General features: G+C 72.4%; 106 protein-coding genes and 2 pseudogenes (1 of these 108 only partly in view). 75 read left to right on the top strand and 33 right to left on the bottom strand.

The features are described 5' to 3' along the window. Both ACZ6JT_RS21885 and ACZ6JT_RS21880 read left to right on the top strand, forming a co-directional pair. Positions 1–620, top strand: partial view of a class II fructose-bisphosphate aldolase gene (locus ACZ6JT_RS21885; protein ID WP_469212019.1) — the 3' portion only. It extends 217 nt beyond the left edge of the window; 620 of the gene's 837 nt are visible here — the last part of the coding sequence; its start codon lies beyond the left edge, outside the window; the stop codon is at positions 618–620. Between the two features lie 23 nt (positions 621–643). Then, positions 644–1,171 carry a hypothetical protein gene (locus ACZ6JT_RS21880; RefSeq protein WP_469212018.1) on the top strand — a complete coding sequence of 176 codons (528 nt, stop codon included), beginning with the start codon at positions 644–646 and terminating at the stop codon, positions 1,169–1,171. Positions 1,172–1,189: 18 nt separating this feature from the next. Here ACZ6JT_RS21880 and ACZ6JT_RS21875 read toward each other — a convergent pair whose 3' ends face one another. Further along, positions 1,190–1,375, bottom strand: coding sequence for a hypothetical protein (locus ACZ6JT_RS21875; RefSeq protein ID WP_469212016.1), 186 nt, complete (start codon positions 1,373–1,375; stop codon positions 1,190–1,192). A gap of 123 nt (positions 1,376–1,498) precedes the next feature. Between ACZ6JT_RS21875 and ACZ6JT_RS21870 the strand changes: the two genes are divergently transcribed. From ACZ6JT_RS21870 to ACZ6JT_RS21860, 3 genes are all read left to right on the top strand, one after another. Further along, entirely contained in the window at positions 1,499–2,689 is a 1,191-nt protein-coding gene (locus ACZ6JT_RS21870) for an acyl-CoA dehydrogenase family protein (RefSeq protein ID WP_365473727.1), read from the top strand. Between the two features lie 78 nt (positions 2,690–2,767). Beyond that, positions 2,768–2,938, top strand: a complete 171-nt coding sequence (locus tag ACZ6JT_RS21865; RefSeq protein WP_469212014.1) for a hypothetical protein — start codon at positions 2,768–2,770, stop codon at positions 2,936–2,938. A gap of 32 nt (positions 2,939–2,970) precedes the next feature. Continuing rightward, positions 2,971–3,234 (top strand): GlsB/YeaQ/YmgE family stress response membrane protein, encoded by a 264-nt coding sequence (locus tag ACZ6JT_RS21860; protein WP_469212012.1) that lies wholly within the window; start codon positions 2,971–2,973, stop codon positions 3,232–3,234. A 377-nt stretch (positions 3,235–3,611) separates the two neighbouring features. Here the strand turns inward: ACZ6JT_RS21860 and ACZ6JT_RS21855 are convergent, their stop codons facing one another. The 3 genes from ACZ6JT_RS21855 to ACZ6JT_RS21845 are packed head-to-tail and all read right to left on the bottom strand — an operon-like array spanning position 3,612 to position 5,286. Next, positions 3,612–3,974 carry a hypothetical protein gene (locus ACZ6JT_RS21855; protein ID WP_469212010.1) on the bottom strand — a complete coding sequence of 121 codons (363 nt, stop codon included), beginning with the start codon at positions 3,972–3,974 and terminating at the stop codon, positions 3,612–3,614. Further along, on the bottom strand, positions 3,971–4,651 hold the full coding sequence (locus tag ACZ6JT_RS21850; protein ID WP_469212008.1) for an Asp23/Gls24 family envelope stress response protein: 681 nt from the start codon (positions 4,649–4,651) through the stop codon (positions 3,971–3,973). Before ACZ6JT_RS21850 ends, ACZ6JT_RS21855 begins: the two co-directional genes overlap by 4 nt. Next, the gene (locus ACZ6JT_RS21845; protein WP_469212007.1) at positions 4,642–5,286 is read right to left on the bottom strand and encodes an RNA polymerase sigma factor; all 645 of its coding nucleotides are present in this window, start codon (positions 5,284–5,286) and stop codon (positions 4,642–4,644) included. Before ACZ6JT_RS21845 ends, ACZ6JT_RS21850 begins: the two co-directional genes overlap by 10 nt. 163 nt (positions 5,287–5,449) lie before the next feature. Here ACZ6JT_RS21845 and ACZ6JT_RS21840 point away from each other — a divergent pair, with 163 nt between their 5' ends. From ACZ6JT_RS21840 to ACZ6JT_RS21815, 6 genes are all read left to right on the top strand, one after another. Then, on the top strand, positions 5,450–5,926 hold the full coding sequence (locus ACZ6JT_RS21840) for an Asp23/Gls24 family envelope stress response protein (RefSeq protein ID WP_469212006.1): 477 nt from the start codon (positions 5,450–5,452) through the stop codon (positions 5,924–5,926). 62 nt (positions 5,927–5,988) lie between these two features. Then, a complete protein-coding gene (locus ACZ6JT_RS21835; RefSeq protein ID WP_365473747.1) occupies positions 5,989–6,168 on the top strand; it encodes a DUF2273 domain-containing protein in 180 nt (59 codons plus the stop codon). A 53-nt stretch (positions 6,169–6,221) separates the two neighbouring features. Continuing rightward, positions 6,222–6,569 carry an Asp23/Gls24 family envelope stress response protein gene (locus ACZ6JT_RS21830; RefSeq protein ID WP_469212559.1) on the top strand — a complete coding sequence of 116 codons (348 nt, stop codon included), beginning with the start codon at positions 6,222–6,224 and terminating at the stop codon, positions 6,567–6,569. Between the two features lie 35 nt (positions 6,570–6,604). After that, complete coding sequence (locus ACZ6JT_RS21825; RefSeq protein ID WP_469212004.1) at positions 6,605–7,255, top strand: DUF6286 domain-containing protein; 651 nt, start codon at positions 6,605–6,607, stop codon at positions 7,253–7,255. A gap of 48 nt (positions 7,256–7,303) precedes the next feature. After that, a complete protein-coding gene (locus ACZ6JT_RS21820) occupies positions 7,304–7,906 on the top strand; it encodes an alkaline shock response membrane anchor protein AmaP (RefSeq protein ID WP_469212002.1) in 603 nt (200 codons plus the stop codon). Between the two features lie 104 nt (positions 7,907–8,010). Next, positions 8,011–8,184, top strand: a complete 174-nt coding sequence (locus ACZ6JT_RS21815; RefSeq protein ID WP_469212000.1) for a CsbD family protein — start codon at positions 8,011–8,013, stop codon at positions 8,182–8,184. 122 nt (positions 8,185–8,306) lie between these two features. On the opposite strand, the gene ACZ6JT_RS21810 is transcribed toward ACZ6JT_RS21815, so the two are convergent. Further along, positions 8,307–9,407, bottom strand: a complete 1,101-nt coding sequence (locus ACZ6JT_RS21810; RefSeq protein WP_469211998.1) for an SRPBCC family protein — start codon at positions 9,405–9,407, stop codon at positions 8,307–8,309. 3 nt (positions 9,408–9,410) lie between these two features. Then, positions 9,411–10,484, bottom strand: a complete 1,074-nt coding sequence (locus ACZ6JT_RS21805; protein ID WP_469211996.1) for a histone protein — start codon at positions 10,482–10,484, stop codon at positions 9,411–9,413. Between the two features lie 200 nt (positions 10,485–10,684). On the opposite strand from ACZ6JT_RS21805, the gene ACZ6JT_RS21800 reads away from it, so the two are divergent. From ACZ6JT_RS21800 to ACZ6JT_RS21765, 8 genes are read left to right on the top strand one after another with little or no spacing between them, the layout of a single operon-like run. Further along, on the top strand, positions 10,685–11,056 hold the full coding sequence (locus ACZ6JT_RS21800) for a gas vesicle protein GvpO (RefSeq protein ID WP_469211994.1): 372 nt from the start codon (positions 10,685–10,687) through the stop codon (positions 11,054–11,056). A 29-nt stretch (positions 11,057–11,085) separates the two neighbouring features. Continuing rightward, complete coding sequence (locus ACZ6JT_RS21795) at positions 11,086–11,550, top strand: gas vesicle structural protein GvpA (RefSeq protein ID WP_469211992.1); 465 nt, start codon at positions 11,086–11,088, stop codon at positions 11,548–11,550. Between the two features lie 3 nt (positions 11,551–11,553). Next, on the top strand, positions 11,554–12,273 hold the full coding sequence (locus ACZ6JT_RS21790) for a GvpL/GvpF family gas vesicle protein (protein ID WP_469211990.1): 720 nt from the start codon (positions 11,554–11,556) through the stop codon (positions 12,271–12,273). A gap of 27 nt (positions 12,274–12,300) precedes the next feature. Then, positions 12,301–12,549, top strand: coding sequence for a gas vesicle protein GvpG (locus tag ACZ6JT_RS21785; protein ID WP_469211988.1), 249 nt, complete (start codon positions 12,301–12,303; stop codon positions 12,547–12,549). A 21-nt stretch (positions 12,550–12,570) separates the two neighbouring features. Further along, on the top strand, positions 12,571–12,987 hold the full coding sequence (locus ACZ6JT_RS21780; RefSeq protein ID WP_469211986.1) for a gas vesicle protein: 417 nt from the start codon (positions 12,571–12,573) through the stop codon (positions 12,985–12,987). Continuing rightward, entirely contained in the window at positions 12,984–13,826 is an 843-nt protein-coding gene (locus tag ACZ6JT_RS21775; protein ID WP_469211984.1) for a GvpL/GvpF family gas vesicle protein, read from the top strand. The genes ACZ6JT_RS21780 and ACZ6JT_RS21775 overlap by 4 nt, the downstream gene beginning before the upstream one ends. Next, on the top strand, positions 13,823–14,047 hold the full coding sequence (locus tag ACZ6JT_RS21770) for a gas vesicle protein (RefSeq protein ID WP_469211982.1): 225 nt from the start codon (positions 13,823–13,825) through the stop codon (positions 14,045–14,047). The genes ACZ6JT_RS21775 and ACZ6JT_RS21770 overlap by 4 nt, the downstream gene beginning before the upstream one ends. Beyond that, on the top strand, positions 14,044–14,448 hold the full coding sequence (locus ACZ6JT_RS21765) for a gas vesicle protein K (RefSeq protein WP_469211980.1): 405 nt from the start codon (positions 14,044–14,046) through the stop codon (positions 14,446–14,448). Before ACZ6JT_RS21770 ends, ACZ6JT_RS21765 begins: the two co-directional genes overlap by 4 nt. Before the next feature lie 126 nt (positions 14,449–14,574). Here the strand turns inward: ACZ6JT_RS21765 and ACZ6JT_RS21760 are convergent, their stop codons facing one another. The 3 genes from ACZ6JT_RS21760 to ACZ6JT_RS21750 all read right to left on the bottom strand — a co-directional run bounded on the left by ACZ6JT_RS21760 (position 14,575) and on the right by ACZ6JT_RS21750 (position 18,379). Continuing rightward, positions 14,575–17,031, bottom strand: coding sequence for a hypothetical protein (locus ACZ6JT_RS21760; RefSeq protein WP_469211978.1), 2,457 nt, complete (start codon positions 17,029–17,031; stop codon positions 14,575–14,577). A 213-nt stretch (positions 17,032–17,244) separates the two neighbouring features. After that, positions 17,245–17,961, bottom strand: a complete 717-nt coding sequence (locus ACZ6JT_RS21755; RefSeq protein ID WP_469211976.1) for a DUF6333 family protein — start codon at positions 17,959–17,961, stop codon at positions 17,245–17,247. A gap of 205 nt (positions 17,962–18,166) precedes the next feature. Beyond that, a complete protein-coding gene (locus ACZ6JT_RS21750; RefSeq protein WP_365473797.1) occupies positions 18,167–18,379 on the bottom strand; it encodes a hypothetical protein in 213 nt (70 codons plus the stop codon). 256 nt (positions 18,380–18,635) lie between these two features. Here ACZ6JT_RS21750 and ACZ6JT_RS21745 point away from each other — a divergent pair, with 256 nt between their 5' ends. The 3 genes from ACZ6JT_RS21745 (at position 18,636) to ACZ6JT_RS21735 (ending at position 21,290) form a co-directional block, all read left to right on the top strand. Next, the gene (locus ACZ6JT_RS21745; protein WP_469211974.1) at positions 18,636–18,911 is read left to right on the top strand and encodes a hypothetical protein; all 276 of its coding nucleotides are present in this window, start codon (positions 18,636–18,638) and stop codon (positions 18,909–18,911) included. A 170-nt stretch (positions 18,912–19,081) separates the two neighbouring features. Beyond that, the gene (locus tag ACZ6JT_RS21740; protein WP_469211972.1) at positions 19,082–19,288 is read left to right on the top strand and encodes a hypothetical protein; all 207 of its coding nucleotides are present in this window, start codon (positions 19,082–19,084) and stop codon (positions 19,286–19,288) included. Between the two features lie 520 nt (positions 19,289–19,808). After that, positions 19,809–21,290: a sialidase family protein gene (locus tag ACZ6JT_RS21735; RefSeq protein ID WP_469211970.1), complete on the top strand. Its 1,482-nt coding sequence runs from the start codon at positions 19,809–19,811 to the stop codon at positions 21,288–21,290. 117 nt (positions 21,291–21,407) lie between these two features. On the opposite strand, the gene ACZ6JT_RS21730 is transcribed toward ACZ6JT_RS21735, so the two are convergent. After that, entirely contained in the window at positions 21,408–21,980 is a 573-nt protein-coding gene (locus tag ACZ6JT_RS21730) for a TetR/AcrR family transcriptional regulator (RefSeq protein WP_469211968.1), read from the bottom strand. 149 nt (positions 21,981–22,129) lie between these two features. On the opposite strand from ACZ6JT_RS21730, the gene ACZ6JT_RS21725 reads away from it, so the two are divergent. From ACZ6JT_RS21725 to ACZ6JT_RS21705, 5 genes are all read left to right on the top strand, one after another. Further along, on the top strand, positions 22,130–22,921 hold the full coding sequence (locus tag ACZ6JT_RS21725; RefSeq protein WP_469211966.1) for an SDR family NAD(P)-dependent oxidoreductase: 792 nt from the start codon (positions 22,130–22,132) through the stop codon (positions 22,919–22,921). Between the two features lie 96 nt (positions 22,922–23,017). Beyond that, positions 23,018–23,584 carry a TetR/AcrR family transcriptional regulator gene (locus tag ACZ6JT_RS21720; protein WP_469211964.1) on the top strand — a complete coding sequence of 189 codons (567 nt, stop codon included), beginning with the start codon at positions 23,018–23,020 and terminating at the stop codon, positions 23,582–23,584. A gap of 106 nt (positions 23,585–23,690) precedes the next feature. Continuing rightward, a complete protein-coding gene (locus ACZ6JT_RS21715) occupies positions 23,691–25,151 on the top strand; it encodes an MFS transporter (RefSeq protein WP_469211962.1) in 1,461 nt (486 codons plus the stop codon). Between the two features lie 41 nt (positions 25,152–25,192). Further along, on the top strand, positions 25,193–25,633 hold the full coding sequence (locus ACZ6JT_RS21710) for an SRPBCC family protein (RefSeq protein WP_469211960.1): 441 nt from the start codon (positions 25,193–25,195) through the stop codon (positions 25,631–25,633). A 65-nt stretch (positions 25,634–25,698) separates the two neighbouring features. Further along, entirely contained in the window at positions 25,699–27,087 is a 1,389-nt protein-coding gene (locus ACZ6JT_RS21705; protein ID WP_469211958.1) for a carotenoid oxygenase family protein, read from the top strand. A gap of 51 nt (positions 27,088–27,138) precedes the next feature. Here ACZ6JT_RS21705 and nadE read toward each other — a convergent pair whose 3' ends face one another. Beyond that, complete coding sequence (gene nadE / locus ACZ6JT_RS21700; protein WP_469211956.1) at positions 27,139–27,969, bottom strand: ammonia-dependent NAD(+) synthetase; 831 nt, start codon at positions 27,967–27,969, stop codon at positions 27,139–27,141. A 522-nt stretch (positions 27,970–28,491) separates the two neighbouring features. Between nadE and ACZ6JT_RS21695 the strand changes: the two genes are divergently transcribed. From ACZ6JT_RS21695 to ACZ6JT_RS21675, 5 genes and pseudogenes are all read left to right on the top strand, one after another. Then, entirely contained in the window at positions 28,492–28,809 is a 318-nt protein-coding gene (locus tag ACZ6JT_RS21695) for a helix-turn-helix domain-containing protein (protein WP_469212557.1), read from the top strand. A 349-nt stretch (positions 28,810–29,158) separates the two neighbouring features. Then, positions 29,159–29,455, top strand: coding sequence for a hypothetical protein (locus tag ACZ6JT_RS21690; RefSeq protein ID WP_469211954.1), 297 nt, complete (start codon positions 29,159–29,161; stop codon positions 29,453–29,455). A gap of 26 nt (positions 29,456–29,481) precedes the next feature. After that, positions 29,482–30,324 (top strand): hypothetical protein, encoded by an 843-nt coding sequence (locus tag ACZ6JT_RS21685; protein WP_469211952.1) that lies wholly within the window; start codon positions 29,482–29,484, stop codon positions 30,322–30,324. 59 nt (positions 30,325–30,383) lie between these two features. Next, a complete protein-coding gene (locus tag ACZ6JT_RS21680; protein ID WP_469211950.1) occupies positions 30,384–30,893 on the top strand; it encodes a hypothetical protein in 510 nt (169 codons plus the stop codon). A gap of 185 nt (positions 30,894–31,078) precedes the next feature. Next, positions 31,079–31,899, top strand: a pseudogene (locus ACZ6JT_RS21675) (DUF4158 domain-containing protein); the annotation flags it as partial. On the opposite strand, the gene ACZ6JT_RS21670 reads toward ACZ6JT_RS21675, so the two are convergent. Together ACZ6JT_RS21670 and ACZ6JT_RS21665 are read right to left on the bottom strand one after the other, a co-directional pair. Continuing rightward, positions 31,900–32,730 (bottom strand): alpha/beta fold hydrolase, encoded by an 831-nt coding sequence (locus tag ACZ6JT_RS21670; protein ID WP_469211949.1) that lies wholly within the window; start codon positions 32,728–32,730, stop codon positions 31,900–31,902. Between the two features lie 297 nt (positions 32,731–33,027). Next, positions 33,028–33,160: pseudogene (locus ACZ6JT_RS21665) on the bottom strand (site-specific integrase); the annotation flags it as partial. Positions 33,161–33,580: 420 nt separating this feature from the next. Between ACZ6JT_RS21665 and ACZ6JT_RS21660 the strand changes: the two are divergent. The 4 genes from ACZ6JT_RS21660 to ACZ6JT_RS21645 all read left to right on the top strand — a co-directional run bounded on the left by ACZ6JT_RS21660 (position 33,581) and on the right by ACZ6JT_RS21645 (position 39,841). Then, on the top strand, positions 33,581–34,990 hold the full coding sequence (locus ACZ6JT_RS21660) for a virginiamycin B lyase family protein (RefSeq protein ID WP_469211947.1): 1,410 nt from the start codon (positions 33,581–33,583) through the stop codon (positions 34,988–34,990). A 74-nt stretch (positions 34,991–35,064) separates the two neighbouring features. Then, the gene (locus tag ACZ6JT_RS21655) at positions 35,065–36,036 is read left to right on the top strand and encodes an oxygenase MpaB family protein (protein WP_469211945.1); all 972 of its coding nucleotides are present in this window, start codon (positions 35,065–35,067) and stop codon (positions 36,034–36,036) included. Between the two features lie 26 nt (positions 36,037–36,062). Then, entirely contained in the window at positions 36,063–38,279 is a 2,217-nt protein-coding gene (locus ACZ6JT_RS21650) for a serine/threonine-protein kinase (RefSeq protein WP_469211943.1), read from the top strand. Next, on the top strand, positions 38,276–39,841 hold the full coding sequence (locus ACZ6JT_RS21645) for a phytoene desaturase family protein (RefSeq protein WP_469211941.1): 1,566 nt from the start codon (positions 38,276–38,278) through the stop codon (positions 39,839–39,841). The genes ACZ6JT_RS21650 and ACZ6JT_RS21645 overlap by 4 nt, the downstream gene beginning before the upstream one ends. A 15-nt stretch (positions 39,842–39,856) precedes the next feature. Here the strand turns inward: ACZ6JT_RS21645 and ACZ6JT_RS21640 are convergent, their stop codons facing one another. Beyond that, positions 39,857–40,306 (bottom strand): nitroreductase family deazaflavin-dependent oxidoreductase, encoded by a 450-nt coding sequence (locus ACZ6JT_RS21640; RefSeq protein ID WP_469211939.1) that lies wholly within the window; start codon positions 40,304–40,306, stop codon positions 39,857–39,859. A gap of 39 nt (positions 40,307–40,345) precedes the next feature. Then, positions 40,346–41,554: an FAD-dependent monooxygenase gene (locus ACZ6JT_RS21635; RefSeq protein ID WP_469211937.1), complete on the bottom strand. Its 1,209-nt coding sequence runs from the start codon at positions 41,552–41,554 to the stop codon at positions 40,346–40,348. A gap of 69 nt (positions 41,555–41,623) precedes the next feature. On the opposite strand from ACZ6JT_RS21635, the gene ACZ6JT_RS21630 reads away from it, so the two are divergent. The 5 genes from ACZ6JT_RS21630 (at position 41,624) to ACZ6JT_RS21610 (ending at position 44,924) form a co-directional block, all read left to right on the top strand. Next, on the top strand, positions 41,624–42,292 hold the full coding sequence (locus ACZ6JT_RS21630; protein WP_469211935.1) for a TetR/AcrR family transcriptional regulator: 669 nt from the start codon (positions 41,624–41,626) through the stop codon (positions 42,290–42,292). A 9-nt stretch (positions 42,293–42,301) separates the two neighbouring features. Then, the gene (locus ACZ6JT_RS21625; protein WP_469211933.1) at positions 42,302–42,679 is read left to right on the top strand and encodes a VOC family protein; all 378 of its coding nucleotides are present in this window, start codon (positions 42,302–42,304) and stop codon (positions 42,677–42,679) included. 88 nt (positions 42,680–42,767) lie between these two features. Beyond that, positions 42,768–43,385: a GNAT family N-acetyltransferase gene (locus ACZ6JT_RS21620; protein WP_469211931.1), complete on the top strand. Its 618-nt coding sequence runs from the start codon at positions 42,768–42,770 to the stop codon at positions 43,383–43,385. Between the two features lie 192 nt (positions 43,386–43,577). Further along, complete coding sequence (locus tag ACZ6JT_RS21615) at positions 43,578–44,222, top strand: DNA alkylation repair protein (RefSeq protein ID WP_469212555.1); 645 nt, start codon at positions 43,578–43,580, stop codon at positions 44,220–44,222. A 111-nt stretch (positions 44,223–44,333) separates the two neighbouring features. Beyond that, positions 44,334–44,924 (top strand): GNAT family N-acetyltransferase, encoded by a 591-nt coding sequence (locus tag ACZ6JT_RS21610; protein ID WP_469211929.1) that lies wholly within the window; start codon positions 44,334–44,336, stop codon positions 44,922–44,924. Positions 44,925–44,961: 37 nt separating this feature from the next. On the opposite strand, the gene ACZ6JT_RS21605 is transcribed toward ACZ6JT_RS21610, so the two are convergent. Further along, positions 44,962–46,737 (bottom strand): serine hydrolase domain-containing protein, encoded by a 1,776-nt coding sequence (locus ACZ6JT_RS21605; RefSeq protein ID WP_469212553.1) that lies wholly within the window; start codon positions 46,735–46,737, stop codon positions 44,962–44,964. Between the two features lie 1,067 nt (positions 46,738–47,804). Between ACZ6JT_RS21605 and ACZ6JT_RS21600 the strand changes: the two genes are divergently transcribed. From ACZ6JT_RS21600 to ACZ6JT_RS21590, 3 genes are all read left to right on the top strand, one after another. Further along, positions 47,805–48,911, top strand: coding sequence for an NAD(P)H-dependent flavin oxidoreductase (locus ACZ6JT_RS21600; protein ID WP_469211927.1), 1,107 nt, complete (start codon positions 47,805–47,807; stop codon positions 48,909–48,911). 14 nt (positions 48,912–48,925) lie between these two features. Further along, positions 48,926–50,506, top strand: a complete 1,581-nt coding sequence (locus ACZ6JT_RS21595; protein ID WP_469211925.1) for an acyl-CoA synthetase — start codon at positions 48,926–48,928, stop codon at positions 50,504–50,506. A 226-nt stretch (positions 50,507–50,732) separates the two neighbouring features. Beyond that, the gene (locus ACZ6JT_RS21590) at positions 50,733–51,851 is read left to right on the top strand and encodes a calcium:cation antiporter (protein ID WP_469211922.1); all 1,119 of its coding nucleotides are present in this window, start codon (positions 50,733–50,735) and stop codon (positions 51,849–51,851) included. A 26-nt stretch (positions 51,852–51,877) separates the two neighbouring features. Here the strand turns inward: ACZ6JT_RS21590 and ACZ6JT_RS21585 are convergent, their stop codons facing one another. Further along, positions 51,878–54,352, bottom strand: a complete 2,475-nt coding sequence (locus tag ACZ6JT_RS21585) for a penicillin acylase family protein (protein WP_469211920.1) — start codon at positions 54,350–54,352, stop codon at positions 51,878–51,880. 158 nt (positions 54,353–54,510) lie between these two features. Here ACZ6JT_RS21585 and ACZ6JT_RS21580 point away from each other — a divergent pair, with 158 nt between their 5' ends. Further along, a complete protein-coding gene (locus ACZ6JT_RS21580) occupies positions 54,511–56,076 on the top strand; it encodes a fatty acyl-CoA synthetase (RefSeq protein WP_469211918.1) in 1,566 nt (521 codons plus the stop codon). A gap of 52 nt (positions 56,077–56,128) precedes the next feature. On the opposite strand, the gene ACZ6JT_RS21575 is transcribed toward ACZ6JT_RS21580, so the two are convergent. Both ACZ6JT_RS21575 and paaK read right to left on the bottom strand, forming a co-directional pair. Continuing rightward, positions 56,129–57,001, bottom strand: coding sequence for a YhjD/YihY/BrkB family envelope integrity protein (locus ACZ6JT_RS21575; RefSeq protein ID WP_469211917.1), 873 nt, complete (start codon positions 56,999–57,001; stop codon positions 56,129–56,131). A 71-nt stretch (positions 57,002–57,072) separates the two neighbouring features. Next, a complete protein-coding gene (gene paaK, locus ACZ6JT_RS21570) occupies positions 57,073–58,401 on the bottom strand; it encodes a phenylacetate--CoA ligase PaaK (protein ID WP_469211916.1) in 1,329 nt (442 codons plus the stop codon). Between the two features lie 107 nt (positions 58,402–58,508). Here paaK and ACZ6JT_RS21565 point away from each other — a divergent pair, with 107 nt between their 5' ends. Next, the gene (locus ACZ6JT_RS21565) at positions 58,509–59,360 is read left to right on the top strand and encodes an alpha/beta fold hydrolase (RefSeq protein ID WP_469211914.1); all 852 of its coding nucleotides are present in this window, start codon (positions 58,509–58,511) and stop codon (positions 59,358–59,360) included. Between the two features lie 285 nt (positions 59,361–59,645). Beyond that, complete coding sequence (locus tag ACZ6JT_RS21560; protein ID WP_469211912.1) at positions 59,646–59,957, top strand: hypothetical protein; 312 nt, start codon at positions 59,646–59,648, stop codon at positions 59,955–59,957. Between the two features lie 181 nt (positions 59,958–60,138). Here ACZ6JT_RS21560 and uvrA read toward each other — a convergent pair whose 3' ends face one another. Continuing rightward, positions 60,139–62,607, bottom strand: coding sequence for an excinuclease ABC subunit UvrA (uvrA, locus tag ACZ6JT_RS21555; RefSeq protein WP_469211910.1), 2,469 nt, complete (start codon positions 62,605–62,607; stop codon positions 60,139–60,141). Positions 62,608–63,415: 808 nt separating this feature from the next. After that, complete coding sequence (locus ACZ6JT_RS21550) at positions 63,416–65,047, bottom strand: acyl-CoA synthetase (RefSeq protein ID WP_469211908.1); 1,632 nt, start codon at positions 65,045–65,047, stop codon at positions 63,416–63,418. Positions 65,048–65,254: 207 nt separating this feature from the next. On the opposite strand from ACZ6JT_RS21550, the gene ACZ6JT_RS21545 reads away from it, so the two are divergent. The 9 genes from ACZ6JT_RS21545 to ACZ6JT_RS21505 all read left to right on the top strand — a co-directional run bounded on the left by ACZ6JT_RS21545 (position 65,255) and on the right by ACZ6JT_RS21505 (position 75,113). Further along, entirely contained in the window at positions 65,255–66,055 is an 801-nt protein-coding gene (locus ACZ6JT_RS21545; protein ID WP_469211906.1) for a crotonase/enoyl-CoA hydratase family protein, read from the top strand. A gap of 244 nt (positions 66,056–66,299) precedes the next feature. Beyond that, complete coding sequence (locus ACZ6JT_RS21540) at positions 66,300–67,259, top strand: Zn-ribbon domain-containing OB-fold protein (RefSeq protein ID WP_469211904.1); 960 nt, start codon at positions 66,300–66,302, stop codon at positions 67,257–67,259. Beyond that, on the top strand, positions 67,259–68,317 hold the full coding sequence (locus ACZ6JT_RS21535) for a thiolase domain-containing protein (RefSeq protein WP_469211902.1): 1,059 nt from the start codon (positions 67,259–67,261) through the stop codon (positions 68,315–68,317). The genes ACZ6JT_RS21540 and ACZ6JT_RS21535 overlap by 1 nt, the downstream gene beginning before the upstream one ends. Next, on the top strand, positions 68,314–69,489 hold the full coding sequence (locus tag ACZ6JT_RS21530; RefSeq protein ID WP_469211901.1) for a thiolase domain-containing protein: 1,176 nt from the start codon (positions 68,314–68,316) through the stop codon (positions 69,487–69,489). Before ACZ6JT_RS21535 ends, ACZ6JT_RS21530 begins: the two co-directional genes overlap by 4 nt. A gap of 132 nt (positions 69,490–69,621) precedes the next feature. Continuing rightward, the gene (locus ACZ6JT_RS21525) at positions 69,622–69,861 is read left to right on the top strand and encodes a DUF397 domain-containing protein (protein WP_030714395.1); all 240 of its coding nucleotides are present in this window, start codon (positions 69,622–69,624) and stop codon (positions 69,859–69,861) included. A 160-nt stretch (positions 69,862–70,021) separates the two neighbouring features. Beyond that, the gene (locus ACZ6JT_RS21520; RefSeq protein WP_469211900.1) at positions 70,022–70,492 is read left to right on the top strand and encodes a hypothetical protein; all 471 of its coding nucleotides are present in this window, start codon (positions 70,022–70,024) and stop codon (positions 70,490–70,492) included. A gap of 72 nt (positions 70,493–70,564) precedes the next feature. Then, a complete protein-coding gene (locus ACZ6JT_RS21515; RefSeq protein WP_469211898.1) occupies positions 70,565–70,972 on the top strand; it encodes an ACT domain-containing protein in 408 nt (135 codons plus the stop codon). A 136-nt stretch (positions 70,973–71,108) separates the two neighbouring features. After that, entirely contained in the window at positions 71,109–73,970 is a 2,862-nt protein-coding gene (locus ACZ6JT_RS21510) for an ATP-binding protein (RefSeq protein WP_469211896.1), read from the top strand. Positions 73,971–74,612: 642 nt separating this feature from the next. Then, positions 74,613–75,113, top strand: coding sequence for a hypothetical protein (locus tag ACZ6JT_RS21505; protein WP_365473909.1), 501 nt, complete (start codon positions 74,613–74,615; stop codon positions 75,111–75,113). Positions 75,114–75,144: 31 nt separating this feature from the next. Here ACZ6JT_RS21505 and kstD read toward each other — a convergent pair whose 3' ends face one another. The 3 genes from kstD to ACZ6JT_RS21490 all read right to left on the bottom strand — a co-directional run bounded on the left by kstD (position 75,145) and on the right by ACZ6JT_RS21490 (position 78,770). Next, positions 75,145–76,935, bottom strand: coding sequence for a 3-oxosteroid 1-dehydrogenase (kstD, locus tag ACZ6JT_RS21500; RefSeq protein ID WP_469211894.1), 1,791 nt, complete (start codon positions 76,933–76,935; stop codon positions 75,145–75,147). Between the two features lie 130 nt (positions 76,936–77,065). Next, on the bottom strand, positions 77,066–77,458 hold the full coding sequence (locus ACZ6JT_RS21495; RefSeq protein WP_469211892.1) for an MmcQ/YjbR family DNA-binding protein: 393 nt from the start codon (positions 77,456–77,458) through the stop codon (positions 77,066–77,068). Between the two features lie 187 nt (positions 77,459–77,645). Beyond that, complete coding sequence (locus ACZ6JT_RS21490) at positions 77,646–78,770, bottom strand: aminoglycoside phosphotransferase family protein (protein WP_469211890.1); 1,125 nt, start codon at positions 78,768–78,770, stop codon at positions 77,646–77,648. 230 nt (positions 78,771–79,000) lie between these two features. Between ACZ6JT_RS21490 and ACZ6JT_RS21485 the strand changes: the two genes are divergently transcribed. Further along, entirely contained in the window at positions 79,001–80,488 is a 1,488-nt protein-coding gene (locus ACZ6JT_RS21485; protein ID WP_469211888.1) for a DNA-binding protein NsdB, read from the top strand. 147 nt (positions 80,489–80,635) lie between these two features. On the opposite strand, the gene ACZ6JT_RS21480 is transcribed toward ACZ6JT_RS21485, so the two are convergent. Then, entirely contained in the window at positions 80,636–82,057 is a 1,422-nt protein-coding gene (locus ACZ6JT_RS21480) for a PP2C family protein-serine/threonine phosphatase (protein WP_469211886.1), read from the bottom strand. A gap of 487 nt (positions 82,058–82,544) precedes the next feature. On the opposite strand from ACZ6JT_RS21480, the gene ACZ6JT_RS21475 reads away from it, so the two are divergent. The 4 genes from ACZ6JT_RS21475 (at position 82,545) to ACZ6JT_RS21460 (ending at position 88,926) form a co-directional block, all read left to right on the top strand. Further along, on the top strand, positions 82,545–84,845 hold the full coding sequence (locus ACZ6JT_RS21475; protein WP_469211884.1) for a xanthine dehydrogenase family protein molybdopterin-binding subunit: 2,301 nt from the start codon (positions 82,545–82,547) through the stop codon (positions 84,843–84,845). A gap of 55 nt (positions 84,846–84,900) precedes the next feature. Continuing rightward, a complete protein-coding gene (locus ACZ6JT_RS21470) occupies positions 84,901–85,356 on the top strand; it encodes a (2Fe-2S)-binding protein (protein WP_469211883.1) in 456 nt (151 codons plus the stop codon). 160 nt (positions 85,357–85,516) lie between these two features. Then, positions 85,517–86,989, top strand: coding sequence for a PucR family transcriptional regulator (locus ACZ6JT_RS21465; RefSeq protein WP_469211881.1), 1,473 nt, complete (start codon positions 85,517–85,519; stop codon positions 86,987–86,989). Then, a complete protein-coding gene (locus ACZ6JT_RS21460) occupies positions 86,986–88,926 on the top strand; it encodes an APC family permease (RefSeq protein ID WP_469211879.1) in 1,941 nt (646 codons plus the stop codon). Before ACZ6JT_RS21465 ends, ACZ6JT_RS21460 begins: the two co-directional genes overlap by 4 nt. Here ACZ6JT_RS21460 and ACZ6JT_RS21455 read toward each other — a convergent pair. Then, on the bottom strand, positions 88,844–90,184 hold the full coding sequence (locus ACZ6JT_RS21455; RefSeq protein ID WP_469211877.1) for an RsbRD N-terminal domain-containing protein: 1,341 nt from the start codon (positions 90,182–90,184) through the stop codon (positions 88,844–88,846). The two genes, ACZ6JT_RS21460 and ACZ6JT_RS21455, sit on opposite strands and share 83 nt — an antisense overlap. 141 nt (positions 90,185–90,325) lie before the next feature. On the opposite strand from ACZ6JT_RS21455, the gene ACZ6JT_RS21450 reads away from it, so the two are divergent. From ACZ6JT_RS21450 to ACZ6JT_RS21410, 9 genes are all read left to right on the top strand, one after another. After that, the gene (locus ACZ6JT_RS21450; protein WP_469211875.1) at positions 90,326–90,889 is read left to right on the top strand and encodes a TetR/AcrR family transcriptional regulator; all 564 of its coding nucleotides are present in this window, start codon (positions 90,326–90,328) and stop codon (positions 90,887–90,889) included. Positions 90,890–90,955: 66 nt separating this feature from the next. After that, positions 90,956–91,576 (top strand): DUF6461 domain-containing protein, encoded by a 621-nt coding sequence (locus tag ACZ6JT_RS21445; protein ID WP_469211873.1) that lies wholly within the window; start codon positions 90,956–90,958, stop codon positions 91,574–91,576. Between the two features lie 160 nt (positions 91,577–91,736). Next, the gene (locus tag ACZ6JT_RS21440) at positions 91,737–91,979 is read left to right on the top strand and encodes a helix-turn-helix domain-containing protein (protein WP_030714448.1); all 243 of its coding nucleotides are present in this window, start codon (positions 91,737–91,739) and stop codon (positions 91,977–91,979) included. 160 nt (positions 91,980–92,139) lie between these two features. After that, a complete protein-coding gene (locus ACZ6JT_RS21435) occupies positions 92,140–92,535 on the top strand; it encodes a hypothetical protein (protein WP_469211870.1) in 396 nt (131 codons plus the stop codon). Then, the gene (locus tag ACZ6JT_RS21430) at positions 92,532–93,323 is read left to right on the top strand and encodes a transcriptional regulator (RefSeq protein ID WP_469211868.1); all 792 of its coding nucleotides are present in this window, start codon (positions 92,532–92,534) and stop codon (positions 93,321–93,323) included. The genes ACZ6JT_RS21435 and ACZ6JT_RS21430 overlap by 4 nt, the downstream gene beginning before the upstream one ends. Before the next feature lie 71 nt (positions 93,324–93,394). Beyond that, a complete protein-coding gene (locus tag ACZ6JT_RS21425) occupies positions 93,395–93,841 on the top strand; it encodes a roadblock/LC7 domain-containing protein (RefSeq protein WP_469211866.1) in 447 nt (148 codons plus the stop codon). A gap of 75 nt (positions 93,842–93,916) precedes the next feature. Next, complete coding sequence (locus ACZ6JT_RS21420; protein ID WP_469211864.1) at positions 93,917–94,291, top strand: hypothetical protein; 375 nt, start codon at positions 93,917–93,919, stop codon at positions 94,289–94,291. 169 nt (positions 94,292–94,460) lie between these two features. Next, positions 94,461–98,039, top strand: a complete 3,579-nt coding sequence (locus tag ACZ6JT_RS21415) for a bifunctional glycosyltransferase/CDP-glycerol:glycerophosphate glycerophosphotransferase (RefSeq protein ID WP_469211862.1) — start codon at positions 94,461–94,463, stop codon at positions 98,037–98,039. Between the two features lie 125 nt (positions 98,040–98,164). Further along, on the top strand, positions 98,165–98,647 hold the full coding sequence (locus ACZ6JT_RS21410) for a VOC family protein (RefSeq protein ID WP_469211860.1): 483 nt from the start codon (positions 98,165–98,167) through the stop codon (positions 98,645–98,647). Between the two features lie 209 nt (positions 98,648–98,856). Here the strand turns inward: ACZ6JT_RS21410 and ACZ6JT_RS21405 are convergent, their stop codons facing one another. Next, a complete protein-coding gene (locus ACZ6JT_RS21405; protein WP_469211858.1) occupies positions 98,857–99,585 on the bottom strand; it encodes an SIR2 family NAD-dependent protein deacylase in 729 nt (242 codons plus the stop codon). 218 nt (positions 99,586–99,803) lie between these two features. Here ACZ6JT_RS21405 and ACZ6JT_RS21400 point away from each other — a divergent pair, with 218 nt between their 5' ends. From ACZ6JT_RS21400 to ACZ6JT_RS21390, 3 genes are read left to right on the top strand one after another with little or no spacing between them, the layout of a single operon-like run. Continuing rightward, positions 99,804–100,259: a hypothetical protein gene (locus ACZ6JT_RS21400; RefSeq protein WP_469211856.1), complete on the top strand. Its 456-nt coding sequence runs from the start codon at positions 99,804–99,806 to the stop codon at positions 100,257–100,259. Between the two features lie 42 nt (positions 100,260–100,301). Beyond that, positions 100,302–101,249 (top strand): ATP-grasp domain-containing protein, encoded by a 948-nt coding sequence (locus ACZ6JT_RS21395; RefSeq protein WP_469211854.1) that lies wholly within the window; start codon positions 100,302–100,304, stop codon positions 101,247–101,249. After that, positions 101,246–102,127: a GNAT family N-acetyltransferase gene (locus ACZ6JT_RS21390; RefSeq protein ID WP_469211853.1), complete on the top strand. Its 882-nt coding sequence runs from the start codon at positions 101,246–101,248 to the stop codon at positions 102,125–102,127. Before ACZ6JT_RS21395 ends, ACZ6JT_RS21390 begins: the two co-directional genes overlap by 4 nt. Positions 102,128–102,227: 100 nt before the next feature. Here ACZ6JT_RS21390 and ACZ6JT_RS21385 read toward each other — a convergent pair whose 3' ends face one another. The 6 genes from ACZ6JT_RS21385 to ACZ6JT_RS21360 all read right to left on the bottom strand — a co-directional run bounded on the left by ACZ6JT_RS21385 (position 102,228) and on the right by ACZ6JT_RS21360 (position 107,371). Continuing rightward, positions 102,228–102,671 (bottom strand): subtilase-type protease inhibitor, encoded by a 444-nt coding sequence (locus ACZ6JT_RS21385; protein ID WP_376610040.1) that lies wholly within the window; start codon positions 102,669–102,671, stop codon positions 102,228–102,230. 347 nt (positions 102,672–103,018) lie between these two features. After that, positions 103,019–103,801 carry a DUF4190 domain-containing protein gene (locus ACZ6JT_RS21380; RefSeq protein ID WP_469211851.1) on the bottom strand — a complete coding sequence of 261 codons (783 nt, stop codon included), beginning with the start codon at positions 103,799–103,801 and terminating at the stop codon, positions 103,019–103,021. Between the two features lie 202 nt (positions 103,802–104,003). Continuing rightward, positions 104,004–104,801, bottom strand: coding sequence for a hypothetical protein (locus ACZ6JT_RS21375; protein ID WP_469211849.1), 798 nt, complete (start codon positions 104,799–104,801; stop codon positions 104,004–104,006). Between the two features lie 45 nt (positions 104,802–104,846). Beyond that, on the bottom strand, positions 104,847–105,308 hold the full coding sequence (locus ACZ6JT_RS21370) for a Crp/Fnr family transcriptional regulator (RefSeq protein ID WP_469211847.1): 462 nt from the start codon (positions 105,306–105,308) through the stop codon (positions 104,847–104,849). 174 nt (positions 105,309–105,482) lie between these two features. Further along, positions 105,483–105,785: a hypothetical protein gene (locus ACZ6JT_RS21365; protein WP_030714504.1), complete on the bottom strand. Its 303-nt coding sequence runs from the start codon at positions 105,783–105,785 to the stop codon at positions 105,483–105,485. Between the two features lie 113 nt (positions 105,786–105,898). Then, complete coding sequence (locus ACZ6JT_RS21360; protein ID WP_469211845.1) at positions 105,899–107,371, bottom strand: MFS transporter; 1,473 nt, start codon at positions 107,369–107,371, stop codon at positions 105,899–105,901. Between the two features lie 78 nt (positions 107,372–107,449). Here ACZ6JT_RS21360 and ACZ6JT_RS21355 point away from each other — a divergent pair, with 78 nt between their 5' ends. After that, positions 107,450–108,049: a helix-turn-helix domain-containing protein gene (locus ACZ6JT_RS21355; protein WP_469211843.1), complete on the top strand. Its 600-nt coding sequence runs from the start codon at positions 107,450–107,452 to the stop codon at positions 108,047–108,049. A gap of 183 nt (positions 108,050–108,232) precedes the next feature. Further along, the gene (locus ACZ6JT_RS21350; protein WP_469211841.1) at positions 108,233–110,965 is read left to right on the top strand and encodes a DNRLRE domain-containing protein; all 2,733 of its coding nucleotides are present in this window, start codon (positions 108,233–108,235) and stop codon (positions 110,963–110,965) included. Positions 110,966–111,101 lie beyond the last annotated feature (136 nt).

The raw sequence follows: 111,101 nt of genomic DNA, 5'->3' as shown, positions 1-111,101 counted from the left end.
AGGCCGCCGGGGTCCCCGTCGGCCTGCACCTGGACCACGTCAAGAGCACGGAACTGCTCCGCCAGGCCTGCGACGCCGGGTACAGCTCGGTGATGTACGACGCGGCGCAGCTCCCGTACGGGGAGAACCTGGAGGCGACGCGCTCCGCCGCCGACTGGGCGCACGCCAACGGGCTGTGGATCGAGGCCGAGTTGGGCGAGGTCGGCGGCAAGAACGGCGCCGCCCCGCTGGACCCGCACGCGCCCGGCGCCCGTACGGACCCGGACGAGGCGCGGCGCTTCGTCGCCGACTCGCGGGTCGACGCGCTGGCCGTCGCGATCGGCAGCAGCCACGCGATGACCAGCCGGACCGCGGCGCTGGACCACGTACTGCTGGCCCGGCTGGCCAAGACGGTGGACGTGCCGCTCGTCCTGCACGGCTCCTCCGGGCTGCCGGACGCAGAGCTGTCGGCGGCCGTCGCCGGCGGCATCCGCAAGGTCAACATCGGCACCGCGCTCAACGTGGCCATGACCGAGGCCATCCGCACCCACCTCACCCCGGCGGACCCGCGGCCGTACCTGACAGCGGCCCGGACGGCGATGGCGGCGACGGCGGCGGCTATGATCGGCGCCCTGAACTGACGGGGCACGGGGGCGGGGCGGTCGTGGAAGCGCAATCCGGACGTACGAACCGGCGCAGGTTCCTGCTGATCGCCGGCCTGCCCCTGCTCGCCGCCGGAGGGCTCGTCACGTACGCCGCGTGGCCGGAACCGAACCCGGACAAGCTCCGGGTCCGCACCGACCTCGACCCGCTGAAGTCCCGCTTCGGGACGTACGTGGGCGAGCTGACCGAGGCGCACTGGGTGGGCTACGACATGGACGAGAGCCCCGGGGACCGGACCATCCCGAGCCCGGACTCCCGGATCCGCCTGGCCGGTGTCGCCCGCCTCGCGGCCGGCGGCGCGGCGGCGATCGTGCGCAACGCCGAGTACGTCTTCACGCCCACCGGGCCCGCGTCCGCGCTGCCCGCCCCGCTGGCGAAGTACGTGCCCGCGGACGCCGCCTGGCAGCACAGCCCGCAGTTCGACGCGTACGCGAACCGACCGCAGTCGTACGGCCGCCCCGCGGGCGCGTACCACCTCGACGAGGCACGGGACCTCGTCCACTTCGACCTCGTCTACCTCTCCACCTGACGGCCGGCGGCCGGCGGCTCACGGTTCGATCAACCGCCGCGCCAACTCCTCTCCCAGGCCCGCGCACTTCAGCTCCAAGGTCGCGCGGTGGTCCGCCAGGAAGGCGGCCGGCATGCGCCGTTCGTCACCGGTGGCGGGGCCGCTGAAGCGGCCGTCCCGCTCGGGCTCGACGAAGAACTCCGCTCTGCTCCGTGGGATGGTCATAACCGAGAGCATGGCCGCCGCCGCCCGACCGGCGGCACCCGGTCCTTCCCAATTTCTGCAACTGGTTCTACTCTGACCGCCGCCACAGCGAACCGGCTGGACCGCGACACTCCCGGAGGGGCCGTGCACCTCGAATACACGCCTGAGCAGCAGCAGTTGCGCACCGAGCTGCGTGCCTACTTCGCCGAGCTGGTACCGGACGACGTCTACGCCCGCTACGAGGACCCGGCCGCCCAGAAGCGCTACTACCGGGAGACGATCCGCCGGCTCGGCGCCGACGGCTGGCTCGGGGTCGGCTGGCCCAAGGAGTACGGCGGCCGCGGCATGTCCCCGATGGACCAGTTCATCTTCTTCGACGAGGCCGCGCAGGCCGTCGTACCGCTGCCCCTGATGGCGCTGAACACGGTCGGGCCGACCATCATGCAGTTCGGCACCGACGAGCAGAAGGCGTACTTCCTGCCGAAGATCCTCGCGGGCGAGATCGACTTCGCCATCGGCTACAGCGAGCCCGACGCCGGCACCGACCTCGCCGCGCTCAAGTGCAAGGCCGTCCGCGAGGGCGACGAGGAGAGCGGTACCTACGTCGTCAACGGCCAGAAGATCTGGACCACCAACGGCGACACCGCCGACTGGGTCTGGCTCGCCGTGCGCACCGACCCGGACGCCCCCGCGCACAAGGGCATCACCATGCTCCTCGTGCCGACCTCCGACCCCGGCTACTCCTGCACCCTGATCAACACCCTCGCCTCGCACGACACCACCGCCAGCTACTACGAGGACATCCGCGTCCCGGCGAGCCGCCGGGTCGGCCAGGAGAACAAGGGCTGGCGCCTGATCACCAACCAGCTCAACCACGAGCGCGTCACCCTGGCCGCGCACGGCACCATGGCCATCCGCGCCCTGCACGACGTCCAGCGCTGGGCCGCCTCGACCAAGCTCGCCGACGGCCGCCGGGTCATCGACCTCGGCTGGGTGCGCGGCCGCCTCGCGCGCACCCACGCCCGGCTCGACGCGATGAAGCTGCTCAACTGGCAGATGGTGAACGCCGTCCAGGCCGGCACCCTCACCCCGCAGGACGCCTCCGCGGTCAAGGTCTACGGCTCCGAGGCCCGCCGCGACGCGTACGCCTGGCTCATGGAGATCGTCGGCGCGGCCGGTTCCCTCAAGGACGGCTCCGCCGGCGCGGTCCTGCACGGCGAGCTCGAACGCGGCTACCGCAGCGCCGTCATCTTCACCTTCGGGGGCGGCAACAACGAGATCCAGCGCGAGATCATCTCGTGGATCGGCCTGGGAATGCCCCGAGTCCGCCGCTGACGCCCTTGTGGCCGAGTGAGCTGTTTGGGAATCGCCGGTGCGGACATATGCCTAGCATAAAGGGTTTAAGGGGATGATATGGGCACCGGTGAGAAAGCGAAGGCGGAGATGGAACGAGTGGTGGGAAGGGTCGTGAAGAAGGCGGCCCATGCCGTGGGCAAGGAGACTCTGGCAGCCAAGGGTGCCGCTCTGGAAGCCCGGGGCAAGGCCCGGCGCGTCAAGGAGAAGGGCAAGGACGCGTTGAGTTAGTACACGTTTGCGCGACGAGACAGGAAGGAATCATGGGCATACTCGCTTGGATTCTTATCGGTCTGTTCGCGGGCATCATCGCGAAAATGCTGATGCCCGGGAAAGACCCGGGCGGCATCATCATCACCATATTGATAGGCATCGCGGGCGCCCTGCTCGGCGGCTGGCTCGGTAAGGTGATTTTCGGAGTGGACTCCGTCGACGGCTTCTTCGAGATCTCGACGTGGATCGCTGCCATCGTCGGCTCCCTCATCCTCCTCGGCATCTTCCGCATTTTCAGCCGCGCTAGGCACTAGCGGGCAGCGGCAACCCGACGCCGGTCCCTTTGACACGCGAAACGGCTTCCCCGCACGAGCGGGCGAAGCCGTTTCCCTCGTTCACCGCGCCGGGCGCGGATACGCATAACCCACGCAGGAGGCGCTTCATCCTCCGACGCAGGGCCCGCCGGGCGGCCCACACCGTCACGCGCACACCCCACGTCGCCAGTCGCAAGAGGATCCCCCCGACGAGAGGTCGTCGCATCCAGCGAACGAGCGCCCAACGCCGTCTCCATTTGTGTCCGTGCCGCCCCGGGATCAGCTTCACGATTGCCTCCCGCAGCTACGGGCCGGCGTTCTCGAGCCCACATGTGCCACCTACCCGGTTTCCGAGGATGAGAACGCCGAGCGGCTCGCTACCCGGTGCGCGTGACGGTGACCACGACGGTCACGGGCGCTGCCGTGCCCTGCTGGGCCAGGTAGGCGGTGACGGCCGTCCGCACGTCCTCGCGGACCCTTCGGGCCACGTCGACGACCCGGTGGCCCGCGTCCAGGACGCAGCGCACCTCCAGGTGCCAAGCGCCGGCCGGGGTGAGCTCGCAGCGGACGCCGGCTGCCCCCTGGTGCCCGGTGGGACCTGCGGCCACGGCTTCGTACGCGCGGGAGGCGGCGAGTGCCAGCCGGTCGGCGAGCGCGGGCTGGAGTGCGACCACGCCGGAAACGTCGAGGGCGGCCCGGGCTGTCGCCCGGTGGATGTTCTCGCGGTCGGAGGCGGTCATGGTCCGCTCGGTTCGGACTGCTCGCCACTGGGCGCGCGGGACGGTTCCAGCACGGCGTTGACTTCCACGTCGACGGCGGTGACGGCGAGGCCGAGCACGTGCTCAGCCGCGTGGAGGACGGCTTGGCGTACTGCCTCGGCTCGCCCCCGCAGCGGCTGGTCGAGCGTGGCCGCCAGCGTGATGGCGACGACGTGGACGACGTGGCCGTCCGTCGCCGAGGCGATGCGGCAGCTGGCGGCACGGACGCCGGCCACGGTGTCGGCGGCCCGGCGCAGCACTTTCGCGGCGGCGCTCTCGGCGATCCGCAGGTCGTGACCGGGGTCGTCGAGCAGCAACATGGCGCCGAGTCGTACCTCGCTGCGGACCGCGTTGATGACCCGGTTGACGAGGCTGCGGTCATCGGGTTGTTCCTCGGCGCGCAGAGCCCACGTAGCCCGGTCCAGGGCCGTCAGCCCTTCGATGGCCTCGCGGCAGTGCGGGCAGCGCCTGCTGTGCGGGTCCGAGACGCCGACCGCGTCACGGGCCTGTTTCCAGGCACGGCCGAGAGGACGTCCGCAGGGCAGGAGCTCCCCACCCGCCGGCAGTTCCGCGTCGAAAGGCGGCGACGCTTCGGCCCTTGCGGCGCTCACGCCTGCGGGCTCGCCGCCGTAGGTCGGCTGCGGGTCGTCTAGCGCCATGGGCGCATCGCCTCCGTCAGAGCGCGTCGTGCGCGGAAGAGTCTGCCGCGCACCGTCTGTTCACTGCTGCCCACGACGTGGGCGATCTCCTCGTAGTGCAGACCGTGCAATTCCCGTAGCACCCAGCACACCCGGAGCTCGGGGCCCAGTTCCAGGAGCGCCTGGGTCAGGGCGGCCGTCGCCGCGTCCGTCTCGGCCACTTTGGGTGGTGAGCTGTTCGCATCCGAGGCAGGGGGTTCCGGGACGGAGTCCAGGGGCAGCGGATGGGGCCGACGGCGCAGCGCGTTGAGGCAGCGATTCGTCACGATGCGATACATCCAGGTGCTGAACGAGGCGCTGTGCCGGAATTCCGGCAGCCGCCGCCAAGCGCTGATGAATGCTTCCTGGACCGCGTCCTCCGCGTCCGCCCGGTTGCCGAGCAGATGCCGGGCGAGGGCGAGCAGGCGGCCGGTGTGCCGACGGACCAGGACGGCGAAGGCGTCCTCGTCCCCTTCCGAGGCGCGTATCGCCAGCACGCCGTCGTCCAGTGCGCCGACGGCGTCCCGCTCCGCGGCGACGGCGACGATCGGCACCGCTGCCGACCGCAGGGGCAGGCCTGCGCCGGGCTGGGGGGAGGGGTCGGTCCGGTTGCGCATCCGACGCTCGCTTCCTGCCGACGACGCTCGTCGCGGTCCGCGTGGGTACTCCTCGATGGTAGGCGGATTCCGCCGCGCGGCCGCGTGAGGAATGTCCACGCGAGGTGTCCCAAGCATGAGGGCGCCGCACCGGCGCCCGGATATCCACCCCGGGGAGGTCCTCATGTCGGACACCATCAACCCCACCTCAGGCGGGGAGTCACGCCCTGCGGGCAAAACCCTCACGGGCCCCACAGGCGCCGGAACCGCGGCCGAGACGCGGGGCCGGACGACCATCGCCGACAGCGTGGTCGAGAAGATCGCGGGGTTGGCCACCCGCGAGGTGCCGGGCATCCACAGCCTCGGATCCGGCATGGCCCGCACGCTCGGGGCAGTGACCGAAAAGGTCCCCGGGGGTCGTACCAGCGTGAGCCGCGGTGTGAAGGTCGAGGTGGGCGAACGGCAGGCCGCCGTCGATCTCGACGTGGTCGTGGAGTACGGCGTGGCCATCGTGGACATCGCCGCCGACGTGCGCACGAGCGTCATCACCGCTGTCGAACGTATGACCGGCCTTGAGGTCGTCGAGGTGAACATCGCCGTCGACGACGTCCACCTCCCCGACGAGGAGGACGAGGACGAAGGCGAGGGACGTGTGCAGTGACCCCTCGCAGCCCCGGAACCGGAGGGCCGCGAAACAACCGATGAGAAATTCAGGTGAGTGAAATGAGCGCAGCAACCGTGGGGCTGATCGCCGGCATGGCCCTGGGCTTCGCCGCCTTCTTCGGCGGCTTCTGGGCGTTCCTGCTCGTGGCGTTCCTGGGCCTGGTCGGCCTGATCATCGGCCGCATGTTGCAGGGTGACCTGGAACTGTCCGACTTCACGCGCTCCCGGAACCGGCAGTGACCTCGCAACCTGCGGCTGCGCCGCACGGGCGGGCGGCAGCCCCCACCCCGTCGGTGCTACCGGCGGCCGAACGCGGGGCCACGGTGATCCCCGACAGGGTGGTCGCCCGCATCGCGGCCCGCGCCGCAAAAGAGGCACTGGCCACGCACACGGACGCCTCGGCCACTCACGTGAAACTGGCCGGGCCGCGTGCCTCGGTCGCCGTCGGCAGCGGCGCGGCGCGGCTGGGGCTGACTCTGGACCTGCCCTACCCGGTGGACCTCGCCGACGTCTCCCGCCGGATACAGCAGGACGTCAGCGAGCGCGTCACCCATCTGACCGGGGTGCGGGTCACGGAAGTCACCCTTGCCATCGAGCACCTGATTCCCGCCGATGGCCTGGAAGACCGCCGCGTGCAGTGAACCGGACCGCATTCCCACCGGGAAGGAGAGCCGGCATGGAACGCGAGCAAGACGCCCCGGCCGAGAAAGAGCAGCCCATCGCGACGGACGGGGCCACCTCCCCCACCACAGGACTGCTGGACGAGCGGCCTGCGGCCCGACCGCAATCCGCTGCCCGGCGCCCGTGGTCCGCGCGCCGCATACCCGCCGCGCTCACAGCCCTGGTCATCGCGGTCGCGGCCGGCCTCCTCCTGTTCGACGTCATCAGGGTCCGCGCCGGCCAGGCCGCGGCAGGCTGGCGCAGGCACCTGGCCGACGAACTGGCCACCCGCCCGCTGGATGACCTCGCGGTGCAGGTCGGCGCCGCCGTCGTCGCCGTTATCGGCCTCTGGCTGATCATCCTGGCGCTGAGCCCAGGGCTGCGCCGCCGGCTGCCCCTCCAGACTCCCGACCCGCGGATGCACGCCGTACTGGACCGCGGGGCCGCGGAACTGAAGCTGCGGGACGCCGCGATGCGCGTCCCCGGGGTGAGCGCTGCCAAGGTCCGGTTCTTCCAGCGCCGCGTCAAGGTACGCGCGGACGTGCGGTTCCGTGCCCCCGCCGACGTCGAGTCCGATCTGCTGGCCGTTCTGCGGGAGGAACGTGACAGGCTCGCCCTCGCACGCCCTCCGTCGCTCGCCGTGCGGGTACGCCCGCGTCGCAAGTAGTCGTACCTGGGGCTGTCCGCCGCCAAGCAGGAGGCAGAAGGGGATCCGATGAAAAGGAAAACCGCCATCAATCGAACTCTGCTCGCCCTGGCAGGCATCATCCTGCTCGGCACGGGCCTCCTGGTCCTGGCGGGCGGCTTCGACCTGTACCGGCGCTGGCGACTGTCACCGCCCGACGGCTGGCCCCTCACCACTCCCCGCGACGTCCTGCTCGCAGACGCCGACCGCACCCGCTGGGCGGACGAAGGGTGGTGGTGGCCCGCTGCCATCGCCGTCCTGGCCCTCGTCACCCTGCTCGCCCTGTGGTGGCTGCTGGCGCAGCTGCGCCGCGCTCACCCCGGCACCCTGGCCGTGGGAGGAGCCCACGCCGTGGACGGAGTGGAACTGCGCGAGGGCGCCCTCAGCGACGCTCTGGCAGCCGACGCCCGGCACCTGCCCGGTGTTCACCAGGCCCGCGCACGGATGGACGGCTCGTCGAGCCATCCCGAAGCCCATCTCGACCTCACCCTGACCCCTGACACCGAGCCGGGGTCCGTCCTGCGGGCGCTGCGCGACGGTCCGCTGAAACGCGCCTGCCGGTCCACAGGCCGGACCCTTCCCGCACGGGCGCACCTGCACCTGACCCCGCACAAAGCCCACCGTGCCGATTAGGGACCCTTTTGTTCGGGATGCGGCGAATGCGTACTCGCTCTCGCGAGGGGTAGCAGCTGAGCAGGCTGATCTGCCAAGCGCCGAGTGGCGGGGAGGTGAGAGGAATGGGTGCAGGCAAGAAGGTCAAGAACGTGGCCAAGACGAGCAAGGGCAAGGTGAAGGAGACCACCGGCAAGGCGGTGGGGAACGAGAGCCTGGAGGCCAAGGGGCGCGGTGAGCAGGCGATGGGTGACGCGAAGCAGGCCGCCCAGAAGGCGAAGGACGCGCTGAAGCACTGACACGCCGAGAGGTGCCTGAGGTGATGTGGGGGTGAGGGCCGGCGGGAGATCTCCCACCGGCCCTCACACGCGTCACGAGTCAGCCGCCGGTGCTTCGAAAGGACGGCTTCACGAGGACGGCTTCACGCGGGCTGCCGGTGCCGGCGCCGACGGGGCGGAGGGGGCTCCTCCGCTGCCTCCTCGTCCGGTTCCTCGTCTTCCTCTTCGTAGGGTTCCTCCTCCGCCTCCTCAGGCTCCTCGTCCTCCTCTTCGAGCTCCTCGTCGCTGTACTGAGCGTCCTCGTCCTCGTCTTCGTCCGCTTCCGCGTCTTCGCCCTGCTCCTGGCCGTCCTCGTACTCCTCCTCGTCCTCCTCGGCGCCGCCGTCCTCGTCCTCTCCCTCCTCCGCTTCCTCGGCCTCTTCTTCGTCGACGGCTTCCTCGTGTGTCCGGACGACCTCGCCGTCGCGGATCTCGCCGCGCCAGCCTTCCGGTTCGTCGGTGGTGAGCATGACGTGGCGCAGGAAGTTCTTCAGGTCCAGGCGCAAGCGGCGGCCCTGTGCGCGCCAGAGATTGCCGGTCTTCTCGAAGAGTCCTGAAGGGTAGTACTCGACGACGATGACGATGCGGGTCAGTGACGGGGCGAGTTCGTGGAAGGTGACGCAGCCGCGGGTGGTTCCCTTGGCGCCCTGAGAGGTCCACACGATGCGGTCGTCGGGCACCTGTTCCTGGACGGTGGCCTTCCAGCTCCGCGTGGAGGGGCCGACCTTGACCTTCCAGTCGCTGTTGGTGTCGTCGTCGCGGGAGACGTCGCGGACGCCTTTGGTGAACCCGCTGAAGTTCTCGTACTGCGTCCAGTGGTCGTAGACCGTGCGCAGCGGCAGGCCGACGTCGAGGGCCTCGACGATGTTGACGACTTTGCCGCCACTGCCCTTGCGGCCGCGGCCTTTACCGCCGCCGCCGAACGCCTCGGTGACCTTGTCCTTGATGTTGCCGAGTTTCTGGCCGGCGAACGCCTTCAGCGGGGAGTCGCCCTGCAGCATCCGGCCGCCGATGCCGGCGACGTCCGAGAGGCTGCCGTTGTTGTCGGCGACGTCGTAGAGCTGGTCGGTGACGTCGGACAGCTTGTCAGTGGCCTTGTCGGCCAGTTGGTCGGCCTGGGCGGCGAGATATCCCGTGAGTTCCTTCAGCAGCTTGTCCATCCCGGAGAGGGAGTCCGACGAGCCTTTGCGGTCTGAGGTTGCCATGGCCTACCTCCGCGTGGACGGCTTGCGCGCCGCCGTCTTCTTGGCGGCCGTCTTGCGGGCGGCCGGGGTGCGGCCTGTGGCCTTCTTGGCGGTGGACTTGGTGGCAGCGCTCTTGCGTGCCGGACTCTGAGCGGTGCTCCGCTTGCGCGGCGGGGCACTGGCCTTCTTCGCGGCCGCCCTTCGCGGGGCGCTCTTCTTTGCGGGCGCCGCCTTCTTCGCCGGCCGAGCGCCGCCGGTCTCCTTCGCCGCCGTCTTCCTGGCGGGGGAGGACTTCTTCGTCGCGGCCTTCTTGGCGGGTGTGGCCTGCCGGGAGGGCGCTGCCTTCTTCGCGGGGCTCCTCTTCGCGGGTGCGGCCTTCTTCGCGGGTGCGGCCTTCTTCGCAGGTGCTGACTTCTTCGCCGGGGTGGGGCGCCGGACGCTCTTCCTGGCGGGGGTCGCGGTCCTGTCGCTGCGTGCGCGAGCCGAGGTACGAGTGCGGCGCGGCGGGGGAGGCTCTTCTTCTTCCTCTTCTTCCTCCTCCTCCGGCTCTTCCTCCTCGGGTTCTTCCTCTTCCTCGGGTTCCTCGTCCTCTTCGGCCTCCGCCTCAGGTCCCTGCTCGCCTTCTTCCTCCTCTTCCTCCTCCTCGTCTTCCTCGAGCTCGTCCTCGGGCTCGTCCTCGGGCTCGGCTTCCCCCTCCTCGTCCTCTCCGGCGTACTCCCTGCCTTCCTCGTCCTCGTACGGCTCCTCGTCCTCGTCCTCGTCCTCGCCCTCCTCGTCCTGACCGCTGCGGGTGAGCTCCAGGGTGCGGTCGTGCAGCACGCCGGCGAGGTCGGCGAGCTTCCGGTTGGCCGCGACAGCCAGCGCCTGCTTGCCGGCGTCGAGGGCCTCTCCGCGCAGCTGCTCGGCGAGTTCTTCGAACTGCGGCATCTCCTTGAGCCGGGACGCACCTTCCTTGAGCAGCTGTCCGGGTTCGAGCCCGAAGCGGCGACCGGCGAGATAGGTCGCCACGGTGAACGCAAGGCGGCCCTTCTTCGTCCGGCCGAGTAGGTATCCCCCAGCCACAGCGGCTGCGAGCGCGATCTTGCTGGTGTCCTCCATGGTCATTCCCCTGCCAGGGCGCTTTCGGTCTACGTGGTGTCGCCCGGGGGAGTGGATCCCCACGCTCACACTGCCCGCTGGCGAGAAGGAGGTCCGGCCGGAGGCCGTCCTCGGAAGGCTTCTGCCCCCTATGTGGGGCCTATGCCTGGATTTGGTGACATTCTAGTTTGTGTGAGCCCGTCTCCCCCAGGGAGGGGCATATGGCCGCAGCCGAACCTGCACGCCCCCGGCGGGCCTCTGCGCATGCCGCCGGTGAGGGCGAAGGGCAGGCGAGGGACAGGACCGGGCGTGCGCCGCGGGGCCGTTCCCGCAAGGCGGGCGCGGCGGCGGCGATGCGTGCCGCGGCGCAGCAGCTCGCCGAACTGCTTGGCCGACCTCCGGATTCCGTCTCCTCGCTCAAGCCGACCGAGGACGGGTGGGAGGCGCAGGTGGAAGTGGTGGAGCTGGAACGCATCCCGGACACCACCAGCGTGATGGCCAGCTATCGCGTCGCGCTGGACGAGGACGGTGAGCTGATCTCCTACGAACGCACCCGCCGCTACACGCGCGGCATGATCGACCGGCCGACCTGAGGGCAGGCCGACCGGCGGAAGGAGGCGCCATGACCATGGTGCCGCAGGGCGGCGGCCCCGTCGCCCGAGGGCAGGGAGGCGGCACGAGCAGCCTCTACGACGTCCTCGAGCTCATCCTCGACCGCGGGCTGGTCATCGACGTCTTCGTCCGCGTCTCCTTGGTGGGCATCGAACTCATCAAGATCGACGCGCGGATCGTGGTCGCGAGCGTCGACACCTACCTGCGCTTCGCCGAGGCCTGCAACCGCCTCGACCTCGAAGCAGGCCGCAAGGCCCCGGCCCAGCTTCCCGAGGTCATGGGGAACATGCTTGAGGGCGGTGCCCGCGGGAAGACGAAGGGTGCCCTCAGCGGCGCCGTCGATGCCGTGACCGATTCCCTGACCGGCAAATCCTCCAAGTCCAGGGAGCCGGAAGAAGAGGAAGAAGCGGAGGAAGAGGCGCCCAGGCGGCGGCGTCCGGCTGCCCGACGCCCCGCACGGCGGGAGAAGGAGTAACCGATGCCGCTCTACGTGTACTCGATCACCGCGAAGGACCACCCCCTCCACCTGGACGGCGTCAGCGGCGTCGGCGCCGAGCCCTCCCCTCTGCGCACGGTCACCGCAGGCACGCTGAGCGCGGTGGTGAGCGACATCGCCGAGGAGATCCGCCCCAAACGCCGCGACCTGAACACCCACCAACAGGTCCAAGAGCTGCTGATGGCCGACGGGGTGATCCTGCCGCTGCAGTTCGGCTACATCGCCACCGACGACCTCGCGGTCCGCCAGGTGCTCGAGTCCAACGCGGAGAGCTACCTCGGTGCGCTCAAGCGGCTGGAGGGGTGCGCCGAGTTCCACGTCAGGGCCTCGCAGGCCGATGAGGCTCCCCTGCTGCAGCAGATCCTCCAGGACGTGCCCGAGGCGAGCGACCTCAACGACCGGATCCGCGGCGGAGACCCGGATCCGGCCCTGCCGCTCGCCCTCGGCGAAATGGTCGCCCGCGAGGCGCAGGTACGGCAGGAGGCCCTGGCGGCCGGCCTGACCGAGGCGCTCGTCCCCTTCTCCCGCGAGTACCTGACCCACCCGCCCTCGGGGAACGACTTCCTCAACCTCTCCCTCCTCGTACCCGAAGAGCACGAGGAGCCCCTGCGCACCGCGCAAGCCAACCTGGCCCGGGAGATCGGCAGCGGCGTCGAACTGCGCTTTTCCGGACCGCTACCCCCGTACAGCTTCGTCCAGTAACCACCCCATCCCCGGGAGGGGGACGCCATGGGACTCCTGACCTACCTCCTGACGCTCCCCGTCGCCCCGGTACGCGCCGTCACCTGGGTCGCCCAGCGCGTGGTCGACAAGGCGGAAGAGGAGTACTACGACCCCGCGCCGATCTGGCGCCGGCTGGCCGAGCTGGAGCAGCAGCTGCTCCGCGGAGAGATCGACCAGGAGACCTTCGAGCGCCAGGAGGACGAGCTGATCGACAGGCTCGAAGAGATCGCAGCGTTCCGGCAGCAGCAGCCCTGAGTCGAAGGAGGAGGGGCCACCGTGACCGAACCACTGCCCGGCCGACCCGGCAGCTTCGCCTCCCGCGCGCCGATGCCGTACGGACAGTCCTCCTCCAGCCTCGCCGACATCCTGGAACGCGTCCTGGACAAGGGCATCGTCATCGCCGGCGACATCCGCATCAACCTCCTCGACATCGAGCTGTTGACCATCAAACTCCGCATCTTGATCGCCTCCGTGGACAAGGCCAAGGAAATGGGCATCGACTGGTGGGAGCACGACCCCTCCCTGTCGTCCCGGCACACGGGCAGCCCCCTCGAACAGGAGAACCGCCGGCTGCGCGCGGAACTCGAAGACCTCCGCGGCCGACTCGAAGGCGGCGCGTACGACGAAGAGGAAGCCCAGGACCGGAAACCGGGCGGCCGACCGGCAGGCCGACGACGGGAGAGCCCTCCGTGAACACCCCCGGCAGCCTCACCTACGTCTACGCGGTCACCCACCGGACCGGCCTGCTGGGCGACGCCCTCGCCGGCCTGCGCGGCATCGGCCAGGCGCCGCTCAGGCTCCTTCCGCTCACCGCCGACGCCACCGAGCCCGCCCCCGGCGCCTCGATCGCGTCGCTCGCCTGCGTGGCCGGCGACGTACCCGAACGGGAGTTCAACGAGATCGCCCTCAAGCACCATTTCGAGGACCTGGACTGGCTCGAGTACGTAGCCCGCACCCATCATGACGTCGTCCAGGCCGTCGCCGCCCGGGCCCCCGTCCTGCCCCTGCGCATGGCCACCGTCTACCAGGACGACCAGCGGGCCCGGCAAGCGCTCTCGGCTCGACAGGGCGCCTTCGGCCGGCGTCTCGACCAGCTGCGCGCCCACACTGAGTACGGCGTGAAGATCTACCTCACCGCCGAGGCCACGCAGCCCCCTCCGGCGGCCGCCGCCCCGTCCGCCGGCCCGGGCAAGGCCTACCTCCAGGCCCGCAGGGCCCAGCGCCACTCCCGCGACGCCGCCTACCGGCAGGCAGAGCAGGCCGCCGAGACCATCGAGGCCATCGCCTCCCGCCATGCCACCGAGCGGGTACGCCACGCACCCCAGCGCGGCGAACTCACCGGGCCCCGGGAGAACGTCCTCAACGACGCCTACCTCATCCCCGACGACCAGGCCCCGCAGTTCCAGGCCGCCATCGCCGATGCCGCCCAGCGGTTCCCGGACCTGAGCATCGAGGTCACCGGCCCCTGGGCTCCCTACTCCTTCGCCACGCCGGCAGCCGGCCCGGCCGACGCCCCCGAGCCGCCACCATGACCGTCGGCGAACGCGGCGAACACGGCGAGCCCCTGCCCGGCCGCCAGGTCGCCCTCGTCGACCTCCTCGACCGGCTGCTGAGCGGCGGAGTCGTCCTCACCGGCGACATCGTCCTGTCCATCGCCGACATCGACCTCGTCCGCATCTCACTGCGCGCCCTCATCGTCTCCGTCAGCTCCGAGACCGCCCCCGCGGGGGGCGTGGGAGGCCGGTCACGATGAGTCATGAACACCCACCGGCGCCACACTCCCGGCGCGGCCGAGTCCAAGACCTGGGCGACAGCCTCTCCCAGGCCTTCCGGCTGGTCCAGGCGCCCCCCACCCGTCACGACGAGTCCGCCCGCCCGGCCCACCGCCTGACGACCGACCCGGACGCCGTCGGGGAAGACCTCCTGAAGCTCGTCCTCACCATCATCGAGCTTCTGCGCCAGCTCATCGAACGCCAAGCCCTGCGCCGCGTCGATGCCGGGGATCTCACCGACGCACAGGAAGAAGAACTCGGCGCCACCCTCCTCGCCCTCCACGACAGCCTCGCCGACCTCTGCGAGGAACACGGCTACGCCCTGGAGGACCTCAACATCGACCTCGGCCCCCTCGGTCCCCTCCTCCCGCCCCGCGGCTGACGCCCCCTTCACCACACGTCGCCTCCCCCTTCAGGACGGAGGCGATCAGCGGGACGGCGAAGGGCTCCACCCGGTGCGTACTGACGGGTGGAGCCCTTCACTGTGAGACGTTTCTGCCTGGTCGGGTTACTCCTGCGCGGTGCGGCGGCGCCGCATCCACCAGGTCAGGGTGACGCCGGCCGTTGCCATGGCTGCGGCGACACCGGCGATCAGGCCCACCGGCGTGTGGGAGCCGGTGTCGGCGAGGTCGCCGTCGGGGTCCTCCGGCGTGGGCGGCGTGTTGTCACCGCCGCCGGAGTGGGTGGGGTCGGGGGCCGGGGTCGTCGGGGGTTGGGTCGGCTTGCCGGTGCCCGACGGGGTCGGTGTGGGGGTGGGGTCGTCACCGGGATCCTCGCCGCCCGGGTCCTCGCCGCTGCCGTCCGTGACCGGGCCCGCGCCGAGGTACAAGGTGTCGAGGTCCCGGTAGGAGGTGTCATCGGACTTGCCGGAGTTGACGGTGGTGTTGTCCAGGTCCTGGTTCTGGGCGTCGAACTGGGCCTTGGGGATGTTCTGCTTGGGCTGCCTGGAGAAGTCGACGCCGCCGACGCCCTGCTTGTACAGCTTGCCGCCGTACTCCAGCTCGAACCACTCGATGCCCTCCCTGATGGACTGCATGTACTGGTCCCAGACCTTTTCACGGGTCCAGTCCTCATGCGGAGCGCGGATCGGCCAGGCCGAGACGTCGTTGGAGTCGATGATGTCGTGGAAGTCCGTCGGGGACTTGGCGTCCTGCTGACGGATGTACTCGGCGGCGACGCGGGCGTTGTAGACCGCGCGCAGCTCGGCGTACTTGGGGTCCTTGTTCACCCGCTCCTGGATGACCGGGACGATGTTGGCGTTGACCGAGACCTCGATGGCCTTCTTCTCGGCGTCCGAGAGGTCGGTGCACTCAGTGGAGCCGGGGACGGTGTAGTCGACGTCCAGCCACTGGGCGGAGACGTCCATCGGCGATTCGAGGATGTAGATCCCGCCGTCCTGCTCGCGGACCTTGGCCTCGTCGGGCTCGATCCAGAAGCGGGTGCCGGGGAAGCAGGGGATGCCGTTGCGGCGCGGCGCGGTGTCCCAGTACCGCTTGCCCCCGGGATGCTTGTCGGGGTTCAGGGCCTCGGAGAAGTCGTGCTTCATGACCAGGTCGGCGTCGAGGAGGACGCGGCCGGCGTCGGTCTTGCCGAACTTGGCGTCCATGACCTTGTTCGGCTGGTCCGGGTTCAGGTTGACCCAGAACTTCTCGGGGGTCAGGGCGAGCCAGGTGAACAGGGCGTCGGAGGAGAGCTGCATGCGGGCTTCGCCGCCGAAACCGGGGTTGTTGTCCGGGTCGGGCATCTGGTCGGCGCGCATGGAGAAAGTCATGCCCTTGCCCTTTTCGAGGCCGCCGACGTACCGGAGTTCCATGGTGGTGAAGTCGACGCCGCCGGGGCCGCCCCTGGGGAGGGTGCCCCTCGGGTCGAGGCGGTTGGCGTCCCGCTGGTAGCGCTTCGCCTCTTCCAGGGTCTTCCCGGAGGACAGGGCCCGGTCGTTGGCGGGGCCGCGGGTGCCGCACGTGTTGGCGCCGGCCGCCGAGAGCTGCGGCGTGCCCGTCTGGCAGGCGGGCGCGAACCACCGCTGATGGTCCGAATACCCTTGGATCGGAGTGGTCTTGGGCACCGGGTTGTACAGGCGCTGGTTTCCGCGCACCTGCCCGGTCTTCCCGTTCCGCATGTTGCGGACGTCGCGCTCCAGGTCGTCGATGAGCTTGGCCTGGCCCTTGGTGAAGGGCTTGGCGCCGGTGAAGCGGAACTTGTGGTCGGGCAGCGACTTGGCGACGACCCGGTCGTCCGCAAGCTGCTTCGCCGTCAGCTTGGAGTTCGACTTGAACTCGTTGAACTCCTTGCTCTTCTGGTTGTAGGCGTCGTACCGGCGTTCGCCGACCTTGTCGCCGTTCTTGTCGAACAGCTCGACGGTGACCTCACACAGCCAGTCCGGGCCGATCAGCTTGTAGTCCTTGACGAGCTGCCGTTCGAAGCCCGAGCCCTTGTGGTTGTTGATCTGGTTGCGGATGTACCGCTTGTCGAACCAGTGCTTGAACCCCAGGTTCTCCTTGTTCGCGAAGTACCGGGCGTAGATCTCCATCGCCCGGTCCGCAGGCTTCCCCGACGCGTTGGCGATCTTCTTCCACGCCTCGACGTTCTTGTCCAGGTCCCCGGGGACCTTCGACAGGGCCTCGGCCTTCTGGGCGGCCGTCGGTGTCTGCAGGCCGTCGTACGCCTGTCCCGGAAGGTCGAACTCGAAGTTCTTGGGGAGGGCGGTGTCCTTGTACAGGTTCCCGGTGGGGTTGTCGGGGAACCCGGAGTCCGGCGGTGTCGTCGGGGCGGTCGGGAGGCCGTTGCGGGTGTCGCAGCGCTTCCCGGATCCCGCCTTCAGCTTCGCCGAGACCGGCGGCAGCTTCGGTGGTGCGGCCTCGACGGCCTGGAGTCCGGTGGTGACGATCGCGGCCGTCAGGCCGACAGCGGCCGTGAACCTGGCTGCTAAGCGCCACTTGGACGGTATGCGGATGTGTTTGTTCAAGAGCTCGTCTTTCCCTCTCCGGTGGAGGCCTTGAGGGGGTGTGGGCGGCGCGCGGGCCCCCGTGACATGTGCGCGCCACCCGACCACCATAGCCCTCACCGGGCACAAGTAAAGACGAGTTAAAGCGTGTCGCCGAACCATCAACACCACTGTGCGGAACGTCAGTTCACGTGCCAGGACCCTCGCCCCGAGTGGCTCGCGCCCGGCTTGCGCCTACACGAAGTACAAACGCTCCATGTCCCTGACCGCGTCTTCGGAGTGCCGTACACGGAACGCCGTCGTCTCCATCTCCTCCCACCCCCACGGATCCGACTGCCCGAGCGCCAGGCCCCCCAGGGCCGCCCAGTAGACCTCGTTCGCGGGCGCGTCCAGGTCGACGCCGGCGTTGTCCACCATCCACCCTCTGAGATCCAGGGACGCGATCACCGCACGCGGATCGCCCGAGACGACGAACGGCTCGTCATCCGGCCACCCCGATGCGTGGAACATCGCTCCGTCCGGCAGCCACACGAGGTTCTCGGTGTGCTCCATCCCCCCGTGGTAGGAGACCCGTCCCACGATCCGCGCATCCGGGAACCGCTCCCGCAACTCCTTCGCCGCGGACAGGAGCGGCTCGTCGTTTCCGTCGGTCGCGAATGCGGGAGTCGCGATGCTCAACATGCCGCCCCACGCGGCACCGTGCACGATGTCCAGATCGGACCGCGCCGCCGACGGCAGCGGGGTCTGTGCGGAGCGCGGCCCGAGGTCCTCCAGGACGGCCTCGATGCCCTCGAACGACTCGACGAACGCCCGTGCGCGGGCCGGGTCGTTGGGCGGCAGAGTGCGGGCGTCGACGTTGAAGGGCGCCTCGAACGCGGTCAGGTGACACAGACTCATCGAGCCGCGCACGATCCGGTCCGGCGCGGAGGTCCAGTACGTGTTCTCGTCCATGCGGGCCACCGTAATGGCCGGCGATGACAGAGGCGCCGTTACTTGGGCGTTCGATGGTGCCGCGTGGCGTTGCGCGAGACCGCGTACACCTTCTCGTCCGGCAACGGGAATTGACGACGAGCCATGTCGGCGGCCCTCGGGCGGGCACGGACCTCGACGTCACGGAGCGCCCCGCGGCGCGTGGCTGCGGGGCGCCTTGTGGGGGTCAGTCGACCTGCTCCCCGTTGTACGTACCGCCCTTGCAGTAGTTGCCGTCCTCATTGACCGCGGGTACTCCGCCGCCCTGCTTGCACTCAGAAGGCGTGACGACGGACGGGGCGCTCTGAGTGGCGGCGGTAGCGGTGGCGGCGCCGGTGAGGCCGAGTCCGGCGAGGGCTGCCGTGGCCATGACGGCGGCGAGGATTCGACGAATGCGCATTCGGTTCCCCTTTCACGGATTGCCTCGGTTGGGGCACTCTTCAGCTTCTCACCCATGGGGGTGGCACGTCATGTTGGACCGACGCGCCTAGCCCAGGGCCATGTTGACCTGCGGAAACGCGCATGGTCGGCCTTGCGTGCGCAGCGGTGGTGGAGACGTCGGTATCCGGCGGCCCCGGGGCGTGGTGGTGCCCAGGACGGACGGGGGAGAGGGTGCGACGCTGGAGTGAGACCAACCCGGAAGGCAGGTGCGTCCCATGCGCACGTCGATCCGTATTGCCGGTGCCCTCACCGGCCTCACCCTCACCCTCGGCGGTGCGGTCCTCGCCGCTCCCGCGGTCCGGGCGGACATCCCGGCCTGCACGCAGATGGCCGAGCAGGCCGGTGCCACCGCCTCCGACTCCGTCTCCGCGGCCTGCAGCCGTGGCGTGGTCGGAGACCTGCAGAGTTGTGTGACCGGGCTGACCGAGGCCGGAGTGGCGGGCGGCGCCGCGACCGGTGCCTGCCGGGCCGCGGCCCACGAACCGCGTTAGAGGACGCCGTCATACCTCTGCGCGGCCGGTCGGTCACCGTCCGGGCGCGGCGCCCGGCCTCGCCTCGCGGGCCTCATGCGGAGCGCCCATGCTGAGTAAGAGGGCGCCGTCGTCTTGCGACTTGTCCTTCCCGAAGGCCGAACGAAGGCGCCTGAGAGGAGGAGGAACCCATGCGCATACGAAGAATCCTGGGCCTCGCCCTGGCCGCGGCGACCCTTGCCGGCGTGAGCGCCGTCGGCGCTGTTGGCGCCGCAGCCGCCTCGTCTCCGGACATCTCCCGGGACGAGTGCACGGCAGCCGGCGGACGGATCGTGTCCAACCCCTACGCCGGCGAGGCCTGCGCGCTTCCCGACGGGACCAAGCCGGGGATCACCTGACGATCACCTGACCATGCGGCGCACGGTGGGCATGGGGTGACGGCCCCCGGCCCACCGCTGGGCGGATCGCCCGCGCCCGTCGCGACACAGCGACACCGCACCGCGACACCGCGACACCGACACCGCGACACCGCGACACCGCGCACTCGTGAGGTCCGACCGTCTCGAAGCCAAGGCCGCTTCGGGGCGGTCCGTGCCGTGTCCTGAACCTGCTCGGCTCCCTCGTCATGCGGTGACCGACGAGGTCGTTCGCATGTCCCGGCTGTATTGATTACGGATTCCCCCGACTCGTCCCCCCTGGGCCGACCGGCACGGTGCACCCGCCGGTCGGCTTCGTCGTGCTCCTCGACGTCCCCCGGGGACGACTCCGTCGTTCGGCCCATCAAGGGCACCGGCCGCAACGCCGAAAAGGACCAAGCGGAGTCACCCCACCCTCGCGTTCCCGTACGCCTCCGTGCCCCAGGCCGCCCCGCCGACGGCGGTCCCGTGTCCCAGCCGACAGGCCCGGAGGAAATCCCGCATGCGCGTCCGCCTGCCCCTGACCGCCGTCACCACCGCCGCGTTCCTGCTGGTCACGGTCACCGGTGCGACTCCCGCCGCAGCAGACCGGAACGACCGGAACCCCGACGGCACACCACTGGTCCGGGTGTCCCAGGGCGACCCGTACGCGAAGTGCACCATCGGAGCGAGGTCCCCCGACAGCGTCGTCTACCCGGCCACCGAGGTCGAGCCGTACCTGTCCGTCGATCCGCGCGACCCCCGGCGCGTGGTCACCGTGTTCCAGCAGGACCGCTGGAACGACGGCGGCGCCCGTGGCCTGGCGGCCGCCTGGACCACGGACGGGCACACCTTCCACCGGAGCACGCTGCCGTTCAGCCTGTGCGCTCCCGGCGGCGCGGACTACGAACGGGCCTCCGACCCCTGGGTGAGCACCGGACCCGACGGCACGGTCTACGCCAGTGGGGAGGGCGTCGACTTCACGAAGAGCACGCGCAGCGCCCTTCTGACCGTCACCTCCCGCGACGGCGGCCGCACTTGGCAGAACCTCACCACCACGCACGTCGACGAGCAGCCGTTCTTCAACGACAAGCCCTCACTCACCGCCGACCCGATCCGCGAGGGCACCGCCTACCAGGTCTGGAACCGCCTCGACAACGACCCGCCCGGCCCCAGCTCCCTCGACGGTCCCGGCTACATCTCCCTCACCCGCGACGGCGGCCGCACCTGGAGCGAGGCCCGGCCGTTCGTCGACACCGGCGCCGTGCCCAACACCCAGACCATCGGCCATCTGATCGTCGTCGACCGGCACACCGGCATCCTGTACGACTTCTTCGACCGGATCACCCACTCCGACGACCTGAGCACCGTCGTCGAAGCCCGCTACGAGATGGTCTCCTCAACGGACGCCGGAGAGACCTGGAGCGCCCCGGTCACCGTGGCCCGGGACACCTCCGTACCGGAGGTCGACCCGAACGACCCCACCAGACTGCTGCGCGCCGCGGCCACCCTGCCCAGCCCGGCCGTCGACCCGAAGACGGGCACGCTCTACATGGCGTACGAGGGCTCGGACTTCTCCGGCGGCAGCTTCGACTCCGTCCAGCTGGTGCGCTCCACCGACGGCGGACGCACCTGGGGAGCCCCGGAGCTGATCAGCCCGGAAGGCGTGCCGGCCTTCTCCCCGTCGATCGCGGTCGACGAGCGGGGCACGGTCGCACTCACCTACTACGACCTGCGCTTCCTCGAGCCGGGCGACACCACCACCCTGCCCACCGCCTACCAGCTGGCCACCCTGCCGCACGGGGACCCGCAGCGCCGGACCGAGCGACGGATCTCGCGGATCTTCGACTGGCTGGAGGCACCGTACGCCGGGGGCTACTTCCTCGGTGACTACCAGGGCCTCGTGGCAGACGGCAAGGGAGTACGGGCGGTGCTCACCGAAACCCACTCCGACGCACCCCAGAACCGCACGGACGTGTACACCGGCACCTTCCGCACCCACTGACCGACGCGGACGCCGACGGGGGAGCGCCGACCGTCGATGTCGCCGCGCCCGGCGGTGTCGTCGGCGTAGGCCTCGGCGAGGCGCAGGGCGAGGCGGCTCCCGTTTCGGCCTGCTCGGCTACGGGGTCTGCGTCGGGGTAAGCCTCGTGAGGACCAGCAGGGTGTCGACGAGGTCCTCGGCGGGGGCGCCGGTGGCCAGCCGGCGCAGCTGCTGGCCGAAGACCAGGGCGACGGCCACCCCCGCCAGGCGCTCCGGGTCCGGTACGCCGAGTTGGGTCAGGACCCGGGTGGCCAGCAGGTCGTAGGCGGCGAAGCACTCGGCCGCGGCGACGCGCAGCCGTTCGTCGCGGCCGGCCTGGACGTACAGCTCGAACGGCGCGATGTGCCGGTTGTCGAAGGCGTTGCCGCCCGCGACCTGCGCCACCACCTCGGCCGCCTGACCGATGTCGAAGCGGTCGTCGGTGCACGCGTCGGCCAGCCCGGTGAAGTGGCGCGTCTCCTCGGCCACGAAGTGCAGCAGGCTCTCGCGCAACAGCTCGTGCTGGGTGGCGAAGTGGTAGGTGACGGACCCGAGGGACACGGCCGCCTCCTTGGCGATCCGCCGGTTGGTGACGGCGGCGATGCCGTCCTGCCCGATGATCCGCAGCACGGCGTCGATGATGCTCTGGCGGGTGTCGGAAGCGTGGGGCATGTCGGCATTCTGCCCCATCGGACGGCGTGTCGGCCCTGACGGGCAAGGGGAGTCGGGGCGTCCGCGGTGTGGACAGGCGGCAGCGCGATCCCTACTGTTCGTTCGAACGAACAGTAGAGTGCCGTCGCGCGGGAGTCACGGGAGACATCGTGGACATATCCGGATCGAACGTTCTGCTCACCGGGGCCACCGGAGGAATCGGCGCCGCCCTCGCCTCGCGTCTGACCGCGCAGGGGGCCCGTCTTACGGTCACCGGGCGACGGGCGGAGGCCCTCGAGGCCACCGCCGAGGCCTGCGGCGCCCGTACGGTGGTCGCCGACCTGGCCGTCCGCTCCGACGTCGTCGGCCTCGCCGAGAGCTGCGCCGAGACGGACATCCTCGTCGCCAACGCGGCCCTGCCCGCCAGCGGCAACCTGCTGGACTACACCGAGGAGCAGGTCGACCGCGCCCTCGACGTCAACCTGCGCGCGCCCGTGCTGCTGTCACAGCTGCTCGCGGCGCACATGGTGGCCCGCGGGCGCGGCCACATCGTGCTGGTCGGTTCCATCTCCGGCAAGGCGGCGACCAAGTCGACCTCCCTGTACAACGCGACGAAGTTCGGGCTGCGCGGATTCGCCCTCGCCCTGCGCCAGGAGCTCAGGGGCACGGGGGTCGGGGTGTCCCTGGTCCAGCCCGGCTTCGTCCGCGACGCCGGGATGTTCGCGGCCACCGGCGCCGCCACCCCGAACGGCATCAGGACCGTCACACCCGGCCAGGTCGCCGACGGCGTCGTACGAGCCGTCCGGCGCGACCGTTGCGAGGTCAACGTGGCGCCGCTGGAGCTGCGGCTGCTGAGCGCCATCGCCGGGCAGTTCCCCGGGTTCGCCGAACGGGTCCAGGCCCGGACTGACGTCGACGGCTCCGTGCGGCAGATCGTCGAGGCCCAGCGCTCACGCCGCTAGGCCGTCGCCGCGCCAGGTCCGCATCTGCCAGTGCCGGCTAGCCGGAGCGGTGGCTCCGGCGTTGACACACAAGAGTGTGAGTGGTTGAGTACTCACATGAAGAGCGAACGCCCCCGGAAGCTGTCCACCGCCGAAGAGCGCCGCGAGACGGTGCTGCGCACCGCGATCGGCGCCTTCGCGGCGCGCGGCTACTGGGGCACCACCACCACCGAGGTGGCGAAGGCGGCCGGCATCTCGCAGGCGTACGTCTACCGGCTGTTCCCGAGCAAGGAGCTGCTGTTCACCGCGGTGGTCGAGCACTGCTTCGTGCAAGTCCGGGCCGGACTGGAGCGGGCGGCCGCCGAGGCGAAGGGCAGCTCCGCCGAGGTGGTGCTGGAGGCCATGGGGGATGCGTACGCGCTGCTGATCAAGGACAACGACCTCATGTTGATCCAGCTGCACGCCCAGGCCGCGGCGGTCTCCGAGCCGGCCGTGCGCGAGGTGGTCCGGCAGGGCTACGCCCGGGTGGTGGAGTACGTCCGTGGCGCCTCCGGTGGCACCGAGGAGCAGGTCCAGCAGTTCTTCGCGCTCGGCATGCTGTGCCACCTCATCGTCTCCATGGGGGCCGACGAGGTGGACGCCCCCTGGATCCGCGCGCTGTCCGCGGGCATCACGCACTACTGAGGCCGGCCCGGCCGCGTCACCGCGCGGTCGGGCCCGTCAGCGGGGCAGGAGCTCCGCCTTTTCTTTGGCGTCAAGTGTGAGTGGTTAACCACTCAAGGAGGATGCAGTGAGAACCACCGCCACCACCCGGAGCCCCGGAGCGGCGCTCGCGGCTCTGGCCGGGGCGCAGTTCACGGTCATGCTCGCCACCTCGATCGTGAACGTGGCCCTGCCGCAGATCCGCGCCGGCGTCGGGCTGTCGGACAGCGGCACGACCTGGGTGGTCAACGCCTACGGCCTCGCCTTCGGTGCGCTGCTGCCGGCCGGTGGACGGGCGGCTGACCTCCTCGGCCGCCGCCGGGTGCTGATCGCGGGGCTCGCGGTGTTCGGGGCCGCCTCGCTGACGGCCGGGCTGGCCACCGCGTCCCCGGTCCTGATCGCGGCCCGTGCGGTACAGGGTCTGGGCGCGGCGGCGATCGCACCGGCGGCGCTGGCCCTGGTGATGGACCTGTTCCCGCCGGGATCGGGGCGGGGGAGGGCGCTGGGCGTGTGGGGCGCGGTGTCCGGCGCGGGCGGCGCGGCCGGGGTCCTGCTCGGCGGGGTCCTCACCCAGGCGTGGGGCTGGCCGTGGATCTTCTTCGCCGTCGCCATCGGCGTCCTGCCGGTCCTCGCCGGCATCGCGGTGAGCGTGCCGCGGATCCCGGTCACCGGCGGCGGCCGGTTCGACCTGCCCGGCACGACCGCCGTCACCCTCGCGCTGACCGCCCTGGTGTGGGGCCTGACCACCGCCCGCCGCTCGGGCTGGACGGACACCGCCGTCCTCGGGGCCTTCGCCGCCGCAGCCGCGCTGTCGGCCGTGTTCGTCCTCGTCGAACGCAGGCACCCGAATCCGCTGCTGCCGCCGCGGCTGTTCCGCGCCGGCCGGGTTGCCGCGGGCAACCTGCTGATGGTGCTCTTGGGGTCCGTGTGGATCGCCCTGTTCTTCTTCCTGCCGCTCTACCAGCAGCAGGTCCTCGGGTCCGGCCCGCTGGTCACCGGCCTCGGCCAACTCCCCCTGGCCGCCGCCAACATGCTCGGCTCCACCCTGGCCCCACGGATCTCCCGGCGGATCGGCGCGACCGCCACGGTGACCGGCGCCCTGCTGACCGAGGCCGCCGGATTCCTCTGGCTGTCCCGGATCCGCGCCGACGGCAGCTACCTCGCCGACCTCCTCGGCCCGAGCGTCCTGATCGGCCTGGGCCTGAGCATCGCCTTCGTGCAGCTGACCGCCCTGTCCGTGGACGGCGTCCCGCGGGAGGACGCGGGGCTCGCCGGCGGTCTGGTGAACACCTCCCGGCAGGTCGGAGGCGCGATCGGCCTCGCCGTCCTGGCCACCCTCGCCGGCACCGTCACCACCCACGCGGCCACCCACCAGACACCACTCGAAGCACTCACCGCCGGCTACCGCGTGGCCTTCGGCGTCTGCGCCGCCGTCCTCGTCGCCACCGCCGCCCTCACCCCGCTCCTCACCCGCCCCGCCTCCGGAACCGCCGCCCCACACCCGGCCCCACCCCCGGCCCCGCGGCCCGCCGCGGACCGCCGCTGCTGACCACCCCACCGACACCACACTGACCGAGAGGAAGAACAGCCGTGTTCACCATCGACGAGACCGCCCCCGCCATCGTCCGCCTGTCCACCGTGATCGACGCCCCGCTGGAGCGGGTCTGGGCCCTGCACACCGACATCGACGCCTGGCCCACCTGGAACCCCCACATCGACCAGGCAGAACTCGACGGCCCGCTGCTGCCGGGCCACTCCTTCACCTGGAAGACGCACGGACTGGACATCACCTCCACCGTCCGCGAGATCGTCCCCGGCCGGCGGCTGGTCTGGGACGGCCCGGCCCACGGCATCGAGGGCGTCCACGTGTGGACCTTCGAACAGACCGGCAGCCAGGTGACCGTCCGCACCGAGGAGTCCTGGAGCGGCGCCCCCGTCGACGCCGCGCCCGACGACCTCGGCCAGGCCCTGCACGACTCGCTGACCGCCTGGCTCACCGCCCTCAAGACCCGCGCCGAACAGACCGACTGACACCCCCGCCCCACCCCCGAAGCCCGCAACGACCCCTCACCGTCACGCAAAGCGAGGTTCCCGCCATGACCACCGCCAAGAAGCCGTACCTGACCGGCCACTACACCCCCGTCGTCGACGAGATCACCGCCACCGGGCTCACCGTCGAAGGCACCTTGCCCCCCGAGCTGACCGGCCGGCTCATCCGCAACAGCCACAACCCCAAGCCCGGCGTCACCCCCACCCACTGGTTCAAGGGCAGCGGCATGGTCCACGGCATCCGGCTTCGCGAAGGCCGCGCCGAGTGGTACCGCAACCGCTGGGTGCACACCCCCGCCCTCGACGGCGCCCCCTACATGACCGAAAACGGCCCCGACCTGACCGCCAGCACCGCCGGCACCCACGTCATCGAACACGCCGGACGCCTGCTCGCCCTGTGCGAGGCCAACCTCCCCTTCGAACTCACCCGGGACCTCGACACCGTCGGCGCCTACGACTTCGACGGCAAACTGACCGGCGCGATGACCGCCCACCCCAAGGAGGACCCGGTCACCGGCGAGCTGCACTTCTTCGGCTCCTCGCCGTTCCCGCCGTTCCTCACCTACTACGTGGCCGACGCCAAGGGCGAGATCAGCCACAGCACCGAGGTGCCCGGAGCGACCGCCGCCCTCAAGCACGACTTCGCCGTCACCCGCCACCACGTGATCTTCATCGAGGGCAACGTCACCTTCGACCCCACCGAACACTCCGGCATCCCCTACAGCTGGAACGACGCGCAGCCGGCGCGCATCGGCGTCATGCCCCGCGGCCCGCAAGGCGCGGCGAAGACCCGCTGGTTCTCCATCGAGCCGGGCAACATGCTGCACGCCGCCAACGCCTACGAGGACGCCCAGGGCCGCATCGTCCTGGAAGGCCCCACCGTGGACCGCGAGGGCTTCCGGCTCTCGTGGAACTGGTGGGTCGGCGCGCCCGAGCGCGGCGCCGAGCCCAACACCCGCTCCTACAACCGCCGCTGGGTCATCGACCTGGCCGCCGGCCGTGTGGACGAGCGTGTGGTCGACGACCTCGCCATCGAGTTCCCCACGCTCAACGAGGAGTACCTCGGCGCCGAGCACCGCTACCAGTACGCCGTCTCCTTCCCCGACCAGGAAGGGCACGACGGCTACGGCATCGTCAAGTACGACCGCACCACCGGCGCCCGGCACATCCACGAGGCCGGCGACGCCCGCCTGCCCAGCGAGGCCGTCTTCGTCCCCGCCGCCGGGGCCACCCGCGAGGACGACGGCTACCTGCTCACCGTCGTCTCCGACCTCAAGCAGGACGCCTCCCAGCTGCTGGTCCTGGACGCCTCCGCCGCCCTCGAGCGGATCGCCACGGTCCACCTGCCCCGCCGGGTCACCGGAGGCATCCACGGCTCCTGGATCCCCGACGGCGACCTGGACGCCGACCTCGACGGCCGCAGCTCCGACCGCTGAACGCCGGTGGCCGCGGCCCCGGGGGACCTCCCCCCGGGGCCCGGCGCCGGCTCAGGGGGCGATCGGGAGCTGGCGCTTGTGCTCGGTGAGGCGGTAGCGGTGGGTGATGGCCTCGTAGGCGGCCTCGCTGACGGGCTTGCCTTCGAGGAGGTCGTCGATGTCGTCGTACGTGACGCCGAGGGCCTCCTCGTCGGGCCGGCCCGGCTTCAGCGTCTCCAGGTCCGCGGTCGGGGTCTTCACGGTCAGGCCGGCGGGCGCGCCCAGGGCCTCGGACATGGCCCGTACGCGCCGCTTCGTGAGGCCGGTGAGCGGCACCACGTCGGCCGCGCCGTCGCCGAACTTCGTGAAGAAGCCGGAGACCGCCTCGGCGGCGTGGTCGGTGCCGACCACCAGGCCCTCGTGCGCGCCGGCGACCGCGTACTGGGCGATCATGCGCTGCCGGGCCTTGATGTTGCCGTGCACGAAGTCCTGGTGGTGCGCGTCGCGGAAGACCGTGCCGCCCGCCAGCACCGCCTCCAGCGCCGCGTCGCTGGCCGCCTTCACGTCGACGGTCAGGATCCGGTCGGGCCGGATGAACTCCAGCGCGAGCTGCGCGTCCGCCTCGTCGGCCTGGGTGCCGTACGGCAGCCGCATCGCGAAGAACGTGGCGTCCTGCCCGCCGGCACGGACCCGCTCGACGGCGAGCTGGCACAACCGGCCCGCAGTGGTGGAGTCCACGCCGCCGCTGATGCCCAGCACCAGGGAGCGCAGGCCCGTGGAGGTCAGCTGCCCGGCCAGGAAGGCCACCCGGCGCTCGATCTCCTGCCGCACGTCGAAGGACGCGCTCACCTGGAGATCCCGGGCGATCTCCTGCTGCAGGGGTATGGACGCCAGGTCGGTCACGGCTGCTCCTCGGTCGGGCCCGTGGGCGGGGTCGGGGCGCGCCGCAGGGCCGGGGCCACGGGCGCGTGGATGGGGGACGGAAGCACTCTAGAGGACGGCCGGGACCGCACGCTCAGGGCATCCGGCCAGGTGAGCGCGGTCCCGTCGCAGGCGTCCCACCGCCGCGGGCCGGCGCCGGGCCTACTGTGCGACATCCCGTGGGTTGCTCTGAGCTCTCCGGAGTCCGCAACCCCGTGACCAGGAGGTTCGTCCTCTCTCTGAAAGCGGCTCACGGACTGACGTAACTTCGGGATTCCTGAAGTGTTCTCACTGCGTCCGATCGGTTCACGATCGGGATAAAGGTGCGGAGGCTCGGGTTGGCGCTGGCTGCCGTACGGGACCTGCGCGATGTCCGACCGCCGGCCACGGCGGAGGAGCTGGAGCAGTTCGAACCGATGTGCTGGCGGGGTTCGTGCTGGCGCGGGCCTCGGCGGGACTGGCGGACGGCACGACCCGCGGGGACGTCGGCCACCTGGAGCAGACCTGCGGCTGGCTGCCGGGAACAAGGGGATCTGGAAAGTCTCCGAGGTCCAGCGGAGCCTGGCCGAGCACGGCCTGGTCATCTCGGCCGGGAAGATGTCCGGGCTGTGGTCCGGCCAGCCGGTCTCCCGCAAGCTGGAGGACCTGGACTTCATTTGCGTTGTCCTCGGCTGTGAGATCGGCGACCTCCTCATTCCCGAGCTGGAGAAGGTATGCCGCCCCGGTCAGGAGGAAACGATCCGGGCCGCTGTCGGCTCGGGGACTGCCGCACCGAAGGTGATCCCCAAGCGCCGGGACGGCCGGTCGCTGTCGCCGGAGTAAGCAGGTGGCACGCTTCCCGATGGGCTACCTCAAGCCGACCAGCTCCTGCCCAGGCTGCCTGGCCTGGGGCGATTTCCGCGGACGGCTCTGCCATACGTGCTACATGTTCGGCCGCGAGCACGACGCGGCGGAATGCGTCGGCTGCCGTCGCGTCCAGCCGTTGAAGTGGACCTACTGCCGTTTGTGCTGGTGCCAGGCCCGCCTCGACGCGAGACAGCTGACAGCCAGGCGGCGGAAGGGGCAGACGTGCGGGTGCGACTCGCTGCCGTCCGGCACCATCAGCTGTTCTTCGTCGGGATGCACTACCGCAAAAAACCAACGCCTCCAGCCCGACGGAAGGGAGGACGGCGTGGCCCCGCGCAAGCCGCCTCCGGCGCTGGCTTGGTGTCCGGACTCCGGCTGGCGGCAGTCGCCGCTGTTCGAGCAGATTCCCCGGCACTTCGATCGGCTCGACCCGTCCGACGCCGATCTGGCCAGCCCGTGGCTGGCCTGGGCGAAGTACCTCGCCCCCCGGTTCGCCGAGGCCCGCGGCTGGGGACGCAACATCCACTTCGCGGTTAACCGCGGCCTGGCCTCGCCCTCACCGGTCACGTCAAGGGTGACGTCATCCGACACACGGAGATCTTCTCCCCGCTACGGGCCCTGAACCTGCCCGTCGGCCACATCATCACGGTGCTGGAGGAGATGGGGATCTTCGAGGACGACAGCGAGCCGTCCTTCGAGCGCTGGACTCGCCTCCTGCACGACGGCGGCCCTCGCAGCCTCGCGCGCAAGGAGGGCACGGTCTGGCTCTCCCTTAATTACGTCCGCCCGGTCCTGCTTGTGTGGTCGAACCGCTACGACCACCTGCGGGAGGTGACTCGCGACGATGTCCTCGCACACATCAAGACGCTGCACGGTCATCAGCGGCGTGACCGGCTCGTTGCCCTGCGGTCTCTGTTCACCTGGGCCCAACGGCAGGGGCTGATCTTCCGCAACCCCACCAGCCGGATCAAGGTCGGGCAGAACGAGTACGGCAGCTCCAACCGCTCCTCCCCGAGCATGTCGAGAACTCCGTCGCAGCGGCCACCACCCTGGCGGCACGGCTCGTCCTGGCGCTCGCGGCGGTCCACGCCGCCCGGGTCGCCCAGAATCGCCGCCCTCATGCTCGAAGACGTCGATCTCGGCAACCGCCGGCTGGCCCTCGCCGGGCGCGCCCGGCCTCTCGACGACCTCACCCTGAGGCTACTGACGGACTGGCTGGACCACCGGCGGCGCCGGTGGCCGAGCCCCGCGAACCTCCACCGGCTGATCAACGACCAGACCGCCAACACGACCGGCCGGGCCAGCAACCACTGGATCAGCGCTCCCATACGAGGGCAGGACGCCACCTTGGAGCGGCTTCGCGTTGACGGGCAGCTCGAAGAGGCCCTAACCCGCGGCCCTGACCCACTCCATCTCGCGGATCGGGCTCGACGAGAAGACCGCGATGCGTTACGCGGATTCCGCACGAGCCCTGCTGGACCAGGCCGCTGAACAGCACCTTCGCTGAAATGTGCTCGACCGGGACGCACCGTGAAGGGAATCATGAGCGGGTGACGTCGACCGAAGCAGTAGCAATCGCTCTACAGGACCATGCCGCCCTCTGGAGGGTGGGGGAGATCAGTGCGAGCGAGGTGGTCGATTCTGCCTGCGACGCGCTCGTCGCCGGACTCGACACCCCCAACCTTCGGATCCTCGCCGCCTGCACGCGCGCCGAGGCGGACTACGACGTCCATGACCTGCTTCCCCCGGCACTCGCCGAACTCGGCCTCACCCTCCATCCGGTTGGCAGTGAGGCTGGCCAAGAAGCTGCCGTGCGAGCGCTCGCACGGCGCATGCTCGCCGGCGAGTTGAAACCTTGGGAGCTCACTTTCCGGATTCACCGGCGCTACGGGCACGAGCTGCCCCTGGCTGAGCGGCTCGCCGAGCTCGATGACGAGTACGGCATGCTCGAAGACGGCGACGAAGCAATAGCTCAGGTTGATGCTGAGGTCACGGCGGAAGCCCGCCGCCTCGCGGCCCACCCCACCGTTCCCGCCGAACCCACGGATCCACCCAGTTGATACACACGGACCGACCCGCGAGTTCCCCTGAATAAGCCTGAACCCACGGGGCTCTCGGGGGTCGAGGAACATCGGAACGAAAACCGGCGCTCAGCCCGTCGGGCCTCGGCGAGGGCTTTGACCTGGGCTTCTGTGGGGGCTGAACCTTCGGCAGTCGTGTTGATCGATTGTTCTGGAGGTCCGGGGTGCCGGTCGAGATTTTGACGGATGAGCAGGCTGCGCGTACGCGGTGTATCGCGGGGCGCCGTCCCGTACGGAGTTGGAGCGCTTCTTCTTCCTGGACGACGCGGACCGGGAGCTGATCGATTCGCGGGCCTGGGTGGACGCGCGGGCCTGGACGACGGGAGAGGGCCCGAAGGCGTTGTTCGACGCGGCGGCCGGCTGGTGCGCGAGCGGCGGGTGCTGCTGCCCGGGGTGACAACGCTGACCCGGCTGGTGGCCTCGGTGACATCTCGTACGGGCTGCTGAACGTCGGTCAGCGTGCGGTGCTGGACCCGCTGCTGACCGTCCCGTCGGGTGAGCGGGTCTCGGAGCCGGACCGGCTGCGACGCCGGCCCAGTACGGGAATCCGGCCCGCACATGAAGTGGTCGCTCCAGCGCGCGGAGGAGATCGCGGCCCTCGGTATGGGGGAGCTGGACGGCGACTGTCCCGGTACGGCGTGGACGGCAAGGCATCGCTCCTACGCCGCCACGGCGATTCCCGCCGGCTCGCAACCCTGCTGGCCACCACGGTCTACCCGACGACCCGGGCCGTCGACGACGCGTTGGACCTCCTGGAGGTACTGAACGCGACGAAGCTGCCGGCCAAGGCCGAGTGCGCGACGGTCAAGGAGAGGATGAAAACGCTGCCGAGGGTCGAGCGGGCCTCGGCGAAGCCGGCGACCGAGTTCCGGGTGGTGGTCGACACCACGAGCGGGCTGGTCGACACCGAACCGGCGAGGTCACCGGTCCGGCCGTGGGGTCGTTCGAGGCGATGGGGGAGCGGATCGAGGCGGTCGTGCTCCGGTCACTCCTCGATGAAGGCGAGGATGTCGGGGTTGAGGACGTCCGGGTGCGTCGACAGCATGCCGTGCGGGTAGCCGTCGTAGGTCTTGAGCCGGCCGTTCTTGAGCAGCTTGGCGGACTTCGGGCCGGAGTCTGCGTACGGCACGACCTGGTCGCCCGTGCCGTGCATGACCAGCACTGGGACCTCGATCTTCTGCAGATCCTCGGTGAAGTCGGTCTCCGAGAAGGCCTTGATGCACTCGTACTGCGCGTTGGCGGCGCCCATCATGCCCTGCAGCCACCAGCGGTCGATCAGACCCTGCGACTTCTCGACGCCGGGCTGGTCGAAGTTGTAGAACGGTCCCGACGGCACGTCGATGTAGAACTCGGCTCGGTTGGCGGCCAGCGCGGCGCGGAAACCGTCGAACACCTCCATGGGCAGGCCCTCGGGGTTGCTCTCCTTCTTGACCATGACCGGGGGAACGGCCGAGACGAGGACGGCCTTGGAGACACGGCCCGGCTTGGCCTGCGCCACGTAGCGGGCGACCTCGCCGCCACCGGTGGAGTGGCCGATGTGCACCGCGTCCTTCAGGTCAAGGGCGTCGGTCAGGGCGACGACGTCGGCGACGTAGGTGTCCATGTCGTGGCCGGTGGCGGTCTGGCTCGAACGGCCGTGGCCGCGGCGGTCGTGGGCGATGACGCGGTAGCCCTTGGCCAGGAACCACAGCATCTGGTTGTCCCAGTCGTCGGCGCTCAGCGGCCAGCCGTGGTGGAAGACGAGGGGCTTGCCGTCGCGGGGGCCCCAGTCCTTGTAGAAGATGTCCGTACCGTCAGGGGTGGTCACCGTGCTCATTGCCCGTCCTTACGTCTGGTCGAGTGGACCGGCCGGATCGCACGGTCCAGCGGAAGATGCGGCGACGCGGCCGTCCGCCCCGCGGCGCGCTCGTGCGCCACGGGGCGGAGTTGGCGTTGTACGGCAGCGGGGTTGGTCCAGTGCCCACGGGTTAGTAAAACTCAGCGCGTCTGGAACCGCATGTCGGCTACGCCTGCCTGCCATGGTGTGATCCACAGGCGATCCAGCCGATGGCCGAGCGGTTGTCGGAAGAGAGCATGTGGTCGTTGACGTCCGGACTCGGTTCGGGGCCGGGTGCAGCAGACGTCTTGCCCACCCCGACCCCGTGGCTCCGGACCGTGTTCGGGTTGCCGAGCGAGTCGAGGAACACCTCGGCCGCCGCCCGGACGGTCAACGCCTTCCCTGTCGGCAGTTGCACGACGCTGGACACCACTTCCCCCTTGCCGCAGATAAAAGGGCCGCTTTAGCGCAGCAGCCGGAGACCGTCACCGCAGGTGGCGGATCAAGCTGCCGCGGATATGCGGGTGTTTAGTTGTGGGACGACGTCAGACCGGCTTTGCTGCCGACGACCCGCCGGCCGCCCAGCAGGGGCGACGATGGTTTGGCGCCGGTTCTCGTTCCGATGTTCCCCAACCCCCTACTCGTCCGGGCGTCAGCCTGTTGGCCCAGTGGAGACTGACATCGCGTCACCCGGGGTCCTACGCTGCGCAGTGCGCATGCCCCCCGGGCACTGCGCAGCGCACCGCTGTCGCGACCTCGAGCGCCGCCCGACAGCGCCCAGACCCGCCGGCGAGGTCTCGCCGCGACGGCGGGCCCGCCCCCGATCTCCGGCCGAAAGGTCTGCCTTCCCATGTCCCCACGCACGCCGTGCGGGTACCCGCCCCGGACGCCCCGGACCCCCCGACGCCGCCGCCCGCGCCGGGCGTTCCAGCTGGCCGCCGCCCTGCTCCTCGGCCTGATCAGCCTGCCCGTGGCCTCGGCCCCCGCCCGTGCCGCGGCCGGGGACATCACCGAGTACCCGCTGCCCACGGCCGGTAGCTCTCCCGGCGACATCACCACGGGGTCCGACGGGAACCTGTGGTTCACCGAGCAGGGCGTCCGGAAGATCGCCCGGATCACCCCCACCGGGGACCTGACGGAGTACCAGCTGCCCGGCGACGACAACAGCCCCGTCGGGATCACCGCCGGACCCGACGGCAGGCTGTGGTTCACCGACACCAGCCGCCGGATCGGGAACATCACCACGGCGGGCCTGATCACCGAGTACGACCTGCCCGCCGGCAGCGGCACACCGTTCGCCATCACCACGGGCCCCGACGGGAACCTCTGGTTCACCGAGGACCCCGGGGACCGGATCGGGCGGATCACCCCCACGGGGAAGATCACCGAGTACCCCCTGCCGCACCCCGGCAGCGGCCCGGAGTCCATCGTGACCGGGCCCGACGGGAACCTCTGGTTCACCGAGATCTCCGGCAACCGGATCGGGAGGATCACCCCCCAGGGCAAGATCACCGAGTACCCGCTGCCCAACGCCGACAGCGGCCCGGACGTCATCACCGCCGGGCCCGACGGGAACCTGTGGTTCACCGAGCTCTTCGGCAACCGGATCGGCAGGATCAGCCCGGCCGGGGTCATCACCGAGTACACGCTGCCGGACGCGGACAGCGGCCCGGACGGGATCGCCGCCGGGCCCGACGGCAACCTGTGGTTCACCGAGCAGCTCACCGACGGGATCGGGCGCATCACCCCCGCCGGGGACTTCGCCCGGTACCCGCTGCCGCACCCGGGCAGCCTCCCGATCCGCATCACCGCGGGACCGGACGCCCGCATGTGGTTCACCGAGATCGGCGGTGACCGCGTCGGACGGCTGGAGCTCGACGCCGGTCCGCCCCGCGCCGACCTGGCGGTCCGCCTGAGCGCACCGGCCTCCGTACGCGGCGGCACCGAGTACACGTACGACGTGACGGTGACCAACAAGGGGCCCTTCGCCGCCGCGGACCCGGCCGTCACCCTGACCCTGCCGCGCGGGGTGCAGGTCACCGAGGCACCCCCCGGCGCCGGCCGCCGCACTCCCGCTCCCACTCCGCTGACCTGGAACGTCGAGGCCCTGGGCGCCGGACAGCTGCGCGTCTTCCACGTCACGGTCCGGGCCACCCAGCGGCATGCCGTCACGGCCAGGGCGGCCGTCACCTCCCCCACACCGGACCAGAACCGGAGGAACAACACCGACACGGCCACCACCCGGGTCCTCGGCCGCTGAGCCGGCGCACCGCTTTGGGCGGTCCCGGCTCGGTAGGCTGGGACCGCCGGGCGCCTGCGACGGGGAGGTACGGGATGGGCGACACCGCTACCGCACCGGAACCGGAGCCGGGACCCGCGCCGGAACCGGAACCCACGCCGGAACCGGGACCCGCGCCAGGGCCGGCACCCGGCGTTGACCCGGGGCTGTACGGCCCGGCGTCCGTCACCTGGCACTGCCACGGCGACCCGATGATGTGGATCGCCGGCGTCCGGGCGCTCTACCTCCAGGCGCTCCACCCGCGCGCCGTCCGCGGCGTCATGGAGAACTCGGACTTCCGCCGGGACGCCTGGGGCCGGCTGCTGCGCACCGCCGACTTCGTCGGCACCCTCACCTACGGCACCACCGAGGCCGCCGAGCGCGCCGGCAGCCGGGTCCGCGCGATCCACCGCAAGCTCTCGGCCACCGATCCCGGCACCGGCGAACGCTTCCCCGTCGACGACCCCGAACTGCTGCTGTGGATCCACTGCGCGCAGATCGACAGTTTCCTGCACGTCCTGCGCCGCTCCGGCGTCCGCCTCACCGCGGCCCAGGCCGACCGTTACGTCGACGAGAACAGGGTCAACGCCCGCCTCGTCGGCCTCGACCCGGCCGCCGTGCCCGCGGGCACCGCCGGGCTCGCCGCCTACTTCGAGCGGATCCGTCCCGAGCTCGCCGCCGGCCCCGACGCGCACGCCGTGGACGACTTCCTGCGCGGCCCGCCGATCCACCCCCTCCTCGTGCCTGGCCGAAACCTGCTGTGGCGCCCGCTGGCGGGCCTCGCGTACGGTTCCCTCCCCGACTGGGCGCACCAGCTGTACGGGCGACCCGCACCGGCCCCGCGCAGCACCTCCCGGCGCCTGCGCCTCACGGGACGCGTGTTGCGCAGCATTCCCGCAGGTCTGCGCTGGAAGCTGCCTCCAGGTCACATCTTGAAAGCGATGCGTCGCATGGGCCCCGGGAGCCGCCCCTCGCCGTACACACTGCGTACATCAGCGGCCATACTGGACCGGCCGGGGAGGGCGTAGCACGACAACGGGGGCGGCTTTAAGACATGGCGGAGTCCAGACTGATCCAGGGCCGGTACCGGTCGCTCGATCTGATCGGGCGCGGCGGCATGGGCGAGGTGTGGCGCGCCCGCGACGAATCGCTGGGCCGGCACGTCGCGGTGAAGTGCCTCAAGCCGATCGGCGCCGAGCAGGACGCCCACTTCACCCAGGTGCTGCGCGAGCGGTTCCGGCGCGAGGCACGCGTGGCCGCCTCCCTCCAGCACCGCGGTGTCACGGTCGTCCACGACTTCGGTGACGACAGCGCCGCGGGCGGTCCCCTCTACCTGGTCATGGAGCTCCTCGAAGGCCGCAACCTCAGCCAGCTCCTGGAGGACAACGAGACCCGGCCGCTCCCCGTGGACGTCGTCGTCGACATCGCCGAGCAGATGGCCGCAGCCCTCGGCTACACCCACGACCAGGGCGTCGTGCACCGCGACCTGAAGCCGGCCAACATCATGCGGCTCACCGACGGCACCGTGAAGATCTGCGACTTCGGCATCGCCCGCCTCGCCCACGACATCGGCTTCACCGCCAAGCTGACCGGCGGCGGCATGGCCATGGGCACCCCGCACTACATGTCGCCCGAGCAGATCGCCGGCGGCGAGGTCGACCACCGCAGCGACCTCTACTCCCTCGGCTGCGTCCTCTACGAGATCGCCACCGGAGCCCCGCCCTTCGACCTCGGCGACTCCTGGTCGGTGCTGGTCGGCCACCGCGACACCCCGCCCGTGCCGCTGCGCGAGCACCGCCCCGAACTGCCCGCCACCTTCGAGCGGGTGGTCCTGGAGCTGCTCGCCAAGCGCCCCGAGGACCGGCCCGCCGACGCCCGCGACGTGCACCGCCGGCTCGTCGAGGCCCGGTTGGGACCGGGCGGGCTGCCCGGCGCCCAGGCCCCGCTCCCGGCGTGGGCCCGCGGAATGACCGCCGGGCGCAAGGCCGGGATCGACGCCCGCCCCGCGAGCGGCGAGTGGGCCGTGCTCACCGGCTCCTGGACGGCCGCCAGGCCCGGCGCCGGGCCGTCCGCCGTCCGTCCGAGCGGCGGGCACCCCGTCCTCGGTCCGAGCGGCGGAAACACAGTCCTCGGTCCGAGCGGCGGGCACCCCGTCCTCCGCCCCAGCGGCGGGAACGCCGTCGTCCGACCGTCCGGCGGGCAGCCCGCCGCGGGCCCCGGCGTCCGCATCGTCCGCCCCGAGCCCGCCGAGGACCCGCGCCTGACCGTGGCCTACGGCGTCCCCCGCGGCCCGGGCCCCCGGGAGAGCGGCCCCGACGCGCTCGCCGCCGGCCACACCCGCGCCTACGCCCTCAGCCGCTCGGGCCGGCCCGAGGAAGCCCTCGCCGTGTACACGGCCGTGGCCGAGGGACGCACGCGGGAACTCGGCCCGGACCACGCCGACACCCTCGCCGCGCGCCAGGAGACGGCGTACGAGCTGGGCCGGCTGGGTCGCCACCAGGAGGCGTACGACACCTACCGGGCGGTGCTCGTCGCCCGCGAACGGACCACGGGCCGGCTCCACCCCGACACCCTGCGCTGCCGCCACAACCTGGCCTGCGCCCTGGGTGCGCTGGGCCGGTTCGCGGAGGCCCACGCCACCGCCGCCGCGGTCGCCGCCGACCGGGCCGCCGTCCTGGGCCCCGAGCACGCGGACACGCTGCTGACCCGGTACGAGGCGGCGTACGCGCTCGGCCGCCTGGAGCGCTGGCAGGAGGCCCTGGCCGGCTTCCACGAGGTCGCCGCCGTACGGGAGCGGGTGCTCGGCCGCGACCACCCCGACACCCTGGCCGCCCGCTACGAGGTCGGCATCGCGCTCGGCCGCACCGGGAACAGCGCCCAGGCCCTCGACCTCTTCCGGGCGCTGGTCCGCGACCGCACCCGCGCCTACGGGGCCGCCGATCCCGAGACCCTGCGCGCCCGGCACGTCCTCGGGGTCAACCTGGGCCGCCTGGAGCGCTGGGAGGAGGCGGTGGCCGAGGCCCGGCAGGTGGGTGCCGTACGGGCCGAGGTGCTCGGCGCCGAGCACCCGGACACCCTGGTCAGCCGCCGGGAACTCGCCGTCGGGCTCGGCCGGCTGGGCCGCTGGGACGAGGCGCTGCCCATCTACCGGGAACTCTCCGGCATCCGCGAACGGTCCCTGGGCGACGAACATCCGGACACGGCGCTGGCCCACGCCGACGAGGCCCACTGTCTGGAGCGGCTCGGCCAGGTGTGTTACCAAGAGCCATGACGACCTTCGGGCGGGACGTGTACGACGACGTGATCGTGGGCGGCGGGCACAACGGCCTGGTGGCCGCCGCGTACCTGGCCAGGGCGGGCAGATCGGTCCTCGTCCTGGAACGGCTCGGGAAGACGGGCGGAGCGGCGATCTCCAGCCGCCCCTTCACCGGCGTCGACGCCCGCCTCTCCCGCTACTCCTACCTCGTCTCGCTGCTCCCGGCGAAGATCGTGCGCGACCTGGACCTGCGGTTCGCGGTGCGCAAGCGGACGATCTCCTCGTACACGCCCGTGGAACGCGACGGCCGGCCCGGGGGACTGCTCGTCGGCGGCGGCGAGCAGCGCACCCGGGAGTCCTTCGCCCGGCTGACCGGCTCGGACCGGGAGTACGAGAGCTGGCGCGCCTTCTACGGGACCACCGGGGAGGTGGCGCGGAAGGTGTTCCCCACCCTGACCGAGCCGTTGCCCACGCGCGCGGAGCTGCGGGCCCGGATCGACGACGAGGTCGCGTGGCGGATGCTGTTCGAGGAGCCGCTCGGGCAGGCGGTCGAGCGGCACTTCACCGACGACCTGGTCCGCGGGGTGGTCCTCACGGACGGGTTGATCGGCACCTTCGCGGACGCGCACGACCCCTCCCTCGCGCAGAACCGCTGTTTCCTCTACCACGTCATCGGCGGCGGGACGGGGGACTGGGACGTCCCGGTCGGCGGCATGGGCGCCCTGACGGACGCCCTCGCCGCCGCGGCGCGGGCCGCCGGGGCGGAGATCGCCACCGGCCACGAGGTGCTGAGGATCGACACGGACGGAACCGCTCCGGCCGAGGTGGTCTTCCGTACGGCCAAGGGGGAGGGCCGGGTCGTCGGCCGTACGGTCCTGGTGAACGCCTCACCGCGGGCGCTGGCCGAACTCCTCGGCGAGGAACCGCCGAAGGAGGCCCCCGAGGGCGCCCAGCTCAAGGTCAACATGCTGCTGCGCCGGCTGCCCCGGCTGCGGGACACCACCGTGGACCCGCGCGAGGCCTTCGGCGGCACCTTCCACATCGCCGAGGGGTACGCCGAACTCGCCCGGGCCCACGCGGAGGCCGCCTCCGGCGAGCTGCCCTCCGTACCGCCCTCGGAGATCTACTGCCACTCGCTGACCGACCCGACGATCCTCGGACCCGAGCTGGTGGAGCAGGGATACCAGACGCTGACCCTCTTCGGCCTGCACACCCCCGCCCGGCTGTTCGGGCACGACAACCACCAGGCCCGTGAGGTGCTGCTGACCGCGACCCTCGCGCAGCTCGACGCGCACCTGGCCGAACCCCTCACCGACTGCCTCGCCTTCGACGCCGACGGCCGCCCGTGCATCGAGGCGAAGACACCGCTGGACCTGGAGCGCGAACTGGGGCTGCCCGGCGGGCACATCTTCCACCGCGACCTGTCCTGGCCCTTCGCCGAATCGGGCGGGGGCGGCCGCTGGGGCGTGGAGACCGCCCACCGCAACGTACTGCTGTGCGGTGCGGGGGCGGTCCGGGGCGGCGGCGTCAGCGGCGTCCCCGGACACAACGCGGCGATGGCGGTCCTGGGGCACTAGTGCGGGCTGAACCAGCTACGCGATCGGCTCGATGACCACGATCGGGATCTCGCGGTCCGTCTTGGTCTGGTACTCGTCGTACGCGGGCCAGTGCTTCACCATCACGGGCCAGTACGCGGCGCGCTCCTCGGGGGTCGCGGTGCGGGCCGTGCCCTGGAGGATCCTGGCGCCGACCTGGATGCGGACCTCGGGGTGCTCGGTCAGGTTGCGGAACCAGAGCGGGTGTTCGGGCGCGCCGCCCTTGGAGGCGACGAGCAGGTAGCGGCCGTCCGCCTCGCCGTAGATGAGGGGGGTGCGCACGGGCTTGCCCGAGACCCGGCCGACGGTGGTCAGCAGGAGGGTCTGGGTTCCGTTCCAGTCGTGGCCCTCGGAGCCGTTGGAGGCCACGTACTGCTTGACGTGGTCGAGCTGCCAGCTTCCCGGCCTGGGGTCGGTCGGGTTGTCCCAGTCGATGGCGGTGGTCATGCGGTCTCGCCTGCCTTCGCGTTGAACGGTCAACGAACCTCACCAACGAGTGCCAACGCCCGCGGGCACGGTGTCCATTCCGTCCGGGAGGGTGAATCCGTCGAAGAGGGCGTCCATGGCCCGGTGCGCCGCACGGGCCGGGGTGGCGCGGACCGCGAGATCGCGGACGGCCACGGCGACCGGATGGGTGAGGGCGGCGATCCGGCCCGCGCGGCGGGCCCGGACGCGGATGGCGTCGGTGCGTGCGCAGCGGGCCGCGCTGTAGGCGGCGAGAGCGCTCGGCACGTCCGTACCGCGGGCCCCGTCCAGCAGATGGGCGAGGACCACGGCGTCCTCGACGGCCTGGCAGCCGCCCTGCCCCAGGTTGGGCGTCATGGCGTGGGCGGCGTCGCCGAGCCAGGCGAGGCGTCCGTGGTGGAAGCGGGGGAGCGGGGCCGCCAGGTCGTACAGGTCGTGCTGGAGCACGGCCGCCGGGTCGATCCGCTCCAGCAGGGCCGGGATCGGGTCGTGCCAGGTGCCGTAGCGGCGCAGCAGTTCGGTGCGGACGTCGGCGGGGCGGTGGCCCTCGGGGACGACGGCGGTGGCGTAGACGTACGTCCGGCCGTCGGCGAGCGGGACGACGCCGAAGCGCTCGCCGCGGCCCCACGTCTCGGCGGTGACCGCTCCGGCGTGGCCCCCGGCGGCGGGCAGGACGGTGCGCCAGGCGGTCTCCCCGCTGTAGCGCAGGCCGGGGTGGTCCGGGAAGTACCGGCGCCGGAGCGGGCTGTGGATGCCGTCGGCGGCCAGCACCAGGTCGGCGCCGCCGAGGTCGCCGTCCGAGGTGCGGACCACCGGGGAGCCGTCCGCACCGGTCACCGAGTCGACGGCGACGCCGTACCGGACCGTGCCCTCGGGAAGCGCGGCGGCCAGGGCGTCGGCCAGGGCCGAGCGGTGCACGGCGAGCGGCGGACCGCCGTAGCGGGCGGCGAGCGCGGCCGTGTCGGCGCGGCTCAGCCAGCGTCCGTCCGCGCGGCGCAGGCCCATCGCGGCCGGGACGGCCCGGCCCACCGCGCGGGTGACGTCGAAGCCGATGGCGTCGAAGGCGCGCAGGGCGTTGGGGGCGAGGACGATCCCGGCGCCGACGGCGGACGGGCCGGGAGCCCGCTCGCAGACGGTGACCCGCCAGCCCCGTCGGTGCAGGGCCACGGCCGCGGTGAGTCCGCCGATCCCCGCGCCCGCCACGACCGCCTCACGCTGAACTGTCGACATCGCGCATCCCCTCTTCCCTCTACAGCTGTAGAGCCTGATTCCCTCACTCTACAGCTGTAGAGTGAGGGGGTGTCCACCTCCTCCACGCCCCCCGCCCCCCGCCGGGGCGAACGCTCCCCGGACCGCAGGACCCTGATCGCCGACACCGCGATCGGCCTCGTCGCCGCCTCTGGGCTCCGCGGGCTGACGCACCGCGCGGTCGACGGCGCGGCCGGGCTGCCCGCGGGCAGCACCTCGTACTACTTCCGTACGCGGACGGCGCTGATCGCCGCCTGCTACGAGCGGCTGGCCGAACTGGACCTCGGTGACGTCGGTGACCTCGGTGACGTCGGCGACGTCGGTGACCTCGACGGCGGGGGCCCGTCCGCGCTCCCGGTGGCGGACCGGGACGCGGCCGCCGCCGCGCTGGCCCGGGTGCTGTACCGCTGGTTGACAGTGGGGCGCGAGCGCCAGCTGGCCCGCTTCGAACTCACCCTGGAGGCGGCACGCAACCCCGCACTGGAGGCGGACCTCCTCCGGGCGGGGCAGGGTCCCCGGGCCCGCGCCGCGGGCATCCTCGCGGCCCTCGGGGCCGATCGGCCGGAGGAGGCCGCCGAGTTGCTGGTCGCCTGGACGGACGGGCTCCTGTACGACCGGCTGGCAGGCGCCCTCGCCCGCTCCCGCGTGGCCCCGGACCAGGCCGAACTGACCGCCGTGGCACGCCGGATGATCGAAGCGGTCCTCGCGCACCACGGTTAGGATCCGGTCATGATCGCTGAACTGCAGTGCGTGGTCCTGGACTGCCCCGATCCGCAGGCGCTGGCCGAGTTCTACCGGTCGCTGCTGGGTGGGAACGTCGACCAGCCGGACCGGCGGTGGGCGGTCGGCGCGGACTGGGCGACGCTGCACGCGCCGTCGGGTCTGGTCCTCGCCTTCCAGCGTGTGGCGGACCACCTGCCCCCGCGCTGGCCGGACCCCACCCGGCCGCAGCAGTTCCACCTGGACCTCGGCGTCCCTGACCTCGACCGCGCGCAGGAGCAGGTGCTGGCGGTCGGCGCGACGCTGCTCGACGGGGACGCGGGCGGGCGCGGCTGGCGGGTCTTCGCGGACCCGGCGGGGCACCCCTTCTGCCTGGTCCGCCACTAGCGGCTGACGGGGGGCGGGTGGCGGTGCCGTGTCCGACAAGTCGGACCCCGCCTGCGGCGACCAAGATCATCAAATGCAGAATGTCCACATGCCGATACCGAACACGCTGAAGACGGCAGCGATCGACGATGCCGCGCTGATCAGCCGCTCCCTGGCCCGGGCTTTCGACGACGACCCGATGATGCGCTGGTTCTTCCCCGACGACGCCTCGCGCGAGGCGTCACTGGGCAGTTACTTCACCACGCTCTTCACCCGGCAGTACGTCTCCAACGCCGTGTGCGAGGTCACCGAGGCCGCCGCGGCGTTCTGGGTGCCCCCGGAAGCGCAGGCCAAGGCCGTTCCCGACGCGGAAACCATCCGGCGGCTCCAGGACATCCTCGGGGACCGCGCCGAGCTGTTCGGGGCCGCGGTCGAGGCGGCCGCGCAGCACACCCCCCGGGAACCGCACTGGTACCTCGCGGTGATCGGCGCCGACCCCGCCGCCCAGGGCACGGGCCAGGGAGCGGCGCTGCTGCGCTCGGGCCTCGCCAAGGCCGACGCGGCGGGCCTGCCTGCCTGCCTGGAGTCCTCCAAGGCGTCCAATCTCCCCTTCTACGCACACTTCGGCTTCACCGTGCGCGAGGAGCTGCGGCTGCCCGGCGGCGGCCCGACCCTGTGGGCGATGCGCCGCGAACCACGCCCCGCGGCCGACGCCCGGGCCGTCTGACACGCCGGGGCGGGCGGACCCGGCCTCGTGGGTGACGGACGGCCGCTCGCCCCGGCCCGGCACGCGTCGTAGGCTGCCTCCCGCACGGACGGACGGGAGGCCGAGATGGCCGAGACGGTGGTGAGCCGGGTGACGGCGACCGAGGTGACGGTGACCGAGGTGACGGTGACCGAGGTGACGGTGGCCGAGGTGATGGCCGAGCTGGCCGCGCTCGAGGATCCGAAGGCCCGCGCGGTCAACGAGAAGCACGGTGACGATCACGGTGTGAACCTCGGCAGGCTGCGGGCGCTCGCGAAGCGGCTGAAGACGCAGCAGGACCTCGCACGCCGGCTCTGGGAGACGGACGACACCGCGGCGAGACTGCTGGCGATCCTGATCTGCCGCCCGAAGGCGTTCGAGCGCGACGACCTGGACGTCATGCTGCGCGGGGCGCGCGCCCCCAAGGTGCACGACTGGCTCATGAACTACGTGGTGAAGAAGAACCCGCACCGGGAAGAGCTGCGCCTGGCCTGGTCCGCCGACCCCGACCCGGTGGTCGCCAGTGCAGGCTGGGCGCTGACCACCGACCGCGTGGCGAAAAGGCCCGAGGGCCTCGACCTCGCGGGGCTCCTCGACGTGATCGAGGCGCAGATGAAGGACGCCCCGGACCGCCTCCAGTGGGCGATGAACCACTGTCTGGCGCAGATCGGCATCGAGCACGCCGAGTACCGCGCCCGCGCCCTCGACATCGGTGAGCGCCTCGAAGTGCTCAGGGACTACCCGACCTCCCCGGGCTGCACCTCCCCGTTCGCGCCGATCTGGATCACCGAGATGGTGCGCCGACGGAACGCCGGGTGAAGGCCCGCCCGCACCGGCCCCCCAAAGGCGGCGTGAGCCGCTGAATTCGGGGGCGGCGAAGACCGGCCAGGGCGGATACTGCGGGTCCCGCAGACCCACCGAGGAGTTCCGATGATCACCTGGCGCCGGCTCGAGGAGTCCGACTTCCCGCGACTGGGGCAGTGGCTGGCGCAGCCGCACGTCGCACGCTGGTGGAACCACGAGACCTCCCCCGAGGCCGTCGAGCGCGACTTCGGGCCCGCGGTCCGGGGGGAGGAGCCGGCCGAGGACCTGCTCGTCCTGCTCGACGGCGAACCGATCGGGCTCGTGCAGCGCTGCCGGCTCGCCGACTACCCGGACTACCTGGCCGAGCTGGCGGCCGAAGTCGACGTACCCGACGGGGCGGTGACGATCGACTACCTGATCGGCGAACCCCGCCTGGCCGGCCGGGGACACGGCACGCGCATGATCCACGCGGTCGTCGAGGCGACCTGGAGCGACCACCCCGACGCCACGGCGATCATCGTCCCGGTACCGGCCGCCAACCGGGCCTCTTGGCGGGCGCTGGAGAAGGCGGGCCTGCACCGGGTCGCCGAGGCCTCCCTGGAGCCCGACAACCCCGTCGACGACCGCACCCACTTCGTCTACCGGGCGAACCGTACGAACCGTCCGCCCCGCCCGCCCCGCTCGCCCCTCTCACCCCACCCGACTCCCGGCCGGTAGCTTCGCCGGGCCACCGAGGGGCCGCCCCCCTTCTGTCCTAGTCCGTGGAGCGGGTCCAGCCGATGGCCTCCAGGCGGGGGGCGTCGGCGGGGCGGTCCTCCGCGAAGAGGAGGCGGGCCGGTTCCGACACGCGGACGATGTCCACGTAGATCCCACGGCCGACGTAGCGGCCGGTCGCGGTGTGGCGGAAGCGCAGGCGTACCTCGCGGCCCGACCACGCGGCCGTGAGGGGGGCTTCGAGACGGTGCCAGGTGCGGCCGGACCAGCCGCTCACGGAGCCTCGGGGCCATTGCTCGGGCGCGCCGCCGGTGGACCGGACGGTGCTGAAGGGCAGTGGTTCCCAGTGCTCGCCGTCGGCTGAGACCTCCAGATGTAGGGCGCCCTCGCCGGGCACGGTGTCCCACCACACCGCGCAGCGCAGCCGGGCGGCAGGCGTGGCCGGGGTGAGCGGCGGCAGGGTGAGCGTGCCCGAGGCGCCCGGCTGGATTCCGGAGAACCAGGCCGCGCCGCCGTGCCGGGTGCGGACCGGTACGGCGCGGGCGAAGCGGTTGCCGACGGCGACGCGCGGCGCGCTGCCGGCGCGCCAGGTGCGTACGGGGTGGACGGAGTTGCCCAGCAGGACCAGGAAGGAGTCGGTGGACGGGTCGAGGACGAGGGAGGTGCCGGTGAAGCCGGTGTGGCCGGCGGAGTGCGGGGTGGCCATCGCGCCCATGTACCAGTGCTGGTAGAGCTCGAAGCCGAGACCGTGGTCGTCGCCGGGGAAGGCCGTGTTGTAGTCCGTGAACAGCAGCTCGACGGAGGCGGGGCGCAGGATGCGCCTGCCCGCGTAGACCCCGCCGTCGAGGAGGGCGCGGGCGAGGACGGCCAGGTCCCAGGCGGTGCCGAAGACGCCGGCGTGGCCCGCGACCCCGCCGAGCGCGTACGCGTTCTCGTCGTGGACCTCGCCCCACACCAGCCCGCGGTCGAGGCCGGACCAGGGCGGGCGCTGCACCTCGGTGGCGGCGGTGACCCGGCGCCAGGAGAGCGGTGGGTTGTAACGAGTGCGCTGCATCCCGAGTGGAGCAGTGATCTCGTCGTGGAGCAGGACGTCCAAAGTGCGACCAGTGATCCGTTCCAAGAGCAGCTGGAGGGTGATCAGGTTCAGGTCGGAGTACCGGTAGACCGTCCCGGGAGTCTCCTGAGGCCTCACCGACCACAGCAGCCTCAGGCGACCCTCCCGTGTGGACTCCTTGTAGAAGGGCGCCCAGGACCGTAGTCCCGAGGTGTGGGTGAGCAGTTGGCGGACCGTGATCACCTCTTTGCCGCCCCCGGTGAACTCCGGTACGTACCGGCGCACCGGTGCCTCCAGCTCCAACTTCCCCCGCTCCATCTGTTGCACGGCCAGGATGGAGGTGAAGAGCTTGGTCAGCGAGGCCAGGTCGAAGACGGTGTCCTCCGCCATCGCGATCCGCTCGGCCGCCGGGAATTCCCGGACCCGGTCGGTCCGCCCGTCGTAGTCCGCGTAGCGCACGGCCTCGCCCATGGCCCGGTGCAGGGCGATCGTGCGGCCCCGGCCCGCGAGGACCACGGCGCCGGCGTAGTAGGGGTGTTCGGGGGAGGGGCCCAGGAACCGTCGGGCCTCGTCCGCGACCCCCTCCAGGTGGCTCTCCAGCAGCCCGGCCTGGCGTGCCGACCCGTAGCGCAGGCGCAGGCCCTGGAGCGCGCGCCGCTCGGCCGGGTTGCCCGCGGCGCCGGCGGGGCGGGGGAGCGCGGCGTGCAGGACGAGCACCCCGCCGAGCGCGAGCAGCCGCGCCCCGAGCCGCCGCCGCGTCAACCCCCTCCCGAGCCCCTGCGACCGCCCAAGGCCGCCACCGCCCGCACCACCCGTCCCCTCCCCACCGCCCACGCGCCCCGCGCCGCTGGTCCCTTCCGCACCCGCGGAGCCGCCCGTGCGGTCCGGCCCTTCCGCGCTCGCCGTGCCGCTCGCGCCGCTGGTCCGCTCCGCGCCCGCGGAGCCGCCCGTGCCGCTGGTCCGTTCCGCCCCCGCGGTGCCGCCCGTGCCACCCGAGCGTTCCGTGCCAGCCGTGGCGCCGGCGGCCCTCGTGCCGTCCGTCCCTTCCGCGCCCGCCGTGCCGTTCCTGCCGTCCGTCCGTTCCGTGCCCGCGATGTTGTCCGTCAGTTCCATGCCTGCGGTGTCGCTCGTGCCGCCTGTGACTTCCGCGCCGGCCATGCCGTGCGTGCCGCTCGTACCACCCGTCAGTTCCGCGGCCGCGGTGCCGCCCGTGCGTCCCGCGTCGGCCGTGGCGCCGGTGGCCCTCGTGCCGTCCGCCCGTTCCGCTCCCGCGGTGCCGTACCTGCCGTTCGTGCCGCCGGTCAGTTCCGCGCCGGCCACGCGGCCCGCGCCGCCCGTCAGTTCCGCGCCCGCGGAGCCGCTCGTGCGGTCCGGCCGTTCCGCGCTCGCCGTGCCGCTCGCGCCGCTGGTCCGCTCCGCGCCCGCGGTGCCGCCCGTGCCGCCCGTCAGTTCCGCGCCAGCGGTGCCGCTCGTGCGGTCCGCGCTTTCCGGGCTCGCCGTGCCGCTGGTCCGTTCCGTGCCGGCCTCCGCCACCGCTTCGGCCCCCGTGTCCGCTGCCATCCGGCCCTCCTCGTCCGCCACCCGCACCCGCAACCCGCTGTCCGCCGTCGGCTGTGCGTCGGCCGGGGCCCGGCGTCTGCCGTGCGTGCGCCGCAGGCGGACCGGGCCCGGGCCCCACGGATCTGCCGAGCGCGCCGCAGGCGATCCGCACGCTAGTGGGTATCTGCCCGCCCGCCGGGCACCCTCCGCACCGACCGGCCCGTAAAGAATCTGACACTGCATCAGAAAATCTCTTCCCTCGCATGCCGGGCTGCGGCATCCTGCCGCCCATGGAGACGGAGCTGAGCAAGAAACTGGGAGTCGAGCACGCCATCTTCGGCTTCACGCCCTTCCCGGCGGTCGCCGCTGCCATCACCCGCGCGGGTGGCTTCGGCGTACTCGGTGCGGTCCGCTACACCGCTCCCGACGACCTCAAACGCGACCTCGACTGGATGCAGGCGCACACCGACGGCAAGCCCTACGGCCTCGACGTCGTCATGCCCGCCAAGAAGGCCGTCGACGGCATCAGCGAAGCCGACATCGAGGCGATGATCCCGGCCGGGCACCGCGCCTTCGTCCGCGACACCCTCGCCAAGCACCACGTGCCCGAGCTCGCCGAGGGCGAGGCCTCCGGCTGGCGGATCACCGGCTGGATGGAGCAGGTCGCCCGGGGCCAGCTCGACGTCGCCTTCGACTACCCCATCAAACTCCTGGCGAACGCCCTCGGTTCCCCGCCCGCCGACGTCATCGCCCGCGCCCACGACCACGGCGTCCTCGTCGCCGCCCTCGCGGGCAGCGCCAAGCACGCCCGCCGCCACGCGGAAGCCGGCATCGACATCGTCGTCGCCCAGGGGTACGAGGCCGGCGGCCACACCGGCGACATCGCCACCATGGTCCTCGTCCCGGAGATCGCCGAAGCCGTCGCCCCGCTCCCGGTCCTCGCGGCCGGCGGCATCGGCAGCGGCGAGCAGATCGCCGCCGGACTCGCCCTCGGTGCCCAGGGTGCCTGGCTCGGCTCCCTCTGGCTCACCACCACCGAGGCCGATCTCCACTCGCGCGCCCTCACCGAGAAGCTGCTCGCCGCGGGCTCCGGCGACACCGTCCGCTCCCGCGCCCTCACCGGCAAGCCCGCCCGCCAGCTGCGCACCGAGTGGACCGACGCCTGGGACGACCCGGAGGGGCCGGGCGCGCTCCCCATGCCCCTCCAGGGCCTGCTCGTCGCCGAGGCCGTCTCCCGGATCCAGAAGTACGAGGTCAACCCGCTGCTCGGCACCCCCGTCGGCCAGATCGTCGGCCGGATGAACAGCGAACGCAGCGTCCAGGCCGTCTTCGACGACCTCACCAGCGGCTTCGAGCGCGCCATCGACCGCATCAACCGCATCGCCGGCCGGGCCTGAGAGGTGTGATCAGCATGAGTGACCAGCCCGCATGGGTGTCCCCCCGGACGAAGTCCGGGGGAGGTTTCTGGGCCCAGGCGGCCGCCGACCCCGAGCGCACCGTCCTCGTCACCCCCGAGGGCGAGGAGTGGAGCGCCGGCCGGCTGCACGCCGACGTCAACCGCCTCGTCCACGGCCTGCGCGCCGCCGGTCTGCGGCAGGGGGACGTCTTCGCCGTCGTCCTCCCCAACGGCGTGGAGTTCCTCACCGCCTACCTCGCCGCCTCCCAGGCCGGCTTCTACCTCGTCCCCGTCAACCACCACCTCGTCGGCCCCGAGATCGCCTGGATCGTCTCCGACTCCGGGGCCAAGGTGCTCATCGCCCACGAGCGCTTCGCCGACGCCGCCGTCGCCGCGGCCGACGAGGCCGCCCTCCCCGCGAGCCACCGCTACTGCGTCGGAGCGGTCCCGGGCTTCCGCCCGTACGGGGACCTCCTCGCCGGTCAGCCCGGGTCGGTGCCCGGAGAGCGCACGCTCGGCTGGGTCATGAACTACACCTCCGGCACCACCGGCCGCCCGCGGGGGATCCGCCGCCCGCTGCCCGGCAAGCTCCCCGAGGAGACGCACCTCGGCGGCTTCCTCGGCATCTTCGGCATCCGCCCCTTCGACGGGAACGTCCACCTGGTCTGCTCGCCGCTCTACCACACGGCCGTCCTCCAGTTCGCGGGCGCCGCCCTGCACATCGGGCACCCGCTGGTCCTGATGGACAAGTGGACCCCGCAGGAGATGCTGCGCCTGATCGACGCTCACTCCTGCACCCACACCCACATGGTCCCCACCCAGTTCCACCGGCTCCTCGCGCTCCCGCAGGAGACCAAGGACGCGTACGACGTCTCCTCGATGCGGCACGCCATCCACGGCGCCGCGCCCTGCCCCGACCACGTCAAACGGGCGATGATCGACTGGTGGGGCGGCTGCGTGGAGGAGTACTACGCGGCGAGCGAGGGCGGCGGTGCCTTCGCCACCGCCGAGGACTGGCTGAAGAAGCCGGGAACCGTCGGCAAGGCCTGGCCGATCAGCGAGCTCGCCATCTTCGACGACGACGGCAACCGGCTGCCCCCCGGCGAACTGGGCACCGTCTACATCAAGATGAACACGGGCGGCTTCAGCTACCACAAGGACGAGGCCAAGACGAAGAAGAACCGCATCGGTGACTTCTTCACCGTCGGCGACCTCGGCCTGATGGACGAGGAGGGGTACCTCTTCCTCCGCGACCGCAAGATCGACATGATCATCTCCGGCGGGGTCAACATCTACCCAGCCGAGATCGAGTCGGCGCTGCTCACCCACCCGGCCGTCGCGGACGCCGCCGCCTTCGGCATCCCGCACGCCGACTGGGGCGAGGAGGTCAAGGCGGTCATCGAACCGGCCGAGGGCTTCGCCGCGGGCGACGCGCTCGCCGCGGAGATCCTGCACCACTGCGAACGGCAGCTCGCCGGCTACAAACGCCCCAAGACGGTCGACTTCATCGAGACGATGCCGCGCGACCCGAACGGCAAGCTCTACAAGCGGCGCCTGCGCGACCCGTACTGGGAGGGCCACGACCGCGCCATGTGAGCCCGAGTCACCCCCGGGTGAAGTGGCGGACCGCCGCGCGGTGGGGGACCTCGGGGGCGCCCGGCGCCGGCGCGGAAGCTGCGGCAGGCGCGCCCGCCACGCCAGGCGCGCCCGCCACGCCCGCCACGCCCGCCACGCCCGGCGCGTGCGTGAGAAGAGCCACGTCAGGGCGGTGAGGACGACGCTCGGGCCGCATCGGAGGGACACTTCTGGCAAGTTGGCTGATATGAGTACGGCTACCCGCAGATCCGCCCTGACCGACTGGACCCTCCTCGTCCCCCTGGTGGCGCTCGTCGCGCTCGTCCTCAGCTGGGGGCGCGACCTGCCCGCGCTCGGGGTGGTGCTGGTCGCGCTCTGCCTCGCGGGGGCGGTGCTGGCGGCCGTCCACCACGCCGAGGTCGTCGCCCACCGGGTCGGGGAACCCTTCGGCTCCCTCGTGCTCGCCGTCGCGGTGACCGTCATCGAAGTCGCCCTCATCGTCACCCTGATGGCCGACGGCGGGGACAAGACCGCCTCGCTCGCCCGGGACACGGTCTTCGCCGCCGTCATGATCACCTGTAACGGCATCGTCGGCCTGTCCCTGTTCGTCCGGGCCCTGCGCAACCGGGTCGCGGTCTTCAACCCCGAGGGCTCCGGCGCGGCCCTCGCCACCGTCGCGACCCTCGCCGTCCTCAGCCTGGTCCTGCCCACCTTCACGACGAGCAAGCCCGGCCCGGAGTTCTCCAGCGCCCAGCTGACCTTCGCCGCCGTCGCCTCGCTCGCCCTGTACGGCCTGTTCGTCGCCGTCCAGACCGTCCGCCACCGGGACTACTTCCTGCCCGTGGAGACCGAGCCGCCGACCGGCCGGCCCGACGGCCCCGACGACGAGGACCACGCCGCGCCGCCCACCGCCCGCGCCGCCCTGATCAGCACCGGCCTGCTGCTGGTCGCGCTCATCGCGGTCGTCGGCGACGCCAAGGCGGTCTCCCCGACCATCGAGAAGGGCGTCGCCGACGCCGGCCTGCCCAATGCCGTCGTCGGCGTGATCATCGCCCTGCTCGTCCTGCTGCCCGAGACCCTGGCCGCGGTCCGCGCAGCCCGCCGCGGCCGGGTCCAGACCAGCCTCAACCTCGCCTACGGCTCCGCCATCGCCAGCATCGGCCTGACCATCCCCGCCATCGCCCTGGCCTCGATCTGGCTCTCCGGCCCGCTCCTGCTCGGCCTCGGTCCGGTCCACATGGTGCTGCTCGCCCTGACCGTCGTCGTCAGCGCCCTCACCATCGCCCCCGGCCGCGCCACGCTGCTCCAGGGCGGCGTGCACATCGTGCTGCTGGCCGCGTACCTCTTCCTGGCCGTCAGCCCCTGAGGGCCGACGGCCGGGAAGAGGCCCGGTCAGCGGCGCTCGCGGGCCCAGACCACCTTCAGCTGCGGCGAGGCGAGGATGTCCCGCTCGCAGAAGCGCGCCGTGACCCAGCGTTCCCGGGAGAACAGCCGCGTCTGGTCGGCGGAGTGCGGCGAGCCCGGGTTCGAGGACTGGCCGTACGTCAGCAGGGTGCGCGCCACCGGGCAGTGGCCGCGGTCCCAGCCGACCGCCTGGATGTGGCTGGAGCCGTGCGTGACCTCCGCGTAGCCGCCGGCCGCCGCGTTCCACGGCGCCTCGATCTTGTTCCAGACGCCGAGCGCCTCCGTACCGCCGCCCACCGGCAGTTTCTGCCCGCCCCGCACCACGAACTGGTGCTCGCCCAGCGGGGCGTCCAGTGCGATCCCGGCCGCCCTCAGCTCGGCCACCGCGTCCGCGAGCGCCCGCCCGAGGCCGGGCGCCGCCTGGTTGAGCGTACGGGGGGTGCGTACGGGATCGGCCGCCGAGAACGGCACCAGCCACAGGTCCTTGGCCGCGGTCGAAGCCGTCAGCCGGCGCCAGAACCGGTCGAAGAGCAACGCGCCGCGGCTGGCGCTGTCGGCCGTACGGTCCCAGCCCGCCAGCACGGGGCAGGCGGCCGAGACGTCCACCGCGCTCCCGTCGCTGCCCGTGGCCGTACCGCCGGGCAGCGCGGCGCAGGCCTTCGCCGCGTCCGCCGCCGCCAGGTCACCGGCCGGGACCCGGTTGGCGAACTGCTGCTCCTCCAGGTCGACCACGGTCAGCCGGCCCTTCGCGGCCATCGCCGACACGTCCTCGATCGCGCCGCGCGTGCGCAGCGAACGCGGGGTGGCGACGTTGCCCCAGACCCGCTCGTAGCCGGTCAGCGGACGGTCGGCATGGGCGAGCCAGGCGCTGTCGTTGGAGTTCTCGGCGTACGGGGCGTCGCGCAGCGTCGGCGCCTTGCCGGGGCCGAAGACGCCCGGCTGCACCGCGTCCGCATCCGAGCCGAGCGCGCAGTCCGTGCGCGAGCCGTCCAGCACGGCCAGTCCCGAGGCCGGGTAGGTGGCCCGGCCCAGCGGGGTGGAGCAGCGGTCCGCGAGCTCGTCGGTGATCCGCGGGAGCACCTGGGACTGGGTGAAGAGGGTGCCGCCCGCGGAGTCGGCGGCCACCGTGTTGACCCACGGCAGGCCCTGGGTGCGTGCCAGGGCGTCCTGGATCCCGGAGACCGAGCGTGCCCTGCCCATCGCCAGGGCGGTGTCGGAGCCGCGCAGGTTCGCGGCATTGGGGTCGTTCAGCGCGTACGCCGTACCGGCCGTCCAGGGCAGCGGCAGGCCCGCGCCGAGGTTCGAGACCACCGGTCCGTAGCGCGTCCACCACTGGGTACGGGTGACCGGATCGCCGCCGGACACCGGGACGGTGACGGTCCGCCGGGTCATCCGCTCCGGCTTGCCGTCGACCAGGTAGGCGGTCGCGTCGGCCGGGTCGAGCGTGAGTTGGTGCAGGCTGACGGGGGTGCCCGTGGCCACGGTGTGGCTCCAGGCCACCTTCTCGTTGAAACCGATGTTGACGACGGCGGTGCCGAGGAGGGAGCCGCCCGAGACGTTCAGTTCGCCGGGGATGGTCTGCTGCGACTGCCAGAACCGGCGCCCGCCCTGCCACGGGTAGTGCGGGTTCCCGAGGAGGAGCCCGCTGCCGCTCGCCGTGGTGGAACCGGCGAAGGCGACCGCGTTGGAACCCATGTCGTACCGGCTGGTGTCGAAGAACTCCCGCGCGGCCTCGGCCGCCGCCGCCGGATCGGGCGCGGAGGCCGGATCGGGCGCGGGGGCCGGGCCGGGGGCCGTCGCCGAGCCCGGCGCAGCGGCGGCGGGCGGCTGGGCGGCGGGCGGCTGGGCGGCCGTGATGCCGTCGATCCCGCGCCCCTGGCCGCCGAGGACGGAGACCGCGAAGCCGCGGGCGGCCACGTCGGTGGTGGTGACCGGGCGGACCCAGCCGGCGCCCTTGCAGGCCGGGTCGTCGATCCTGTGCTGGGCGAGCCAGGCGTTGTACCCGGCGGCCCAGCCGCGCATCAGCTCTTTGAGGTCCTTGGTGGGACCGGCCGGGGCGGGGGTCGCCAGCAGCTTCTCCACCGTGCCGGACTCCCGGACGCCCTTGAAGTACAGGTCGCTGGAGAGGTTCCGGGTCGCGGAGGAGAGGGATCCGTCGGGTGCGGCGTCGGGTCCGAACCAGCGCGAACGTTCGCCGGCGACGGTCACGAACCCGTCGGCGAGGACACAGACCTGGTCGGCCGCCTGGGCCCAGCCGGTGCCGAAGCCGAGCTGGGCGTAGTCGCGGGCGAGGATGTGCGGGATGCCGTTCTCGGTGTACCGGATGACGGCGGACAGACCGCCGCCGGCCGGTATCCGGTCCCCGGTCGCCGCCGAGGCCTGCGGCACCGCGGCCGTCGCGGCGAGCAGCGCGGCGCCGGTGAGGGCGACACGGCGGAGTATCGGACGGGTGCTGAGGTGCAAGATGCCTCCCAAGTAGCCTGCGGGTGGGCATGGTTGCCCGTGGGACAGGCGGTGCGTCCGTGCCCCCACACTCATGCAGGCGGTCCGATGATCTGTCAACATCCCGTTTGGTATCCCGGTCATTGACCTCCGGCGTGCGGGAGGACGAGGATCACGCCATGAGGGCAGACCGAGCGGTGCGGGCAGAGCGAGCGGTGCGGGACGACACGGTCGACGGGCTGGTGCGCGCCAGCGCCCTACGGGTCCCCGACCGCCTCGCCGTCCGCTACCGGGACCGCAGGTGGACCTACGCGGAACTCGACGCGGCCGTCACCACCGGCGCCGCCGTCCTGCGGGAGCGGTACGGACTGGCCGCGGGCGACCGCGTCGCCACCTTCGCCCACAACTGCGACGCCTACCTCCTCGCGTTCCTGGCCTGCGCCCGGGCCGGACTCACCCACGTCCCGGTGAACCAGAACCTCACCGGCGAGGACCTCGCGTACATCCTGGACAACTCCGGGAGCGCCCTGGTCCTCGCCGATCCGGACCTGGCGGGGCGGATCGGCTCCGGGTATCCCGTACGGGCGCTGCGCGACGCTCCCGGCTCGTTCCTCGCGGAACTGACCGAGCCGTCGGCCTTTGCACACACCGGCACGGACACGGACGCGGACGCGGAGGTGGACGCGGACCCCGGCCGGGTGGCGCAGCTGCTCTACACCTCGGGGACCACCGCCCTGCCCAAGGGCGCCGTAATGACCCACCGGGCCCTCGCCCACGAGTACGAGAGCGCGATCGAGGCGCTGGACCTGGCCGAGGAGGACCGGCCGGTGCACTCGCTGCCGCTGTACCACTCGGCGCAGATGCACGTCTTCCTCCTGCCGTACCTCGCGGTGGGGGCGCGCAACACCATCCTGGACGCGCCGGTGGCGGAGCAGGTCTTCGACCTGGTGGAGGCGGGGGAGGCGGACAGCCTCTTCGCCCCGCCCACCGTGTGGATCGGCCTGGCCAACCACCCGGAGTTCGCGGCGCGCGAGCTGGGCGCGCTGCGCAAGGCGTACTACGGGGCCTCGATCATGCCGGTCCCGGTCCTGGAACGGCTGCGGGCGCGGCTGCCCGGGCTCGGCTTCTACAACTGCTTCGGGCAGAGCGAGATCGGGCCGCTGGCCACCGTGCTCGGGCCGGACGAGCACGAGGGGCGGATGGACTCCTGCGGGCGGCCGGTCCGCCACGTCGAGGCGAAGGTCGTCGACGAGGACGGCAAGGACGTCCCGGACGGCACGGCGGGCGAGGTGGTCTACCGCTCGCCGCAGCTGTGCCTCGGCTACTGGAACGACCCGGCGGCCACGGAGAAGGCCTTCCGGGACGGCTGGTTCCGCTCGGGCGACCTCGCGGTGCGCGACGCGCAGGGCTACTTCACGGTCGTGGACCGGGTGAAGGACGTCATCAACTCGGGCGGGGTGCTGGTCGCCTCGCGCCAGGTCGAGGACGTGCTCTACACCCACCCGGGAGTCGCCGCGGCGGCCGTGGTCGGGCTGCCGGACGAGCGGTGGATCGAGGCGGTCACGGCGGTGGTGGTCCCGCGCGGGGAGGTGACGGAGGCGGAGCTGATGACGTACGCGCGGGAGCGGCTCGCGCACTTCAAGGCCCCGAAGCGGATCCTCTTCGTGGACGCCCTCCCGCGCAACGCCAGCGGCAAGATCCTCAAGCGCGAACTCCGCGACCGCTTCGCCACCCCGACGGCCTAGGTGCGCTGTCCCGTCCGGGTCAGGTCGGCCTGACCCGGACGGGCCGGCCGGTTCAGTGCGGCGGGCGCGGCCAGTGGGGATGCGGGGCGTGGGGCGGGAAGGCCTCGGGGGGCAGGTGCCCGCTGCGGCGCAGGCGCCGCAGGGTCAGGTGTTCGTGTACGAGGCGGCCGACGAGGGCGCCGCCGTAGACCACGAAGCCGACACCGACCAGCCAGGACTGGACGACCAGCAGGGTGCCGAAGGGGCCGTAGGTCACCGCGTTGGACGCGATCAGCGGGGAGAACACCAGCTGCGAGAAGACCCGCAGCCCCAGCAGCCCGAGGCTGGTCGCCACCGCTCCCGGGACCAGGGCGCGCCAGCGGACCCGGCCGCCGAGCAGCAGGCGCTGGGAGCCGATGAAGAACAGGCAGGTGCCGAGGAGGTCGCCCACCGTGCCGACGACCGTGCCGATGACGTCGTCCGAGGGCGCGGGGATCTCCACGAGCAGGGCCAGGTAGCAGACCAGCAGGGCGAGCCAGACGACGTGCCGCCACATGGTGTGCCAGCGGGCCGTCGGCAGGTCCCAGACCTTCTCGTAGCCGGTCTGCACGGCCGAACCGAAGGTCAGGCCGAACACGGCGAGGGCGGCCAGGCCGAACGCGGTGGTCCGCTCCAGCGCCAGGTCCGCGGCGCCGAACAGCATCTCGACCCGGGCCCGCGAGGACGGCGCCACCCCGAGGGCCTGCCCGAGCCACCGGCCGAAGCCGGAACCACTGCCCGGTGCGGCGGCCGCGACGACCACCAGCAGCGGCACCAGGGTGAGGAACCCGAGGGCCGCGAAGCCCATCGCCCGGTGCATCAGCTCCATCTCCCGGCCCCGGCTCCAGGCCAGCCCGATCTGGGAGCCCTGAAGCCGGTCGTGCAGCTGCCGGAAGAACGAGGTCACAGGTCATGCACTACCCGCGAGGGTGATCGGGCTCCCGCCAGCCGCCCCGAATTGGGCCCGAAGAGGTGGTTTCAGCCGCCCGGACGCCTGTCCGCCGCATCCGCCGCTCCACGGAGGTCCACCATCCGCTTGATCTTCCCGACCGAACGCTCCAGCGTCTCCGGGTCGACCACCTCGACCCGGACGGAGACCCCGATCCCCTCCTTGACGGCCCGGACCACCTGGGCGGCCGCGGCCTCCCGCCCGCCGGCGTCCGTCTCCCGGCGCGCCTCGACCCGTACCGTCAGGGCGTCCATCCGGCCCTCCCGGGTCAGGCGCAGCTGGAAGTGCGGAGCCAGTCCGGCCGTCCGCAGGAGTATCTCCTCGATCTGGGTCGGGTACAGGTTCACCCCGCGCAGGATGATCATGTCGTCGCTGCGGCCCGTGATCTTCTCCATGCGGCGGAAGGCGGGCCGGGCCGTACCGGGCAGCAGCCGCGTCAGATCCCGGGTGCGGTAACGGATGACGGGCATGGCCTCCTTGGTGAGCGAGGTGAACACCAGCTCGCCCTGCTCGCCCTCCGGCAGGACCGCGCCCGTCAGCGGATCGACCACCTCCGGGTAGAAGTGGTCCTCCCAGATGTGCAGGCCGTCCTTGTGCGACGCGAATTCCTGCGCCACGCCCGGCCCCATGACCTCGGACAGGCCGTAGATGTCCACCGCGTCGATGCCCAGCCGCTCCTCGATCTCCCGGCGCATCTCCTCGGTCCACGGCTCCGCCCCGAAGATGCCGGTGCGCAGCGAGGTGGCCCGGGGATCGATGCCCTGGCGCTCCATCTCGTCGAGCAGGGTCAGCATGTAGGACGGGGTCACCATGATGACCTCCGGCCGGAAGTCCTCGATGAGCCGGACCTGGCGGTCGGTCATCCCGCCCGAGGCCGGCACGACCGTACAGCCGAGGCGCTCGGCACCGTAGTGCGCGCCGAGGCCGCCGGTGAAGAGCCCGTAGCCGTAGGCGATGTGGACGATCTGGCCGGGCCGGCCGCCCGCCGCGCGTATGGATCGGGCCACGACATCGGCCCAGGTGGAAAGATCCCCGTCGGTGTACCCCACGACCGTGGGCCGCCCGGTGGTGCCGCTGGAGGCGTGGATGCGCCGCACCTCGGACCGCGGCACGGCGAACATCCCGAAGGGGTACTGCTCGCGCAGATCGGCCTTGGCGGTGAAGGGGAACAGGGCGAGATCGGCGAGCGAGCGGCAGTCGTCCGGATGGACGCCCGCCTTGTCGAAGGCATGCCGGTAGAACGGCACGTTCTCGTAGGCGCGGTGCAGGGTCGCGCGCAGCCGCGCCAGCTGGAGGGCGGCCAGCTCCTCGCGGCTCAGCCGCTCGCCCTCGTCGTGGAGATCCGCGTGCACTGCCATGCCGTCACCTCATCCTGAGCCAACCGAACGATCATTCGGTAGATTGCCAGGATCGGGCAGGTGAAAGCAATGACTCGAACGAGTGATCGTCTGTTCTGATGGCTCCCATGCCTACCTTCACCACCTACGACGGAACCGAACTCGCCTATCACCCGCACGGCGAGGGCGAACCGCTGATCTGCCTCCCGGGCGGCGCGATGCGGGCCTCCGCGTACCTCGGTGACCTCGGCGGGCTGGCCGCCGGCCGCCGTCTCATCCTGCTCGACCTGCGCGGTACGGGCGACTCCGCGATACCGGCGGACGAGTCGATCTACCGCGTCGACCACCAGGTCGCCGACGTCGAGGCCCTCCGGACGCACCTCGGCCTGGCGCGCGTGGACCTCCTCGCGCACTCGGCCGGCGGCAACCTCGCCCTGCTCTACGCGGCCGCGCACCCGCGGCGGCTGGGCCGGACCGTCCTGGTCACCCCCACCGCGTGGGCCGTGGACCTCCCGGTCACCCCGGAGCAGCGGCTGGAGGCGGCCCGGCTGCGCGCGGGAACCGAGCCGTACGACACGGCCATCGCGGCCTACGAGCGCATCCTCGGGGGCGAGAGCCGTGGCGAGGCGGACTGGGACCTGGCCGCGCCGCTGTTCTACGGGCGCTGGGACGAGACCGCCCGGGCGCACTGCGCGGCGAACGGACGGCAGCAGAACGAGAAGGCCGCCCACGCCTACGCTGGCCCCGGCGCGTTCGATCCGCCCGCCACCCGGGAAGCCCTGCGGAAGCTCACGGGAGAGGTGCTGGTGCTGGCCGGGGAGCTGGACGGCAACCCCGGCCCGGCGCTGGCGGCCCGACTCGCCGCGCTGTTCCCCGCGGGGTCGCTCGACGTCCAGTCCGGGGCCGGGCACTTCCCGTGGCTGGACGACGCCTCCTGGTTCGCCGCCCGGGTGGAGCGCTTCCTGTCCACGGGGGCCTGACCGGCCCGGCCCCGCCGCACAGGCGACATTGTCGGTCAATCGTGGGGTTGAGGCGGGGCGTCCACGCTCGACTGCCACGTGGTGCGAGCGTTTCCGTGAGCGGCGCTGTCCTCTGCGGCGCTGATCTCTCGCTCGTCCGTACGAAAGCGGGCTGAGCATCGCAGTTGTCCTTACGGGGCAGCTGTGAGGTTCTGACCGCTCTTCCGTGACGCCTACGGCTGGAGGAGGACGCGCGCTCTGAGCAGAGCGAAGGAGGCCAGCCCACGCCAGCGCTCCCGCGAGGGTGTGAACTTCCACAACACCCTGTGGGAGCGTCCGGACGTGCGCAAGCGGTGGGTCCTGCGGGCCCGCAACGAAGTATCCGTCCGGGAGGTCTCCGACGCCCTGGCCTGGAATGTCGCCGCTGGCCGCGACCGCATCCTGCCCACCCACCTCGTGGGCTCCACCGTGGTGGACGCGGTGCTCCACAGCTTCGCCGACGCCGTCGAGATGGACCGCGACAGGACGAGCGGCCCAGGCGAGGACAGGCTCTGGATGCTGTACGTTTCGAGCCCGGTCGCGGAGACGCTCGGCTGGTTCATCCGCCACCACCCCTAGGCCGCTCACCACGACATCGGCGAGATCATGCACGAGAGTATTGCGTTCGCGCTGGGACGGCACGGGGAACACTCGCCGACGGCGACGGTGTTGACGGCGGCAACGTCTGCGGAAACTGGAACTGTCCAGCGCTCGCGCACCGGAGGGCTCGCCAAGCTGCAGGTCGGCCCTGAAACCGGCGTCAGGAGCGCGCGAGTCGGGCCGCGAGGTAGGGCGCGGTGGCGCTGCGGCGGGCTCTGGCCACCTTGGCCGGCGGACCCGCCGCGACCACCCGCCCGCCCGCGTCGCCGCCGCCCGGCCCGAGGTCGATGACCCAGTCGGCGGTGGTGATCGTGTCCAGGTCGTGCTCGACGAGGACGACCGTGTTGCCGGCGTCGACGAGCCGGTGCAGCTGTCGCAGCAGCAGCGCGACGTCCGAGGGGTGCAGCCCCGCCGTCGGCTCGTCCAGCAGATAGAGCGCGTGGCCGCGGCGGGCCCGCTGCAGTTCGGTGGCCAGTTTGATGCGTTGCGCCTCACCACCGCTGAGTTCCGTCGCGGGCTGCCCCAGCCGCAGGTACCCCAGTCCAACCTCGCGCAACGTTTCCAGACTGCGGGAGGCGGCCGGGACGGCGGACAGGAACTCGGCGGCGGCGTCGACGGACAGCCCCAGCACTTCCGCGATGTTCTTGCCGCGGTAGGTGACCTCCAGCGTTTCGGCATTGTACCGGGCGCCCCGGCAGGTCGGGCACGGTGCGTAGGTGCCGGGCAGGAAGAGCAGTTCCACCGCGACGAACCCCTCGCCCTGGCAGGTCTCGCACCGTCCTTCGGGCACGTTGAAGGAGAACCGCCCGGCCGAGTAGCCGCGCGCCCGGGCCTCGTCCGTCGCCGCGTACAGCTTCCGCACCGCGTCGAACATCCCCGTGTACGTGGCCAGGTTGGAGCGGGGAGTCCGGCCGATGGGCCGTTGGTCGACCCGGACCAGCCGGTCGAACGACTCGACCCCCGACGCGTCCTGGACGTCAACGACCAGCTGCGCCTCATCGGGCTCCTCGGGTGCGAGTCCGAGGTGGCCGCGGACGACCTCGGCGAGCACCTGCGTCACCAGCGTCGACTTTCCGGAACCGGACACGCCCGTCACCGCCGTCAGTACGCACAGCGGTACGTCGACGGACACGTCGTGCAGATTGTGGCGGGAGACGCCCCTCAGGTGCAGCCAGCCATGGGGGGTGCGCGGGCGGTGAGCGAGCGGTGTGGCGCGCCCGAACAGGTACTGGCTCGTGGCCGACTCCGCCACCCGCTCCAGACCGGCGACCGGGCCGCTGTACAGCACGCGGCCGCCACCCTCGCCCGCGCCGGGGCCGATGTCGACCACCCAGTCCGCCCGCCGTACGACGTCCATGTCGTGCTCCACGACGAACAGCGAGTTGCCCGCCGCCTTGAGGCGCTCCAGCACGTCCAGCAGCGGTTCCGCGTCAGCCGGGTGCAGGCCCGCGGAGGGCTCGTCCAGGACGTAGACGACGCCGAACAGCCCCGAGCGCAGCTGGGTGGCGATCCGCAGGCGCTGCGCCTCGCCGGGCGACAAGGTCGTCGAGCGGCGCCCGAGGCTGAGATATCCGAGGCCCAGGTCGAGCAGTACGTCGATCCGCGCGACCAGGTCGCCGCAGATGCGGACAGCGACCTCGGTCGTCTCCCCGGACCGGGCGGTCGACGTGGTGGCGTCGGCCTCGGACCGCCCCGCGACGGGCCGCAGCAGCCCCACGACCTCGGTGAGCGGCATCGCGTTGATCTCGGCGATGGAACGTCCGGCGAAGGTCACGGCGAGCGCCTCGGGCCGCAGTCCGCTGCCGTGACACTCCGGGCAGGGCACGCTCCTGACGAACCGGAGCGCCCGTTCGCGCATCTTCTCGCTCTTGGAGTCGGCGAGGACGTGCATGACGTGCTTGCGGGCGCTCCAGAACTTGCCCTGGTAGCCGTAGTCGACGCGGTCTTCTTCCGGCTCGACGTACACGGAGGGCTGCTCGTCCGCGTACAGCAGCCAGTGCCGGTCCTTCTTCTTTAGCCTGCGCCACGGTCGGTCGATGTCGATCCCCAGGCCGCTCACGACACTGCGCAGGTTGGCTCCCTGCCACGCGCCCGGCCAGGCGGCGATCGCCCCCTCGCGGATGCTGAGCGAGGGGTCCGGGACGAGCAGGTCCTCGGCGACGTCGTGCACGACGCCCAGTCCGTGGCATTCGGGGCAGGCGCCGGCCGCGGTGTTGGGTGAGAATGACTCGGCTTCCAGCCGTTCGGCCCGGGGTGGGTAGGTGCCGGCGCGGGAGTACAGCATGCGCAGCAGATTGGACAGCGTGGTGAGCGTGCCGACCGTCGAGCGCGAGCTGGGCGACCCGCGCCGCTGCTGCAGGGCCACAGCCGGTGGCAGTCCGGTGATTTCTCGCACATGCGGTGCACCGACCTGCTGCAACAGCCTTCGGGCGTACGGTGCCACGGACTCGAAATAGCGTCGTTGGGCCTCCGCATAGAGCGTGCCGAAAGCGAGCGAGGACTTTCCCGAACCGGAGACGCCTGTGAAGGCGACCATCGCGTCCCGCGGAACGTCGACGTCGATGTTCCGCAGGTTGTTCTCACTGGCGCCCCGGACATGCACGAAGGGGTCGGTCGCGTCCTTGTTCACCGTTCCTGACTACCTGATCGCGCCGGAAACCGCGCGACAGGCGCCGTCACCGGGCCTCGCTCACACGAGCGTCCGGAGCGGGTCGGGCTCATCCGGGTGGAGCGTCACATTCGCCCAGGTCAGAGGTTCTGGAGGCTGGTTGCGGCCTTGGCCTTCCGTAGGCGGTGACGGAAGGATCCCCATGGTCAGCTGCAGTCCCACCAGTGCGGGAAGGGGCGATCCGGGCAGACGCGACACTCGAAGACGTACACCGAGCCCACTCCGCCTGGATCCAGGCCCGTGGGGTCTACGGGGACTGCCCGGCCGCCGTCCTCCTCCCGGTCCTGGGAAAGGCACCACACCGGGGGGCAGGTGCGAGCGGAAGGCCTGGACGACCGGCCCCATCGGCACCCTGGAGCTGCTCGGCAGGCCGTCGCTGAAGGCGTGATGTCTGCGAGCGCAGACCGGGCAGGCCTCGTCTGTGGGCCACAACACCGGCCCGCCCACGGAGCTCTCGGTTGTCGATGGCGCACCCCTCTTGGGTGCATGCGCACCGTGTCCCCCGCCCACGCGGCGAGCCCTGGAACCCAGCTGACCATGTCGACGGGACGTGGCGGCGTCCGCCGTCATGCCACGCCTCCACAGGAGACCGAGTCCATCAGATGATCATTCATGGCCGGAACCCTGGCCAGACAGGGTGAACGCCGTAGTCGACCGAACAGGCCAGGGTATCTGCGTCGAGGCAGAGGGTCTGTGCGGAAACCCCCGGCGTGGGACGTACAGAATGCTCGGCTGGGAGTCGGAGCGGGTCCGTCCGCCCCCGGCACCCCTACTTCGCCGTGTCGGCCTGCGTCGCCACCGTCTTCGCCCAGCGGTAGTCCGCCTTGCCGCTCGGGGAGCGTTGGATGGCGGGGGCGATGACCAGCTGGCGGGGGATCTTGTAGCCCGCCAGGCGGGTGCGGCAGTGGCTCTGGATCTCGTCCAGGGTCGGCGCCGGTGAACCGGGGCGGACCTGTACCACCGCGGCCACGTGGCTGCCCCACGTCGGGTCCGGGACGCCGGCGACCAGGGCGTCGTACACGTCGGGGTGGGACTTCAGCGCCTGTTCCACCTCCTCCGGGTACACCTTCTCGCCGCCCGTGTTGATGCACTGCGAGCCGCGCCCGAGCACCGTGACGATGCCCTCCTCGTCGACCGTCGCCATGTCGCCGAGCAGCACCCAGCGCTCGGCGCCCTTCTGGAAGAACGTCTCGGCGGTCTTGGCCGGGTCGTTGTAGTAGCCGAGCGGTACGTGCCCGCGCTGCGCGAGCCGCCCCGGTTCGCCCACCGCGACCGGCTCGTGCGTCACCGGGTCCACCACCTGCGTACGGTCGTTGACCACCAGGCGGAAGCCCTTCTCCGGGCCGGAGTCGTCCGCCGCGCGGCCGTTGGAGCCGGACTCGGACGACCCGAAGTTGTTCAGGAGCAGTACGTTCGGCACCAGCCGCTGGAACTCCGCGCGCACCGTCTCCGACATGATCGCCCCGGACGAGGACACGCTGAACAGCGAGGACAGGTCCGTGCCCCGGAGCGGGCCCTTCAGGGCGTCGATGAGCGGCCTGAGCATCGCGTCGCCGACCAGCGACACGCTCGACACCTTCTCCTTCTCGATCGTGCGCAGCACCTCCTCCGGCGCGTACTTGCGGTGGATGACCACCCGCTGGCCGTAGTTGAAGGCGATGAACGAGGTCAGCGTCGACGTGCCGTGCATCAGCGGGGGAGCGGGGAAGAAGGTGAGCCCGGCCCCCTTGGACGCGACCCGTTCGGCCAGCTCCTCCGGCCTCTTCACCGGCTCGCCCGACGGCTCCCCGCCGAAGAGCCCCGCGAAGAAGAGGTCCTCGGCCCGCCACATGACGCCCTTGGGCATGCCGGTGGTGCCGCCCGTGTAGATGATGAACAGGTCGTCGGGGGAGCGGGGCGGGAAGCCGCGCTCGGGCGAGCCGGCCGCCTCGGCGTCCTCGTACGCGACCGGGGCGATCGAGGGCTCCCGGGCGCCCTCGGGGACCTCGCCGACCCGGATCAGGTGCCGGAGCCGCGTCGTCTGCGGCAGCGCCGCCGCGACCCGCTCGGTGAACTCGCCCTCGAAGACGAGCGCGGCGAGGTCGGCGTCGTTGTAGAGGTAGACCAGCTCCTCCTCCACGTACCGGTAGTTGACGTTCACGGGGACCAGCCGGGCCTTCAGGCAGGCCAGTACGGTCTGGAGGTACTCGACCCCGTTGTAGAGGTGCAGCCCCAGGTGCTCGCCGGGCTTCAGCCCGCTGTCCAGCAGGTGGTGCGCGATCCGGTTGGCCGCCGCGTCGAGCTCGGCGTACGTGAGGCGGCGCTCCGCGCCGGTCCCGGGGTGGTCCACGTAGACGAGGGCCTCACGGTCCGGGACCACGTCCACGACCGACTCGAACAGGTCGGCAAGGTTGTACTCCACCGTTCCTCCTGACCCCGGATGTTCCCGATGTTCCCGATGTTCCCGACGACTGGCCCCGTGGCCGGCCCGCTCCGGCGGTCATTAGAGCGTCGGAGCCGGCAACTGGGAAGGGCGCCGCCCAAGAAATCTGACTGAGTGTCAGAAAACTATTGAACTGCACCCGCCCCTACTGCAACCTGTTCTAGGTCTTGAGACGGGAGGACGGCAATGGGTGGGACGGAACACCTGACCGTGGAACGGCACGGCGCCACGCTGGTGCTCACCATGAACAGGCCCGAGGCGAAGAACGCGCTCTCGCTGCCGCTGCTGGTGGGGCTGTACGACGGCTGGCTGGAGGCGGACGCCGACGACACGATCCGCTCCGTCGTCCTGACCGGCGCCGGCGGGGACTTCTGCGCCGGCATGGACCTCAAGGCGCTGGCCGGGAAGGGGATGGCGGGCGACCAGTACCGGGACCGCCTCAAGGCCGATCCCGACCTGCACTGGAAGGCGATGCTCCGTCACCACCGGCCCCGCAAACCGGTGATCGCGGCGGTGGAGGGGTACTGCGTGGCCGGCGGCACCGAGATCCTCCAGGGTACGGACATCCGGGTGGCGGGCGAGGGGGCCACCTTCGGGCTCTTCGAGGTCAAGCGGGGCCTCTTCCCGATCGGCGGCTCCACGGTGCGGCTGCCGCGCCAGATCCCGCGTACGCACGCCCTGGAGATGCTGCTGACCGGCCGCCCGTACTCCGCGCGGGAGGCGGAGCGGATCGGGCTCGTGGGGCGGGTCGTGCCGGACGGCACGGCGCTGGAGGCCGCGCTGGAGACCGCGGAGCGGATCAACGCGTGCGGGCCGCTGGCGGTGGAGGCGGTGAAGGCGTCGGTCTACGAGACCGCCGAGCTGACGGAGACGGAGGGGCTGGCCTCGGAGTTGCTGCGGGGGTGGCCGATCTTCGACACCGCGGATGCGAAGGAGGGGGCGCGGGCCTTCGCGGAGAAGCGGCCCGCGGTGTATCGGCGGGAGTAGCCGCCGCCGCGTCGCTCGCGGGGCTCTGCCCCTGACCCCGCGCCTCGATCGCCGGCGGGGCTGAAGGTGCCCAGGGCTCCGCCCCGGACCCCGCGCCTCAAACGCCGGCGGGGCTGTATGTGCCGGCGGGGCCGGGATGTCCGCGGAGGTCAATGATCGGGGCTCCGCCCCGGACCCCGCGCCTCAAACGCCGGCGGGGCTGTATGGGCCGGATTTGTCGGAATCAATGCATCGGAGAGCCACCATGACCGCTGCCTCCCCACCGGAGGTGCTCCGCGCGCCTCTCGTCGTCGAGTTCCCCTTCACCCGGTCCCTCGGGCCCGTTCAGAGTGCCTTCCTCACCGGGCTGCGCGAAGGCGTCGTCCTCGGGGTGCGGACCTCCGGCGGAAAGGTGATGGTGCCGCCCGTCGAGTACGACCCCGTCACCGCCGAGGAGATCCGCGACCTCGTCGAGGTCGCCGCCACCGGCACCGTCACCACCTGGGCCTGGAACGACCGGCCCCGCCCCAACCAGCCCCTGGACACCCCCTTCGCCTGGGTGCTGGTCAAGCTCGACGGCGCGGACACCGCCCTGCTCCACGCCCTCGACGCGCCCGGCCCCGAGGCCGTGCGCACCGGCATGCGGGTGCGCGTCCGCTGGGCCGCCGAGCGCACCGGGGCCATCACCGACATCGCCTGCTTCGAACCGTACGAGGGCCCCGCGGGCGGCGGGGCCGCCCCGCACGACGGGGAGTTCGCCGACCCCGTCACCGGCATCGTCGCGCAGGCCCGCCTGGACTACGTCTACAGCCCCGGCCGCGCCCAGACCGCGTACATCAACGCCCTCTCCGAGCAGAAGACCGTCGGCGAGCGCTGCCCCTCCTGCCACAAGGTGTACGTCCCTCCGCGCGGCGCCTGCCCCACCTGCGGGGTGGCCACCACCGACCAGGTGGAGGTCGGCCCGGCGGGCACGGTCACCACCTACTGCATCGTCAACATCAAGGCCAGGAACCTCGACATCGAGGTCCCGTACGTCTACGCCCACATCGCCCTCGACGGCGCCGGCCTCGCCCTCCACGGCCGGATCGGCGGCATCCCGTACGACCAGGTGCGCATGGGCCTGCGGGTCGAGCCCGTGTGGACCGAGGGCGGCCGCTACCCCGACCACTACCGCCCCACCGGCGAGCCGGACGCGGACTACGACGCGTACAAGGAGCTCATCTGATGGCCCGATACGCCCGTGAGGTCGCGGTGGTCGCCTTCGCGCAGAGCGACCACCTGCGCCGCACCGACGAACTCAGCGAAGTCGAGATGGTCATGCCGGTCCTCCACCAGGTGCTGGCCGCGACCGGCCTGAAGGCCGGGGAGATCGGCTTCACCTGCTCCGGCTCCAGCGACTACCTGGCCGGCCGGGCCTTCTCCTTCACCATGACCCTCGACGGGGTCGGCGCCTGGCCGCCGATCTCCGAGTCGCACGTGGAGATGGACGGCGCCTGGGCCCTCTACGAGGCCTGGGTCAAGATCCAGACCGGCGAGGCCGACACCGCGCTCGTCTACTCGTACGGAAAGACCTCGCCGGGGTCCGTGCGCGATGTGCTGACCCGCCAGCTGGACCCGTACTACCTCGCTCCGCTCTGGCCCGACTCGGTGGCCCTCGCCGCCCTCCAGGCCCAGGCCCTCATCGACGCCGGCGAGACCGACGAGGCCGCCCTGGCCACGATCGGGGCGCGCAGCCGGGCCGCCGCCGAGACCAACCCGCACGCCCAGCTGAGCGGTCCGGTGCCGCAGGGCGACTACCAGGTCCGGCCGCTGCGCACCGGGGACTGCCCGCCCATCGGCGACGGCGTGGCCGCCGTGATTTTGGCGGCCGGCGACCTCGCCCGGCAGCTGTGCGCACGCCCGGCCTGGATCACCGGCATCGACCACCGCATCGAGGCCCACGGCCTGGGGCTGCGCGACCTCACCGACTCCCCGTCCACCCGGATCGCCGCCGAACACGCGGGCGTCTTCGAGGCGCCCGTGGACACGGCGGAACTGCACGCCCCGTTCTCCTCCCAGGAGGTCGTGCTCCGCAAGGCGCTCGGGCTCGGGGACGGCGTCGCCGTCAACCCCTCCGGGGGCGCGCTCGCCGCCAACCCGGTCATGGCCGCCGGCCTGATCCGCATCGGCGAGGCGGCCGCCCGCATCCACCGCGGCGAGTCCGACCGGGCCGTCGCCCACGCCACCTCCGGCCCCTGCCTCCAGCAGAACCTGGTCGCCGTCCTGGAAGGGGACCGAGCATGAGCACCACGGGCAAGGAGCCGGTGGCCGTCGTCGGGATCGGCCAGACCAAGCACGTGGCCGCCCGCCACGACGTCTCCATCGCCGGACTGGTCCGCGAGGCGGCGGCGCGCGCCCTCGCCGACGCCGAGCTGACCTGGGCGGACATCGACGCGGTCGTCATCGGCAAGGCCCCCGACTTCTTCGAGGGGGTGATGATGCCGGAGCTGTACCTGGCGGACGCCCTCGGCGCGGTCGGCAAGCCGATGCTGCGCGTGCACACGGCCGGTTCCGTCGGCGGGTCCACCGCCCTGGTCGCCTCCAACCTCGTCGCGGCGCGCGTCCACCGGACCGTGCTCACCCTCGCCTTCGAGAAGCAGTCCGAGTCGAACGCCATGTGGGGGCTCTCCCTCCCCGTCCCCTTCCAGCAGCCGCTGCTGGCCGGCGCGGGCGGGTTCTTCGCCCCGCACGTGCGCGCGTACATGCGGCGCACCGGCGCGCCCGACACGGTGGGCTCGCTCGTCGCCTACAAGGACCGGCGCAACGCGCTGAAGAACCCGTACGCGCACCTGCACGAGCACGACATCACCCTGGAGAAGGTCCAGGCCTCGCCGATGCTGTGGGACCCGATCCGGTACTCCGAGACCTGCCCCTCCTCGGACGGCGCCTGCGCGATGATCCTCACCGACCGGGCGGGCGCGGCCCGTTCGCCGAAGCCGGCCGCCTGGGTGCACGGCGGGGCGATGCGCAGCGAGCCCACCCTCTTCGCCGGCAAGGACTTCGTCTCGCCGCAGGCCGGCAAGGACTGCGCGGCCGACGTCTACCGGCAGGCGGGGATCACCGATCCGCGCCGGGAGGTCGACGCGGTGGAGATGTACGTGCCGTTCTCCTGGTACGAGCCGATGTGGCTGGAGAACCTCGGCTTCGCGGCGGAGGGCGAGGGCTGGAAGCTCACCGAGGCGGGCGTGACGGAACTCGACGGGGACCTTCCGGTCAACCCGTCCGGCGGAGTCCTGTCCACCAACCCGATCGGCGCCTCCGGCATGATCCGCTTCGCGGAAGCGGCCCTCCAAGTCCGCGGCCTGGCCGGGGAACACCAGGTTCCGGGCGCCCGGCGCGCCCTGGGTCACGCGTACGGCGGCGGCGCCCAGTTCTTCGCGATGTGGCTGGTGGGGGCGGAGGAGCCCACGTCCTGACGGCGGCTCGGCCGGCCTCGGCGGGACGGGCCCGGGGTACGGGACAGGCCACGGTGACTCACCGTGGCCTGTGCGCCACGCGCTGCGGTGGTTAACCTTGCCCCCGGACGACGTACCGGGAGGAGCACGCACGTGGCCGAGAGCATGATTTCGCAACCCCTCGCCGGCTGGGGCAAGCCGGACCTCGATCTCACCGAGGCGGACTGGCAGTCGAGCAGCCGGGGGGCGGGTGACGTCCAGATCGCCTTCGTGGAGGGCTTCATCGCGATGCGCAACAGCGAGCGGCCGGAGAGCCCATCGCTGATCTTCACGCCGGACGAGTGGCACAAGTTCGTGCTGAACGCCCGCGGCGGGGAGTTCGACCTCACCTAGGTCTGTACGCGCGGCACCACCGGGCGCGGAGCCGCCGCCCCGGTGGCCGCGCACACCCCGCCCCCCGGCCCGCATCCCTGGCCGGCCGCCCGCATCCCCCTTGCCGACCGCGGAGCGCCCCGGCAGGATGAACCCATGTCGATCATCCGCCGAAAGGGCGATGCCGCGTAGACGGCCCGGCGCGCTGCGCGCCGAACGAGGAACGTACGAGGACCGGCGGCCACCCGCCTGGACGCGGCCACTCCCGCCCGTGGACCGGCTGCCGCCCGATGCCGCTGCCGCCGCCCACTGGGGCCGGCCCGGCCGAGCCGCCGACATCGCGGAACTGCTCGGCAGGTACCGGAGCTTCCTGCGCCGCCCCGGCAGCAGACTGCTCCTGGGCCCCTCCCCTTGCCCCGGCTGCCCGGGCTGCGCACGCGAGGACATCGCCGTCGTCCGCGACGAACTGGCCGACATCCAGCGGGCCCTGCCGCCCGTCGCCCGGACCGCGCTGGGCCGCGTCCTACGGGGCCTGGACGCGCAGTTCCTCCGTCGCACGCTTCCCGACCCCGACCCGCCCGCCGACCGGTGGGCGGACTGGCGCGGCCGTCCGCGCGCCTGGTGGCACCAGCGGCTCTACGACGACACGTGAGCCGGCGCCGGCCGGGACGCCCGGCCGATGGTCCCCAATCGGGCATATCGGGACGATGGGTAGGGTGGGGGCATGAGTGGAGAGAACGATCTGCGCAAGCTCCTGAGCGGTATGCGGCCCGAGTTGAACGAGGGACGGTACGTGTTCTGCACCGTGCCCGGAGGCACGGTGCCCGCCGGCACCGCCCCCGTCGCCACCGTTCTGGAGCGGGAGGGGCTCACTCTGGTGCTGCGGCAGGAGGAGGCCGACGCGGCCGGGCTGCCGTACGACTATGTCGCCGGGTGGATCACCCTCCGCGTCCACTCCGCCCTCGACGCCGTCGGCCTCACCGCAGCCTTCGCCGCCGAACTCGCCGCGCACGGACTGAGCTGCAACGTCATCGCCGGCTACCACCACGACCACCTCTTCGTGGCAGCGGACCGGGCCGCCGAGGCGGTGGCCGTCCTGGAGGGGCTCGCAGCGCGTTCGGCACGGGACTGACACCCCCGGGATACCCCCCGGGATACCTCCGGAAGGTCGGTTGTAAAGAAGATCGGATTCTTTCCGCACTGTGGGTCACCTCGCCCTGTGCGCGGGCGTACGCTGATCTCCCGAACAGGCCTGGGGGGTACCAGCCATGACGGACCGCCGGACCCGCAAGCGGCGGCGGCGTACGATGGTCGAACGCGAGGCCGAACTCGCCACCGTCGACGAGGCCCTGGACCAGCTCACCGGTCCCGGGCCGGACGCCGGCGGCGCGCTGCTCGCGTTCTCCGGCCCGGCCGGACTCGGCAAGACCACCCTGCTCGCCGAACTGTGCCGCCGCGCCCACGCCCGCTCCTGCACCGTCCTCGCCGCCCGCGGCGGGGAACAGGAGCAGACCCAGCCCTTCCACGTCGCCCGCCAGCTGATCCAGCCCCAGCTGGCCGGGACCTCCGAGCAGGAACTGCGCGCGGCCCTCGGGAGCTGGTATTCCATCGTCGGGCCGGCCCTCGGGCTGTGCGCCCCCGAACAGGGCGCCCCGCCCGACCCCCAGGGCCTGCGTGACGGACTCGACTGGGTCCTCACCCACCTCGTCGTCAAACGCGCCCCCGTCACCCTCGTCCTCGACGACGCCCACTGGGCCGACCCCGAGTCCCTGGGCTGGCTCGCCGCCTTCGCCCCGCGCGCCGAACACCTCCCGCTGCTCCTCGTCGTCGCCTACCGGCCCGACGAACTCCCCGCGGACGCCGAGGCGTTCCGTACGCTGCCGGGCCGGGCGGGACAGCGCCCGCTGCCCCTCGCGCCGCTCACCCCGGCCGCCGTCGCCGCCCTCGTCCGCGAATGGCTCGGCGACCACGCCGACGACGCCTTCTGCCAGGAGGCCTGGGCCGTCACCTCCGGAAACCCCTTCGAGGCCGTCGAACTCGCCGCCAAGGTCCGCGAGAAGGGCCTGACCCCGGTGGAGGCGAACGCCCCGCTGCTGAGCGACCTCGTCGCCGCCCAGCGCGGCAGTGGCCTCGCCGCCCGCCTCGAACGCCTCGGCCCCTCCACCGTCCGCTTCGCCTGGGCCTGCGCCGTCCTCGGCACCGCGATCCCGCAGGACCTCGCCGCCCGGGTCGCCGCCCTCGGCACCGAGGAGGCCGTGGACGCCACCGAGCGGCTGCGCGACGCGCGCATCCTGTCCGCCGCCACGGAAGAGCCCGACGCGGGGCTGGAGTTCGTCCACCCGCTCATCGCCACCGGGATCTACCGCGCCATCCCCGACGCGCTCCGCGTCGCCCTGCACGGCAAGGCCGCCGCGGCCGTCGTCGACGCCGGACTCGGCGCCTCCGCCGCCGCCCGCCACCTGCTGGAGACCCACCCCGAGAACGACCCGTGGGTCGTGCGCATCCTGCGCGAGGCAGCCGGCGAGAACCTCCGCGCCGGCGCCCCCGAGGCCGCCCGCCGCCAGCTCGCCCGCGCGCTGCGCGAACCCCCGGACTTCGACGAGCGCGCGGCCGTGCTCTACGAACTCGGCTGCGCCTCCCTGCTCACCGAGCCCGCCAACACCGTCAACCACCTGCGCGCCGCGCTCGCCGAGCCCTTCGACGACCCGGCGCTGCGCCAGGGCATCGTCATCCGGCTGGCCCAGGTGCTCGCGCACAGCGACCGCCTCGCCGAGGCCTCGGAGTCCCTGGCGCGGGAGATCCCGAACACCCAGGACGTCCGCGCCCGACTGCGCCTGCAGTCGGAGCAGTTCATGTGGGACGCATTCAACGCCGCCGAGACCGACTCGCCGGCCCGCTCGCGGCGCCTCGCCCGGCTCGCCGACCGGCTCACCGGCCGCGATCTCACCGAGCGGTACGTCATCGGGCTGCGGGCCTGGGACGCCTGCCTGCGGGGCGAGCCGGTGGACGTGGTGCTGCACCACGCCGGACGGGTGCTGGAGCGGCCCTTCAGCTGGGCCCACGAGGACCGCGGCTTCGAGGTCCCGGTCCTGGTCGCGATGGCCCACATGTACGCCGACCGGCCGGGCCGGGCCGAGGAGCTGTTCGAGGCGGGCACCGCCGAGTTCGAGCGGCAGGGCTGGCGCGGGGCGCACCTCTCCTTCGCCTACAGCCTGCGCGCCTACATCCGCTACCGGCGCGGCCGGCTCGCCGAGGCCGAGGAGCTGGCACGGGCCGGGCTGCGGCTGGCCGAACGCGTGGGCCGGCGCACCCCCGTGCACTGGTACGCCATAGCCATCCTCCTCACCACGCTGCTCGCGCGCGGCCGGATCGACGAGGCCTGGGAGCTGGCACGGGAGCACGAGTACGGCAGGCCCTTCCCGGCGGCCGTGGTCTTCCCCGACTCCCAGACGGTCTACGCCGAACTACTACTGGCCCGCGGCCAGGTACGGGCGGCCGTCGCCGAACTGGAGGAGGTCGACCGGCGGCTGACCCCGCGCGGCATCCAGAACCCGGCGTGGTGCCCGTGGCAGCTGCACCTGGCCCGGGCCGTCGTCGCGGACGATCCGCACCGGGCGCGCGCCCTGGCCGGCGACGCAGTCCGGCGGGCCCGTGCCTTCGGCGCCCCTTCGGGCATCGGCCAGGCGCTGCGGGTGGCGGCCGAGGTCGCGGCCCCGGAGGACCGGGTCGGGCTGCTGGAAGAGGCGGTCGGCCTGCTCGCGCAGGCACCGGCGGGCTACGAACTGGCCCGCGCCCTGGGCGCGCTCGGCGCGGAACTGCGGGACGCGGACCTGCTGGCGCGGGCGGTGGTGACGGCCCGGGAATGCGGCGCCGACGGGCTGGTGGCCCGGGCGACCGACGTCCTGCTCGGGCTGGGCGGCACCGTGCCGTGCGGGCCGGACGGCAAGGGTGGCGAGCACGAGCTCACGGAGGAGGAGCTCCGGGCGGCGCGCCGGGCCGCGGGCGAGCCCGCCCCCGACGGCTCCGTCCGCCCCGCACGGACCCCGGAATGGGACCTGTCCGCGGCCTGCCGCAAGCTCGGCACCGACCTCCCGGGTCTGCCGGCCGCCCTGAAGGCGTACGCACCGTAGGCCTGCGGGCGGACGTATGGTGTTGAACCTGTTCAGACGGTTTCGCCCGGAGAGCGAGGCGGGAGATTCCACCGTCCGGCGGCAGGGTCAACCACATGGATCACGGTGAACGCGTCTCCCGCTTCCGGAGCACACATCGGCATTCGAAAGGCCGTCCGCCGTGCCTTCGACCTCGGCGCGCACCTGGGCGGCGTGCGCCGCTACCGGGCACCCGTCCTGCGGGAACGGCTTTTCACGGCCCCACCGGACCCCGCGGGCCTCGGCCTCCCGCAGGCCCGGCCGCCCCCGAGGAGCTGACGGAACGGGTCGCGCAGGGCGCCCGGGAGCAGGCGGAGCTGCTCCGGGAGCTGGGTCCGGACACCCCGGGGTGGACCTGGTCGGCCGAGCGGACCGGCTGGAGCCCGGGTCCACCACCCCGGCGGACGTCGAGGCCGCCGGGACGGCCTCGGACCTCGCCCTCTTCCTCCGGCGGCGGCTGCCGCCCCCGCCCTGCGGGCCACGGCCGGTGACGCCGCCCTCGTTCCCCCCGTCCGAGCGGCCGGCCCCGCGCCGCCCGGCCCGGGCGGCGCGCGCGATCCCCGGACGGCGCCGGGATCAGGGCCCCCGGGCCGGAAAACCCGTGCGGCCACGTACCATGGCGGCATGTCCTTCCTCCGCCGCCACCGCGCCGCCACACCCGCCGGCCCGGACTTCGACGTCCTGGCCATGGACCCGGGGGACTGGCCGGGCAATCTCGGGGCCGGGCTGCTGCCCGCGCCCGACGGCAGCTGCCAGGGTGTCTTCCTCCGCTACGACCTGTTCGGCGGACGCGGCCCCGCGATGATCATCGGAAACCTCCCCGAGGGGTCCCCGGCCCGGGACCTCTCCGACGGCGAGGTCCCCTTCGAGGTGGCCCAGCTCCTCGACGCCCTGGAGAACGACGAGGACGTCGAGGTCACCGGCGTCGAGGACTGCCCCGTCATGCAGGGCGACAACCTCCTCATCGTCCGGAAGATCAAGCTGTCCGAGTCCCGCATCTCCTGCGTCCAGTTCGACCGCAGTGACAACGTGCTGGTGACCATCGCCAGCTGGGACCGGCCGATCACCGATGACCTCTACGCCCTCCTGAAGCCGCTCCCCGCCGAGCTCTTCCAGCAGGGCTAGGCCGTCTCGCCCTGACCTCTCCGCCGGGCCGTCACGCGTCCGCGATGTCGTTCGCCGCCACGTAGCCGAACGTCATCGCGGGCCCGATCGTCGACCCGGCCCCCGCGTAGCTGTGGCCCATCACCGCCGCGCTCGCGTTGCCCGCCGCGTACAGGCCCCGGATCACCGAGCCGTCCGGCCGCAGCGCCCGGGCGCGTGCGTCCGTCACGATGCCGCCCTTCGTCCCCAGGTCCCCGGGCACGATCTTGAACGCGTAGAACGGCGGGGCCCAGATCGGCGCCAGGCACGAGTTCGGCTGCACGTTCGGGTCCGTGTAGTAGTGGTCGTACGCCGTGTCGCCCCGGTGGAAGTCGGCGTCGGTACCGCTCCACGCCTGCGCGTTGAACCGGTTGAGCGTCGCCCGCAGCGCCCCCGCCGGAACCCCGATCTGGCCGGCCAGCGCGTCCCACGTCCACGCCTTCTTCGCCGCGCCCGCCTGGTACCAGGCATCGGGGAAGGCGAGCGTCGGCAGGATGTCCTTGAACAGGTACTTGTTGCGGTAGTTCTGATCCACGATCAGCCACGCCGGTATGTGCGAACCGGTGGCACCCCGGTCCTTCTCGTACATCACGTGCACCACATCGCTGTACGGCGCCGCCTCGTTGACGAACCGCGCCCCGTTCGCGTTCACGATCAGCCCGCCCGGCAGGGTCCGTTCGGCGAGGCAGAAGTACGGCTCCCCGGGCAGCGGGATCGACGGCCCCCACCACGCGTCCTCCATCAGGGCCAGCGCCGCCCCGGCCCGCTGCCCCGCCCGGATCCCGTCGCCGGTGTTCTCCTTCGCGCCCACCGACCACTGCGTGCCGATCGGCTGCTGCTGGTACTGCGCCCGCATCGCCGCGTTGTGCTCGAAGCCTCCCGAGCCGACCACCACGCCGCGCCGCGCCCGTACGGTCCCCCGTACGCCCTCCTTCTCCACCACCACGCCGGTGACCGCGCCGCCCTCCTGGACCAGGTCGACCAGCGGGCTGTTCAGCCACACCGGCACCCCGGCCCGCTGGAGCCCCGCGCGCAGCCCCGCCGCGAGGGACTGGCCCATCGTCAGCGGCTTCTCCCCGCACAGCGCCGCCTTCGTGCCGCGCGCCAGGCACTCGGTGGACACCGCGAGCCCCTTGGCGCTCACCGCCGCGAGGTTCAGCCACTTGTAGTCCTGGCTGAAGACCACCATGCCGGCGGGGACGGGCATGTACGCCGGGTTCAGCCGGGCCAACTCGGCGCCGAGGATGTTGCCGTCGAGCTGGTCCGGCTCGATGGACCGGCCGTTCGGCAGGCCGCCCGGCAGGTCGGGGTAGTAGTCGCTGTACCCCTCCATGAACCGGAACCTGAGCGGGCTGTTGGCCATCACGAAGTCCAGCATCCGCGGGCCGTTGGACAGGAAGGCGGCCTGGCGGTCGGCCGGCACCTCCGGTCCGACCACGGCCGCGAGGTACGCCGCCGCCTTCTGCGGGGTGTCCGGAACCCCGGCGCCCAGGATCACGGAGTTGTTCGGCAGCCAGATGCCGGCCCCGGAACGGGCGGCCGAACCGCCGAAGGTGGGAGCCTTCTCGACGACCAGCACGCTCAGCCCCCGCTTGGCGGCGGTGAGCGCCGCGGTCATCCCGGCGGCCCCGCACCCGACCACGACGACGTCGAACTCACCGAGCGGGGGGCCGTCCTGGGCGGCGGCCCGCGCCGCGGCCGGCGGGAGCACGGCGGCGGCGAGCACCCCGGCCCCCGTACCGGCGAGGACCGTACGTCTCGACGGGAGGGTTCCGGGGGAGGTGCGTGAAGCGCTTGCGGACATGGGCAGGCTCCAGCGGTGTGGGGAGGACGAGGAGTGGCGCTCCTCCGGCATTCTGATGCTGAGTCAGAAAAGGTCTTCGGGGGATCATGTGATGTCAAGGCATCCGGCGCACGGCCCCACGACCGAGCGCTCAGCCCCCCGCCCCCATCCGGGCGTCCAGCTCCCTCACGTGCCGCTTGAGGGCCACGGTGCGGTAGCTCTCCTCCACCCACTCGCACAGCACCTGCAGGGAGGGCGCCCCCTTCTCCGCCAGCGGGACGGACACCCAGCCGGAGCGGCCCAGGCCGTATCCGGTGGGCTCCGCTCCCGGCGCTGCCATCGCGTGCCCGTGCAGCGCCTCGTCCTTGAGCTTGACGGACAGGCCGGGCTGCGCGGGCCCGTCGGTGCTGCCCAGGAAGACGAAGATCTTCTTGTTCACCTTCACCACACAGTCCTCGGGACCCCAGGGATACTCCTCCACGGCCTCCGGAAGGCCGAGGGCGAACTCCCGCACCGCCTCCCACTTGCGCACTCCGGACTTCATCAGCGCCTCCCGTCGATCGTCTCCCCACGCTAACGGAGCCCGACGGGACATCCGGGGCGCGACCGCACCGCGCGGCCGGGGAGCCGCCCGCGCGGCGCCCGGGCGTCTGCGCACCCGCGAACGAGCGAAGTCCCGTGGCGGTGGGGGCCACGGGACTTCGCGTACAAGGGGCGCCGGTCCGAGCGGATCAGCGCGTGCCGACCGCCGCACGTACCGCTCTGCGCGCCATCCCGGCGTCGTCGTGCAGGCGGCGGAGCAGCAGCCGCTGCTCCTCACCGCAGGACAGCGAGCCCGCCGGCAGCGGCTGCGTCGGGGCGGTCGCCAGCATCGAGCGCTGGACCGCCGTCTCGGACATCCGGATCTCCCGGGTCAGCACCAGCATCAGATTGACCAGGAAGGCGTCCCGCGCGGCCGGACCCGCCGACTGGGCGAGCCGGCTGATCTGGGCACGGGCGGCCGGGGCGTCGCCCAGGACCGTCCACAGCGTGGCGAGGTCGTAGCCCGGCAGGTACCAGCCCGCGTGCTCCCAGTCGAGCAGCACCGGACCGGCCGGGGACAGCAGCAGGTTCGACAGCAGTGCGTCACCGTGGTTGAACTGCAGCGCCGTGCCCGACAGCTTCACGCCGTGCAGCAGCTTCTGCAGGTCGCCGAGATCCCGGTCGGTCAGCAGGCCCAACTCGTAGTCGCGGGCGATCCGCCGCGCGTAGTTCATCGGGGTGCCGAACAGCTCGGCCGGGGGCCGCCACTGGTTGACCCGGCACACCGCGCCCAGGGCCGCCCGCAGGTCCACCCGCGGGGGCGGCTCCACCGGATGCCGCTGCAGGGCCGCGACCCGGCCCGCCATCCGCTCCACCACCAGCGTGCAGTTCTCGGGGTCGGCGGCGATCAGCCGCGGCACCCGGACCGGCGGGCGGTGCCGGACGAAGGTCCGGTATGCCGCTATTTCGTGCCGGTAGCGCTCGCGCCACTCCGGCGAGTGGTCCAGTAAAACCTTCGCGACGGCGGTCATCCGCCCTGTGGTGCCCACCAGGAGGACCGAGCGGCCGCTGCGCCGCAGCACCTGCACCGGCGCGAACTCCGGACAGATCCGCTGCACCGAGGCGAGCGCGGTGCGCAGTTGCGCCCCCTGCGGCCCCGAGAGGTCGATCCTGCCGCTGACGGGTTGTGCCCCGGTACCCGGCATGCGCCGCGCCCGGACGGTGCCCTGCACCGGTGCCGACGGGCGGCCGGGTTCGAGGTAGGGGCCGCCGCCGGCGGGGAGCGTGCGGTGCGGCCGGACCGGTGCGGACACGGAGGACGTTGCTGCGTACATGGTGATACGGATCCCTTCGTGCGCCGACGAGTTGCGTACGCCGCCCCGCCGGATCCCGTGCTTCACCCTGGGGAGTTCCGCCGGTGACCGGGTCGGGGAGGCGCATTCCTACCTGACACCCGGCGCGAGGTGGCGAACCATCGGGCGTGCCCTGGCGAAGCCTGGCGAATAGTCGCTGGGCATCTGACGGGGGGCTACTGTCAACTCAGCCGAGAACCTGGGGGCTTGACGTGAGCAAAGGTCCAAACACCCGCTTGAACGACCTGTTCGGCCTGGCCGGCTGGTCGAAGGGCGAACTGGCGAGGATGGTCAATCGGCAGGCGGCGGCCATGGGCCACCCCCAGCTGGCCACCGACACCTCGCGGGTACGGCGCTGGATCGACATGGGGGAGACCCCGCGCGAACCGGTGCCCACGGTACTGGCAGCACTGTTCACCGAGCGGCTCGGTCGTGTCGTGACCATCGAGGACCTCGGGTTCGTACGGCAGCGGCGCACCTCCAGACGGCAGCCGGAAGGGGCTCGTGAGAACCCCGACGGGATGCCGTGGGCGCCCGAACGCACAGCCGCGGTCCTCACCGAATTCACGGGAATGGACCTCATGCTCAACCGTCGCGGTCTGATGGGCGCGGGCGCCGTGCTCACCGCCGGCTCTGTCCTCAGCAACGCCATGTACGACTGGCTGCACACCGACCCCGGCCTCGCCAAGGAGGCGCGGCACTTCGGGGAGGCCTTCCAGGCCGATCCCGCCGGATACGACCGCTACGAGGCGGCCCCGATCGGCTCCCAGGAGATCGAGGCCCTGGAGCGCTCCGTCGAGGTGTTCCGCGCCTGGGACGCCTCCAGAGGAGGCGGTCTCCAGCGCAAGGCCGTCGTCGGCCAGCTCAACGAGGTCGGCGGGATGCTCGCCTACCACCACCCCGACCACCTCCAGCGGCGCCTCTGGGGGGTGGCTGCCAACCTGGCCGTGCTCGCGGGCTGGATGTCCCACGACGTGGGCCTGGAGCCCACGGCGCAGAAGTACTTCGTCATCGCGGCCCACGCGGCCCGCGAGGGCGGCGACCGGCCGCGCGCCGGCGAGGCGCTGTCCCGCGCCGCCCGGCAGATGGTCCACCTGGGCAAGCCGAACGAGGCCCTGGACCTGATGAAGCTCGCCCAGTCGGGCTCGGGCGAGCAGACCCTGCCGCGCACCCGCGCCATGCTGCACACCATCGAGGCCTGGGCGCAGGCCGCCATGGGCAAGGGCCAGGCCATGCGCCGCACCCTGGGCGAGGCGGAGGAACTGTTCGTCTCCGACAAGGGCGACGTGCCGCCGCCGAGCTGGATGCAGCACTTCGACGAGGCCGACCTGCACGGCATGCAGGCCCTCGCCTACCGCACCCTCGCCGACCACGACGCCTCGGCGGCGCCGATCGCCGCGCGCCACGCCCGCGAGGCCCTGCGGCTGCGCGGCGAGGGCTACCAGCGCTCGCAGATCTTCGACTACATCTCCATGGCCTCGGCCTGCTTCATCGCCGACGAGCCGGAACAGGCCGACCGCTACGCGCGCCTCGCCCTGGTCTCGATGAACGAGACCTCCTCGCACCGGACCTGGGACCGGCTGCGCGAGATGTACCGGCTCACCGCCCAGTACTCCGGCTACCCGCGCATCGAGGACCTGCGCCAGGAGATCAAGCTGGCCCTCCCGGACAGCCCGGCGCAGCGCGCCACGGGGGTGTAGTCCCACGCCGACCCCCGTCCGCCCCGAGTGCCCCCCACGCCGCGTACGCGTACCACGCCGTGTACGTGTACGGAGACGAGAAAGGCCGCGCCCTCCGGCGCGGCCCCTGAACCAAGTGGGCCCTGAAGCCCGTACGGTTGTCGCCCGTTACCCGCCCACACGGGCCACGAGCACGCAGGCGTCGTCCTCCCGCTCGCTTTCGCCGAACTCCTCGATGACGATCCGTACGCACTCCTGCGCCGACCTCGCCGCCGAGAACCGCGGCGCGAGCGCCAGCAGCCGCTCGGTACCGTCGGCCCGGCTGAACTCGATGCTGCGCGGAGTCAGTCCGTCCGTGTGCAGCACCAACAGGTCGCCGGCCTCGAGCCGTTCCTCGGCCTGTCCGTACGAGGCTCCGGAGGTCGCGCCCAGCAGGACGCCCTCCGGGGGCAGCAGGGACCGGCCCGACCCGCGGCGGAACAGCAGCGGTGCCGGGTGACCCGCCTGCGCCCAGGACAGCACCCGGCGCGCGGGATCGTAGCGGCAGCACACGGCCGAGCCGAGCGCCGGCTGCACGGACGTCTCCAGGAGCTGGTTGAGCCAGCCCATCAGCGGACCGGGTTCGATCCCCGCCATGGCCATCCCGCGCAGGGCGCCCAGCATCATCGCCATCCCGGAGGTGGCGGTCACCCCGTGCCCGGTCAGGTCACCGACCGTCAGCATCGAGCATCCGTCGGGGAGTTCGAGCGCGTCGTACCAGTCGCCGCCGATCAGCGCGCTGGTCGCCGACGGCAGGTAGTGGGCGGCCACGTCCAGCGTGCCCGCGCTGCTGTGCGGGAACCGCAGGGAGCCGCGCCACGGGGGGAGCACGGCTTCCTGCAGCTCGACCGCCAGCCGGTGCTCGGTCTGCGCGATCTCCCGCTGGCGCTGCAGCGAGTCACGGGACTCGCGCACCGCGCGCTGGCTCCGGCGCAGTTCACTCACGTCCCGCAGCACGGCCCACATGGAGGCCGTGCAGCCGTCGGAGTCGAGTACCGGCTCGCCCCTCATGTGCAGCGTCCGGACGCGGCCGTCGGCCCGGACGATGCGGAACTCGCCGTCGATCGGTTTGCCGTCCACCAGGCAGGCGGTGACCCACGCGGTGAGCAGCGGCTGGTCCTCGGAGAACAGGGTGGAGCCCAGTTCGTCGAGGGGGAGCGCGCCGGCCTCGGGCGAGCGCCCGAAGATCTGGAACAGCTCGTCGGACCAGCTGACCTCGTCCGTCAGCAGGTTCCACTCGGCGCTGCCGACGCGGGTCTGGGCCTCGGGCCCGGCCTCGGGCGCCGCCTGGGGGAGCTCGACGGTCTCGGGTGCCGGAGGCAGGCCCTCCTTGAGCTGGTCGAGGTGCTCGCGGAGGTCGTCGAGGTGGTGGACGGCGAGATCGCACAGCGCGCGCTGCCAGCGGCCCTGGGCGTCGTCGTCGTCCACGACGGTGTCGCGGCGGACCGCGTCCACTTCTCCCCGCAGCCGTCGGGTCTGAGAGATCAGCGCGTCCACCGACCCCGGCTCTGGCGGCTGCGCGGAACGGTCCGCGAACAGGTGGGACGGCATGAGGACTCCGATACAGGCGCGGCACGGCCAAGTCTGAAGGAAGGACCGGTAACGACTGTGGCACAGGGCGCGACGGCGTGTAAGACGTTTGGCAACATCCGCAACGTTCTTGCTTGTGGCATATGCCGTAGGCCTTCCGGCGGTTGACGACTGTACGAACGAATCCGGTCAGCGCCCTTCGGCGGGGCGGGACCGGCACCTGCCGGTCGGGGCCGGAGCGGGGTGTCGGACGCGGCCGGAAACCGGCCCTCCATCGGCCGCCGCTCGATCGTACGGCCGAGCTGTGCGAGGTCGGCCCGCCGTCGTACCCGCACCCGGCCCGGATCAACGAGCCTCACCGAGATACCCCCGAACGGAGGACCCCCTGCCGCGAGTCGCCGCGGAGCAGAGGCTTCCCACCGCTCCGGCGGGTCGCTACTCTACGTGCCGGTAACGAACCGGGGGAGGTCCGCGCGGGCGGGCCCGCGCAGCGTGGGGACACAACGACATGAGCGGGTACGACCACGCCGCCGGGCAGGACCGCGCCACGCGCCGGGACGTCACCACCGGTCAGGAGCGCGCCACGCGGCCGACCGGCCCCGCCGGGCAGAGCCGCCGGTCCTTCCTCACCTACCTCGTGGCGGCGCCGACCCTCGCCCTCGTCACCCGCGCCGGCGCCGACGCGCTCGCCCCGCAGCCCGCCCACGCCGTGGTGCCGTCCCTGCCCGCCATCGCCGATGTCATCGACCTCGGCGACCTGTTCATCCTGGCCGGGGCACCCACCTCCGCCCTGCTGGCGCTCGCCGTGGAAGCGGACGGCACCATCCGCTTCCGGCTGCCGCGCGAGGAGGTCGGCCAGGGCCTCACCACCGCGGTGGCCATGCTGGTCGCGGAGGAACTCGACGCGCCGCTGGCCGACGTACGCGTGGAACTGGACGACGCACGGCCCGAACTGCTCTTCAACCAGCTCACCGGATCCTCCAACTCGATCCGCTCCCTCTACGGACCGGTCCGCCAGTGCGGCGCCACCGCCCGGGCCCGCCTCGTCGCGGCCGCCGCCCGCCGCTGGGGCCTCTCCGCGGCGTCACTGACCACCTCGAACGGCGCCGTCCGCGCCCCCGACGGCCGCACCGCCGACTACGGTTCCCTCGCCGCGGCCGCCGCCGACCCCGGCCTGATCGCCCTCGGCGCCACCCCCAAGAAGACGGCGCAGCACACGCTCGTGGGCCGGCCCACGACTCGCGTCGACGCCCGCGCCATGGTCACCGGCGCCCAGCAGTACACCCTCGACCTCGACGTGCCCGGCGCCAAGCCCTGCGTGGTGCGCCGCCCGCCCACCCTCGGCGGCACCGTCCGCGCCGTCGCCAACCTCGCCGCCGTCCGGGCCATGCCCGGGGTCCTGCACGTGGTGACCGTCCCCACCGGGGTCGCCGTCGTCGCCGAGACCTTCGGACAGGCCATCACCGCCAAGTCCGCCCTCCAGGTCACCTGGGGACCCGGCCCCGCCGACCAGCTGTCCGACACCCAGATCCGCGCCAAGCTGCGCGCCGCCACCCCGCCGCTGCTGGTACCGCCCCTGCTGACCCCGTACGTGGACGCCGAGTTCGACTTCGCCTTCGTCAGCCACGCCCCGATGGAGACCAACTCCGCCATCGCCGACGTCCGCGACGACCGCGCCGAGATCTGGTCCGGCCTCAAGTCCCCGATCGTGGCCCGCGAGACCATCGCCGCCGACCTCGGTCTGCCCCTGGACAAGGTGAAGGTCCACGTGGTCCAGGCCGGCGGCTCCTTCGGCCGGCGGCTCTTCTTCGACGCGGCCCTGGAGGCCGCCCGCGTCTCCAAGGCCTGCCGCCGCCCGGTCAGGCTGATGTGGACCCGCGTGGACGACACCCGGCACGGCCGGATGCGCCCCGCCACCCACCACAAGATCCGGGCCACCCACCTGCTGGGGGAAGTCCTCAGCTTCGAGCACCGGGTCGCCGCCGCCGAGACCGACTTCCGGCACGGGCTCGGCGAGATCATCACCGCCACGGCGGCGAGCCTGCCGTCGGGGATCGGCAACGCCACCCTCGCCCAGACCCTGTTCCTGACCACGGTGAAGTCCCCGTACCACTTCGGGCTCACCACCCAGGCGCTCACCGAGGTGCCCACCGGCATCCCCACCGGATCCTGGCGCTCGGTGTACTCCGCCAACACGCGCGGCGCCGAGGAGATCGTGGTCGACGAACTCGCCGCACGAACCGGCCGGGACCCCTACCGCTTCCGCCGCACCTTCCTGAAGACCGACGCCCAGCGCGCCGTACTCGACAAGGTGGCGACGGAAGGGGAGTGGGGGCGGCCGATGGAGGCGGACTGCGCGCAGGGCATCGCCTTCCACGAGGAGTACAAGTCCCGCACCGCGTGCCTCGTCGAGATCGACACCCGGGACCCGGAGCACGTCCGCGTCACCAAGGCGGTCATCGCCGTGGACGTGGGCCTGCCCGTCAACCCGCGCGGACTGGAGGCCCAGATGATCGGCGGTCTGACCGACGCCATCTCCACCACCCTGCGCGCCGGCCTGCACCTGGACAAGGGGCTGCCCCTGGAAGGCAGTTACAGCCAGTTCCACTGGGCGCGGCAGCGGGACACCCCGCGTGACGTACGGGTCTTCGTGCTGCCCGCGACCGGCGAGGAGCCGGGCGGGGCGGGCGAGCTCGGCGTGCCCGCCGCGGTCGGTGCGATCGCCAACGCCTGGGCCCGGGCCACCGGTTCCAAGCCGCGCAGCTTCCCCCTCGACTTCGACGTCGACTTCACGCCCTACCCCCGCTGACCCCCTTCCCGCCAGCCACTCACCCCCTAGCCGGTCCCGGATCCAGGAGTACGCCGTGCCCTCGCACACCTTCACCGTCAACGGGCGGAGCGTCACCGTGGACGCGCCCGACGACCTGCCCCTGCTGTGGGTGCTCCGCGACATGCTGGGAGTGCGCGGCCCCAAGTACGGCTGCGGTGTGGACGTCTGCAAGGCCTGCACCAGCCACCTCGACGGCGCCGACGTCCGCCCGTGCGTGGTGCCCGTCTCCGCGTGCGCGGGCAGGTCGGTGACCACCATCGAGGGGCTGGCGAACGGGGACGAGCTGCACCCCGTCCAGGAGGCCTGGCTCGAACAGGACGTCGCCCAGTGCGGGTTCTGCCAGCCCGGCCAGATCATGGCCGCGGTCGCCCTGCTCAAGCGCACCGCCGAGCCCACGGACGAGGACATCGACGCCATCGCCAACATCTGCCGCTGCGGCACGTACTTCCGGATCCGCGAGGCCATCCGCAGCGCGGCCGCCAGGATGTGAGCGGCGGCGGACCCCGGTCTTCCCCCGTGGATGCCGGGATCCGGCCGCTCCTGGCCAAACCTACGCGGCCCGGTGGGCGTTGGCAGGGTTCACCGTGCCCAGTGAGCCGGCGAGACGGGTATCACAGCGCACAGTGAGCGACGGGTGGTTGAATGCGCCGGTGTCCCGGTCCGACGACGTCCTCAAGCTGCACCGGCTCGCCCACGCCGGCGGATCGGCCGCGCTGCTGGAGTGGCTCTCCGCCCGCCTCGGCGGATGGACCGGGGTCGTGGACGCCGGGCGGGGCCGCGGGCCGGAGACCGCCGTGCGGGGCGCCGCCGAGCTGAGCGCCCGCGGCGTACGGTCGGCCGTCCTGCACGCCCCCGGCTCCGCCACGCTGCTGTTCGCGCTGGACGGCGGACGCGCGCTGGCCGCCGTACTGGAACAGCCGCACCACCCCGACGCCGCCACCCTGCTCGCGGACGCCGCCGTACCGCTGGCGCTCGTCCTGCGCGCCGAGGAGGCCGCGCGGCGGGAGGAGCGGGCCGCGCTCGCCGAGTCGCGGGCCCGCGAAGCGGTGCTCCACCTGCTGATGAACGGGCGGCTCTCCACCGCCCACCAGATCGCCGGAGCGCTGGGGCCCTCGCTGCCCGAGCCGATGCGGATGTACCTCGTCGAATGCCGCGCCGGGCGGCGCGCCGAGGTGGCGCGACGGTGCGAGGAGCTGACGGACGGCCGGGCCTGGATCGTGCGCTGCCCGGTCTACGTACGCCACCTCATCGTGCTCGTCCCGGCCGGCCCGGCCGCGGTGCCCGCAGGCCACGACCCCCTCGCCGAGGCGTTGGTGGCGGTGGCCCCGGACTGCACGGTCGGGGTCAGCGGGGAGCTGCGCCTGCGCGAGGCGCCGGCCGCCTACCACCAGGCCTTCCACGCCCTGGCCGTGGCACGGGAGCGGGGCGAGCGGCACGCCCGCTTCGGGCCCGGGCCCGAGCTGGTGCTCGCCGCGCACGAGGCCGGGGCCGACTGGGCGCAGGCCCTGCTCGCGCCCCTGTACGCGTACGAGCCCCGGCGTCCCCAGGACCCCGGCGGACAGGAACTGCGCACCACCGCCCACGCCTGGCTGAACTTCACCTCGCACGCCACGCGGCTGCTGAAGATCCACCGCAACACCCTCGCCGCCAGGATCCGGCTGGTCGAGGCGCTGCTCGGACTGGACCTCGCGCGCCTCGGCGACCAGGCGGCGCTCTCCCTTGCGCTGCGGCTGACCCCGGGAGCGTGGCGGGGGAACGCGGCGACGGCGGCGGCCGCCCCCGGCCTCGACGCGGTGCTGCGCGATCCGCGCGTGACCGCCTGGGCCCGCGCCCAGCTCAGCGCGCTGAGCGGGCCGGACGCCCCGCCGGGCGCCCGGGACACGGTCCGCGCCTGGCTGGCGCACGACGCGCAACTCGCCGCGGCGGCAGCGGCGCTGGGCGTCTCCGTCCCGGGCGCCCGCAAGCGGCTGACCCGCATCGAGGTGCTGCTGGAGCGCTCGCTGCTCCAGTCCCCGAGCGCCCGCCACGACCTGTGGCTGGCTCACCGGGCGGAGGAGCTTGCTGCGGACACAAGCCGCAAAAGGGATGATCGGCGAAAAGAATCGACGATCATGCCCCAATGAGGCGAATCAATGCGAAACGCGTGCTGGTCGGTGAACCGCTCGACAGCGCGCGCCTGGGCGAGACCCTGCTGCCCAAACGGCTCGCCCTGCCGATCTTCTGCAGCGACCCGCTCTCCTCCGTGGCGTACGCCACCGAGGAGATCCTGCTGATCCTGGCCCTCGGCGGCGTCGCACTGCTCCACCTCACCTGGTACGCGGCCGCCGCCATCGTCTTCCTCCTCGTGGTGGTCGTCGCCTCCTACCGGCAGACCTGCCACGCCTACCCCGGCGGAGGCGGCGCGTACGTCGTCAGCGCCGAGAACCTCGGCCAGAGCGCCGCGCTCACCGCCGCGAGCGCCCTGCTCGTCGACTACGTGATGACCGTCGCGGTCTCCGTCGTCTCCGGCGTCTCCGCCATCACCTCCGCGATCCCCTCCCTGGACGACCACGAAGTCGCCCTGTCGGTCGCCTTCGTGGTGCTGCTCACCCTGATGAACCTGCGCGGCGTACGGGAGTCGGGCCGGGTCTTCGCCATCCCCACCTACGGCTTCGTCCTCGTCATCTACCTGATGTTCGCCGTCGCCGCCGTACGCCTCGGGACCGGCGAGACCATCCGCGCCGAATCCGCCCACCTGCCGATCACCGCGGAAGGCACCTTCACCGGCATCGCCCTGGTCTTCCTCGCGATGCGCGCCTTCGCCTCCGGCTGCACCGCGCTCACCGGCGTCGAGGCGATCAGCAACGGCGTACCCGCCTTCCGCAAGCCCAAGGCGAAGAACGCGGCGACCACGCTCGCCGCGATGGGCGCGCTCTCGGCCACGATGTTCATGGGCATCACGGCCCTGGCCATGTCGTACCAGGTCCACGTCGCGGCCGACCCCACCGAACTGGGCCTGCCGCCCGGCACCGCGACCTCCACCGCCCTCGCCCAGATCGGCCGCGCCACCTTCGGCACCTGGCACTTCCTCTTCTACCTGCTCCAGGCCGTCACCGCCGGCGTCCTGATCCTCGCCGCGAACACCGCCTTCAACGGCTTCCCGATGCTCGCCTCGATCCTCGCCCGGGACCGGTACGCGCCCCGCCAGCTCGCCAACCGCGGCGACCGGCTCGTCTACTCGAACGGCGTCGTGCTCCTCGCCCTCGCCGCGATCGCCCTCATCGTCGCCTTCGACGCCCAGCTGACCCGCCTCATCCAGCTCTACATCATCGGCGTCTTCGTCTCCTTCACCCTCTCCCAGGCCGGCATGGTCCGGCACTGGGGCAAGGAGCTCGCCTCACCCGCCACCCCGCGCGAGGAGCGCATCCACATCCACCGCAGGCGCGCCATCAACGCGGTCGGCGCCTCCCTGACCGCGCTGGTCCTGGTCATCGTCCTGCTCACCAAGTTCACGCACGGCGCCTGGCTCGTCGTCATCGCCATGCCGCTGCTCTTCCTCGGAATGAAGGGCGTACGCCGCCACTACGAACAGGTCGCCCGGCAGGTCGCCGTCGCCCCCCACGTCAAACCGCGCAAGCCGGCCCGACACCACGTCCTCGTGCTCGTCTCCGCCGTGCAGGCCCCGACGCTCAAGGCCATCGGCTACGCGCAGGGGCTGCGCCCCGACACCCTGACGGCGGTCACCGTCGCCGCGGACGAAGGGGAGGCGGCCCGGCTGCGGGAGGCATGGGCCGCGCACGATCCGGGGCTCCCCCTGAAGATCCTGCACTCTCCCTACCGCGAGGTGGTGGGCCCGATCATGGCCCACGTCCAGGAACTGGCCGCGGACGACGGCACGGACGTGCTGTCGGTGGTGATCCCGGAGTACGTCGTCGGGCACTGGTGGGAGCAGCCGCTGCACAACCAGAACGCCCTGCGGCTGAAGGCCCGGCTGCTGTTCACGCCGGGCGTCGCGGTGATCGACGTGCCGTACCTGCTGGAGTCGGCGAAGTCCGCCCGGCCCGCGGGCCAGGAGGGGTAGGAGCCTCCCCGCCGGCCTGCCGGACCACCGGGGCCCGGCCCGCCGCGTGCGGGCCCGCCGTCTGCGAGGCCGCGGCGTGCCGGGCGGCGGCGTGCTGGACCACCGCCGCGTGTGCCAGCGCCAGTTCGACCACGTGCCGCGGGTCGGTGAGGGAGCGTCCGGTGAGCTGCTCCAGGCGGCGCAGCCGGTTGGAGACGGTGTTGCGGTGGCAGTACAGCCGCTGCGCGGCGTGCGTGGTCGAGCCCTGGCAGGCGAGCCAGGTCCCGAGGGTGGTCAGCAGGGTCCGCCGGTCCTCGGCGGCCAGCGCGAGCACCGGGCCCAGCACCACCTGCCGCAGCCGGCCCGCGAGTTCGGCCTGGCCGGCGACCAGCGCGGCCGGCAGCCGTTCGTCCAGCAGCGCCGTGCGCGGGCCGCCGGACTCGGGAGCCGTGCGCAGGGCCAGGGCCGCCAGCCTGTGCGCCCCCGCCAGTTCGCCCGCCGCCCCGACGACCGGGCTGACCCCGGCGCGCAGCCCGAGCGGCGCGAGCAGCTCCCGTACGGACTCCAGCGGATGGTGGCCCAGCTCCACCAAGCCGATCTCCCCCTCGCCGCGGATCCGCCACAGCACGCGCGGAGCGGAGGCCCCGGCCTTGGCGGCGGCCGGGCGGGCGGACGGGCCCTCGCCGCCGGTACCCACCACGACCACCGCGAAGCGGCCGCGTTCCGGCAGGCCCAGCCGCGCCGCGGCCTCCGAGGCCGACGGCCCCCCGGCGGGCGCCGCCCCGTCGAGCAGGACGTCCAGCAGGGCGGCCCGGCGCTCCCTGTCGCGGTCGGCGCGCACGGCCTCGGTGCGGTGGTACGACTCGGTGAGGGCGTCCGTCATCTGGTCCAGGACGTCCCATAACGCGGGCGCGCCCGGCAGCAGCCGGGGCAGCGCCGCCCGGTCGTGCGCCGCCACGGCCTCGGTGAGGGTCTGCCAGAGCAGCCGGCCGCCGCGGCGGCGGGTGCGCAGCAGGGAGGCGAGCGGCAGCCCCTGTTCGGCCCGCAGCGCCCCGGTGGCCCGGGCGTCGGCCAGCTCGAGGGGCAGCCCCCGCGAGCTGCGGACCAGGCCCTCGACGGCCTGGCGGAGGTGGTGGTGGATCCCCTCGCGCAGCTCGGCCCGGCCGAGCAGGGCGGCGTAGGCGGGATCCTCGGTCAGCGTCCGGTCGGCGAGCCGGTCCGCCGCGACGGCGAGCCGGCGGGACAGGTCCTCGCGTATCTCCTCGATGATCCGCTCCATGACGGGCAGCCTGACACGGGGGAGGGGACGGTGGGGAGGGCCCGGAGACGGCACATCCGCTACCGTGTGCGAATCACTGCACTTGCAGTGATCACCGATGTGCCTCACGCGATGTGCCGCACCCACCCCCAGGGACCGCCCATGCGCCAGAATCCGCAGCGCCGCGCCGCACTGCTCGACGCCGCCATCGAAGTCCTGGCGCGCGAGGGCTCGCGCGGCCTGACGCTGCGCGCGGTGGACGCCGAGGCCGGCGTGCCCACGGGAACCGCCTCGAACTACTTCGCCAACCGGGCCCAGTTGCTCGTGCAGATCCTGCACCGCACCCGGGAACGGCTGAGCCCGGAGCCGGCGGACCTGGCGGGCCCGCCGGACACCAAGGTGCTGCTGACCCGGCTGCTGGAGCGGATGCGGCGCGAGCGCAGCGTGCACATCGCGATGCTGGAGCTGCGGCTGGAGGGCACCCGGCGCCCCGAACTCCAGGCGGAACTGGCCGGCTTCCAGGGCGAGGAGCTGGACGCGAACATCGCCTGGCACCTGGAGGCGGGCCTGCCCGGGGACCGGCAGGGCGTGGTCCTGACGTACCTCGCGATGCTGGGCCTGATCGTCGACGACCTGACCGCGCCGGCGATGCTGGAGGCCCACCCGGTGGAGGGGCTCATCGAGACGATGGTCGAGCGCCTCCTCCCGCAGCGGTCCGCGCACTGACTATCGTGCCGGTGAGCGCGCACCGGCATCGCGGGGGAGACCGTGGGGAGTGCAGGGATGGCGCACATGGCCGAGGGCGGAGCCGGCGCGGCCGGCGGAATCCAGTGGCTGGCCGACTGGGACGGATGGTTCGTCGGCCTGACCTTCGCCCGGGGCATCGGCCCCGACGAACTCGCCGCGCGGCTCGGCGCGCTGCCGGGGGTCCGGCCCGGGCCGCTGGGCGCGCCGGCCGCCTGGAGCATGGTCACGGAGACGGTCGACGGGGACGGCGTGGCCCGCGTCGGCCGGTGGGGCGACTGGTCCTTCGCCGTGGAACACGGCCTCCCGGCCGGCGCGGAACGGCTCGCCGAGGTCTCCCGCGGCGGCGTCGAGGCCGTCCACCTCGACCCGCAGCCCGACCACCCGCCCAAGCAGTTCGCGTACGCCCGCGACGGCGAGCTGGTGTGCTGCTTCGGCCTCGGCGAGGAATGCTGGCGGGGCGGCCATCAGCCGGACTTCCTGCTTCCGGAGCTGATCGCGGCCAAGATACTCGCCCCGGACGGCGCGTGCCCGAGCCCCGACGGGGAACCGTACGAGGAACGCGACCGCCACACCCTCGCCGTCCTGGAACAGCGCTTCGGGCTGGCGCTGCCGCGCCGGCTGATCGAGGACGCCCCGCTCCCGGCGTACGTGACGTGCACGCGCTAGCGGGACCGGGCGGGTACCGGACGTGTGGCGGGTCGGAGCGGTACCGACCAGGAGGTATCCGGTGATCTTATGCTCAGGTTTACGCGAGTCCGCTGGTTTTGCGGCCGGTGAACGACTTTGATGGGTGTGCCAGGCCTCGTAGCGAGCAGGGGGACTCATCATGAGTACCGACCACACTCAGAAGGACAGCGCACCCACCCTGATCGGTTCCGTGCAGCGCGCACTGCGCCTCGTGGAAGCGATGTACGCCGAGGGCGGGGCGACCGCCAAACGGCTCGCCCGGGTCACGGGGATCCCCCTGCCCACCGTTTACCACCTGCTCCGCACCCTCAGCCACGAGGGCTACGTGCAGCGCGAAGGGGGCTCTTTTCGCCTCGCGGACGATCTTCCGCTCGCTTCGTGATCAAATATCGACGCGTTCCGGCCAAGGTCTCACGTGCTTCGTGGCACGTTCCAGCGGAAAATGCCAGAACGCCCTTTCGTACTGTGGAAGTTGAGTAAGTTCCCTCCTGTCGCGCCGTACGACCGTGCAAACAGCACGTCCGGCCGGGAGGGGAGCCCGCGTGCCCGGGATCGACGAATGCCTGCTCGAAGCCATGGCCCTGCCTGGTGCGCGGGGGGCCGCGCTGGTCGACTGGAGCAGCGGACTGGCCCTCGGCACCGCCGGGGAGTCGCCCGTGGGCGACCACGAGACCACCGCCGCCGAGACCGCCGAGCTGGCCCGGGCGGCCGCCGAGTACGAGTCCTTCGCCTTCGCGGCGCCGGGCGATGACACGGCGGGACCGCCCGTCGAGGACCTGATCGTCACGACCCGCAGCGGCTACCACGTGCTGCGCTTCGTGGACACCAGCTTCGACAGCAGCGTCTTCCTGCACCTGTGGCTCGACCGCACCGAGGGCAACCTCGCGCTCGCCCGCCACAGACTCAGGGCCCTGGCCGAAGGGCTGGTGCTCCGATGACCACCCCGGCACCGGCCGCGAACGCCTTCGCCGCCGTCTCCCCGCTCCTCACCCGGCTCGCCGCGGAGCGCGCCACCGGCGCCCTGCTCCGCGACCGGGGCACCCTCTTCCTGGAGGACGGCCGAATAGTCCACGCCGAGAGCCCGGCGACCCCGGGCCTCGACGTCCTGCTCACCACCGGCGGCGGCCTCGCCCCCGAGCGCTGGCGCGAGGCGGTCGACCGCGCCGGCGCCCGCCGCCAGGTCGCCCGTTTCCTCGTGGACAGCGGCGGGCTCGCCGGCGGAGAGCTGGAGATCTGCCACCTCGCCGCCATCTTCGACGCCGCGTTCTTCGCGCTGTCCCCGGGCAGCGGGCCCTCGCGGTTCCGCCGCGGTGCCACCCACTGGATCGGCTCGGTCCGCTCCGTGCCGGCCGCCGCCGTCGAACGCGAGACGCGCCGCCGCCGGGAACTGCTCGACGCGGTCTGGCCCTACCCGCTGCTGGACACCGCCCCCGTGGTGCCCCGGGCCGCCGCGCCCGGCCAGACGGTCAGCGCCCGGCAGCGGATCCTGCTGCGCGAGGCCGACGGCGTGCGCACCCCCGCGGACCTCGCATGGGTGCTGGGCCGGCCGGCGTTCCACACCCTGCTCGACGTACGGCGCCTCGCGGCGGCCGGACTGGTCGAAACCCCGCACATCCCGGCTCCGCCGCCGGTAGCGGTCCCCCTGCCCGACTGGATGACCCAGGCCCAATCCCCGGACGTGGCGCTGCTCCGCCGGTTACGCGACGCACTGGAGGCAAGCCTGTGAGGCTCCCGCTGCGACCGGCCCTGCGCGCCGACCGCTCCGAGCGGAGGCAGCCCGAAAGGAGAAAGGCCGACATGAGTACGGTGCCCCCCGAGGCGGAGGCCGAGATACTCGCCGAGCTCCGCAGGCTGCGGGCCCGGGTACCCCAGCTCACCGGTGCGCTCGCCGCGAGCGCCGACGGCTTCGTCCTCGCCCAGGACAGCGCCGCCGCCGAGGCCGAATCCGTCGCGGCCCTGACCGCGGCCGCCCTCGGGGTGGCCCAGCGGCTGAGCGACTGCACCGGGCAGGGCGCGTTCCGCGAACTGCTGGTGCGCGGCGAGGACGGATACGTGGCCACCTACGCGGCGGGCATGGCAGCCGTCCTCACCCTGACCGCGGAGCCCCGCGTCAACGTCGGGCGCCTCCACCTGGAGGCACGCCGCTCCAGCCTCCGGATAGCCGAGCTGATCGACCACACCCTCGGGCGGCGCGGCGCCGGTGTCCCACCGCTGCCCCCGCTGCCCCCCGCTCTCCCCAGCTGACCTGCACGGCCCTAGCGAACGAACAGACGCACGACACAACGCACGACACAACGAACGAGGAAAGAGGAACCCCTCATGGCAAACGTCGAGACCACGCTCAAGGAAGCCACCACCACGATCGAAGGCGCGCTCGGCGCGGCCCTGGTCGACTACGGCAGCGGCATGGCCCTCGGGACCGTCGGAGGCGGAAAGGACCTCGACCTCGCGGTCGCCGCCGCCGGCAACACCGACGTGGTCCGGGCCAAGGTCCGCACGATGGAGATGCTCGGCCTCCAGGACGAGATCGAGGACATCCTGATCACCCTGGGCAGCCAGTACCACCTGATCCGGCTGCTGAAGGGCCGGGGCACCTCGGGCTTCTTCCTCTACCTCGCCCTCGACAAGGGCCGCGCCAACCTCGCGATGGCCCGCCACCAGCTGAAGAGGATCGAGGCGGGTCTGGAGGTCTGACCCGGGACCGGGACGTCGAGGTGGCGGGCGGCTTAAATCTTTGCCGTCCGCCCCGGCGATCAGCCGTGGTATGCCCGATAAGGGAGGAGTTCATGATTCTGCCACCTAGTAGGATGCTGTGAGCAGCTGATCATCGATAAAGCACAAAACGCTGGAGAATCCGCCACCCATGCCCCCGCGCCTGAGCATCGTCGTCCCCGTCTACAACGTCGAGCTCTACCTCGACGAGTGCCTGGAATCCATCGCCGCTCAGACCTTCGGCGACTTCGAGGCGATCCTCGTGGACGACGGGTCCACGGACACCAGCGCCGTCATAGCCAAGGCCTTCGCCGCCCGGGACAAGCGGTTCCGCGTCGTGATGCAGGAGAACGCCGGCCTCGGCGCCGCCCGCAACGTCGGTGCCCGCCACGCGGACCCGGACAGCGAGTACCTGGCGTTCGTCGACAGTGACGACACCATGCCGGACTACGCCTACCAGCGGATGATCGAAGCCCTCGACGAGACGGGCTCGGACTTCGCCGGAGGCAACGTCAAGCGCTTCCGCTCCGTCGGCATGCAGCAGTCCTGGGGCCACCGGGCCGCGTTCGCCAAGACCCAGCTGAAGACCCACATCTCCAAGTTCCCGGCGCTGGTCACCGACCGCACCGCGTGGAACAAGGTCTACCGGCGCACCTTCTGGGACGAGCACGGCTTCCAGTACCCGGAAGGCATCCTCTACGAGGACGCCCCGGTCAGCATCCCCGCGCACTACTTCGCGTCCAGCGTCGACATCCTCAGCGACTGCGTCTACCACTGGCGCGTCCGCGAGACCGGCGAGCGCTCGATCACCCAGCGCTCCACCGACCCGATCTCCCTGATCGACCGCGTGAAGTCCGTCCGCCTGGTCCGCGAGTCCCTCAAGGCCAAGCAGGGTGCCAAGTACGTCCGCTACCTGCGCGACTACGACTACAACGTGCTGAGCGAGGAACTCCCGCTCATCTACAAGTACGTCGCCGAGGGCGGCGCCGACTTCCGCGCCGCCTTCGTCAAGGAGGTCGGCGGGCTCGTCCGCGAGATCGGCACCGGCCCCTGGCCCGACCTGACCGTCGCCGACCGCCTCAAGGCCTACCTCGCGGGCGAGGGCCGCGTCGAGGACTTCATCGCGCTCCTGCACCACCAGCGCGACTACCACTACAGCGTGCCGGTCAAGGGCCTCGCCCGCCCGCAGGCGGACTACCCCTTCCTGCAGGGCCGCCCGCCGGTCCCCGCCAAGGTCCTGACCCTCGGCCCGCGCGAGCGCCGGGTCGTCAGCCGCCTGGAGCAGGCGGCCTGGGCCGACGGCAAGCTGCACCTGCGCGGCTACGCCCTCCCCGGCCACCTCGGCGCGGAGAGCCGCCTCGGCTCGCGCAAGATGCTGGTGTTCCGCGAGGGGGGCAAGCGCCGCCGCTCCGTCGTCAGCACCCGTACGGTCGCCTCACCGATGGCCACCGTCAAGGCCCCGCACCTCGCCCTGCGGCACGCCGACTGGGCCGGCTTCACCGCCACCGTCGACCCCTCGATCTTCCAGTCGGGCGGCAAGTGGCGCGAGGGAATATGGACCACGTCCATCGCCGTCACCGGAGCCGGCGGCCTGCACCGCGCCCGCCTGCGCGGCGGCGAGCACGACACGGGCCAGAACCCGCCCCCGTACTGGGTGGCCCCCGACGTCCGGATCGTCCCGGCGGTCTCCGGTGCCCTCACCATCCAGGTCGAGATCGCCCGCGCCCGCGCCCTGGACGTCCACCCCGCCGGTGACGACGCCGTCGAGATCACCGGCGAGCTCTCCGCCGGGGCCGGCACCGCTTCCGCACTCCGGGCCGTCCACGTCACCACCGGCGCCGTCCTCAGCTTCCCGCTGGAGACCGCCGCGGCCCGTTCCGGCCGCGTCCCGTTCACCGCGCGCGTCCCGCTGGCCGACCTGGCCGCCGTACCGGACGCCGAGGTCGAGCCCGGCGAGTGGGCCCCCGAGCCCTGGAGCCTCTCCGTGCTCGGCGCCGACGGCACCGAGCACCGCCTGGTCCACGACGAGCGCGGCGGCTTCAACGGCCTGGTCCTGCCCCTGCCCGGCCAGGACGGCGACCGCGCCCTCTTCGCCAAGCGCGGCAACACCGGACACCTGACCCTCTCCGTGCAGCCCTCCCCGCCGCTCGTCGACGAGGTCACGGCCGAGGACGGCACCGTGACCCTGCGGGGCCGGTTCGTGGCCCCCACCGACGAGCCCTACGAGCTCGTGGTGCACAACGCGCACGGCGTGGAGTTCAGTTACCCGGTCACCCGTGACGGGGACACCTTCGAGACCACCTTCCAGCCCGTGCTCCCCGAGCCGTACGCCGGCCGGACCACGCTCCCCGAGGGCCGCTGGTGGCCCACCCTGCGCCCGGCCGCCCAGGGCGGAACCACCGCGGGCCTGCTCGGCGTCGACCGCGGCGCCCCCGTGCAGATGGGGCCGGGCCTGCTCTTCGCCGGCCCGCACCCCTTCAGCACGCAGGGCCGCCGGATGCGGATCGAGACCCGCTTCCACGACCGCATGGTGCTGGTGGCCGACCCGCTGCTGAGCCCCCACGACCGTTCGAACTTCGCCCAGCGCGTCGCCCGGTTCGAGACCTATCCGGCGCAGCGCGCCCTGCCGGTCAAGGACATCGTCGTCTACGACACCTTCCAGGGGCACGGCGCCGGCGACTCGCCGCGCGCCATCCACGAGGAGCTCGTGCGCCGCGGCGAGAAGCTGGAGCACATCTGGCTGGTCCGCGACGGCCGCGCCGAGGTTCCGTCGACCGCCCGCGCCGTGCAGTACGGCAGCGTGGAGTGGTGGGAGGTGCTGGCCCGCGCCCGCTACGTCGTGACCAACGACAACGTGCCGCGGCTCTTCCAGCGCCGCGCCGGCCAGGTCGTCGTCCAGACCTGGCACGGCACGCCGATCAAGCAGATCGGGCACGACTTCGTGCACGACTACTACACGAGCCCGGAGATCCTGGAGGGGCTGGAGCACGACAGTGCCCAGTGGTCCCTGCTCGCCTCCCCGAGCTCCTACGCCACCCCGATCCTCAAGCGCGCCCTCGGCTACGACGGCGAGGTCATCGAGGCCGGCAGCCCGCGCGCGGACGCACTCGTCCGGCCCGACGCCGAGCGGATCGCGGAAGTCCGGCGGCGGCTCGGCCTGCCCGAGGGCAAGAAGGTCGTCCTCTACATGCCGACGTGGCGGGAGAACTGCGAGGGCTGGTCGGGCGGCTACAAGCTCGACCTGCGGATCGACCTGGAGCAGGCCCGCCGTGAGCTGGGCGAGGACCACGTCCTGCTGGTCCGCGGCCACCACCACGTGACCGAGCAGGTCCGCGAGGGCGTCCGCGACGGCTTCGTCGTCGACGTGTCCCGCTGGCCCGACGCCGCCGATCTGCTGCTGGTCGCCGACGTGCTGATCTCGGACTACTCCTCCGCGATCTTCGACTTCGCGCTCACCGACAAGCCGATCCTGCTCTTCACGTACGACCTGGCGCACTACCGCGGCACGCTGCGCGGCTTCAACTTCGACCTGGAGGAGAAGGCGCCCGGCCCGCTGCTGGCGGACTCGGCGAGCCTGATCGAGGCCGTGCGCAACGCCGACGAGGTCGGGGCGCAGTACGCCGAGGCGCGGGCGGCGTTCCGCGCGGAGTTCTGCGACCTGGACGAGGGCAACGCCGCCGAGCGCGTCGTCGACCGCATGCTCGCCATGGGTGCGGCGCCCGCGAAGTAAGCCGTACGGGCGAAATCCTGGCTGAGCGCAGACCGGCCCCGGGCCCACCGATGAATTTCGGGCCCGGGGCCGGTCTGTATGTGAGGAACGGTATCCACCGTGCCCACACCGGCCTGGAGGCAGAGATGAGCGGCAACGGTTTCACCACGTGCCTGTGGTTCGACGGCGACGCGGAAGCGGCCGCCGAGTACTACGTGTCCGTGTTCAAGGACGGCAGGCTCGGCCGGATCGCCCGCTACACGGAGGCGAACCCCCATCAGGCCGGATCGGTCATGACCGTCGAGTTCGAGATCAACGGGCAGAGGTTCGTCGGTCTCAACGGCGGACCGCAGTTCCCCTTCACCGAGGCGATCTCCTTCATGATCGACTGTGTGGACGAGACCGAGGCCGACTACTACTACGACACGCTGACCAAGGACGGTGGCCAGGAGTCCGCCTGCGGCTGGGTCAAGGACAGGTTCGGGGTGTCCTGGCAGGTCATCCCGCCCGGCGTCGTCGACCTGGTCAGCGACCCGGACCCGGAGCGCGCCGCCCGGGCCATGGCCGCCATGATGCGGATGAAGAAGCTGGACGTGGCCGAAATGCGCCGGGCGGCCGACGCCGCCTAGGTCGCCTCTTTTGGATCTTGCCGGTTAAGCCCGCGTCGTCTGGCGCCGTGCATCGCAAGGCGGAGGGGCGCCCGTGTACTGGACGTACTTGGGTGCCCCGACAACGCGGCGAGGTGCGGTGCCAGGCGGCGCGGGTCAGGCAAGATCCGAAAGAGACGGCCTAGCACCGCAACGGTCTTCGCCGTGGTGCGGGCCAGGGCCGGCGGCGATCAACCCGACGCGATCCGGGTCAGCAGCGCGGGCAGGGCGGTCCCGATCGGCTCGCGGACCACCTCGTCGGCCAGCGCGTCGTACGGGGTCTCCTCGGCGTTCACGATGATCAGCCGGGCTCCGGCCTCGGCGGCCATCCCGGCCAGTGACGCGGCCGGCTGCACCTGGAGGGTGGACCCGACGGCGATGAAGACCTGACACCCCTTGGCGACGGCCATCGCCTGCCCGAGCACCACGGGGTCGAGCCGCTGCCCGAACATCACGGTCGCCGCCTTCAGGATCCCGCCGCACGCCCGGCAGGCGGGATCCGGTTCCCCGGCGGCGACGCGGGCCAGCGCCTCGTCCATGTCCGAGCGGGCGTCACAGGCCGTGCACACCACCGACCGGGCGGTGCCGTGCAGCTCGAACACCTTGCGCGCGGGCAGCCCGGCGAGCTGGTGCAGCCCGTCCACGTTCTGGGTGACGACCCGGACCGGGGTGCCACCGCGTTCGAGGGCGGCCACGGCCAGGTGCGCGGCGTTCGGCCGCGCCCCGAGGGCGGCGAGCTCGGCCCGCATCAGCCAGGACCGGCGCCGGATCTCCGGGTCGGCCATGTAGTACGCGTACGTCACGAGCTTCTCGGCATCCGGCTCCCGGCGCCACAGGCCCTGTGGCCCGCGGTAGTCCGGAATCCCGGAGTCGGTGGACATCCCGGCCCCGCTGAACACTGCGACAAGCGGCTTTCCCATGCACCGACCCTACGTACCGGCGCGGAGCACTCGCGACCGCATTTCCGCGCCCCGGCGGCGCTCCTTGCGCGACGGGTCGCGAGCAGGCCGCACAGCAGGCCGCGAACAGGTCGGGCGCAGGCCGGAGGGTCGTTTCTGCGGTGAATCCGGCCCCCCACAGGAGTGAGATCCGTGCGGCTCCCTCCCCGTACACCGGCCAGCCGGGTACAAAGCCGGACATGATGCTCAAGCCGCACAGCCTTGGTGCCCTGCTGCTGACCCTGCTCGCGCTGCCGGCACTGTCGTCCGCCCCCGCCGTCCACGCCGCGCCGGCCGCGCACGTCGCAGCCGTCGCACCCGTCGCGAGCGCGGAGGGGCACACCGCCGACCAGATCGGCCGCTTCCTCACCACCTTCTACGGTGACCACGGCCCCTCCCCGCAAGACCGCGAGCAGTACGTCTCGCAGGTCCTCAAGGACAGACAGCAGGTGAGTCCGGACTCGGACGTCCTCCTCTGCTCCCAGAACGAACCCCAGAAGATCGGTATCGGCCCGGTCACCGTCGCCCAGGCGGCCGGCGTCGGCTGGGCCACCGTCACCACCCATTGGGCCGGCGGGGTCACCGACACCTTCACCGCGTACGTCCGCCTCGACTCCAAGCCCATCCGGCTCGACGACGTCATCTGCGCGGGCTGACGTCCGTACGGCGAGCCGCGGGGCCCTGCATAGGGTGGGTGCATGCCGACGACGACCACGACCGCCACCGTCCTCCACTGCTGCGACCCGATGAACGAGCGCCGGGCCGACGCCCACTTCGCGGCGGAGGTCGGGCAGTTGCGCGCCGCCGGCGGCACGGCCCTGCTCGTCGACCACGACGCGCTGCTCGCCGGGGACCCCGAGCGGGCGGTGGCGCGGGTGCCCGAGGGTGCGGGCGCCCTCTGGTACCGGGGCTGGATGGTCCCCGCGCGGCGGTACGCCGAACTGGACGCGGCCCTGCGCCGGCGCGGCGCCGAACTCGTCGTCACCCCCGAGGCGTACCGCCGGGCGCACGAACTGCCCGGCTGGTACGCGGCCTTCACCGGCCTCACCCCCGTCAGCGGCTGGCTGCCGACCGCCCCCGGAGAGGTCCCGGACCCGGGGCGGCTCGCGGCACTCGCCGCGGGCCTCCCGCCGGGCGCCGCCGTCGTCAAGGACTACGTGAAGTCCCGCAAGCACGAGTGGGACGAGGCCTGTTACGTGCCCGACCTCGGCGATCCGGCCGCGCTGCACCGAGTGGTGGCCCGCTTCGTCGCGCTCCAGGACGAGTTCCTCGTCGGCGGGGTGGTGCTGAGGGCCTTCGAGACCTTCGTCGCGCCGCGTTCGGCGGCCGCGGAGGTGCGGGTGTGGTGGCGGGACGGGGTGCCCCGCCTGCTCACCGCCCACCCCGACAGCCCGGTCGCCGAGGTCCCGGAGATCCCCGAGCCGGATCTCGAACCGGTCCGGGCGGCCGTCGCGGCGCTGGACTGCCCCTTCGTGACCACCGATCTCGCGCTGCGCGCCGACGGGGTCTGGCGGGTCGTCGAGGTCGGCGACGGGCAGGTCAGCGACCTCCACCGGGAGGCCGACCAGGCGGCGTTCGTAAGGCTCTTGACGGCCGATCAGGCACTCCTGCGCACACCGTCCGCATCTGGTACAACACCGGCATGACGGGATTCGAGATCACCGGGGCGAGCGCCGCCGACATGGAACTGATGCGGTGCTGGGCCGACGAGGAGGGTTGGAATCCGGGGGACTCGGACCGGTTCGCCTTCGCGGTCGCCGACCCGGAGGGCTTCCTCGTCGGCCGGCTCGACGGCGAACCGGTGGCCTGCATCTCCGCCGTCCGGTACGGCGCCGGCTTCGGCTTCATCGGCTTCTACATCGCCCGCCCGGCCTTCCGCGGCCAGGGCTACGGCATCCGGCTGTGGGACGCCGGGATGGAGCGCCTCGCCGGCCGGCTCGTCGGACTGGACGGGGTCGTCGCCCAGCAGGACAACTACCGCAAGTCCGGCTTCCGCCACGCCTGGAACAACGTCCGCTACGAGGGCGTCCCCGAGGGGGACGGTGGGGGCGGCGACGGCGTGACCGGCGCCAGGGCCGGGGCCGGGGCCGGGACCACGATCGTGGACGCGGCCTCGCTGCCCTTCGGCCTGCTCGCCGCCTACGACCGGCGGTTCTTCCCCGAACCGCGCGCCGCCTTCCTGTCCGCCTGGACGGGGCTGCCCGGCCGGACGGCACTCGCCGCCGTCCGCGACGGCCGGATCGAGGGCCTCGGCGTGATCCGACCGTGCAGCGCCGCCCACCGGATCGGCCCGCTCTACGCGGCCGACCCGGCGGTGGCGGCCGCCCTGCTGAGGCGGCTGGCCCGGCACGCGCCCAGTGGCCTGGTCTCCGTGGACGTGCCGGACGCGAACCCGCGGGCCGCGGCGCTCGTCGCGGGCCTGGGCCTGGTCCCGGTCTTCGAGACCGCCCGGATGTACACCGGTCCGGTCCCGGACCTCGCGCTGACCGAGCTGTTCGGGGTGACCAGCCTCGAACTGGGCTGAGAGGAAGGGCGGTCGGCCCCGTCACCCTTGGGTCGCGCACGGCCCCCGGGGGCCGGACGGCGGTCGCACGGCGCCGCCCGGCCCGTCGTGCCGTGCGCGATCAGAAGTCGAACAGCACGCCCGTGGTGTTCCGGAAGCCGCACGGATTGGCGAAGGTGTACGTGTAGTTGAGCCGTCGGCCCTGCCACACCCCGTCGGCCGTCACCGTCATCGGGTTCCACTCCCTGGTACACACCGCGTCGGCGGCCGGGGCCGTGAGCGCGTCCAGCCGGGAACCGTTCGCGCGTAACTCGGCGCACGCGGCGACCGGGTTCGGGTGCGTCCCGCCCGGCGTCGGCGAGCAGACGAGAGTCACCGCACGCAGCACCGTACCGCTTCCGGCGTCCTGACCGGCCGTCACGCCGAGCACGAGAGCGGACGGCGCGTACAGGCTCTCCGTACCGGTCGGCGCGGCTCCGGCCGTGCCCGGCCAGGCCAGTGCGGTGAGCGCGGTGAGCGCCATGGCGGCGGAACCGAGCCCGAGACCCCTTGCGATGGACCGCATTTCGAACACTCCCTTGGGTTGGTGTTTCGGATAGCGGACAGAGTCTCGCCCACGCGAGCCGTGAACGCCCGTTCGCACCCCCATTTTTCGTCACCCATCGTGTACGAATGAGTGCAGACAGCGGCCGTGCGGGCGGGCTGACCTGTGGGGGAGCGACCCGCCGAATCGGCCGAACACCGACACGAAATCCCCCCGAAACCTTTGAATTTCCGGCTGCGATCGGCCCGGACGGGTGCTTGGAACCACCCTCCGGGGGTGGGGTGGACAGGACTGAGGGGTGCCCCGCCGATCGGCAGGACACCCCTCGGCTCCCCGCGACGGGGAGTCGTCCGGACGGAAGGCGCGGTTCAGGAAGCGGAGTGGACCGAGCCGGTGCTCGTGCCGCTGGAGTCGCCCACGAAGCAGGTGACCTCGCGGTCGCCGAACGCCCAGGTGCTGGGCTGCGGGTAGTAGTAGAACACGCCCAGTTTGTCCGAGACGTTCGCGTCCTTGCCGACGTAGTCGGTCAGCGCCGTACCGGCGCACTTCTCCTCGGCGATCGCGACGACCTTGTCCTTGCCCGGGTACGCACCGTCGTCCAGGTTGAAGACGGCGAACGCCTCACCCTCGTGCGGCTGGCCGCAGGGCACGATCTTCACCGAGTAGCCGGCCTGGCCGCCGTCCTCGTCCTCGTACTCCGCCAGATCGCCGCCGGTGTTGAAGCAGTCGCCCTTGCGGATGTCCTGCACCTTGCTGGAGCCCGACCCGGTGACCTGGCCACCCGTGTCGCGCTTCGGCGCGGTGCCGGTGTCCAGCGCCCCGGACAGCCCGAAGACCAGGAGCAGGACGGTGCTGACGAGGGTCACGCAGTGGATGGCGATGGCCGCGATGGCCAGACCCTTGCCCTTCTCACCCCGGGTGCGGATCTGGGAGAGGGCGATGATGCCGAGGATCAGCGGAACCAGCGGCAGCGCGCAGAGGAGCGACATGACGAACGCGACGATGGCCAGCGCGTTGGTCTTCTGCGACACCGGCGGCTGCCCCTGCCAGCCCTGCGGGCCGCCGTACGGCCCCGGTTGCACCGGCTGCCCGTACGGTCCGGACTGCGGGTAGGGCTGAGGGGACGACGGTGGCTGCGGCGGTATGGACATGCGTGGGGAGCTCCTTGCTCAGGGGGTGAGACGCAACCAACGGCCAGGCGGTGACACCGCGTCCGGCGACGGGCGGCACGGATCGGACCACACCGACACATACCTGCCCATGGTTTTATGTCGCGCCTACGCTACCCCCTGAGACGGCGGGAGTTGCCGTGGGGTCTGGGTGCAGCACCGCGCAGTGGCGTGCGGCGGGGGCTCAGTTCTGCGACTGGAGCGCCTTCGTCAGGAGTCCGCCGCCCACGATCAGGGCCACACCCAGCCACCACACGTTGCCGTCGAAGACGAGGACGGCGATCCCGATCGGCACCAACAGCCCGGCCACGGGCAGCAGCAGCCCTGCCAGGCGGAGCGGTTCGGGCGCCTGGCCGGCCGCCTCGCGGGCGGCGCGGGCCCGGACCACGTCCGGATACCAGCCGGTGAAGCGGAGCGCCGCGACGATCGCCAGGATCTGGATGATCCAGCCGGTCCAGATGTTGTCCGGGTTGTGCAGGACCAGGTCCCCGTACGCGCCCGCGATCGCCGCCACCAGGAAGGCCAGTCCCCACACCGCCGTGATCACGTAGTTGGTGCGGACGAAGCCGGGCGTGTGCCACAGGGAGGGATCGACCTGCTCGCGGGCGTACTGGAGGGTGAAGGGCATCCGCACGGCCATGGAGCCGAAGGCGATGACGGCGAGGGTGATGTTCGCGACCTCGCCCGCGTACGTCTCCAGCCAGCGCAGCGTGCCCTCGCTCGCCAGGGCGCCGACGACGGCCAGCGCGGCGAAGAACACCACGTCGGCCACTTCCAGCAGCTTCCAGGAGCTGCCGCGGTTGACGACCCGGCTCAGCACCACCAGGGTGACGGCCGCCGCCAGGGCGATCGCGACCGAGATCTCGAAGCGTCCCGGTCCGACCAGCAGGGAGAAGAGGATCCAGGGAGCCATCCCGACGACCGGGTTCTCCAGGAATCCGGACACCGGCCCGCTGCCCGTGCCGTGAGCCTCTGTTCGCACCCTTCCATCCTGCGCGGCCGCCGGGCGACCGGCCATTCGGGGGACCTAACCCGCAGCGCTCAGGCGCGGGGCGTACAGGTCCAGCAGCCGGGTGCGGGTCTGCTGGAGCCGCATCGCGAGCACCCGCCCGACCCAGTGCCCGATCGCGGACCCGAAGGCGGGATCGGCGTCCATCAGCATCCGTACCGCCGCCGCGTCGAACTCGTACGCGCGCACCGGCGTCATCGCCTGCGCGCCGAGCTGCCACACGTACGGCGGGAACAACCAGGACCAGCCCACCAGCTCACCGGGGCCGAGGTTCTCCACGGCGGCGGGCCGGCGGCCCGCCACGGGGACCTCCAGGGTCACCGTGCCGGAGCGCACGATCCAGAAGGACTCCGCCCGGTGCCCCTCGTCGAAGATCCGCGCGTTCTCCGGGAAATTGACCTCGCGGGCCTGGGACATCAGACGTCCACGATGCTCCGTGGACAGGACGGCAGCGATGCGGATGGGGGAAGGTGTGCTCACGACGGCCTCCGATCACGACCCCCCGGCGACGCTCCTGCCCTCCCAGTGTCGCCGACACCCGCCCGATCCCGGCCGGCCCGGACCGTCTTTCTTCCGGACCGCCGCGGAACCCACTCCGGCGGCCGCCGCCACCCGGCGGACGCCCGTTCCCCGGAGTCCGCCGCCGGGCAGGTCCTATTCCTCGGCGTTCGCCTCCAGGCAGGCCAGCTCCATCGCGTCCAGCACCGCCTCGTGGCTGCGCCCGCTGAGCTCGGCGACGTTCTCGATCTGGGCCGTCGCCCAGGCCGCCAGCGTCATCACCAGCACCCGGAGCCCGTCCGTACCGTGCTCGGCCAGAACGGCGTCGGCGACCACCATGGCGTCCTCGGGGACCTGCTCGGGCGGCTCCAGGCCCGCGAGGCCGCGGAGCATGGTGAGGGTGCGGCGGGAGATCTCCGGGGTCAGCCCCGCCAGCCGCATGTCCTCTTCTTCGTCCATCCGCCCCACCTCCGGTGCCGTGCCCATCACCTCAGGGCACGGTAGAGGCGCGCGGGCCGGCGCGGGGCCGTTTCCGCAGGGTGACCCTGCGTGACCCCGCGGCGGGCGGGCGCTCAGCGCTCGCGCCGCGGCCCGTCCTTCCGGGGGCGCCCCGCCAGGGTGACGGCGAGGGCGAGGAGGACCAGTACCGCCGCGACCGCGAACGTGACCCGCATGCCGACGGCGACGGCATGCGGGCCCGCCGTCGTGATGTCGGTCGTCCCCGAGGCGAACGCGAACACGGCGCCCATGGCCGACGCGCCGGTGACCAGCCCGAGGTTGCGCGAGAGGTTGAGCATGCCGGAGACGACGCCCCGCTGATCGGGGGAGACGTCCGCCATGACGGCGGTGTTGTTGGCCGTCTGGAACACCGCGTAGCCGGCGGTGACGACCGCGAGGGGCACGACGTAGCCGAGGACGCCGGAGGTCTCCGGCGTCACGGACAGGGCGAAGGCGCCGACCGCCGTCGCGCAGAGCCCGACGGCGGTCGTGCGCGGGGCGCCGAGCCGGTCCACGACGCGGCCGGCCGGTACCCCGGTGAGCGCGGCGACCAGCGGACCGGCCGACAGCACGAGTCCCACGAGGACCTCGTCGAGCCCGAGCGACCGGGCGAGGTAGAAGGGTCCGATCACCAGCGTCGACATCATCACCGTCGAGACGAGCGCGCTCGTGGCGAGGCCCGCGCGCAGGACGGGATCGCGGAACACCGCCCCCCGGATCAGCGGCGCCGCCGCTCGTGCCTCGGTGCGCAGGAACAGGGCGACCCCTACAGCGGCGGCCACGAGCAGGGCCAGGTGGAGAGGGCCGAAACGGCCGCGGCCGAGGGTCATGGCCAGCGCGTAGGCCGCGAGCGTGAGCGCCAGCAGCAGGGTCCCCTGGTGGTCGAAGCGGGGCCGGCCCGCCCCCGCCGCCCCCTGCCGGTCGGCGGGCAGGTAGCGGTGGGCCAGGAGGAACGTCAGGAGGCCGAGCGGCACGCTGACGAAGAAGATCGCCCGCCAGCCGAGCCCGGCGATGAGGACGCCGCCCAGCGAAGGGCCCAGAGCCGTGCCGACCGCGGACATCGTGCCGAGCAGTCCCATGGCGCTGCCGGTCCGCGCCTTCGGGACCGTCTCCCCGACGAACGCCATGGTGAGCGCCATCATGACGGCCGCGCCGAGTCCCTGCGCGGCCCGGGCGGCGATCAGCAGCCAGAGCGTCGGCGCGGCGCCGCACCCCACCGAGGCCACGGTGAACAGCAGGATCCCGCCGAGGAGCAGTCGGCGGCGGCCGATCAGGTCACCGAGCCGGCCGACGCTCACGATCAGGGTGGTGATGGCGAGCAGATAGGCGAGGACGATCCACTGGACCTGTGGGAAGGACGCGGAGAACGCCTGCGCCAGGGCCGGCAGGCCGACGTTCGCGATGCTGGTGCCGAGCGAGGACAGCAGCATCGACAGCGACAGTCCGGCCAGCACCCCACGCACCGCCGCTTCCTGCCGCCCGGCCGTCGCGGTGGTGTCGGCGTACTGCTGTCCCTGCGCGGGTCTGGAATCACTGGGTGGGTTCATGCCGCGGAGCCTGCGCGCGCCGGTGCCCGGACGGCAAACCTTGTTGCCGTTTCCGGGACGGCGCGATGGAATGGCCGCATGGAGAACGACCGCACGGACAAGCCGGCAGCCCACCAGGCGGTACTCGACGAGGTGGCCCCCCGGCTGCGACGGCTGCGCGCCCAGCGGGGCCTGACGCTGGCCGCGCTCTCCGAGACGACGGGCATCTCGAAGAGCACCCTCTCGCGGCTCGAATCCGGACAGCGCCGCCCCAGCCTGGAACTGCTGCTGCCGCTCGCCACGGCCTACCGCGTGCCCCTGGACGACCTCGTCGGCGCCCCCGAAGTGGGGGACCCGCGGGTCCGGTTGACGCCCCGCACCCTGCCCAACGGCGGTACGGCCGTCCCGCTCACCCGCAGCATGGGCCCCCTCCAGGCCTTCAAGATGCTCATCACCGACCGGGGCACCGAGCCGGACCTCCGCACCCACGAGGGCTACGAGTGGCTGTACGTGCTCGACGGCCGGCTCCGGCTCGTCCTCGCCGACCACGACCTGGTCCTCGGCCCCGGCGAGGCCGCCGAGTTCGACACCCGGCTGCCCCACTGGTTCACCAGCGCGGACGGGCGGCCCGTGGAGATCCTGAGCCTCTTCGGGCGCCAGGGGGAGCGGATGCACCTGCGCGCCAAACCGCGCGCGTGACGCGGGCGCACGCGCAGCGGCCGACGCGATTTGGCATCCGATGTGTCAAGCGGGGTGAACCGAGCGCCAAACCGCCCTAAGGTGCGCCCGTACGCATGGTCGCGCACGGCCGTTCGGCTGTTTTCGGCCATGACTCACCCGGCCGCGCCACACGGCCGCACGCCACACCGAACTGGGGGGTTCATGCGTAGATCGAGAAAGCTGGCGGCCGCTCTCGCCCTGTCCTTGGCCGGAACCGGCGCAGGGCTGGGCCTCGGCCTCGTCCCCCAGGCGGCGGCCGTCACCCCGCCCGTCGCCTTCACCGCCGACCCGCTGTCGACCTGGCAGCCCGACGGCGTCGTCTGGGCCCTCGCCGAGGCGGGCGGCCAGGTCTTCGCCGGTGGCACCTTCTCCACCGTCCGCCCGCCCGCGGGCGGCGCCGGCAGCGAGCAGTCGGCCGTGAACTTCGTGGCGCTCGACGCCGCGACCGGCGCCCCGACCTCCTGCACCCTGTCCTTCACCATCGCCGCCGGCAGTGCCACGGTCCGCGCCCTCGCCCTCTCCCCGGACAAGACGACCCTGTACGCGGGCGGCTACTTCGGCGCCGTCAACGGAACGGCCGTGTCCAGCCTCGCCGCCATCGACGTGGCGAGCTGCACGGTGAAGACCGGCTTCCGCCCGGCCTTCGCGGCCACCGTCCGCGCCCTCGCCGTCACCGAGGACACCGTCTACGCGGGCGGCGACTTCCTCAGCGTCGCCGGCCAGCCGCGCGAGCGCTTCGCCGCCGTCGGCGCGGCCGACGGCGCCCTCAAGCCCTTCACCGCCGACGCCGACGAACCCGGCCGCGCCGTGGAGGTGACCCCGGACGGCCGGAACGTGGTGCTCGGCGGTGACTTCTTCACCGTCAACGGTACGAACACGCACGCGCTGGCCGTCGTCGACGCGACGAGTGGCGCGCTCACCAAGTCGTACGCCGGCTTCATCGAGACCAACTCCGTCGTCAAGGACATCGCCACCGACGCCACCGGCTTCTACACCGCCAACGAGGGCACCGGAGGCGGGGTCTTCGACGGCCGGATCGCCCTCAACCTCGGCGACTTCGCCCAGCGCTGGCGCGACACCTGCCTCGGCGCCACCCAGGCCGTGCTGCCGTACCAGAGCGTGCTCTACAGCGCCTCGCACGCGCACGACTGCTCCAGCGTCGGCGAGTTCCCCGACGGCCAGCGGCACCACCTGCTCGCCCAGCCCACCAGCGGCACCGGCAAGCTGGGCTGGGCCCCCGACACCAACGACGGCATCGGCGAGGGCATCGGCCCGCGCGTGATGACGGTCGGGTCCAAGGGCGGCGTCCAGTACCTGTGGGTCGGCGGGGAGTTCACCACCGTCAACGGCGCGGCGCAGCAGAGCCTGACGCGCTTCGCCTCCACCGGGGACACCGGCGCGCCCACCGTGCCCGTCGCGAGCGCGGTCAGCTTCAAGCCCGGCGAGGTGCAGGTGCGCTGGCGCACCAGCCTCGACCTCGACGACAGCGCGCTGACCTACCGGATCTACCGCAACGGCGCGGCCACCCCGATCGCCACGGTCACCGCCGACTCGCTGTTCTTCAAGCGCCCGCAGGCCTCCTGGACCGACACCACCGCGGCAGCGGGCCAGTCGTACACCTACCGGGTGACGGCCACCGACGCGGCCGGCAACACCAGCGCCCCCTCGGCGACGGCGAGCGTGACCGTCCCGTCCCAGGTGGACGGCTACCCGAACCAGGTCCGCGCCGACGGAGCCCAGCAGTACTGGCGCTACGACGAGTCGGCCCTGCCGTTCGCCGCCGACTCCTCCGTCTCGGGCAACCAGAGCGGCGTGCACCTGAACGCCCCCGCCCTGCGCCAGAGCCCCGGAGCGGTCTCCGGCGCGAGCACGGCGATCGGCTTCAACGGCGCCGACACCCAGGTGTACGGGGACAAGCGGCAGACGGTGGGCAGCACCTACACCATCGAGACCTGGTTCAAGACGAACACCACCCGGGGCGGCAAGCTCCTCGGCTTCGGCAACAACCAGGCACGCGGCAGCAATCAGTACGACAAGCACATCTACATGACCAACGACGGCCGGCTGGTCTACGGCGTCTACACCGGAGCCACCCGCACCGTCACCACCAGCGGCGCGTACAACGACAACCAATGGCACCACGTCGTCGCGAGCCAGGGCCCCGGCGGCATGACCCTCTACGTGGACGGCGCCCCGAAGGGCACCCTGAACGTCACCACCCACGAGAACTTCTCGGGCTACTGGCACGTCGGCGGCGACAGCCTCGGCGGCTGGCCCGACCGCCCGACGAGCGAGTACTGGGCGGGCCGGCTCGACGAGACCGCCGTCTACCCGACCGTCCTCAGCGCCGCCCAGGTCCAGAACCACTACGCCCTCGCCACCGCCCCGGCCGACTCGGTCGTCCAGGTCACCGCCGCGGAGGACACCTACGCCAACGCGGGCGCGCCCGCGACCAACTACGGCACCTCGTCCTCACTCGCGGTGCGCGGCACCTCCTTCTACGCGAGCTACCTGCGCTTCGACCTGCCGGCCGCGCCCGCCGGCACGGTCCTCAAGTCGGCCACCCTCAGCGTGAAGACCAGCACCATGAGCGGCGCCGGTACGACGGACACCGTCTCCGTCGTCCCGGTCACCGGCGCGTGGAGCGAGGAGGGGACCACCTACAACAACCGCCCCGCCCTGGGCGGCCCGGCACTCGGCGGCTTCGCGGGCCTCCCGGACGGCAGCGCGGTGCACACCACCGCGCTCACCACCGCGACGGTCGCGGCGGCGCTCGGCGACGGCTACGCCCTGGCACTGACCAGCAGCGGCACGGACGCCCTGTGGCTGTGGTCCTCCGAGGCGCAGGCCAACGAGGGCACACCGCAGCTGACCCTGACCTTCGGCGCACCGTGACCTGAAGCAGACCACCCAGGAGGGGGGGGGGGGGGGGGGGGGCTCCCCCCCCCCCCCCCCGGGAAGGAAGCCCCCAAAGAGGGGGAACAACCCACAGACGGGGAACAGAAAAGAAGGGAAAGGGAAAGGGGGGAAA

The organism is Streptomyces sp. NPDC046308, from assembly GCF_055588065.1.
The sequence above is the reverse complement of the archived record's forward strand: the minus strand, read 5'-3'. Positions and strand labels throughout refer to the sequence as shown.

What these genes read in the sequence shown, in the direction of transcription:
- ACZ6JT_RS21875 (WP_469212016.1), bottom strand. Translation starts at nt 1,375, where the DNA reads ATGACCATCCCACGGAGCAGAGCGGAGTTCTTCGTCGAGCCCGAGCGG.
- ACZ6JT_RS21865 (WP_469212014.1), top strand. Translation starts at nt 2,768, where the DNA reads ATGGGCACCGGTGAGAAAGCGAAGGCGGAGATGGAACGAGTGGTGGGA.
- ACZ6JT_RS21860 (WP_469212012.1), top strand. Translation starts at nt 2,971, where the DNA reads ATGGGCATACTCGCTTGGATTCTTATCGGTCTGTTCGCGGGCATCATC.
- ACZ6JT_RS21855 (WP_469212010.1), bottom strand. Translation starts at nt 3,974, where the DNA reads ATGACCGCCTCCGACCGCGAGAACATCCACCGGGCGACAGCCCGGGCC.
- ACZ6JT_RS21850 (WP_469212008.1), bottom strand. Translation starts at nt 4,651, where the DNA reads ATGGCGCTAGACGACCCGCAGCCGACCTACGGCGGCGAGCCCGCAGGC.
- ACZ6JT_RS21845 (WP_469212007.1), bottom strand. Translation starts at nt 5,286, where the DNA reads ATGCGCAACCGGACCGACCCCTCCCCCCAGCCCGGCGCAGGCCTGCCC.
- ACZ6JT_RS21840 (WP_469212006.1), top strand. Translation starts at nt 5,450, where the DNA reads ATGTCGGACACCATCAACCCCACCTCAGGCGGGGAGTCACGCCCTGCG.
- ACZ6JT_RS21835 (WP_365473747.1), top strand. Translation starts at nt 5,989, where the DNA reads ATGAGCGCAGCAACCGTGGGGCTGATCGCCGGCATGGCCCTGGGCTTC.
- ACZ6JT_RS21825 (WP_469212004.1), top strand. Translation starts at nt 6,605, where the DNA reads ATGGAACGCGAGCAAGACGCCCCGGCCGAGAAAGAGCAGCCCATCGCG.
- ACZ6JT_RS21820 (WP_469212002.1), top strand. Translation starts at nt 7,304, where the DNA reads ATGAAAAGGAAAACCGCCATCAATCGAACTCTGCTCGCCCTGGCAGGC.
- ACZ6JT_RS21815 (WP_469212000.1), top strand. Translation starts at nt 8,011, where the DNA reads ATGGGTGCAGGCAAGAAGGTCAAGAACGTGGCCAAGACGAGCAAGGGC.
- ACZ6JT_RS21810 (WP_469211998.1), bottom strand. Translation starts at nt 9,407, where the DNA reads ATGGCAACCTCAGACCGCAAAGGCTCGTCGGACTCCCTCTCCGGGATG.
- ACZ6JT_RS21805 (WP_469211996.1), bottom strand. Translation starts at nt 10,484, where the DNA reads ATGGAGGACACCAGCAAGATCGCGCTCGCAGCCGCTGTGGCTGGGGGA.
- ACZ6JT_RS21800 (WP_469211994.1), top strand. Translation starts at nt 10,685, where the DNA reads ATGGCCGCAGCCGAACCTGCACGCCCCCGGCGGGCCTCTGCGCATGCC.
- ACZ6JT_RS21795 (WP_469211992.1), top strand. Translation starts at nt 11,086, where the DNA reads ATGACCATGGTGCCGCAGGGCGGCGGCCCCGTCGCCCGAGGGCAGGGA.
- ACZ6JT_RS21790 (WP_469211990.1), top strand. Translation starts at nt 11,554, where the DNA reads ATGCCGCTCTACGTGTACTCGATCACCGCGAAGGACCACCCCCTCCAC.
- ACZ6JT_RS21785 (WP_469211988.1), top strand. Translation starts at nt 12,301, where the DNA reads ATGGGACTCCTGACCTACCTCCTGACGCTCCCCGTCGCCCCGGTACGC.
- ACZ6JT_RS21770 (WP_469211982.1), top strand. Translation starts at nt 13,823, where the DNA reads ATGACCGTCGGCGAACGCGGCGAACACGGCGAGCCCCTGCCCGGCCGC.
- ACZ6JT_RS21765 (WP_469211980.1), top strand. Translation starts at nt 14,044, where the DNA reads ATGAGTCATGAACACCCACCGGCGCCACACTCCCGGCGCGGCCGAGTC.
- ACZ6JT_RS21755 (WP_469211976.1), bottom strand. Translation starts at nt 17,961, where the DNA reads ATGGACGAGAACACGTACTGGACCTCCGCGCCGGACCGGATCGTGCGC.
- ACZ6JT_RS21750 (WP_365473797.1), bottom strand. Translation starts at nt 18,379, where the DNA reads ATGCGCATTCGTCGAATCCTCGCCGCCGTCATGGCCACGGCAGCCCTC.
- ACZ6JT_RS21745 (WP_469211974.1), top strand. Translation starts at nt 18,636, where the DNA reads ATGCGCACGTCGATCCGTATTGCCGGTGCCCTCACCGGCCTCACCCTC.
- ACZ6JT_RS21740 (WP_469211972.1), top strand. Translation starts at nt 19,082, where the DNA reads ATGCGCATACGAAGAATCCTGGGCCTCGCCCTGGCCGCGGCGACCCTT.
- ACZ6JT_RS21735 (WP_469211970.1), top strand. Translation starts at nt 19,809, where the DNA reads ATGCGCGTCCGCCTGCCCCTGACCGCCGTCACCACCGCCGCGTTCCTG.
- ACZ6JT_RS21730 (WP_469211968.1), bottom strand. Translation starts at nt 21,980, where the DNA reads ATGCCCCACGCTTCCGACACCCGCCAGAGCATCATCGACGCCGTGCTG.
- ACZ6JT_RS21720 (WP_469211964.1), top strand. Translation starts at nt 23,018, where the DNA reads ATGAAGAGCGAACGCCCCCGGAAGCTGTCCACCGCCGAAGAGCGCCGC.
- ACZ6JT_RS21705 (WP_469211958.1), top strand. Translation starts at nt 25,699, where the DNA reads ATGACCACCGCCAAGAAGCCGTACCTGACCGGCCACTACACCCCCGTC.
- ACZ6JT_RS21670 (WP_469211949.1), bottom strand. Translation starts at nt 32,730, where the DNA reads ATGAGCACGGTGACCACCCCTGACGGTACGGACATCTTCTACAAGGAC.
- ACZ6JT_RS21660 (WP_469211947.1), top strand. Translation starts at nt 33,581, where the DNA reads ATGTCCCCACGCACGCCGTGCGGGTACCCGCCCCGGACGCCCCGGACC.
- ACZ6JT_RS21655 (WP_469211945.1), top strand. Translation starts at nt 35,065, where the DNA reads ATGGGCGACACCGCTACCGCACCGGAACCGGAGCCGGGACCCGCGCCG.
- ACZ6JT_RS21650 (WP_469211943.1), top strand. Translation starts at nt 36,063, where the DNA reads ATGGCGGAGTCCAGACTGATCCAGGGCCGGTACCGGTCGCTCGATCTG.
- ACZ6JT_RS21645 (WP_469211941.1), top strand. Translation starts at nt 38,276, where the DNA reads ATGACGACCTTCGGGCGGGACGTGTACGACGACGTGATCGTGGGCGGC.
- ACZ6JT_RS21640 (WP_469211939.1), bottom strand. Translation starts at nt 40,306, where the DNA reads ATGACCACCGCCATCGACTGGGACAACCCGACCGACCCCAGGCCGGGA.
- ACZ6JT_RS21635 (WP_469211937.1), bottom strand. Translation starts at nt 41,554, where the DNA reads ATGTCGACAGTTCAGCGTGAGGCGGTCGTGGCGGGCGCGGGGATCGGC.
- ACZ6JT_RS21625 (WP_469211933.1), top strand. Translation starts at nt 42,302, where the DNA reads ATGATCGCTGAACTGCAGTGCGTGGTCCTGGACTGCCCCGATCCGCAG.
- ACZ6JT_RS21620 (WP_469211931.1), top strand. Translation starts at nt 42,768, where the DNA reads ATGCCGATACCGAACACGCTGAAGACGGCAGCGATCGACGATGCCGCG.
- ACZ6JT_RS21615 (WP_469212555.1), top strand. Translation starts at nt 43,578, where the DNA reads ATGGCCGAGCTGGCCGCGCTCGAGGATCCGAAGGCCCGCGCGGTCAAC.
- ACZ6JT_RS21610 (WP_469211929.1), top strand. Translation starts at nt 44,334, where the DNA reads ATGATCACCTGGCGCCGGCTCGAGGAGTCCGACTTCCCGCGACTGGGG.
- ACZ6JT_RS21600 (WP_469211927.1), top strand. Translation starts at nt 47,805, where the DNA reads ATGGAGACGGAGCTGAGCAAGAAACTGGGAGTCGAGCACGCCATCTTC.
- ACZ6JT_RS21595 (WP_469211925.1), top strand. Translation starts at nt 48,926, where the DNA reads ATGAGTGACCAGCCCGCATGGGTGTCCCCCCGGACGAAGTCCGGGGGA.
- ACZ6JT_RS21590 (WP_469211922.1), top strand. Translation starts at nt 50,733, where the DNA reads ATGAGTACGGCTACCCGCAGATCCGCCCTGACCGACTGGACCCTCCTC.
- ACZ6JT_RS21580 (WP_469211918.1), top strand. Translation starts at nt 54,511, where the DNA reads ATGAGGGCAGACCGAGCGGTGCGGGCAGAGCGAGCGGTGCGGGACGAC.
- paaK (WP_469211916.1), bottom strand. Translation starts at nt 58,401, where the DNA reads ATGGCAGTGCACGCGGATCTCCACGACGAGGGCGAGCGGCTGAGCCGC.
- ACZ6JT_RS21565 (WP_469211914.1), top strand. Translation starts at nt 58,509, where the DNA reads ATGCCTACCTTCACCACCTACGACGGAACCGAACTCGCCTATCACCCG.
- ACZ6JT_RS21545 (WP_469211906.1), top strand. Translation starts at nt 65,255, where the DNA reads ATGGGTGGGACGGAACACCTGACCGTGGAACGGCACGGCGCCACGCTG.
- ACZ6JT_RS21540 (WP_469211904.1), top strand. Translation starts at nt 66,300, where the DNA reads ATGACCGCTGCCTCCCCACCGGAGGTGCTCCGCGCGCCTCTCGTCGTC.
- ACZ6JT_RS21535 (WP_469211902.1), top strand. Translation starts at nt 67,259, where the DNA reads ATGGCCCGATACGCCCGTGAGGTCGCGGTGGTCGCCTTCGCGCAGAGC.
- ACZ6JT_RS21530 (WP_469211901.1), top strand. Translation starts at nt 68,314, where the DNA reads ATGAGCACCACGGGCAAGGAGCCGGTGGCCGTCGTCGGGATCGGCCAG.
- ACZ6JT_RS21520 (WP_469211900.1), top strand. Translation starts at nt 70,022, where the DNA reads ATGCCGCGTAGACGGCCCGGCGCGCTGCGCGCCGAACGAGGAACGTAC.
- ACZ6JT_RS21515 (WP_469211898.1), top strand. Translation starts at nt 70,565, where the DNA reads ATGAGTGGAGAGAACGATCTGCGCAAGCTCCTGAGCGGTATGCGGCCC.
- ACZ6JT_RS21510 (WP_469211896.1), top strand. Translation starts at nt 71,109, where the DNA reads ATGACGGACCGCCGGACCCGCAAGCGGCGGCGGCGTACGATGGTCGAA.
- ACZ6JT_RS21505 (WP_365473909.1), top strand. Translation starts at nt 74,613, where the DNA reads ATGTCCTTCCTCCGCCGCCACCGCGCCGCCACACCCGCCGGCCCGGAC.
- kstD (WP_469211894.1), bottom strand. Translation starts at nt 76,935, where the DNA reads ATGTCCGCAAGCGCTTCACGCACCTCCCCCGGAACCCTCCCGTCGAGA.
- ACZ6JT_RS21495 (WP_469211892.1), bottom strand. Translation starts at nt 77,458, where the DNA reads ATGAAGTCCGGAGTGCGCAAGTGGGAGGCGGTGCGGGAGTTCGCCCTC.
- ACZ6JT_RS21490 (WP_469211890.1), bottom strand. Translation starts at nt 78,770, where the DNA reads ATGTACGCAGCAACGTCCTCCGTGTCCGCACCGGTCCGGCCGCACCGC.
- ACZ6JT_RS21480 (WP_469211886.1), bottom strand. Translation starts at nt 82,057, where the DNA reads ATGCCGTCCCACCTGTTCGCGGACCGTTCCGCGCAGCCGCCAGAGCCG.
- ACZ6JT_RS21475 (WP_469211884.1), top strand. Translation starts at nt 82,545, where the DNA reads ATGAGCGGGTACGACCACGCCGCCGGGCAGGACCGCGCCACGCGCCGG.
- ACZ6JT_RS21460 (WP_469211879.1), top strand. Translation starts at nt 86,986, where the DNA reads ATGAGGCGAATCAATGCGAAACGCGTGCTGGTCGGTGAACCGCTCGAC.
- ACZ6JT_RS21455 (WP_469211877.1), bottom strand. Translation starts at nt 90,184, where the DNA reads ATGGAGCGGATCATCGAGGAGATACGCGAGGACCTGTCCCGCCGGCTC.
- ACZ6JT_RS21450 (WP_469211875.1), top strand. Translation starts at nt 90,326, where the DNA reads ATGCGCCAGAATCCGCAGCGCCGCGCCGCACTGCTCGACGCCGCCATC.
- ACZ6JT_RS21445 (WP_469211873.1), top strand. Translation starts at nt 90,956, where the DNA reads ATGGCCGAGGGCGGAGCCGGCGCGGCCGGCGGAATCCAGTGGCTGGCC.
- ACZ6JT_RS21440 (WP_030714448.1), top strand. Translation starts at nt 91,737, where the DNA reads ATGAGTACCGACCACACTCAGAAGGACAGCGCACCCACCCTGATCGGT.
- ACZ6JT_RS21430 (WP_469211868.1), top strand. Translation starts at nt 92,532, where the DNA reads ATGACCACCCCGGCACCGGCCGCGAACGCCTTCGCCGCCGTCTCCCCG.
- ACZ6JT_RS21425 (WP_469211866.1), top strand. Translation starts at nt 93,395, where the DNA reads ATGAGTACGGTGCCCCCCGAGGCGGAGGCCGAGATACTCGCCGAGCTC.
- ACZ6JT_RS21420 (WP_469211864.1), top strand. Translation starts at nt 93,917, where the DNA reads ATGGCAAACGTCGAGACCACGCTCAAGGAAGCCACCACCACGATCGAA.
- ACZ6JT_RS21415 (WP_469211862.1), top strand. Translation starts at nt 94,461, where the DNA reads ATGCCCCCGCGCCTGAGCATCGTCGTCCCCGTCTACAACGTCGAGCTC.
- ACZ6JT_RS21410 (WP_469211860.1), top strand. Translation starts at nt 98,165, where the DNA reads ATGAGCGGCAACGGTTTCACCACGTGCCTGTGGTTCGACGGCGACGCG.
- ACZ6JT_RS21405 (WP_469211858.1), bottom strand. Translation starts at nt 99,585, where the DNA reads ATGGGAAAGCCGCTTGTCGCAGTGTTCAGCGGGGCCGGGATGTCCACC.
- ACZ6JT_RS21400 (WP_469211856.1), top strand. Translation starts at nt 99,804, where the DNA reads ATGATGCTCAAGCCGCACAGCCTTGGTGCCCTGCTGCTGACCCTGCTC.
- ACZ6JT_RS21395 (WP_469211854.1), top strand. Translation starts at nt 100,302, where the DNA reads ATGCCGACGACGACCACGACCGCCACCGTCCTCCACTGCTGCGACCCG.
- ACZ6JT_RS21390 (WP_469211853.1), top strand. Translation starts at nt 101,246, where the DNA reads ATGACGGGATTCGAGATCACCGGGGCGAGCGCCGCCGACATGGAACTG.
- ACZ6JT_RS21385 (WP_376610040.1), bottom strand. Translation starts at nt 102,671, where the DNA reads ATGCGGTCCATCGCAAGGGGTCTCGGGCTCGGTTCCGCCGCCATGGCG.
- ACZ6JT_RS21380 (WP_469211851.1), bottom strand. Translation starts at nt 103,801, where the DNA reads ATGTCCATACCGCCGCAGCCACCGTCGTCCCCTCAGCCCTACCCGCAG.
- ACZ6JT_RS21365 (WP_030714504.1), bottom strand. Translation starts at nt 105,785, where the DNA reads ATGGACGAAGAAGAGGACATGCGGCTGGCGGGGCTGACCCCGGAGATC.
- ACZ6JT_RS21360 (WP_469211845.1), bottom strand. Translation starts at nt 107,371, where the DNA reads ATGAACCCACCCAGTGATTCCAGACCCGCGCAGGGACAGCAGTACGCC.
- ACZ6JT_RS21355 (WP_469211843.1), top strand. Translation starts at nt 107,450, where the DNA reads ATGGAGAACGACCGCACGGACAAGCCGGCAGCCCACCAGGCGGTACTC.
- ACZ6JT_RS21350 (WP_469211841.1), top strand. Translation starts at nt 108,233, where the DNA reads ATGCGTAGATCGAGAAAGCTGGCGGCCGCTCTCGCCCTGTCCTTGGCC.